Annotated in this window: 104 protein-coding genes and 1 pseudogene (1 of these 105 cut by a window edge); 49 read left to right on the top strand and 56 right to left on the bottom strand. The window is 64.8% G+C overall.

The features are described 5' to 3' along the window. The 5 genes from WCE05_RS01595 to WCE05_RS01575 form a co-directional block, all read left to right on the top strand. Nucleotides 1–6, top strand: the end of a protein-coding gene (locus WCE05_RS01595; protein ID WP_225788620.1) for a tetratricopeptide repeat protein. 636 nt of this gene lie to the left of the window's left edge; 6 of the gene's 642 nt are visible here — the last part of the coding sequence; its start codon lies beyond the left edge, outside the window; it ends in the stop codon at nt 4–6. A 1-nt stretch (nt 7) separates the two neighbouring features. Continuing rightward, entirely contained in the window at nt 8–1,150 is a 1,143-nt protein-coding gene (bamB, locus tag WCE05_RS01590) for an outer membrane protein assembly factor BamB (RefSeq protein ID WP_225788621.1), read from the top strand. 117 nt (nt 1,151–1,267) lie between these two features. Continuing rightward, the gene (gene der / locus WCE05_RS01585) at nt 1,268–2,734 is read left to right on the top strand and encodes a ribosome biogenesis GTPase Der (RefSeq protein ID WP_225788622.1); all 1,467 of its coding nucleotides are present in this window, start codon (nt 1,268–1,270) and stop codon (nt 2,732–2,734) included. Nucleotides 2,735–2,845: 111 nt separating this feature from the next. Continuing rightward, nucleotides 2,846–3,994, top strand: coding sequence for a pyridoxal phosphate-dependent aminotransferase (locus WCE05_RS01580; protein ID WP_225788623.1), 1,149 nt, complete (start codon nt 2,846–2,848; stop codon nt 3,992–3,994). After that, nucleotides 3,982–4,773 carry an amidohydrolase gene (locus WCE05_RS01575; RefSeq protein WP_253080774.1) on the top strand — a complete coding sequence of 264 codons (792 nt, stop codon included), beginning with the start codon at nt 3,982–3,984 and terminating at the stop codon, nt 4,771–4,773. Before WCE05_RS01580 ends, WCE05_RS01575 begins: the two co-directional genes overlap by 13 nt. An 84-nt stretch (nt 4,774–4,857) precedes the next feature. Here the strand turns inward: WCE05_RS01575 and WCE05_RS01570 are convergent, their stop codons facing one another. Together WCE05_RS01570 and WCE05_RS01565 are read right to left on the bottom strand one after the other, a co-directional pair. Beyond that, nucleotides 4,858–7,413, bottom strand: coding sequence for a PepSY domain-containing protein (locus WCE05_RS01570; protein ID WP_368815369.1), 2,556 nt, complete (start codon nt 7,411–7,413; stop codon nt 4,858–4,860). A gap of 103 nt (nt 7,414–7,516) precedes the next feature. Further along, nucleotides 7,517–9,796 carry a TonB-dependent siderophore receptor gene (locus tag WCE05_RS01565; RefSeq protein WP_225788625.1) on the bottom strand — a complete coding sequence of 760 codons (2,280 nt, stop codon included), beginning with the start codon at nt 9,794–9,796 and terminating at the stop codon, nt 7,517–7,519. Between the two features lie 219 nt (nt 9,797–10,015). On the opposite strand from WCE05_RS01565, the gene WCE05_RS01560 reads away from it, so the two are divergent. Both WCE05_RS01560 and WCE05_RS01555 read left to right on the top strand, forming a co-directional pair. Beyond that, the gene (locus tag WCE05_RS01560) at nt 10,016–10,696 is read left to right on the top strand and encodes a Fe2+-dependent dioxygenase (RefSeq protein ID WP_225788626.1); all 681 of its coding nucleotides are present in this window, start codon (nt 10,016–10,018) and stop codon (nt 10,694–10,696) included. A 3-nt stretch (nt 10,697–10,699) separates the two neighbouring features. Next, nucleotides 10,700–11,449, top strand: coding sequence for a tetratricopeptide repeat protein (locus tag WCE05_RS01555; protein ID WP_368815345.1), 750 nt, complete (start codon nt 10,700–10,702; stop codon nt 11,447–11,449). A 143-nt stretch (nt 11,450–11,592) separates the two neighbouring features. Here the strand turns inward: WCE05_RS01555 and WCE05_RS01550 are convergent, their stop codons facing one another. Continuing rightward, on the bottom strand, nt 11,593–12,756 hold the full coding sequence (locus WCE05_RS01550) for a type III PLP-dependent enzyme (RefSeq protein WP_225788628.1): 1,164 nt from the start codon (nt 12,754–12,756) through the stop codon (nt 11,593–11,595). A 617-nt stretch (nt 12,757–13,373) separates the two neighbouring features. Here WCE05_RS01550 and WCE05_RS01545 point away from each other — a divergent pair. The 3 genes from WCE05_RS01545 to WCE05_RS01535 all read left to right on the top strand — a co-directional run bounded on the left by WCE05_RS01545 (nt 13,374) and on the right by WCE05_RS01535 (nt 17,383). Further along, on the top strand, nt 13,374–13,859 hold the full coding sequence (locus WCE05_RS01545; RefSeq protein WP_225788629.1) for an RNA polymerase sigma factor: 486 nt from the start codon (nt 13,374–13,376) through the stop codon (nt 13,857–13,859). 17 nt (nt 13,860–13,876) lie between these two features. After that, nucleotides 13,877–14,845, top strand: coding sequence for a FecR domain-containing protein (locus WCE05_RS01540; RefSeq protein WP_368815344.1), 969 nt, complete (start codon nt 13,877–13,879; stop codon nt 14,843–14,845). A 108-nt stretch (nt 14,846–14,953) separates the two neighbouring features. Further along, on the top strand, nt 14,954–17,383 hold the full coding sequence (locus tag WCE05_RS01535; protein WP_253101357.1) for a TonB-dependent siderophore receptor: 2,430 nt from the start codon (nt 14,954–14,956) through the stop codon (nt 17,381–17,383). Nucleotides 17,384–17,529: 146 nt separating this feature from the next. On the opposite strand, the gene WCE05_RS01530 is transcribed toward WCE05_RS01535, so the two are convergent. Genes WCE05_RS01530 through WCE05_RS01515 form a run of 4 tightly spaced genes read right to left on the bottom strand, consistent with a single transcriptional unit; the run spans nt 17,530 to nt 20,972 of the window. Next, complete coding sequence (locus WCE05_RS01530) at nt 17,530–18,687, bottom strand: betaine/proline/choline family ABC transporter ATP-binding protein (RefSeq protein WP_253080771.1); 1,158 nt, start codon at nt 18,685–18,687, stop codon at nt 17,530–17,532. After that, entirely contained in the window at nt 18,684–19,337 is a 654-nt protein-coding gene (locus WCE05_RS01525) for an ABC transporter permease (protein ID WP_225788633.1), read from the bottom strand. Before WCE05_RS01525 ends, WCE05_RS01530 begins: the two co-directional genes overlap by 4 nt. Next, complete coding sequence (locus tag WCE05_RS01520) at nt 19,334–20,245, bottom strand: glycine betaine ABC transporter substrate-binding protein (RefSeq protein ID WP_225788634.1); 912 nt, start codon at nt 20,243–20,245, stop codon at nt 19,334–19,336. Before WCE05_RS01520 ends, WCE05_RS01525 begins: the two co-directional genes overlap by 4 nt. 16 nt (nt 20,246–20,261) lie before the next feature. After that, nucleotides 20,262–20,972 (bottom strand): ABC transporter permease, encoded by a 711-nt coding sequence (locus WCE05_RS01515; protein ID WP_225788635.1) that lies wholly within the window; start codon nt 20,970–20,972, stop codon nt 20,262–20,264. Between the two features lie 430 nt (nt 20,973–21,402). Between WCE05_RS01515 and WCE05_RS01510 the strand changes: the two genes are divergently transcribed. From WCE05_RS01510 to WCE05_RS01500, 3 genes are all read left to right on the top strand, one after another. Then, nucleotides 21,403–21,717, top strand: coding sequence for a type II toxin-antitoxin system RelE/ParE family toxin (locus WCE05_RS01510; protein ID WP_368815343.1), 315 nt, complete (start codon nt 21,403–21,405; stop codon nt 21,715–21,717). Nucleotides 21,718–21,721: 4 nt separating this feature from the next. Further along, complete coding sequence (locus tag WCE05_RS01505) at nt 21,722–22,051, top strand: helix-turn-helix domain-containing protein (RefSeq protein WP_225788637.1); 330 nt, start codon at nt 21,722–21,724, stop codon at nt 22,049–22,051. Nucleotides 22,052–22,157: 106 nt separating this feature from the next. After that, nucleotides 22,158–23,741: a peptide chain release factor 3 gene (locus WCE05_RS01500; RefSeq protein ID WP_225788638.1), complete on the top strand. Its 1,584-nt coding sequence runs from the start codon at nt 22,158–22,160 to the stop codon at nt 23,739–23,741. Between the two features lie 248 nt (nt 23,742–23,989). Here the strand turns inward: WCE05_RS01500 and WCE05_RS01495 are convergent, their stop codons facing one another. From WCE05_RS01495 to WCE05_RS01435, 13 genes are all read right to left on the bottom strand, one after another. After that, nucleotides 23,990–25,069, bottom strand: a complete 1,080-nt coding sequence (locus tag WCE05_RS01495; protein ID WP_225788639.1) for a polyamine ABC transporter substrate-binding protein — start codon at nt 25,067–25,069, stop codon at nt 23,990–23,992. A gap of 56 nt (nt 25,070–25,125) precedes the next feature. Continuing rightward, entirely contained in the window at nt 25,126–25,467 is a 342-nt protein-coding gene (locus WCE05_RS01490; RefSeq protein ID WP_225788640.1) for a cupin domain-containing protein, read from the bottom strand. Between the two features lie 32 nt (nt 25,468–25,499). Next, nucleotides 25,500–26,906 carry an FAD-binding oxidoreductase gene (locus WCE05_RS01485; RefSeq protein WP_225788641.1) on the bottom strand — a complete coding sequence of 469 codons (1,407 nt, stop codon included), beginning with the start codon at nt 26,904–26,906 and terminating at the stop codon, nt 25,500–25,502. A 64-nt stretch (nt 26,907–26,970) separates the two neighbouring features. Then, nucleotides 26,971–27,780 (bottom strand): AraC family transcriptional regulator, encoded by an 810-nt coding sequence (locus tag WCE05_RS01480; RefSeq protein WP_225788642.1) that lies wholly within the window; start codon nt 27,778–27,780, stop codon nt 26,971–26,973. 164 nt (nt 27,781–27,944) lie between these two features. Beyond that, nucleotides 27,945–28,913 carry a peptide ABC transporter ATP-binding protein gene (locus tag WCE05_RS01475; protein WP_225788643.1) on the bottom strand — a complete coding sequence of 323 codons (969 nt, stop codon included), beginning with the start codon at nt 28,911–28,913 and terminating at the stop codon, nt 27,945–27,947. After that, nucleotides 28,913–29,881: an ABC transporter ATP-binding protein gene (locus WCE05_RS01470; protein WP_225788644.1), complete on the bottom strand. Its 969-nt coding sequence runs from the start codon at nt 29,879–29,881 to the stop codon at nt 28,913–28,915. Before WCE05_RS01470 ends, WCE05_RS01475 begins: the two co-directional genes overlap by 1 nt. Nucleotides 29,882–29,891: 10 nt before the next feature. Then, nucleotides 29,892–30,818 (bottom strand): ABC transporter permease subunit, encoded by a 927-nt coding sequence (locus WCE05_RS01465; RefSeq protein ID WP_225788645.1) that lies wholly within the window; start codon nt 30,816–30,818, stop codon nt 29,892–29,894. Nucleotides 30,819–30,828: 10 nt separating this feature from the next. Beyond that, entirely contained in the window at nt 30,829–31,839 is a 1,011-nt protein-coding gene (locus tag WCE05_RS01460; protein ID WP_060515691.1) for an ABC transporter permease subunit, read from the bottom strand. A 90-nt stretch (nt 31,840–31,929) separates the two neighbouring features. Continuing rightward, nucleotides 31,930–33,525: an ABC transporter substrate-binding protein gene (locus WCE05_RS01455; protein ID WP_225788646.1), complete on the bottom strand. Its 1,596-nt coding sequence runs from the start codon at nt 33,523–33,525 to the stop codon at nt 31,930–31,932. A 69-nt stretch (nt 33,526–33,594) separates the two neighbouring features. Beyond that, a complete protein-coding gene (locus tag WCE05_RS01450; protein WP_225788647.1) occupies nt 33,595–34,974 on the bottom strand; it encodes an OprD family porin in 1,380 nt (459 codons plus the stop codon). A 225-nt stretch (nt 34,975–35,199) separates the two neighbouring features. Then, nucleotides 35,200–36,792: an ABC transporter substrate-binding protein gene (locus WCE05_RS01445; protein ID WP_368815339.1), complete on the bottom strand. Its 1,593-nt coding sequence runs from the start codon at nt 36,790–36,792 to the stop codon at nt 35,200–35,202. A 158-nt stretch (nt 36,793–36,950) separates the two neighbouring features. Continuing rightward, entirely contained in the window at nt 36,951–38,576 is a 1,626-nt protein-coding gene (locus WCE05_RS01440; RefSeq protein ID WP_225788649.1) for an ABC transporter substrate-binding protein, read from the bottom strand. Nucleotides 38,577–39,082: 506 nt separating this feature from the next. Beyond that, nucleotides 39,083–39,799 (bottom strand): SIMPL domain-containing protein, encoded by a 717-nt coding sequence (locus tag WCE05_RS01435; protein WP_225788650.1) that lies wholly within the window; start codon nt 39,797–39,799, stop codon nt 39,083–39,085. Between the two features lie 209 nt (nt 39,800–40,008). On the opposite strand from WCE05_RS01435, the gene WCE05_RS01430 reads away from it, so the two are divergent. From WCE05_RS01430 to WCE05_RS01415, 4 genes are all read left to right on the top strand, one after another. Beyond that, nucleotides 40,009–41,268: an ATP-binding protein gene (locus tag WCE05_RS01430; RefSeq protein WP_225788651.1), complete on the top strand. Its 1,260-nt coding sequence runs from the start codon at nt 40,009–40,011 to the stop codon at nt 41,266–41,268. Beyond that, nucleotides 41,265–41,825: a response regulator transcription factor gene (locus tag WCE05_RS01425; protein ID WP_225788652.1), complete on the top strand. Its 561-nt coding sequence runs from the start codon at nt 41,265–41,267 to the stop codon at nt 41,823–41,825. Before WCE05_RS01430 ends, WCE05_RS01425 begins: the two co-directional genes overlap by 4 nt. Nucleotides 41,826–42,009: 184 nt before the next feature. Continuing rightward, complete coding sequence (locus WCE05_RS01420) at nt 42,010–42,951, top strand: AEC family transporter (RefSeq protein WP_225788653.1); 942 nt, start codon at nt 42,010–42,012, stop codon at nt 42,949–42,951. Nucleotides 42,952–43,005: 54 nt separating this feature from the next. Next, nucleotides 43,006–44,370 (top strand): amino acid permease, encoded by a 1,365-nt coding sequence (locus WCE05_RS01415; protein WP_225788654.1) that lies wholly within the window; start codon nt 43,006–43,008, stop codon nt 44,368–44,370. Nucleotides 44,371–44,428: 58 nt separating this feature from the next. On the opposite strand, the gene WCE05_RS01410 is transcribed toward WCE05_RS01415, so the two are convergent. The 6 genes from WCE05_RS01410 to gatC form a co-directional block, all read right to left on the bottom strand. Continuing rightward, the gene (locus WCE05_RS01410; RefSeq protein ID WP_225788655.1) at nt 44,429–44,803 is read right to left on the bottom strand and encodes a carboxymuconolactone decarboxylase family protein; all 375 of its coding nucleotides are present in this window, start codon (nt 44,801–44,803) and stop codon (nt 44,429–44,431) included. A gap of 10 nt (nt 44,804–44,813) precedes the next feature. Continuing rightward, the gene (locus WCE05_RS01405) at nt 44,814–45,857 is read right to left on the bottom strand and encodes a calcium/sodium antiporter (RefSeq protein WP_225788666.1); all 1,044 of its coding nucleotides are present in this window, start codon (nt 45,855–45,857) and stop codon (nt 44,814–44,816) included. Between the two features lie 61 nt (nt 45,858–45,918). Further along, nucleotides 45,919–46,329 (bottom strand): septal ring lytic transglycosylase RlpA family protein, encoded by a 411-nt coding sequence (locus WCE05_RS01400; protein ID WP_225788656.1) that lies wholly within the window; start codon nt 46,327–46,329, stop codon nt 45,919–45,921. Nucleotides 46,330–46,447: 118 nt separating this feature from the next. Then, complete coding sequence (gene gatB, locus WCE05_RS01395) at nt 46,448–47,893, bottom strand: Asp-tRNA(Asn)/Glu-tRNA(Gln) amidotransferase subunit GatB (protein WP_253081373.1); 1,446 nt, start codon at nt 47,891–47,893, stop codon at nt 46,448–46,450. A gap of 11 nt (nt 47,894–47,904) precedes the next feature. Then, a complete protein-coding gene (gene gatA, locus WCE05_RS01390; RefSeq protein ID WP_225788657.1) occupies nt 47,905–49,356 on the bottom strand; it encodes an Asp-tRNA(Asn)/Glu-tRNA(Gln) amidotransferase subunit GatA in 1,452 nt (483 codons plus the stop codon). A 15-nt stretch (nt 49,357–49,371) separates the two neighbouring features. Further along, nucleotides 49,372–49,659 carry an Asp-tRNA(Asn)/Glu-tRNA(Gln) amidotransferase subunit GatC gene (gene gatC, locus WCE05_RS01385; RefSeq protein ID WP_225788658.1) on the bottom strand — a complete coding sequence of 96 codons (288 nt, stop codon included), beginning with the start codon at nt 49,657–49,659 and terminating at the stop codon, nt 49,372–49,374. Nucleotides 49,660–49,860: 201 nt separating this feature from the next. Between gatC and mreB the strand changes: the two genes are divergently transcribed. From mreB to tldD, 8 genes are all read left to right on the top strand, one after another. Continuing rightward, nucleotides 49,861–50,898 (top strand): rod shape-determining protein MreB, encoded by a 1,038-nt coding sequence (mreB, locus tag WCE05_RS01380; RefSeq protein ID WP_003255163.1) that lies wholly within the window; start codon nt 49,861–49,863, stop codon nt 50,896–50,898. Between the two features lie 181 nt (nt 50,899–51,079). Continuing rightward, nucleotides 51,080–52,138 carry a rod shape-determining protein MreC gene (gene mreC, locus WCE05_RS01375; protein ID WP_317246584.1) on the top strand — a complete coding sequence of 353 codons (1,059 nt, stop codon included), beginning with the start codon at nt 51,080–51,082 and terminating at the stop codon, nt 52,136–52,138. Further along, the gene (gene mreD, locus WCE05_RS01370) at nt 52,138–52,626 is read left to right on the top strand and encodes a rod shape-determining protein MreD (RefSeq protein ID WP_225787456.1); all 489 of its coding nucleotides are present in this window, start codon (nt 52,138–52,140) and stop codon (nt 52,624–52,626) included. The genes mreC and mreD overlap by 1 nt, the downstream gene beginning before the upstream one ends. Nucleotides 52,627–52,660: 34 nt before the next feature. Then, nucleotides 52,661–53,260: a nucleoside triphosphate pyrophosphatase gene (locus WCE05_RS01365; protein ID WP_225787159.1), complete on the top strand. Its 600-nt coding sequence runs from the start codon at nt 52,661–52,663 to the stop codon at nt 53,258–53,260. Between the two features lie 54 nt (nt 53,261–53,314). After that, nucleotides 53,315–54,772 (top strand): ribonuclease G, encoded by a 1,458-nt coding sequence (rng, locus tag WCE05_RS01360; protein WP_225787160.1) that lies wholly within the window; start codon nt 53,315–53,317, stop codon nt 54,770–54,772. An 82-nt stretch (nt 54,773–54,854) separates the two neighbouring features. Then, entirely contained in the window at nt 54,855–58,676 is a 3,822-nt protein-coding gene (locus WCE05_RS01355; protein ID WP_368815338.1) for a YhdP family protein, read from the top strand. Further along, nucleotides 58,673–59,524 carry a carbon-nitrogen hydrolase family protein gene (locus WCE05_RS01350; protein WP_225787162.1) on the top strand — a complete coding sequence of 284 codons (852 nt, stop codon included), beginning with the start codon at nt 58,673–58,675 and terminating at the stop codon, nt 59,522–59,524. The genes WCE05_RS01355 and WCE05_RS01350 overlap by 4 nt, the downstream gene beginning before the upstream one ends. Nucleotides 59,525–59,526: 2 nt before the next feature. Beyond that, entirely contained in the window at nt 59,527–60,966 is a 1,440-nt protein-coding gene (gene tldD, locus WCE05_RS01345) for a metalloprotease TldD (protein WP_225787163.1), read from the top strand. A gap of 81 nt (nt 60,967–61,047) precedes the next feature. Here the strand turns inward: tldD and yjgA are convergent, their stop codons facing one another. Beyond that, nucleotides 61,048–61,569: a ribosome biogenesis factor YjgA gene (gene yjgA / locus WCE05_RS01340; protein WP_225787164.1), complete on the bottom strand. Its 522-nt coding sequence runs from the start codon at nt 61,567–61,569 to the stop codon at nt 61,048–61,050. A 109-nt stretch (nt 61,570–61,678) separates the two neighbouring features. Between yjgA and pmbA the strand changes: the two genes are divergently transcribed. From pmbA to WCE05_RS01310, 6 genes are all read left to right on the top strand, one after another. Then, nucleotides 61,679–63,025, top strand: coding sequence for a metalloprotease PmbA (gene pmbA / locus WCE05_RS01335; protein WP_225787165.1), 1,347 nt, complete (start codon nt 61,679–61,681; stop codon nt 63,023–63,025). A gap of 183 nt (nt 63,026–63,208) precedes the next feature. Further along, on the top strand, nt 63,209–63,610 hold the full coding sequence (locus tag WCE05_RS01330; RefSeq protein WP_225787166.1) for a FagA protein: 402 nt from the start codon (nt 63,209–63,211) through the stop codon (nt 63,608–63,610). Then, nucleotides 63,603–64,979 carry a class II fumarate hydratase FumC gene (gene fumC, locus WCE05_RS01325; RefSeq protein WP_368815336.1) on the top strand — a complete coding sequence of 459 codons (1,377 nt, stop codon included), beginning with the start codon at nt 63,603–63,605 and terminating at the stop codon, nt 64,977–64,979. The genes WCE05_RS01330 and fumC overlap by 8 nt, the downstream gene beginning before the upstream one ends. Nucleotides 64,980–65,004: 25 nt before the next feature. Further along, nucleotides 65,005–65,466, top strand: a complete 462-nt coding sequence (locus tag WCE05_RS01320) for a DUF2753 domain-containing protein (protein ID WP_253081369.1) — start codon at nt 65,005–65,007, stop codon at nt 65,464–65,466. Nucleotide 65,467: 1 nt separating this feature from the next. Continuing rightward, complete coding sequence (locus WCE05_RS01315; protein ID WP_225787169.1) at nt 65,468–66,079, top strand: superoxide dismutase; 612 nt, start codon at nt 65,468–65,470, stop codon at nt 66,077–66,079. Between the two features lie 11 nt (nt 66,080–66,090). After that, the gene (locus WCE05_RS01310; protein WP_253081375.1) at nt 66,091–66,984 is read left to right on the top strand and encodes a ZIP family metal transporter; all 894 of its coding nucleotides are present in this window, start codon (nt 66,091–66,093) and stop codon (nt 66,982–66,984) included. Between the two features lie 45 nt (nt 66,985–67,029). Here the strand turns inward: WCE05_RS01310 and WCE05_RS01305 are convergent. The 11 genes and pseudogenes from WCE05_RS01305 to WCE05_RS01255 form a co-directional block, all read right to left on the bottom strand. Then, a pseudogene (locus tag WCE05_RS01305) lies at nt 67,030–67,155 on the bottom strand (transcriptional regulator); the annotation flags it as partial. A 316-nt stretch (nt 67,156–67,471) separates the two neighbouring features. Next, the gene (locus WCE05_RS01300; RefSeq protein WP_225787170.1) at nt 67,472–67,744 is read right to left on the bottom strand and encodes an HPr family phosphocarrier protein; all 273 of its coding nucleotides are present in this window, start codon (nt 67,742–67,744) and stop codon (nt 67,472–67,474) included. A 20-nt stretch (nt 67,745–67,764) separates the two neighbouring features. Next, a complete protein-coding gene (gene rapZ, locus WCE05_RS01295) occupies nt 67,765–68,619 on the bottom strand; it encodes an RNase adapter RapZ (RefSeq protein ID WP_225787171.1) in 855 nt (284 codons plus the stop codon). A 2-nt stretch (nt 68,620–68,621) separates the two neighbouring features. Then, nucleotides 68,622–69,086 (bottom strand): PTS IIA-like nitrogen regulatory protein PtsN, encoded by a 465-nt coding sequence (gene ptsN / locus WCE05_RS01290; RefSeq protein WP_225787172.1) that lies wholly within the window; start codon nt 69,084–69,086, stop codon nt 68,622–68,624. A 12-nt stretch (nt 69,087–69,098) separates the two neighbouring features. Continuing rightward, nucleotides 69,099–69,407: a ribosome-associated translation inhibitor RaiA gene (raiA, locus tag WCE05_RS01285; protein WP_225787173.1), complete on the bottom strand. Its 309-nt coding sequence runs from the start codon at nt 69,405–69,407 to the stop codon at nt 69,099–69,101. A gap of 77 nt (nt 69,408–69,484) precedes the next feature. Next, nucleotides 69,485–70,978, bottom strand: a complete 1,494-nt coding sequence (locus tag WCE05_RS01280) for an RNA polymerase factor sigma-54 (RefSeq protein ID WP_225787174.1) — start codon at nt 70,976–70,978, stop codon at nt 69,485–69,487. Between the two features lie 176 nt (nt 70,979–71,154). Continuing rightward, nucleotides 71,155–71,880, bottom strand: coding sequence for an LPS export ABC transporter ATP-binding protein (gene lptB / locus WCE05_RS01275; RefSeq protein ID WP_225787175.1), 726 nt, complete (start codon nt 71,878–71,880; stop codon nt 71,155–71,157). 5 nt (nt 71,881–71,885) lie between these two features. Then, on the bottom strand, nt 71,886–72,410 hold the full coding sequence (gene lptA / locus WCE05_RS01270; protein WP_225787176.1) for a lipopolysaccharide transport periplasmic protein LptA: 525 nt from the start codon (nt 72,408–72,410) through the stop codon (nt 71,886–71,888). Then, nucleotides 72,397–72,969: an LPS export ABC transporter periplasmic protein LptC gene (gene lptC / locus WCE05_RS01265; protein ID WP_225787177.1), complete on the bottom strand. Its 573-nt coding sequence runs from the start codon at nt 72,967–72,969 to the stop codon at nt 72,397–72,399. The genes lptA and lptC overlap by 14 nt, the downstream gene beginning before the upstream one ends. Nucleotides 72,970–72,977: 8 nt before the next feature. Continuing rightward, on the bottom strand, nt 72,978–73,502 hold the full coding sequence (locus tag WCE05_RS01260) for an HAD family hydrolase (RefSeq protein ID WP_225787178.1): 525 nt from the start codon (nt 73,500–73,502) through the stop codon (nt 72,978–72,980). A 14-nt stretch (nt 73,503–73,516) separates the two neighbouring features. Further along, nucleotides 73,517–74,491, bottom strand: a complete 975-nt coding sequence (locus WCE05_RS01255) for a KpsF/GutQ family sugar-phosphate isomerase (RefSeq protein ID WP_225787179.1) — start codon at nt 74,489–74,491, stop codon at nt 73,517–73,519. 244 nt (nt 74,492–74,735) lie between these two features. Here WCE05_RS01255 and WCE05_RS01250 point away from each other — a divergent pair, with 244 nt between their 5' ends. From WCE05_RS01250 to WCE05_RS01185, 14 genes are all read left to right on the top strand, one after another. Further along, on the top strand, nt 74,736–75,545 hold the full coding sequence (locus WCE05_RS01250) for an ATP-binding cassette domain-containing protein (RefSeq protein WP_225787180.1): 810 nt from the start codon (nt 74,736–74,738) through the stop codon (nt 75,543–75,545). Beyond that, complete coding sequence (mlaE, locus tag WCE05_RS01245; RefSeq protein WP_225787181.1) at nt 75,545–76,342, top strand: lipid asymmetry maintenance ABC transporter permease subunit MlaE; 798 nt, start codon at nt 75,545–75,547, stop codon at nt 76,340–76,342. Before WCE05_RS01250 ends, mlaE begins: the two co-directional genes overlap by 1 nt. Continuing rightward, nucleotides 76,342–76,827, top strand: coding sequence for an outer membrane lipid asymmetry maintenance protein MlaD (gene mlaD, locus WCE05_RS01240; protein WP_225787182.1), 486 nt, complete (start codon nt 76,342–76,344; stop codon nt 76,825–76,827). The genes mlaE and mlaD overlap by 1 nt, the downstream gene beginning before the upstream one ends. 9 nt (nt 76,828–76,836) lie before the next feature. Then, nucleotides 76,837–77,490, top strand: a complete 654-nt coding sequence (locus WCE05_RS01235; RefSeq protein WP_225787183.1) for a phospholipid-binding protein MlaC — start codon at nt 76,837–76,839, stop codon at nt 77,488–77,490. Further along, nucleotides 77,487–77,789 carry a lipid asymmetry maintenance protein MlaB gene (locus WCE05_RS01230; RefSeq protein ID WP_225787184.1) on the top strand — a complete coding sequence of 101 codons (303 nt, stop codon included), beginning with the start codon at nt 77,487–77,489 and terminating at the stop codon, nt 77,787–77,789. The genes WCE05_RS01235 and WCE05_RS01230 overlap by 4 nt, the downstream gene beginning before the upstream one ends. A gap of 118 nt (nt 77,790–77,907) precedes the next feature. Continuing rightward, nucleotides 77,908–78,147 carry a BolA family protein gene (locus WCE05_RS01225; RefSeq protein ID WP_225787185.1) on the top strand — a complete coding sequence of 80 codons (240 nt, stop codon included), beginning with the start codon at nt 77,908–77,910 and terminating at the stop codon, nt 78,145–78,147. A gap of 23 nt (nt 78,148–78,170) precedes the next feature. Beyond that, nucleotides 78,171–79,436 (top strand): UDP-N-acetylglucosamine 1-carboxyvinyltransferase, encoded by a 1,266-nt coding sequence (gene murA / locus WCE05_RS01220; RefSeq protein ID WP_225787186.1) that lies wholly within the window; start codon nt 78,171–78,173, stop codon nt 79,434–79,436. A 90-nt stretch (nt 79,437–79,526) separates the two neighbouring features. Continuing rightward, on the top strand, nt 79,527–80,162 hold the full coding sequence (hisG, locus tag WCE05_RS01215) for an ATP phosphoribosyltransferase (protein WP_225787187.1): 636 nt from the start codon (nt 79,527–79,529) through the stop codon (nt 80,160–80,162). A gap of 126 nt (nt 80,163–80,288) precedes the next feature. After that, the gene (gene hisD, locus WCE05_RS01210) at nt 80,289–81,614 is read left to right on the top strand and encodes a histidinol dehydrogenase (protein ID WP_253081365.1); all 1,326 of its coding nucleotides are present in this window, start codon (nt 80,289–80,291) and stop codon (nt 81,612–81,614) included. A gap of 2 nt (nt 81,615–81,616) precedes the next feature. Then, complete coding sequence (gene hisC / locus WCE05_RS01205; protein WP_225787189.1) at nt 81,617–82,663, top strand: histidinol-phosphate transaminase; 1,047 nt, start codon at nt 81,617–81,619, stop codon at nt 82,661–82,663. Nucleotides 82,664–82,850: 187 nt separating this feature from the next. After that, nucleotides 82,851–83,498 carry a FadR/GntR family transcriptional regulator gene (locus WCE05_RS01200; RefSeq protein WP_368815331.1) on the top strand — a complete coding sequence of 216 codons (648 nt, stop codon included), beginning with the start codon at nt 82,851–82,853 and terminating at the stop codon, nt 83,496–83,498. A gap of 13 nt (nt 83,499–83,511) precedes the next feature. Continuing rightward, nucleotides 83,512–84,792: an MFS transporter gene (locus tag WCE05_RS01195; protein ID WP_225787191.1), complete on the top strand. Its 1,281-nt coding sequence runs from the start codon at nt 83,512–83,514 to the stop codon at nt 84,790–84,792. Between the two features lie 88 nt (nt 84,793–84,880). Continuing rightward, complete coding sequence (locus tag WCE05_RS01190; RefSeq protein ID WP_225787192.1) at nt 84,881–85,351, top strand: nuclear transport factor 2 family protein; 471 nt, start codon at nt 84,881–84,883, stop codon at nt 85,349–85,351. 43 nt (nt 85,352–85,394) lie between these two features. After that, complete coding sequence (locus WCE05_RS01185) at nt 85,395–85,682, top strand: GIY-YIG nuclease family protein (RefSeq protein ID WP_225787193.1); 288 nt, start codon at nt 85,395–85,397, stop codon at nt 85,680–85,682. 71 nt (nt 85,683–85,753) lie between these two features. On the opposite strand, the gene yejK is transcribed toward WCE05_RS01185, so the two are convergent. Beyond that, nucleotides 85,754–86,761, bottom strand: coding sequence for a nucleoid-associated protein YejK (yejK, locus tag WCE05_RS01180; protein WP_225787194.1), 1,008 nt, complete (start codon nt 86,759–86,761; stop codon nt 85,754–85,756). Nucleotides 86,762–87,157: 396 nt separating this feature from the next. Between yejK and WCE05_RS01175 the strand changes: the two genes are divergently transcribed. After that, the gene (locus tag WCE05_RS01175; RefSeq protein ID WP_225787195.1) at nt 87,158–87,439 is read left to right on the top strand and encodes an HU family DNA-binding protein; all 282 of its coding nucleotides are present in this window, start codon (nt 87,158–87,160) and stop codon (nt 87,437–87,439) included. A gap of 49 nt (nt 87,440–87,488) precedes the next feature. On the opposite strand, the gene rlmF is transcribed toward WCE05_RS01175, so the two are convergent. The 5 genes from rlmF to WCE05_RS01150 form a co-directional block, all read right to left on the bottom strand. Next, nucleotides 87,489–88,445 carry a 23S rRNA (adenine(1618)-N(6))-methyltransferase RlmF gene (gene rlmF / locus WCE05_RS01170; protein WP_225787196.1) on the bottom strand — a complete coding sequence of 319 codons (957 nt, stop codon included), beginning with the start codon at nt 88,443–88,445 and terminating at the stop codon, nt 87,489–87,491. A gap of 159 nt (nt 88,446–88,604) precedes the next feature. Beyond that, entirely contained in the window at nt 88,605–91,451 is a 2,847-nt protein-coding gene (locus WCE05_RS01165; RefSeq protein WP_368815329.1) for a valine--tRNA ligase, read from the bottom strand. A gap of 121 nt (nt 91,452–91,572) precedes the next feature. Beyond that, nucleotides 91,573–91,941 (bottom strand): DNA polymerase III subunit chi, encoded by a 369-nt coding sequence (locus WCE05_RS01160; protein ID WP_225787458.1) that lies wholly within the window; start codon nt 91,939–91,941, stop codon nt 91,573–91,575. Nucleotides 91,942–91,946: 5 nt separating this feature from the next. Then, nucleotides 91,947–92,375, bottom strand: a complete 429-nt coding sequence (locus tag WCE05_RS01155; protein WP_225787198.1) for a DNA polymerase III subunit chi — start codon at nt 92,373–92,375, stop codon at nt 91,947–91,949. Nucleotides 92,376–92,425: 50 nt separating this feature from the next. Continuing rightward, nucleotides 92,426–93,916, bottom strand: coding sequence for a leucyl aminopeptidase (locus tag WCE05_RS01150; protein ID WP_225787199.1), 1,491 nt, complete (start codon nt 93,914–93,916; stop codon nt 92,426–92,428). 289 nt (nt 93,917–94,205) lie between these two features. On the opposite strand from WCE05_RS01150, the gene lptF reads away from it, so the two are divergent. Next, nucleotides 94,206–95,321 (top strand): LPS export ABC transporter permease LptF, encoded by a 1,116-nt coding sequence (gene lptF / locus WCE05_RS01145; protein WP_253081784.1) that lies wholly within the window; start codon nt 94,206–94,208, stop codon nt 95,319–95,321. Next, entirely contained in the window at nt 95,314–96,375 is a 1,062-nt protein-coding gene (gene lptG, locus WCE05_RS01140) for an LPS export ABC transporter permease LptG (protein WP_225787201.1), read from the top strand. Before lptF ends, lptG begins: the two co-directional genes overlap by 8 nt. Nucleotides 96,376–96,493: 118 nt before the next feature. Here lptG and WCE05_RS01135 read toward each other — a convergent pair whose 3' ends face one another. From WCE05_RS01135 to arcD (WCE05_RS01080), 12 genes are all read right to left on the bottom strand, one after another. Beyond that, the gene (locus WCE05_RS01135; RefSeq protein WP_225787202.1) at nt 96,494–96,982 is read right to left on the bottom strand and encodes an RDD family protein; all 489 of its coding nucleotides are present in this window, start codon (nt 96,980–96,982) and stop codon (nt 96,494–96,496) included. 90 nt (nt 96,983–97,072) lie between these two features. Beyond that, nucleotides 97,073–97,285, bottom strand: a complete 213-nt coding sequence (locus tag WCE05_RS01130) for a cold-shock protein (protein ID WP_225787203.1) — start codon at nt 97,283–97,285, stop codon at nt 97,073–97,075. Between the two features lie 346 nt (nt 97,286–97,631). After that, nucleotides 97,632–98,753 (bottom strand): glycine cleavage system aminomethyltransferase GcvT, encoded by a 1,122-nt coding sequence (gene gcvT / locus WCE05_RS01125; protein WP_253101977.1) that lies wholly within the window; start codon nt 98,751–98,753, stop codon nt 97,632–97,634. A gap of 26 nt (nt 98,754–98,779) precedes the next feature. After that, nucleotides 98,780–100,156, bottom strand: coding sequence for an L-serine ammonia-lyase (locus WCE05_RS01120; RefSeq protein WP_253101979.1), 1,377 nt, complete (start codon nt 100,154–100,156; stop codon nt 98,780–98,782). Between the two features lie 135 nt (nt 100,157–100,291). Next, nucleotides 100,292–103,147: an aminomethyl-transferring glycine dehydrogenase gene (gene gcvP / locus WCE05_RS01115; protein WP_368815328.1), complete on the bottom strand. Its 2,856-nt coding sequence runs from the start codon at nt 103,145–103,147 to the stop codon at nt 100,292–100,294. 12 nt (nt 103,148–103,159) lie between these two features. Continuing rightward, nucleotides 103,160–103,543 (bottom strand): glycine cleavage system protein GcvH, encoded by a 384-nt coding sequence (gene gcvH / locus WCE05_RS01110; RefSeq protein ID WP_225787207.1) that lies wholly within the window; start codon nt 103,541–103,543, stop codon nt 103,160–103,162. A gap of 279 nt (nt 103,544–103,822) precedes the next feature. After that, the gene (locus WCE05_RS01105; protein WP_225787208.1) at nt 103,823–105,331 is read right to left on the bottom strand and encodes a sigma-54-dependent transcriptional regulator; all 1,509 of its coding nucleotides are present in this window, start codon (nt 105,329–105,331) and stop codon (nt 103,823–103,825) included. Between the two features lie 110 nt (nt 105,332–105,441). Next, a complete protein-coding gene (locus WCE05_RS01100; protein WP_225787209.1) occupies nt 105,442–105,804 on the bottom strand; it encodes a DUF5064 family protein in 363 nt (120 codons plus the stop codon). A gap of 56 nt (nt 105,805–105,860) precedes the next feature. Beyond that, a complete protein-coding gene (arcC, locus tag WCE05_RS01095; RefSeq protein ID WP_368815327.1) occupies nt 105,861–106,799 on the bottom strand; it encodes a carbamate kinase in 939 nt (312 codons plus the stop codon). 89 nt (nt 106,800–106,888) lie between these two features. Continuing rightward, entirely contained in the window at nt 106,889–107,899 is a 1,011-nt protein-coding gene (locus tag WCE05_RS01090) for an ornithine carbamoyltransferase (RefSeq protein ID WP_225787211.1), read from the bottom strand. Nucleotides 107,900–107,968: 69 nt separating this feature from the next. Beyond that, the gene (arcA, locus tag WCE05_RS01085; protein ID WP_225787212.1) at nt 107,969–109,225 is read right to left on the bottom strand and encodes an arginine deiminase; all 1,257 of its coding nucleotides are present in this window, start codon (nt 109,223–109,225) and stop codon (nt 107,969–107,971) included. Between the two features lie 32 nt (nt 109,226–109,257). Next, on the bottom strand, nt 109,258–110,685 hold the full coding sequence (gene arcD / locus WCE05_RS01080) for an arginine-ornithine antiporter (RefSeq protein WP_225787213.1): 1,428 nt from the start codon (nt 110,683–110,685) through the stop codon (nt 109,258–109,260). Nucleotides 110,686–111,121: 436 nt separating this feature from the next. On the opposite strand from arcD (WCE05_RS01080), the gene arcD (WCE05_RS01075) reads away from it, so the two are divergent. Next, the coding region (gene arcD / locus WCE05_RS01075) for an arginine-ornithine antiporter (RefSeq protein WP_368815326.1) at nt 111,122–112,543 on the top strand (1,422 nt) is incomplete at its 3' end.

Raw genomic sequence — 112,543 nt, 5'->3', positions numbered from 1 at the left:
GCCTGACGTGATCGGTTGGAAACAAGCAGCAGTGCTCGCCCTGGCCGTCCTGGCCGCGGGTTGCAGCAGCAACAGCAAGAAGGAACTGCCTCCGGCCGAGCTGACCAAGTTCACCGAGGAAGTGGTGCTCAAGAAGCAGTGGAGCCGTTCGATCGGCGACGGCCAGGGCGAGACCTACAACACCCTGGTGCCGGCCATCGAGAACGACCGTATCTACGCCTCCGACGTCAACGGCCTGGTCTTCGCCCTGGATCGCCTCAACGGCGACGTGGTGTGGAAGAAGGACCTGGAGCTGCCGGTGTCCGGCGCCGTCGGCGTGGGCTATGGCCTGGTCATGCTCGGCACCCTCAAGGGCGAGGTCATCGCCCTGGATGCCAGCACCGGCGAGGAGCGCTGGCGTTCGCGGGTGACCAGCGAAGTGCTGGCGCCGCCTGCCACCAACGGTGACGTGGTGGTGGTGCAGACCCAGGACGACCGCCTGATCGGCCTCGACGCCGCCACCGGTGACCGTCGCTGGATCTACGAAAGCAGCCCGGCCGTGCTGACCCTGCGCGGTACCGGTGCGCCGATCGTGACCAACCGCCTGGCCGTGGCTGGCCTGTCCACCGGCAAGGTGATCGCCGTGGATACCCAGAACGGCGTGCCGGTGTGGGAGAGCCGCGTGGCCATCCCGCAGGGCCGTTCCGAGCTGGATCGGGTGGTCGATATCGACGGTGGCCTGCTGCTCTCTGGCGGCATGCTGTATGTCAGCACCTACCAGGGCCGGGTCGCCGGCCTCGACCTGGAAAGCGGCCGCGTGCTGTGGCAGCGCGATGCCTCCAGCTACGTGGGTGTCGCCCAGGGCTTCGGCAACGTCTACGTCAGCGAGGCCTCGGGCACCGTCGAGAGCATCGACGAGCGCTCCTCCAGCGCCCTGTGGAGCAACGATTCCATGGCCCGCCGCCAGTTGTCGGCACCGGAAGTGTTCTCCAGCTACGTGGCGGTGGGTGACTTCGAGGGCTACCTGCACCTGCTCAGCCAGGTCGATGGCCGCTTCGTCGGTCGCGAGCGGATCGACAGCGATGGCCTGCGCGCCCGACCCCTGGTGGTCGGCGACACCATCTATGTCTTCGGCAACAGCGGCAAGCTCGAGGCGCTGACCATCCGCTGAGGCTATGCTTGAGTCCGTCATGGGGCTCAGGCAATGGCGCATGACGCGCCGCACGAACTCCGGCCGCTGCCTTGCAGCGGCCTTTGCATTTTCAAGAATTCAAGAGTGGAGAGCCGCATGGTTCCCGTAATCGCCCTGGTGGGACGGCCGAACGTCGGCAAGTCCACCCTGTTCAACCGCCTGACCAAGACCCGCGATGCCATCGTCGGCGACCTGTCGGGCCTGACCCGTGACCGCCAGTACGGCGAGGCGACCTGGCAAGGCCGCTCCTACATCCTGATCGATACCGGTGGCATCACCGGCGACGAAGTGGGCATGGACGAGAAGATGGCCGAGCAGTCGCTGATGGCCATCGAGGAAGCCGACTACGTGCTGTTCCTGGTCGATGCCCGTGCCGGCATGACCGCTGCCGACCAGATGATCGCCGAACACCTGCGCAAGCGGAACAAGGAAGCCATCCTGGTCGCCAACAAGATCGACAACATCGACGCGGACGTCGCCCGCGCCGAGTTTTCGCCCTTGGGCATGGGCAACGCCATCCCGGTGGCCGGCTCCCAGGGCCGTGGCGTCAACGCGCTGATGGAAGCGGTGCTGGGGCATATCCCGCGCGACAAGGCCGAGGAAGCCCTCGACGAAGAAGTCGCCGAAGGCGAAGAAGCCGCGCGCATCCCTGGCCCGAGCGAAAAGGACGGTATCAAGATCGCCATCATCGGCCGCCCGAACGTCGGCAAGTCGACCCTGGTCAACCGCATGCTCGGCGAAGAGCGTGTGGTGGTCTACGACCAGCCTGGCACCACCCGCGACAGTATCTACATCCCGTTCGAGCGCGATGAAGAGAAGTACACCCTGATCGACACCGCCGGGGTGCGCAAGCGCGGCAAGATCCACGAGGAAGTCGAGAAGTTCTCCGTGGTCAAGACGCTGCAGGCGATCAAGGACGCCAACGTGGTGATCTTCGTCATGGATGCCCGCGAAGGGGTGGTCGACCACGACCTGAACCTGCTGGGCTTCGCCCTGGAGGCGGGGCGTGCCATCGTCATCGCGCTGAACAAGTGGGACGGCATGGAGCCAGGCGAGCGCGACTACGTGAAGACCGAGCTGGAGCGCCGGCTGTTCTTCGTCGACTTCGCCGATATCCACTTCATTTCCGCGCTGCACGGCACCGGTGTGGGCCACCTGTACAAGTCGGTGCAGGCCGCGTTCAAGTCGGCGGTGACCCGCTGGCCGACCAGCCGCCTGACCCAGATCCTCGAGGACGCCATCAGCGAGCACCAGCCGCCGATGGTCAACGGTCGGCGCATCAAGCTGCGCTATGCCCACCTCGGGGGGGCCAACCCACCGCTGATCGTGATCCATGGCAACCAGACCGACAAGATCCCGCGTTCCTACTCGCGTTACCTGGAGAACACCTACCGCCGGGTGCTCAAGCTGGTCGGTACGCCGATCCGCATCGAATACAAGGGCAGCGAAAACCCGTACGAGGGCAAGAAGAACACCCTCACCGATCGCCAGGTCAACAAGAAGCGCCGCCTGATGTCGCACCACAAGAAGGCCGAGAAGAAGCGCAAGGACAAGCGCAAGTAAGCTTCGGGCTGCAAGCTGCAGCTTGTAGCTTGCAGCTTTTTCCTGACCGCTCGATCCGCTATGCTCGGGCTCTACCCCGTGCCGTATGCAACGTGCAGGAAAGAGGGCCCCATGATCCGCAGCAAATTGCCGAACGTCGGCACGACCATCTTCACCACCATGTCGCAGTTGGCCGTGCAGACCGGTGCGCTCAACCTGTCCCAGGGATTTCCCGACTTCAATGGCCCACAGGCATTGCTCGATGCGGTTGGCCGGCACGTGGCCGCCGGCCATAACCAGTACGCGCCCATGACCGGCCTGCCGGCCTTGCGCCAGCAGGTGGCGGCGAAGGTCGCACGGCACTATGGCGTGAACGTCGATGCCGACCATGAAGTGACCATCACCCCCGGTGCCACTGAGGCGATCTTCTGCGCCATCCAGGCGGTGATCCAGGCCGGCGACGAGGTGATCGTCTTCGATCCGGCCTATGACAGCTACGAACCTTCCGTGGAGCTGGCCGGCGGTCGCTGCGTGCATGTGCAGCTTCGCGATGGCGATTTTCGTATCGACTGGCAGGCGTTCAGCGATGCCCTGACCCCGCGTACGCGCATGGTCATCCTCAACTCGCCACACAACCCCAGCGGTGCGTTGATCGGTCGCGACGACCTGGACCAGTTGGCAAGGCTGATCGAAGGACGCGACATCTACCTGGTCAGCGACGAAGTGTACGAGCACCTGATCTACGATGGCGTGCGCCACGCCAGTGTGCTGGCCCACGAGCAGCTGTATGCGCGGGCTTTCGTGGTCAGCTCGTTCGGCAAGACCTACCACGTCACCGGCTGGAAGACCGGCTACGTGGTCGCGCCGCCGGCCTTGAGCGCCGAACTGCGCAAGGTCCACCAGTACGTCAACTTCTGTGGCGTGACCCCGTTGCAATGCGCCCTGGCCGACTACATGGCCGAGCATCCGGAGCACCTGGACGAATTGCCGGGCTTCTACCAGGCCAAGCGCGACCTGTTCTGCGACCTGCTGCAGGCTTCGCGTTTCACCTTCACCCGCACGCCGGGCACCTATTTCCAACTGGTGGACTACTCGCAGATCCGCCCGGACCTCAACGATGTCGACATGTCCCTGTGGCTGACCCGCGAGCACGGTGTGGCGACGATCCCGGTCTCGGTGTTCTACCAGCAACCTGTCCCCGAGCAACGCCTGGTGCGCCTGTGCTTTGCCAAACGTGAGGAGACGCTGCGTCAGGCGGCGGAAAGACTATGCGCGATCTGAGCCAACTGCCCAACCTGAAAGTCGCCCTGGTGCAGACCACCCTGGCCTGGCAGGACCGCCAGGCCAACTACGAGCATTTCGAGGAACTGCTGGAGCAGGCCGGCGACGTAGACCTGGTGATCCTGCCGGAGATGTTCACCACCGGTTTCTCCATGGACTCCGAGCGCCTGGCCGAGCCTGAGAACGGCCCGACCTACAAGTGGCTCAAGGCCCAGGCGAAGAAGCACGATGCGGTGATCACCGGCAGCGTGATCGTCCAGGCCGCCGATGGCAGCCATCGCAACCGCCTGCTCTGGGCGCGGCCGGATGGCGAGATCCTGCATTACGACAAGCGCCACCTGTTCCGCATGGCTGGCGAACACAAGCACTACACGCCGGGCGAGCGCCAGGTGCAGTTCGAGATCAAGGGCTGGCGCGTTCGCCCGCTGATCTGCTACGACCTGCGTTTCCCGGTCTGGAGCCGTGACGCCCAGGACACCGACCTGCTGCTGTATACCGCCAACTGGCCGGCCGCGCGCCGCCAGCACTGGAACCGCCTGTTGCCGGCGCGGGGCATCGAGAACCTGTGCTACGTGGCGGCGGTGAACCGAGTGGGCACCGATGGCAAGGGCTTTGCCTATTCGGGCGACAGCCAGGTGCTGGATTTCCAGGGCGAGAGCCTGCTCAGCGCCGGGGAGGCTGACGGGGTGTTCACTGCGGTGTTGAGCGCGGCGGACCTGGCGGCGTACCGCTCGCGCTTCCCGGCCAACCTGGATGCCGACAGCTTCGAGTTGCATTGAGCGTCGGGCCAGCGTGGTCATTCAACGCCTATCTTGGGGCTGCGAAGCGGCCCCAGGACGACCAAAGCACCACCGATTGACCGATCAATACACATCCCGCCGGTAGCGCCCATCCTCGATCAGGCGCTGCAGCACCTCGGCACCAAGAATACCCTCGAGCGCCGCATCCACCCCTGCGGCCATGCCCTGCAGGCTGCCGCAGACATACACGCAAGCACCGTCATTGACCCAGCGGCGCAGTTCATCGGCGTGTTGCACCAGCACATCCTGCACGTACACCTTCTGCGCCTGGTCCCGCGAGAATGCCAGGTCCAGGCGTGCGAGGTCGCCGCTGGCCAGCCAGCCCTGCAACTCGTCGCCACAGAGAAAATCATGGGCGCGGTTGCGTTCGCCGAACAGCAGCCAGTTGTCCCGCTCGCCCGCCGCGATGCGCGCCTTGAGCAGGCTGCGCAAGCCGGCCAGGCCGGTGCCGTTGCCGATGAGCACCAGTGGCGCCGGCGCCTGGGGCAGATGGAAACCGCTGTTGCGGCGCAGGCGCAGGCTGACGCTGCCGTGCAGCGGCAGGTATTCGGTCAACCAGCCCGAGCCCAGGCCGAGATGACCGTCGGCATGGCGCTCCTGGCGCACGATCAGTTCCAGGACGCCATCGCTGGCGATGGAGGCGATGGAATATTCGCGGCTGCCGATGGGCACCAGCGCATCGACCAGTGCCTGGGCATGCAGCCCCACCAGGTGCCCGTGGCTGGCTGGCAACTGGCGGCTGGCCAAGGCCTGGCCGAGCCGTTCGCCGAGGCCGTCGACCTGCACCGGTGTGTTGGCATCCAGGCCCAGCCCAGCGAGCCAGGCGGCGACGCGTGCCTGCCCGTTGCGGGGCAGGATTTCCACCAGGTCGCCGGCCATCCAGCTCGCCGGTTCATCGGGCTGCAGGCCGAGCAGGTAGACTGGCGCGCCCTGGCTGCCCGGGTTGAGCAACTCGCGTCGGGCCAGGGTCCAGGTGCCGAAGCTCGGCGCCTGCCAGGCTGTCACCGGCTGGGTACCGGTCAACTGCGCCAGCGCCTGGTGCCACTGTTGCAAGGCCGCCTGGTCGGCGTTATCCACCTCCACCGGGCTGAAGGCGCTGGTGGCGCCGCGTTCGCCCAGCCAGGCCTGGAGCCGGCGGGCGAAGCCGCAGAAGTGCGGGTACTGGCGATCGCCCAGGGCCAGCAGGGCATAGCTGAGATTGTCCAGGGCCCACGGCTGGCCCAGCACCTTGCGTTCGAAGGCGCGGGCGCTGTCGGGCGCCTCGCCGTCACCGAAGGTACTGACCACGAACAGCGCACGCCGGGCCTGGCGCAGGTCGGTTTCGCCCAACTCGGCCAGCGGGCGCACGTGCACCGGCAGGCCGGCGGCCTGCAACTGGCCGGCGCTCTGCCAGGCCAGTTGCTCGGCGAAGCCGCTCTGGCTGGCGAAGCCGATCAGCCAACTGTCGCCGCCTGCCGAGGCGGGTGAGACGTTGCCACGGGCAGCGCGGACCTGGCGTTTCTTGCGCCGCCGGTCGAGGTACAGCAGCCAGCCGGTGACGAAGAACAGCGGCATGCTCAGGCTGGCGATGGTCACGATGATGCGCCCCGGCAGGCCGAAGTAGCTGCCCACGTGCAGGGCGTAGACGCTTTGCAGTAGCTGGGCCTTGAAGGACTTGTCGGTATAGCGTTCGTGGCGCTTCACCTGGCCGCTGGCCGGGTCCAGGGTGATGCTGTTGAAGGCGCGCTCGTGGGCGGCGTCGTCGAGCAGGTAGAACAGCGTGGCGGGCTGCCCGCCTGCCGGGGGCAGGCGCAGGTTGTAGGTGAGCAGGCCTGGGCCGGCCGCGGCCTTGAGGTTGTTCCAGATGGCGTCGTAGTCGACCACCAGTGGCGCTGCGTTCTTGTCCGCGTTCTGCGGGCCATGGCGGCCACGCCCTTCGCCGCGCTTGTGCTGCTGGCCGGCGGCAGGTGCGTCGGCCAGTAGCTTGTTCAACCCCTCGCGATACCACTCGTAGGACCAGAACAGGCCGGTGAGGGCGAACAGCAGGTAGAACAGCAGGCACCAAGTACCGGCCACGGCGTGCAGGTCCCAGTTGAAGGCGCGGCCTTGCTTGGCCCAGTCGAAGGTCAACCAGGCTCGCCAGCTCAACGCCTGGCGTGGCCAGCGCAAGTACAGGCCGGACAGGCAGAAGAACACCAGCATCAGCGTGCAGGCGCCGGTGATCTGCCGGCCGGTATCGCCCATGGCCAGGAAACGGTGCAGTTGCAGCATCAGGCCGAAGAAGTCCTGGCCGGCGACATCGCCCTTGAGTTCGCCGGTGTACGGGTCGGCGTAGCGCAGCTGGCCACGACGCTCGCCAGGTGGTGGGGTGAAGAAGATCCGCGCAGCGTTGCCTTCGCGGGTATCGACCCACAGCATCGAAACCTTGTCGCCCTGGGCGGCTTCGACCCGGCGTACCAGCTCGGCGGGCGGCAATACCCCCTCCTGGCGGACTTCGACCTTGAGGACGTCCGGGTTGAACAGGCGCAGCAGTTCTTCCTGGAACGACCAGATGGCACCGGTGATACCCATCAAGGCCAGCACCAGCCCAGCGGTGATGCCAAAGAACCAGTGCAATTGAAACAGCGACTTCTTCACCACATCGTTCACCTTGTCTTGCCGCCTGGCGGGGCACGGCGTGCATTATGCCTTGGTACGCGAAAGCCCCGCGCATCGGAATGGGCGGGGCTTTCGAGCAGCGTCGTCAGAAGTGGACGCTGGTGGTCAGCAGGGCAGTGCGCCCGGCCGCCTGGTTGGCGAAGTGAGTGGAATACGCCTTGTCGTAGTAGACCTCGTTGGTGAGGTTCTGCACGTTCAGTTGCAGGTCGATGTTCTTGGTCAGTTTGTATGCCGCCATGGCGTCGTAGCGCACATAGCTGTCGACCATGGTGGTGTTGGCCACGCTGCCATACACGTCATCCACGTAGAAGGCGCCACCACCGACGGTCAGCTTCGGCGTGATCGCATAGGTGGTCCACAGGCTTGCACTGTTGTTCGGCGTGTTCGGCAGCTGGTTGCCGTCGTTAGCCTTGCCCAGCGGGCCACCATCGATCTGGCGAGCCTGCAGGTAGGTGTAGCCGGCGAACACCTGCCACTTGTCGGTGAGCTTGCCGCTGGCCGACAGCTCGATACCTTGCACGCGGGTTTCGCCGACGTTCTCGTAGCTGGCGGTGTCGACCTGGACGCGAGCGTTCTCCTTCTCGGTGCGGAAGATCGCAGCCGCCAGCGACAGGCGCTCGTCCAGCAGATCCCACTTGGTACCGATCTCGTAGTTGGTGGTTTCTTCCGGTTCCAGGTCGCTGCTCAGGATGTTGCCGCCACGGTCGGTGGTGCCTGGCAGCGGGTTGCCTTCTGTACCCTCGCCGAGCATGGCGCCTGGTGGCGTCGCGGACGTGGCATAGGAGATATAGACGCTGCCGTTCTCGGCCGGTTTCCACACCAGGCCCAACTGCCCGGTGAAGAACTCGCTCTTGTCGCGGCCTTTGGTCGGGACGCCGTCCTTGTTCACGACCGTTGCACCGGAGGCGTCGTAGGTACGGAACTTGGTGTCGAAATGGTCGTAACGCAGGCCCATGTTCAGCAGCCACTGGGGCGTCAGTTCCAGGGTGTCGAAGGCATAGATCGCACGCGTCTTGCTGTTGGTCTTGGTGCCCGCGTAGTTGCGCGAGACGGTGCCGTCCCAGGCGTCGTCCGGGTTCGGATCGCTCAGCGAGGTACAGCTACCGCCGTTGCCAGGGCCGGTGCAGGTGAGCTTGCCGTTCGGCGTTACCGTATAGCCCTGGCGATCGGACTCTTCCTTGGTGAACTCGACACCGGTGGAGAAGCTGTTCTTGAAACCGCCCACGAAGAACTCGCCGAACAGGTCGGTCTGGTTGGTGGTGGTGGCGGTGTTGCCCACGCGGGTGTTGGCGCGGCGCCATACACCGTTGTTGTTCACGTTGCCGGCGCTGTCGTCAGGCTGGGTCAGGACATAGTCCTGCATGCTGTTGCCGTGGCGCAGGGTGTTCTTGATGGTCAGCGAGTCGCTCAGGTCGTGCTCGATGGCGATGGTCGCGATGTCGGTGCGGGTCTTGCGGAAGTCGCGGTCGGTCAGGCCGTAGAAGTTGTCGCTGTCACCGCCATCGACCGGCTTGTCTGGATGGGCCGAGGTACGGGCACCGCTGCCGGCACGTGGAATGCTGTAGGGGATGCCCGAATCGGGCAGGTCATCGCTTTCCATGTGGTAGTAGTCGAGGTTCACCCGCGTCGGGGTGCCGAGGCCGAAGGCCAGGGAGGGGGCGATACCCCAGCGGTCGTAGTTGACCTTGTCGCGGCCGGCGACCTTGCTGTCGTGGGTCATCAGGTTGAGGCGCCCGGCCACGGTGTCGCTGAACTGGTAGTTGCCGTCGAGGGTGTAGCGCTGGGTCTGGTCGCTGCCCCAGGTGTAGGCGGCATCGAACGTGTTACCCAGGTGCGCGCGTTTGCTCACCAGGTTGATGGTGCCGCCAGCCGCGCCACGGCCGCCGATGGCCGAGTTCGGGCCCTTGGCCACTTCGACCGATTCGACGGCGAAGATTTCGCGGGTCTGGGCACCGGTGTCGCGCACGCCATCGAGGTAGGTGTCGCCCTGGGCATCGAAGCCGCGGATGAAAGGCCGGTCGCCTTGAGGGTTGCCACCTTCGCCAGCACCGAAGGTGATACCCGGTACGGTGCGCAGGGCGTCCTGCAGGGTGAGGGCGTTGGTGTCCTTGATCACCTGCTGCGGGATCACGGTGATCGAGCGCGGAGTATCCACCAGCGGCGCGGTGTATTTCTGCGACGAAGCCTTGTCGACCTTGTACTCGGTAGAAGCCTGTTCGGCCTTGCCGGTAACGCTGGTGGTGTCGAGGGTGATGGCACTGTTGGCAGCCGGATCGGCGGCATAGGCAGAGGTGGCGCCGATCGCCATGCCGATGGCGGAGACGAGCAGGCGTGGTGAACTCACAGCAGATGGTACGTGACGCATGTGTGGACCTTCCCCAAGGTGTGAAGGCCGCGGATCATAATGTAAGCAATTGTGACTAACAATTGAGAAGAGTTACCATTCGCTAGAAATTTACAATCTTTACAAATTCCCTTTACGGTTTTCCCCTGCTGAAACGTCTTGGATGGCGAATGGGGCTTGTGAAGCGTAAAAGGGAATCAATATCATTGGCGCCCTATCTCCCTACCAGGTGCCGCCAGCATGCTGCTCCACATTCCCGGCCTGTTCGAGGTCGACGAACTCTCCCGCATCCGCGAAGCCCTGGAGCAGGCCGACTGGGCCGATGGCAAGGTCACCGCGGGTTATCAGTCAGCCAAGGCCAAGCACAACCTGCAGTTGCCCGAAGGGCACCCCCTGGGCAAGGAGATCGGCAGCGCCTTGATCGAGCGGCTGTGGCGCAACCCGCGTTTCATGTCGGCGGCGCTGCCGCACAAGGTCTTTGCGCCGCTGGTCAACTGCTACCGCGAAGGCGGCAATTTCGATTTCCATATCGACAATGCCTTGCGCCAGCCCAAGGGCAGCCCGGAGCGGGTGCGCACCGACCTGTCTTCGACGCTGTTCCTCAGCGACCCGCAGAGCTACGACGGCGGCGAGCTGGTGATCCAGGACACCTACGGTGTGCAGCAGGTCAAGCTGGCGGCGGGCGACATGGTGCTGTACCCCGGCACCAGCCTGCACAAGGTCAACCCGGTCACCCGCGGTGTGCGCTACGCGGCGTTCTTCTGGACCCAGAGCCTGGTGCGCGAGGACAGCCAGCGCGCGTTGTTGTTCGAGATGGACAATGCCATCCAGCAATTGACCGCCGATGTGCCGGATCACCCGGCGCTGCTGCAACTGACCGGCACCTACCACAACCTGCTGCGCCGCTGGGCCGAGGTCTGAGCCATGTCGTACCAGCTACGTCGTGAGCACGTGGTGGATGTCGCCGGGCTGCAGGCCATGCTCGAGGACAGCCCCGGCAAGGCCGCCCAGGCGATTCTCGCCGCGGTCGGGCAGGGCATCGTCGAGGCGCAGTTGCTGCTCGGGCAGATCCTGCTCGACGGGCGGGGCATCGAGCGCGATCCGCAGGTGGCCCGGCAATGGTTCGCCATTGCCGCCGAAAACGGCAGTCCCATGGCGCACAACATGCTCGGGCGTTGCCTGGAGCATGGCTGGGGCGGCGAGGTGGACCTGCCAGGGGCGGCGCGGCATTTCCAGCAGGCTGCGCGCGCAGGATTGGACTGGGGCCTGTACAACCTGGGCAACCTGCTGGCCACCGGGCGTGGCGTGCAAGCGAACCAGGCGCAGGCGCTCGCCTGCTACGAAAAGGCCGCGTACCTGGGGCATGCCAAGTCGATGAACCTGTACGGTCGTTACCTGGAGCAAGGCATCGCCACCCCGGCAAGCCCGGCACGTGCGCTGCGCTGGTACCGGCGCTCGGCCGAGGCGGGGGATTTTCGTGGCATGTTCAGCCTGGCGATGGTGTTGGTCGAGCGGGGGCAGATGGCCGAGGCCAGGCCTTGGCTGGAACGGGCACGGGAGGCGGGTAACCTGAACTTCCTGCGCAGCGCGCTGGCGACCTTGCTGGGTGGTGGGCCATTGTTGGCGGAGTATGCGGCGGCGTATGCCGGGGAGATCGAGCAGCGCGGCCTCTGAGGCATTGGAGGTCGCATCGGGGCTGCTTTGCAGCCCATCGCCGGCAAGCCCACGGAGTCCTCTGCATGGCTCATGATGAGTGAGCAGCGCTGCCCCTGGGAGCCGGCTTGCCGGCGATGGGCCGCGAAGCGGCCCCATGTTTCTTACAGGTAGTACGCCTTCAGCGGCGGGAAGCCGTTGAACTCCACCGCGCTGTAGCTGGTGGTATAGGCGCCGGTCGACAGCCAGTACAGGCGGTCGCCGATGGCCAGGTTCAGCGGCAGGCCGTACTTGTAGTGCTCGTACATGATGTCAGCGCTGTCGCAAGTAGGGCCGGCGATCACCACTTCTTCCATCTCCCCCTTCTTCTCTGTCCAGATCGGGAACTTGATGGCTTCGTCCATGGTTTCGATCAGGCCGGAGAACTTGCCCACGTCGGTGTACACCCAACGCTCGACCGCCGTACGCGACTTGCGCGCCACCAGCACCACTTCGCTGACCAGGATGCCAGCGTTGGCGATCAGCGAGCGGCCTGGCTCGAGGATGATCTCCGGCAGTTCGTCGCCGAAGTCTTCCTTGAGGAAGCGGATGATTTCCTCGGCATAGGTTTCCAGGCTGTTGGTGCGGGTAATGTAGTTGGCCGGGAAACCACCGCCCATGTTGATCATCTTCAGCTCGATGCCGTCTTCTTCCTTCAGGCGCTCGAAGATCACCTTGACCTTGGCGATGGCGGCATCCCACACGCTGATGTCGCGCTGCTGGGAGCCGACGTGGAAAGACACGCCATAAGGCACCAGGCCCAGGTCGCGGGCGAGGATCAGCAGGTCCATGGCCATGTCGGTCTGGCAGCCGAACTTGCGCGACAGCGGCCAGTCGGCGGTGGTGGAGCCTTCGGTGAGGATGCGCACGTAGACCTTCGAGCCCGGCGCGGCCTTGGCGATGTTGCGCAGGTCGGCTTCGGAGTCGGTGGCGTACAGGCGCACGCCCTTCTCGTAGAAGTAGCGGATGTCCCTGGACTTCTTGATGGTGTTGCCGTAGCTGATGCGGTCGGCGCTGACACCCTGGTTCATCACCTTGTCCAGCTCGTAGATCGAGGCGATGTCGAAGTTCGAGCCTTTGTCCTTGAGCAGGTCGATGATCTCGACCGCCGGGTTGGCCTTGACCGCGTAGTAGACCTTGGCGAACTCGAACCCGGCGCGCAGGTCGTCATAGGCCTGGCTGATCATCTGGGTGTCGATGAGTACGAACGGGGTTTCCTGCTTGTCGGCGAACGCCTTCATCTTCTGGAAGGTGTCGCGCGCGAAATAGTCTTCGACCTGGATCGACATGCTCAAGGGCTCCATGGGCAAACTGAAAAGGTAAGTGGCTGCAAACTGAACGTCCTCCGTATCCCCACTTTGGTTCGCCTACTTCCCAAGGCATGTCGCCGAAAGCAAAAAGGTCAACCGTGCCCGTGATACGGAGCGGCGGGTGACCTTGCTGTCTCGTCGTCAGTACTTGAGCCGGATGGATCGTTTCCAGCATGGACGTTCGGCGCGCACTTTAGGCGGTGAAGAAAGCAAGATCAACAGCCAATCCCGACGCGATCGTCGTGGATCGACGAGCAGTGCCTTGAATAACCGACTCATGTGACCCTCGGATGTTCCCCCCAGGATCACAAGCGTAAAAAATTGTGGAATGGAACCCGTTGGCCACTTCGCAGGTAGACCCGTGCCCACAAGGTCAGCGCTGTTTTCGGGGGTGTGCGGGTTGGCCTGCAATAGCGACCAGGTGTTCATATTTATGGCCACATGTTCCTGGCACGCCTGTGCATGAATCCCGTCATAAATTTTTTGTTACTGACGCCCTGGCGAGGCTTGGTCGGGCCATGGCATCGTCGATTTGCCGTCGTTGATGAGAAGCATTACTATTCGCGACCTCATCTGCCTCCCTGACGACCCCGACCGTGTCCGGACACAAAGGCTTTCTCGACCATTACCATGAGCTGATCGGCACCTGGACGCGCAAGCTGCGCAGCCGCCAGCAAGCCGAGGACCTCACCCACGACGCCTTCGTGCGGGTTCTGGAAAACCCGCGCGAACAGGTCGAGCAGCCCCGCGCCTACTTGCACCAGACCGCCCGCAACATCGCCGTGGATGGCTTTCGCCGCGAAGACCGGCGCCAGTCCCTGGAGCAGGAGGCGTTCGCGCCGGTCGGCGCGGGCAGCGGCGATCCGGAGGCCTATGTGCATGCCCTGGAGCTGGCCGACAGTGTCGAGCGGGCGTTGGCGCAACTGCCGGTCAATTGCCGGCGGGTCTTCATCTGGCAGAAGCTCGAAGGGCTGAGCCAGGCGGAGATCGCCGAGCGCATGGGTTTGACCAAGAACATGGTCGAAAAGTATATGATCCGCACGCTCCGACATCTGCGTGAGCACCTGGATGTGTCGAGATGAGTCAGGAGAGCCTTTTCATGAAACAGCACGGTGCCGATGTCGTCCGCGACCAGGCGGCCGAATGGTTCGCCCGCGTCCAGGATGCCCCCCAGGATGCCGAACTGCAGGCGCAATTGCGCCAGTGGCTCGCTGCGCATCCCCGGCACCGCGAGGAATATGAACAACTGGGCCGGCTGTGGCAGGCCGCCGACCTCATTCCTCGCCAGCACCTGGAGGCCCTGTGCCAACCCGAGCCCGTGCAGCGGCTGCCGCTGCCGCGTCGTCGCCTGTTGCGTCAGGCCCTGGCCGCTGGGGTCGCGCTGGCCGCGCTGGGGCTGGGGTGGAGCGGCTGGCAGTACCAGCGCCTGAACCATCACGCAGATCTGCAGACTGCCCTGGGTGAGCGTCGCCAGGTCGAGTTGCCCGATGGCTCGCACCTGGAACTCAATGGCGGTACCCACTTGCAGGTCGCGTTCAGCTCCGGCCGACGTCAAGTTTTGCTGACCGCTGGCGAGGCGATGTTCAGCGTGGCCCATGACGTCGACCGACCGTTCGTGGTCGACACCGCGCAAGGCAGCGTCACCGTGACCGGCACGCGCTTCGACGTGCGCCTGGACCCCGAGCGGACCCGCGTGGCAGTGGAGCAGGGCTCGGTGCGGGTCCGTGGGGCGGGCGACTCGCTGGCGCAGCTCAAGGCCGGCCAGGGTTCGCACATCGACCGACAGGGCAAGGTGGCCGCGCCCTATGCGGTCGACGCCGCTGCGCTGACCGCCTGGCGCCAGGGCAAGCTGGTATTCGACAACGCCACCCTCGAGGAGGTGGTCGCCGAGGTTTCCCGCTATCGTGCCCAGCCCTTGCGTGTTGCACCAGGCAAGGCGGCTGGCCTGCGCCTGTCCAGCACCTTCAGCGTCGACGATACCGACGCCTTGCTGCGAGCCCTGCCGAGCATCCTGCCCGTGGCGATCAAGACCTACGGCGATGGCTCCAGCGAAATTATCGCGAAGTAGATTCAGGTTTTTTTTCGCTCGTTCGTCTTCCCCGCCAACTGCAACTGCCAAGCATTCCCACTTGCATGCGGTTGGCGTTCATCCCGACTTTCAGGACCCTTCGACGACGTGAACAACAACAAACCTCTTCTTCGCCTGCGCACCCTGGCACTGGCCGTGGCGGTCAGTGCCGCCGCAACCCATGCCTATGCCGAGCAGGCGCCGGTCGCCTTGCAGATCCAGGCCCAGTCATTGGCCTCGGCCTTGGCCCAGCTCGGCCAGCAGACCAACCTGCAGCTGTTCTTCAGCCCGGAGCTCGTGGCTGGCAAGCAGGCCCCTGCGGTATCCGGCAACCTGGCGCCCGAGCAGGCCTTGCAGCAACTGCTGCAAGGCAGCGGGCTGACTTATGAGATGTCCCAGGACACCGTGGTGATCAAGCCCTCCCAGAGCGCGGGCGGCGCGACCCCCGGCAGCCTCGAGCTGGCGCCCACCGATGTGAAGGTGGTCGGCGACTGGCTGGGCGACGCCGAGCAGCGCGTCGTGCACAACCATCCCGGCGCGCGTACCGTGGTGCGCCGCGAGGCCATGGTGGAGAAGGGCGCGATGAACGTGCGCGACGTCCTGCGTGGCATTCCGGGCGTGCAGGTGCAGGACTCCAACGGCACCGGCGGCAGCGACCTGTCGCTCAACGTCGGCGTGCGCGGCCTGACCTCCCGCCTGTCGCCACGCTCGACCGTGCTGATCGACGGCATCCCGGCAGCCTTCGCCCCCTATGGCCAGCCGCAGCTGTCGATGGCGCCGATCTCCTCGGGCAACCTCGACAGCATCGACGTGGTGCGTGGCGCGGGTTCGGTGCGCTATGGCCCGCAGAACGTCGGTGGGGTGATCAACTTCGTCACCCGGGCGATCCCCGAGAAGGCCACTGGCGAGCTGGCCACTACCCTCGAAACCTCCCGCCACGGCGGTTGGAAGCACACCGAATCGGCATTCGTCGGCGGTACCGCCGACAATGGCCTGGGTGTCGCGCTGCTGTACACCGGGGTCAACGGCCATGGCTATCGCAGCAGCAACAACGACAACGATATCGACGACGTCATCCTCAAGACCCACTGGGCGCCCACCGAGCGCGACGAGTTCTGGCTCAACTTCCACTACTACGACGGCCGCGCCGACATGCCTGGCGGCCTGACCCAGGCCCAGTTCGACCATGACCCGTACCAGTCGGTACGCGACTACGACTACTTCAGCGGCCGGCGCAAGGACGTGTCGTTCAAGTGGCAGCGGCAGATCGACGACGCGACCCAGTTCGAGGTGCTGACCTACTACACCGACAGCTTCCGTGGCAGCGCCATCGCCGCTCGCGACATGAAGACCCTGTCGTCGTACCCGCGCAACTACCACACCTTCGCCATCGAGCCACGCCTGTCGCGGATCTTCTTCGTCGGCCCGACCACCCAGGAAGTCAGCGTCGGCTATCGCTACCTGAAGGAGGCCATGCGCGAGCAATCCACCCGCCTGGCGCTGATCGACAACGTACCGACGCCAACCCCGACCTCCGACGGCCATGTCTTCCAGGACCGCAGTGGCGGCACCGAGGCCAGCGCCTACTACATCGATGACAAGATCGACGTGGGCAACTGGACCATCACTCCAGGGATTCGCTTCGAGCACATCAATACCGACTGGCGCGACCGTCCGGTGCTGGATGCCAACTACAGACCGGTGCCGGAAAAGAACCGCAGCATCACCAGCAACGAGCCGCTGCCAGCCTTGAGCGTGATGTACCACCTGTCGGATGCCTGGAAGCTGTTCGCCAACTACGAGACGTCGTTCGGCAGCCTGCAGTACTTCCAGCTCGGCCAGGGCGGTGTCGGCGACAGTACCGCCAACGGCCTGGAGCCGGAGAAGGCCAAGACTTACGAGATCGGCACACGCTATGACGATGGCCATTTCGCCGGTGAACTGACGGCCTTTTACATCGACTTCGACGATGAGCTGCAATACATCAGCAACGATGTGGGCTGGACCAACCTGGGCGCCACCAAGCATCAGGGCATCGAAGCGTCGATGCGCTATGACCTGTCGGGCCTCGACCCGCGGCTGCAGGGCTTGTCGGCCAATGCCGGGTTCACCTACACCCGCGCTACCTACGAGGGCGAGATCCCTGGCTTCAAGGGCCGCGACCTGCCGTTCTACTCCCGCCAGGTGGTCACCGCCGGCCTGCGCTACCAGGTCGACCGCTGGACCTGGAACCTGGATGCCTACGCTCAATCCAAGCAGCGCGCCCCCGGTACCGGGATGAACGCCGACGGTAGCTTCAACGGCAACTACATCACCGAGCCCAGTGCCGACGGCCAGTATGGCGATATTCCAGGCTACGTGACCTGGCATGCCCGTGGTGGCTACGACTTCGGGCCGCAGCTGTCGAACCTGAAGTTGGCGGCGGGGGTGAAGAACATCTTCGACAAGCAGTACTACACCCGCTCGAGCGACAACAACGCGGGGTTGTATGTGGGTGAACCGCGGACCTTCTATGTGCAGGCCAGCGTCGGGTTCTGATGCCGAGGAGGGCCGCGTTGCGGCCCATCGCGGGCAAGCCCGCTCCCACAGGGGGGCCGCTGGGTGGAGTACCTGGGAGTCGGCTTGCCGGCGATTGGGGCGCGCAGCGACCCCAAGTTGACCGGCCGATATCCGGCACGCCTCGGTCAGGCGCCGACTGCCTCCGCCGGCGAGACGATGCTGGTCTTGCCCCCGCGCGAACGCCCCGAGCTCAGGTACGCCGCGATGGACTCCTGGGTCACCTCGCCAAGGAACACCTGCTCGGCATCCAGCACCGGCAACCAGGCACGGTTGTACTCGTACATCCGCGATAGCAGGATGCGCAGGTGCTCGTCATGGGATGCAGTGGCGTTGAACGGGCGCAGGAAGTCGCCGCAGGTTCCCTGTTGACGGTGCATGTCGCGACGGCGCACGTAGCCGAGCGCCTTGTTCGCCGCGTCGGTGACCACCACGTAGCGACGGTCGTGCTCGTCGAGCAGTTCCAGGGCATCGTTCACCGGCGTTTGCGGGCTGACCGAGGGTGCGTTGTCCGCCGCGTCCTCGGCACGCACCAGCAACAGGCGCTTGAGGGTGCTGTCCTGGCCGACGAAGTCGCTGACGAAATCGTCTACCGGGTGGGCCAGCAGGGTATCCGGGTGGTCGAGCTGGAGCAGCTTGCCGGCACGGAAGATGGCGATCTTGTCGCCCAGCTTGATGGCCTCGTCGATGTCGTGGCTGACCATGATCACGGTCTTGTTCAGCGCCCGCTGCATCTCGAAGAATTCGTTCTGAATCATCTCCCGGTTGATCGGGTCGACCGCGCCGAACGGCTCGTCCATCAACAGCACCGGTGCTTCGGCGGCCAGGGCGCGGATCACGCCGATGCGCTGCTGCTGGCCACCGGACAGCTCGCGTGGGTAGCGCTGTAGGTAATGCTTGGGTTCGAGCTTGATCATGTTCATCAGCTCGCGGGCGCGCTCGTGGCACTTGTGCTTGTCCCAGCCGAGCAGGCGCGGGACCACGGTGATGTTCTCCTCGATGGTCATGTTGGGGAACAGGCCGATCTGCTGGATCACGTAGCCGATATGGCGGCGCAGGGTCACCTCGTCCAGGGCGCTGGTGTCTTCGCCATTGATGAACACCTGGCCGGAGGTCGGGGTGATCAGGCGGTTGATCATCTTCAGGGTGGTGCTCTTGCCGCAGCCCGAAGGGCCGAGGAAGACGCAGATCTCGCCTTCGTTGACGGTGAGGCTTACCGAGTCGACGGCTTTGACGTCCTTGCCGTTGACGTTGAAGGTCTTGCTGAGGTTCTTCAGTTCGATCATGGGCGCAGTCCTTCCGGAGTCAGGGCACGTTGCAGGGTTTGCAGAATCAGGTCGGCGATGATCGCCAGGAGGCTGACCAGCACGGCGCCGACCAGCAGCATGGACATGTCGCTGCGGCTGATGGAGGTGAGGATGAGTACACCCAGGCCGCCGGCACCGATGGTCGCGGCGATGGTCATGACGCCGATGTTCATGACCACGGCGGTGCGCACGCCGGCGAGGATCACCGGCACGGCGATGGGCAGCTCGACCATGCGCAGGCGCTGGCCGAAGGTCATGCCGATACCGCGCGCGGCCTCACGGATGCCGGGTTCGACATTGGTCAGGGCGAGGTAGGTGTTGCGCAGGATCGGCAGCAGGGAATATAGGAACACCGCAGTGATCGCCGGCAGCGGCCCCAGGCCCTGGCCGAACTTGGAATAGAACGGCAGCAGCAGGCCGAACAGGGCGATCGACGGTATGGTCAGCAGGACCGTGGCCGCAGCCTGCACGGGGCCGGCGACGGCGGGGAAACGGGTCATCAGGATGCCCAGCGGCACACCGAAGAGAATCGCCAGGCCCACGGCGATACCGACCAGGGCGATGTGCTGCCAGGTCAGTTGCACGACCTGGGCCCAGTCCAGGTGGACGAAGGTGTCGAGCAGGTTCATGGCTGTACCTCGCTGAAGGGATGCTGGCGCAGGAACTCGGCGGCCACGGTGGTCGGGCTCTGGTGCTCGACATCGACCTTGGCGTTGAGCTGGCGCATGGTCTCGTCGTCGAGCGTTTCGGCCAGGGGCTTGAGCAGCGCGGCCAGCTGTGGATTGGCGTCGAGGACCTGTTTGCGCACCACGGGGGCGGCGGTGTAGTCGGGGAAGTAGTGCTTGTCGTCTTCCAGCAGCTTGAGGTCGAAGGCGCTCAGGCGACCGTCGGTGGTGTACACCAGGCCGGCGAATACCTGGTCGTTGCGCAGGGCGGTATAGACCAGGCCCGCGTCCATCTGGCGGATGTTGGCGCGGCCGACCTGCAGGTCGTACATCGCCTTCAGGCCTTCCAGGCCGTCGGGGCGGTTGGCGAACTCGGTGTCCAGGGCCACCAGGTGCTTGCGTGCCTTTTCATCGCGCAGCACCTGGTTGAGCTGGCTGATGGTCGCGACCTGCGGGTAGGCCTCGGCGACCTTGCGCGGCAGGGCCAGGGCGTAGGTGTTGCTGAACCTCGAGGGCGTCAGCCAGACCAGGCCCTTCTGCGCATCCAGCGCCTTGACCCTGGCATAGGTGGCCTCGGCGCTGGGCATGCGCTCGTCGATGTGGTTGTAGGACACCAGCGAGACACCGGTGTACTCCCACATCAGGTCGAGCTGGCCGGTCTCCTGAGCCTGGCGGGCGAGGTTGCTGCCAAGGCCTGCGGTGACGCGCACGTCGAAGCCATTGGCACGCAGGTACTGTGCGGTGATCTCGGCGAGTACGGTCTGTTCGGTGAAGACCCGGGCGCCGATCCGCACCAGCGGTTTCTGCGCTGCTTGGGCAAATCCTGCGAACAGCAGGGCCGCGCCCAGCAGCAAGGCGATTCTTTTCTTCATGCAGTCCCTCTTCTTGTCAGGCCAGGCCACGTTCCAGCCAGCGCTTGCTGGAGAAGCTCACCAAGGCGTCGAGCAGCAGCGCCAGCAGCGCCGTGCAGGCCGCGCCCAGCAGCAGTTGTGGCTGGTTGTTCAGGGCGATGCCGGGGAAGATCAGGCTGCCCAGGCTGTTGGCACCGATCAAAAACGCCAGTGGCGCTGTACCCACGTTCAATGCCAGGGCCACGCGCACCCCGCCGACGATGATCGGCACGGCGTTGGGCAGTTCCACCTGCCAGAGCTGCTGGCGCGGGGTCATGCCGATGCCGGTGGCGGCTTCCTTGAGCGAGGCGGGCACGTTCTTCAGGCCTTCGTAGGTATTGCGCACGATGGGCAGCAGGGAGGCGAGGAACAGGGCGAAGATCGCCGGGCCTGCGCCGATGCCCAGGACACTCAGGGCGATGGCCAGAACGGCCAGGGGAGGGATGGTATTGCCAACGTTGAACAACTGCATGAAGCGCTCGGCCTTGTCGACCCGGTGCGGTCGACTCAAGGCAATGCCGGCGGGGATGCCCACGGCCAACGCCGCCGCCATCGAAGCCAGCACCAGGACCAGGTGCGCTTGCAGGTAGAAACCAAGATCGTCGCGGTAGCGCGCGATCGTGTCGATGCCGATCCAGTGGACCAGCAGGGCCAGGATGACGAGCACGGCGGCCCATCCCAACAGCCCTTTTCCGTAGCGTGCAGCCACAGGCGGACTCCTTTGTGTAGTCGGCGAGCACACCCCGTGGCGGCCGGCCATTCCTGGCGGCGGGCAGTGTGGTCGCGAGTAGCAGCGTGGTGCCCAGCAGAGCTGTGCGGTCACGCCATGAGCCGAACCCCGTCGGGCCCGAAATGCAGGTGTTTCCAGCCCTGAACCGAGGCGGGTTGCAGGGGAGTGGACGTCTCCGTGGGGGTAAAGGTTCCCATCTGAAGCGGCATTTGGCCAGCGTTAATCACTGGCGAGTAGGAAATTTCACGCGAAAAAACAGCGTGGATATTACTTGTGGACGTTGAATCACCTGCTTTTCGAGCACATCCCTATCTCTCCATGGTCATTCGAAAATTTTCCGAGTAATCCCTTGAAGGAATATTCTCTTGGAGGTATTTTTTTGTGGTCTATAGGGATGTGTCTGGAGTTCATGACCGAGTTCGAAAGGTTGGCAGAGGCGGTTCAGGATGAACTGCTGGCTCAGCTTCACCTGCTCGAACGCTGGGGCCCTGCGTTGGGACGCTCTCGCGTAGATACGCTCAAAGGCTCAAGGCATTCGAATATGAAAGAGTTGCGCTTCAATGCTGATGGTGGTGTATGGCGAGTGGCGTTCGCCTTCGATCGTTCTCGTTGTGCGCTTCTGTTGATGGCTGGCGATAAGGCGGGCATCAATGAACGCAGGTTCTACAGGCACCTGATCGACCGTGCCGATGAGCGGTTCGATCGGCACCTGTCCAGAGGTTGAAAGCATGTACAAGACACTTGATGACGTAATGAACGGCCTTTCACCTGAGCGCAGGGCGAGGGTGGAGGAGCGCGGTCGCGAATTGGTCCGTGAAGAAATGACGCTTCGAGCGCTGCGTAAACAGCTCCAGATCACCCAGGAGGATCTGGCTGAACGTCTCGACATCCGTCAAGGCAATGTTTCGAAAGTCGAGAATCGCAGCGACATGCTGATATCTACTCTGCGTGGCTATGTGGAGGCCATGGGCGGCAGGCTGGAGCTGGTGGCCCACATGCCCGGTCGAGCACCCGTCACGATCGAAGGGTTCGCAGAGGATCCGATTTCTCGCAGCTAGGGTGTCGAGGCCAAGGGGCGTCCGGTCTGGCGGCAGCTATTTTGGCCTGACGCCCGACTTCAGGTATGATACTGCCCCTTTTTGATCCCCAGTCAGGCGATTTCCCATGACCAACCAGGCCGCCGAAGTCGCGAAACGCCGCACTTTCGCAATCATTTCCCACCCCGACGCCGGTAAGACCACCATCACCGAGAAGCTCCTGCTGATGGGCAAGGCCATTGCCGTCGCCGGTACCGTGAAGTCGCGCAAGTCCGACCGCCACGCCACTTCCGACTGGATGGAAATGGAGAAGCAGCGCGGTATCTCCATCACCACCTCGGTGATGCAGTTCCCCTACCGCGAACACATGATCAACCTGCTCGACACCCCCGGCCACGAGGACTTCTCGGAAGACACCTACCGCACCCTGACGGCGGTGGACTCGGCGCTGATGGTGCTCGACGGCGGTAAGGGCGTCGAGCCGCGGACCATCGCCCTGATGGATGTCTGCCGCCTGCGCGACACGCCGATCGTCAGCTTCATCAACAAGCTCGACCGCGACATCCGCGACCCGATCGAGCTGCTCGACGAGATCGAGGCGGTGCTGAAGATCAAGGCTGCGCCGATCACCTGGCCGATCGGCTGCTACAAGGACTTCAAGGGCGTCTACCACCTGACCGGCGACTACATCGTGGTCTATACCCCCGGCCATGGTCATGAGCGCACCGAAGCGAAGATCATCGAGAAGCTGGACTCCGACGAAGCCCGCGCGCACCTGGGCGACCAGTACGATGCGTTCGTCGAGCAGCTCGAGCTGGTGCAAGGTGCCTGCCATGCGTTCGACCAGGACGAGTTCATCAATGGCCAGCTGACCCCGGTGTTCTTCGGCACTGCGCTTGGCAATTTCGGTGTCGACCACGTGCTCGATGCCGTGGTCGACTGGGCGCCACGCCCGCTGGGCCGCGTTGCCCACGAGCGTACCGTCGAGCCGACCGAGGAGAAGTTCAGCGGCTTCGTGTTCAAGATCCAGGCGAACATGGACCCCAAGCACCGCGACCGCATCGCCTTCATGCGCATCTGCTCGGGCAAGTACGAGAAGGGCATGAAGATGCGCCACGTGCGCCTGGGCAAGGACCTGCGCATCGGCGATGCGCTGACCTTCTTCTCATCCGAGCGCGAGCAACTGGAAGAGGCCTATGCCGGTGACATCATCGGCCTGCACAACCACGGCACCATCCAGATCGGCGACACCTTCAGCGAAGGCGAGGTGCTGGGCTTCACGGGTATCCCGCACTTCGCACCGGAGCTGTTCCGCCGCGTGCGCCTGAAGGACCCGCTCAAGTCCAAGCAACTGCGCCAGGGCCTGCAACAGTTGGCCGAGGAAGGCGCGACCCAGGTGTTCTTCCCCGAGCGCAGCAACGACATCATCCTCGGTGCGGTCGGTGTGCTGCAGTTCGACGTGGTCGCCAGCCGCCTGAAGGAAGAGTACAAGGTCGAGTGCGCCTATGAGCCGATCACCGTCTGGTCGGCGCGCTGGATCAGCTGCGACGACAAGAAGAAGCTCGAGGACTTCAAGAACAAGGCCATGGAGAACCTGGCCATCGACGGTGGCGGTCACCTGACCTACCTGGCACCGACCCGGGTCAACCTGTCGCTGATGGAAGAGCGCTGGCCGGATGTGAAGTTCCGCGCGACGCGCGAGCACCACTGATTCAGCCTCAAGCTGCAAGCTGTTCACTTAAGTCTGATGTGACATCGATTGGGGCTGCCTTGCAGCCCTTCGCGGGCGAGCCCGCTCCCACAGGATCGTGCATTCCTTGAGGTTTGCAGCGTACTTGTGGGAGCGGGCTTGCCCGCGAAGGGCCGCAAGGCGGCCCCAATGGCTTAAGTGAACGGTATTAGACCGCAGGCACGCCTGTTTTCCCTTGCAGCTCGAAGCTTGTCATTGGCCGGAGCTCGTCAGTGCCCCGCCTTGATGCTGGTCCAGAGGCGCGTCCTGATGCGGTCGATTTTCGCCGGCATGGCCTGCAGTGCATACAGCTTGCCCATCACTTCCTCGCTCGGGTAAATCATGCTGTTGCTCTTCATTGCTGAATCCACCAGCCCATCGGCCTTGAGGTTGCCGTTGGCGTACTGCACATGGTTACTGATATTGGCCATCACCTCAGGTTGCAGTAGGTAGTTCATGTAGGCATATCCTGCCTTCTCGTCTGGCGCATCGGCCGGCATGGCGACCATGTCGAACCACATCGGCGCGCCTTCCTTCGGGATCGAATAGCCCACCTTCACGCCGTTCTTCGCTTCTTGCGCACGGTTCTTCGCCTGTAGCACATCGCCCGAAAAACCCACCACCACGCACACATCGCCATTGGCCAGATCGCCTGTGTACTTGGAGGAGTGGAAGTAGCTGATGTACGGTCGCGCCTTCATCAGCAGCTCCTTGGCCTTGTCGTAGTCCTTCGGGTCCTGGCTGTGGTGCGGCAAGCCCAGGTAGTGCAGGGCGATTGGCAGCAGCTCTGGGCCATTGTCCAGCACTGCCACGCCACAGCTTTTGAGTTTGGAAATGTACTCAGGCTTGAAGATCAAGTCCCAGGAGTCCACCGGGGCGTCGTCTCCGAGCACGGCCTTGACCTTGTCGATGTTGTAACCGATGCCGGTACTGCCCCACAGGTAGGGGAAACCGTACTGGTTGCCGGGGTCGTTGACCTCCAGCGCCTTGAGCAGCACCGGGTTTAGGTTGTGCCAGTTGGGCAACTGCGATTTGTCCAGCTTCTTCAGGGCCTTGCCCTGGATCTGCCGGGCCATGAAATGGTTGGAGGGGAATACCACGTCGTAGCCGGAGTTGCCGGTCATCAGCTTGCCATCGAGGGTTTCGTTACTGTCGAAGACGTCGTAGGTCGGCACGATGCCAGTGGTTTGCTGGAAATGTTTCAGTGTGTCCGGGGCGATGTAGCTGGACCAGTTGTAGATCTTCACCGACTCAGTGGCATTGGCCACGCAGGCGACCAACATCAGGGGAGCGAAAATAATCGTGCGCATGTCCGGTTTACCTTGCTTTGTCTGTTGTTATCGAAGGGCGGCAGGCGATTGGCGGTTCAGAAAATCAGGACGTAGGTCTTGCGCACCGTTTCCTGGATGTCCCAGGTGCCGGTGCTGTTGGCCGGTAGCATCAGGGCATCTCCGGCTTCTATGTGCAGGGGCTCGCCACCATCGGGGGTGAAGGTGCAGCGGCCTTTGATGAAGTGGCAGAACTCCTGTTGCACGATCTGCCGGCGCCAGCGCCCTGGGGTGCACGCCCAGATGCCCGTCTCGACGCCATCGCTACGCTCGACGCAGGTGACAGACGTCACGGCCACGGGCTCGCCGATGGGTGCCGCGACGGGGTTGGAGCTGCCTAGCTCCGTGCTGTCGGTGTGTTTGAAGTGGGTAATGCTCATGACCGGTGGATCCTGTGTGAGGGGAAGGGGAGTCAGTGCATGAAGCTTTCCATGAAGTCCGCAAGCGAGCTGGCCAGGCGCCGCCTCCAGGGCGCATTGGCGGGGTTGGCGAGGGTCCGGTCCTCGTGGACGAAACTCTGGATGATCGCGTTGTAGCCCAGCCAGCGGCATGGCTCGGGCGGCCAGGTGGCCAGGCTCGACAATGGGCGGTTGTCGAGCACCCATGGTTGTGCGGTCAGTTCGTTGTGCTGGTCGAGGATCAGCGCGGCCAGCGTGCGGCCGCCGAGATTGGTGGCGCCAACCCCCTCGCCGCCATAGCCGCCTGAAAGGGCAACGCCGCGTTGGCGATCACAGAGCATGTGCGGACGGAAGCGTCGGGCCATGCCCAGGTTGCCGCCCCAGGAGTGGGTGATGCGTACATGTTTGAGCTGCGGGAACAACTCGCTGAACAGGTAGCGGCGTAGTTCTATTTCTGCCGGGTTCAGGTTGAAGTTGTCGCGCAGCCGGCCGCCGAAACGGTAGCCACCGCGCGCGCCGAATACCAGGCGGTTGTCGGCGGTGCGCTGGCCGTAGGTGACCTGGCGGCTGTTCTCGCTGAAGGCTTGCCCTTGGGACAGGCCGATCTGTGCCCAGGTCGACTCGGGCAGTGGTTCGGTGGCCACAAGCAGGCTTTGCACCGGCAGTTGATGTTTACCCAGCGGTGGCAGGCTGGCCGCGTAACCCTCCACGGCGGGCACCATCCACTGGCAACGAATGCGTGACAGGGGAGTACGCACTTGACCGGGCTGCCAGTCGATGGCTGGAGTGTTTTCGTAGATCGGCACACCGAGGCTTTCCACGGCTCGGGCCAGGCCGCGCGCCAGCTTGGCCGGCTGGATGGTCGCGGTGTGCGGGCTGAAGATCGCGCCGTAGGCATTGCTCACCCGCAGTTGTGCATCCAGTTGATCGGGACGCAGCCAGCGATAATCGTGTTCGTTCATGCCTAGGCGATAGAGGCCGTCGAGGTAGGCGCGCAGGCTGCGTTCCTGTTCCGGATAGCGAGCGGCGCAATAGAGCACGCCACCCTTGCGGTAGTCGCAGTCGATGGCCTCGCGTTGCAGCACGGCGTGGACTTCGTCGGGAATGCCGTGCAGCAGGTCGATGCTGGCGCGGCGCTGTTGCGGCGACAGGGTGGCGAGCAGGCGATCTTCGCCAAGCAGGTTGCCCATCAGCCAGCCGCCATTGCGTCCCGAGGCGCCGAAGCCGGCGATCTTGGCTTCGATCACGGCGATGTTCAACTGCGGTGCCTGACGCTTGAGGTAGTAGGCGGTCCACAGGCCGGTGTAGCCGGCGCCGATGATGCACACATCCAGGTCGAGGTCCTGTTGCAATGCCGGGCGGGCGCTGAGTGGCTCGTCGAGCTGGTCCATCCAGAGGCTGATCGTGCGCCAGGGTTGCATCAGGTTCGGCTCCACATCGATGAAGGTCTGTGGGCGATCCTAGTGTCATGCGGTGGGGGCTGTCTTACGTGCGTGCACGCAGGGAAATCTGCTTCAGGTAGGCCTTGGGCGAGAGCCCGGTATGTTCGCGAAAGCACTTGTAGAAGGCCGATAAGGAATTGAAGCCCGCATTGAAAGCCAGGTCTTCGATCGAGGCCTTGAGGCTGTCATCGTCGAGGCTGGCCATCAGGTGTTGCAGACGTGCCTGGTTGACGTAGCGGTAGAAGCTCTGCCCCAGCACCTGGTTGAGCAGGTAGGAGATCTGGTTACGGCTGTAGCCACTGGCGTCGGCGACCTGTTGCAGGTCCAGCTCCGGGTCGAGGTAGGGGCGTTGACGCTGGAAATAGTATTCCAGGTCCTGGGCCATGCTGCTCAACTGGCGTGGTGACAGGCCCAGGCGGCTAGTGGCGGGCCGTGGGCCCGAACGGGGGGTGCTGTCGTTCGAACGGCGCACCAGGGTGGCGTATTCATTGACCCGCCAGATCAGCCCGTCCTTGACGGTGATCGCCTCGCTCGACTGGAAGGCCACCAAGCCCTCACCGCCTTGGACCGTCACTTGATACTGGATGAACGCGGTACAGCCGTCGACGCGGATGCGGTCGCTATGGACGATGTCCTCGTCGGCTTCATGAGGCAGGCAGCCGCGCACGTAGTCGCGCAGCTCATCGAAGCCGAGCACGCGGTTCTGGAAAAAGTCGTGGTACTGGATGTCGGCATGGTACAGCGCCATTACCCCGTCCAGGTCGCGGTGCTTCCAGCACAGGTGGTAGCGCAGTACCGTTTCGGCGGTGAGCGCGGTCTGCTCGGGGCCGTCGGGGAGGGTGCTCGTCGTCATGGACGGGGATAGTGCCTTGACCTGGCCATGGGTGACAAGATCAGGGGGGTGACCATTCGCAGGCTGCCCCAATGCCCGTCAAGGCTTTGCAACTGCCATTTGGGCCACTCCCACAGCACTGGATACCGGCGTGGGAGCGGCCTGGCTTGGACGGCTATGCCGCTCTAGAGAAACTGCTCGGCATAGTGGCAGGCCACCTGCCGCGTGCCCACCTGCCTCAGCGCCGGTATCTCCTTGGCGCAGCGCTCCGTGGCATGCGGGCAGCGCTTGTGGAAGGCACAGCCGTCCGGTGGGTTCAGCGGGTTGGGCAGTTCACCGGCGATGCGGATCTTCGGTTTCAGCGGGTCCGGGTGGATCGCCGGCGTCGCCGACAGCAGCGCCTGGGTATAGGGGTGCAGGGGCTTGTCGTAGATGTCCTGCTTCGGCCCCATCTCCGCTGGCCGGCCCAGGTACATCACCAGCACCTGGTCGGCCACGTGGCGCACCACCGCGAGGTTGTGGGAGATGAACACGTAGGCGGTGTTGAACTCCTTCTGCAGGTCCATGAACAGGTTCAGGACCTGCGCCTGGATCGATACGTCCAGCGCCGAGGTCGGCTCGTCGGCCACCAGCACCTTCGGTTGCAGCATCATCGCCCGGGCCAGGGCGATGCGCTGGCGCTGGCCGCCCGAGAACATGTGCGGGTAGCGCTGGTAATGCTCGGGGCGCAGGCCGACCTGCTGCATCATCGCTTGCACTTTCTCGCGGCGCTCGGCCTTGCTCAGCGAGGTGTTGATCAGCAGCGGTTCGGCCAGCTGATCGCCGATCTTCTGCCGGGGGTTGAGCGAGGCGTAGGGGCTCTGGAAGACCATCTGTACATCGCGGCGCAGTTGCTTGCGCTCGGCCTTGCTGGCCCCCTTGACTTCGGTGCCGGCGATTTGCAGCGAGCCGGCGGTCGGCTCCTCGATCAGGGTCAGGGCGCGGGCCAGCGTGGACTTGCCGCAGCCGGACTCACCGACCACGGCCAGGGTCCTGCCGGCCTCCAGCTCGAACGACACGCCATTGAGCGCGCGCACCAGGGCATGGCCCTTGAACAGGCCACGGGAGACTTCGTAGTGACGGGTCAGTTCACGGGCGGATAGGACGACGGTCATCACGCCACCTCCTGGTTCAGCGGGTAGAAGCAACGCACCAGGCTGTGGGCCTGGGGATCGAGGGGCGGACGCTGCCGGCGGCAGTTGTCCTGGACATATGGGCAACGTGGTGACAGCAGGCAACCCTGGGGCCGGTCATAGCGGCCGGGGACGATGCCGGGCAGGGTGGCCAGGCGTTCGGCACCGATGCTGTGCTCGGGGATGGCCGCCAGCAAGGCCTCGCTATAGGGATGGGCAGGGAGGTCGAACAGCTCTGGCACCTGGCCCACTTCCACGGCTTGCCCGGCGTACATCACGCAGACCCGCTTGGCGGTCTCGGCGACCACGGCCAGGTCGTGGGTGATCAGGATGAGCGCCATGTTGCGCTCCTTCTGCAGGTTCACCAGCAGCTCCATGATCTGCGCCTGGATGGTCACGTCCAGGGCGGTGGTCGGCTCGTCGGCGATCAGCAGCTTGGGTTCGCCGGCAATGGCCATGGCGATCGCCACGCGTTGGCTCATGCCGCCGGATAGCTGGTGTGGGTAGGCATCCAGGCGGCTTTCGGCGGCCGGGATCTCGACCTTCTTGAGCAGCTCCAGGGCCCTCTGGCGCGCGGCCTTGCCCTTCAGGCCCAGGTGTTGGCGTAGCACCTCCTCGATCTGGTAGCCCACGGTGTAGCTGGGGTTGAGCGCGGTCATCGGGTCCTGGAAGACCATGGCGATGTCCTTGCCCACCACCTTGCGCCGCTGGCGGCCGCTGAGGCGCAGCATGTCGGTGCCATCGAAGTTCAGGGCATCGGCGGTGATGCGCCCGGGGGCGTCGATCAGGCCCATCAGGGCCATCATGGTCACCGACTTGCCGGAGCCGGACTCGCCGACGATGGCGAGGATCTCGCCGGCCTCCACCGCAAGGTCGAGGCCGTCCACCACGGGCACGGCATTGGCGTCGCCGAAGCGCACGTTCAGGTTGTCGATCTGCAACAGTGACATGGCGTTCTCCTCAGACGGCGTTCTTGAGTTTCGGGTCCAGCGCATCACGCAGCCCGTCGCCCATCAGGTTGATCGCCAGCACGCTGAGCAGGATGGTCAGGCCGGGCAGGCTCACCACCCACCAGGCGCGTTCGATGTAGTCACGGGCCGAGGCCAGCATGGTTCCCCACTCCGGGGTCGGTGGCTGGACGCCGAGGCCGAGAAAGCCCAAGGCAGCAGCGTCGAGGATCGCCGAGGAGAAGCTCAGGGTGGCCTGGACGATCAGCGGTGCCATGCAGTTGGGCAGCACGGTGACGAACATCAGCCGCGGTAGGCCGGCACCGGCCAGGCGCGCGGCGGTGACGTAGTCGCGGTTCAGCTCGCCCATCACGGCGGCACGGGTCAGGCGCACGTAGGACGGCAGCGAGACGATGGCGATGGCGATCACCGTGTTGATCAGGCCGGGGCCGAGGATGGCGACGATGGCCACGGCCAGCAGCAGCGAGGGCAGGGCCAGCATCACGTCCATCAGGCGCATGATCGAGGGGCCGAGGATGTGCGGGAAGAAACCGGCCAGCAGGCCCAGCAGGATCCCCGGCACCAGCGACATCACCACCGACGACAGGCCGATCAGCAGCGACAGCCGGGCGCCCTGGATCAGTCGCGAGAGCAGGTCGCGGCCGAGCTCGTCGGTGCCGAGGATGAACTGCCAGGTGCCGCCTTCCAGCCATACCGGCGGGGTCAGCAGGAAGTCGCGGTATTGCTCGCTCGGATCGTGCGGGGCGACCCAGGGCGCGAACAGCGCGCAGAACACGATCAGGCACATGAAGGCCAGGCCGGCCACCGCACCTTTGTTGCGTGAGAAGGCCTGCCAGAACTCCTTGTACGGCGAGGGGTAGAGCAGGCTCTGGTCCACCGGGCTGGCCGGCGTGACGGATTTCGCAATCGGGCTAGTCATGACGAGGGCCTCAGCGCTGATGACGGATGCGTGGGTTGGCCAGGCCGTAGAGGATGTCCACGACGAAGTTGACCAGGATCACCAGGCAGGCGATCAACAGGATGCCGTTCTGGACCACGGGGTAGTCACGGGCACCGATGGCTTCGATCAGCCACTTGCCGATGCCCGGCCAGGAGAAGATGGTTTCGGTGAGCACGGCGCCGGCCAGCAAGGTGCCGACCTGCAGGCCGAACACGGTCAATACCGGGATCAGCGCGTTGCGCAGGCCGTGCACGAACACCACGCGGGCGGGCGACAGGCCTTTGGCCCGGGCGGTACGGATGTAGTCTTCGCGCAGCACCTCGAGCATGGAGGAGCGGGTCATGCGGGCGATCACCGCCAGCGGGATGGTGCCCAGCACGATGGCCGGCAGGATCAGGTGCATCACCGCGTCCTTGAAGGCGCCTTCTTCGTCGCTGAGCAAGGTATCGATGAGCATGAAGCCAGTCTTCGGCTCGATGTCGTAGAGCAGGTCGATGCGTCCGGACACCGGGGTCCAGCCCAGGCTCACGGAGAAGAACATGATCAGGATCAGGCCCCACCAGAAGATCGGCATGGAGTAGCCAGCCAGGGAGATGCCCATGACCCCGTGGTCGAACAGCGAGCCTCGCTTGAGCGCGGCGATCACCCCGGCCAGCAGGCCGACGATGCCGGCGAACAGCAAGGCGGCGAAGGCCAGCTCCAGGGTGGCCGGGAACAACGTGAGGAATTCGTTCCACACGCTTTCGCGGGTGCGCAGCGACTCGCCCAGGTCGCCCTGGGCCAGTTTGCCGATGTAGTCCAGGTACTGGACCGGCAGGGGCTTGTTCAGGCCCAGGCGCTCCATGGCCTGGGCGTGCATCTCGGGGTCGACCCTGCGCTCGCCCATCATCACTTCCACCGGGTCGCCGGGGATCAGGCGTATGAGCGCGAAGGTCAGCAAGGTGATGCCGAAGAAGGTCGGAATCAACAGGCCTAGGCGCCGGGCAATAAAACTCAACATCGTCGGGTGTACCTCTCCAGGCGGTAGTACGGTCAGCCCGTCAGGGCAATGCCGCCGGTTCCCCGTGGGCTGCCGGCGGTCGTTGTTGTTCTACTTCACCTTGGTGGTGGCGAAGTTGTTGTTGGTCAGAGGGTTGACCACATAACCCTCCACGTTCTCGCGCATGGCCGTGAACATCTTCGGATGGGCCATGCTGATCCAGGGTTGGTCGTCATCGTACACCGCCAACGCCTCGGCATAGAGCCTTGCGCGCTCGTCGTTGTCGATGACCTCGCGGGCGCGGGTGATCAGTTCCTGGAACTTGGGGTTGCACCAGCGGGCATAGTTCTCGCCGTTGCGGGCCGCCTCGCAACTGAGCAGCGGGCCGAGGAAGTTGTCCGGGTCGCCGTTGTCGCTGGCCCAGCCGGTGGAGACCATGTCGGCCTCGCCCTTCTTGGCGCGGCGTAGCATCTCGGCCCATTCCATCATGCGGATATCCAGCTTGATGCCGATCTCGGCCAGGTCCGACTGGAGCATTTCGGCCGACAGGCGTGGATTGGGGTTGGTCGGACCGCCGCCGTTGCGGGTGAACAGGGTCAGTACCGTGCCCTCTGGCACGCCAGCCTCCTTGAGCAAGGCGCGGGCCTTGTCCAGGTCGCGGGGTGGGTTCCGGTTCTCGTCGTTGAAGCCGATCATGCTCGGTGGGTAGGGGTTGACGGCGACCAGCGCGTTGCCCTGGCCGAACAGTTGGTCGACGTGGGGCGTGCGGTCGAAGGCCATGTTGATCGCCTTGCGTACGCGCACGTCGTTCAGGTACTTGCGCTCGGTGTTCATCGCGATGTAGCCGGTGACCAGGGCCTCGGTCTCGGCGACCTTCAGTTTGGGATCGGTCTTGATCGAGGGCACGTCGTCAGGCTTGGGGTAGAGCGCGACCTGGCATTCGTTGGCCCGCAGCTTCTGCAGGCGCACGTTGTTGTCCGGGGTGATGGCGAAGATCAGGGCGTCGGCCGGTGGCTTGCCGCGGAAGTAGTCGGGGTTGGGCTTGTAGCGGACCTGGGCGTCCTTGTTGTAGCGCTGGAAGACGAACGGGCCGGTGCCGATCGGCTTGCTGTTGAGGTCGCGGGTCTTGCCCGTGTTGAGCAACTGGTCGCCGTACTCGGCGGAGTAGATCGAGGTGAAGGCCATGGCCAGGTCACGCAGGAAGGGCGCCTCCGGACGGGTCAGGGTGATCACCACGGTGTGGTCATCGGTCTTGTCCACCGACTTGAGCAGTTCCTTGAAGGCCATGCTCTCGAAATAGGGGTAGCCGACGCTGGTCTTGTCGTGCCACGGGTGGTTCGGGTCGAGCTGGCGGCGCAGGCTCCACAGCACGTCGTCGGCGTTGAATTCACGGGTCGGCTTGAAGTAGTCGGTGGTGTGGAACTTCACCCCTTCGCGCAGGTGGAAGGTGTAGGTGAGTCCGTCGGGGCTGATCTCCCAGCTTTTCGCCAGCGCCGGCTGGATATCGGTAGTGCCGGGCTTGAAGTCGACCAGGCGATTGAAGATGGCCTCGGCCGAGGCGTCGGCGGTGACGGCGGTGGTGTACTGCACGATGTCGAAGCCTTCCGGGCTGGCTTCGGTGCACACCACCAGCGGCTTGGCCGCGAGGTGGGGCGCGGCGCCGAGGATTACTGCCACCAGGGCGGCACGTAGCGGTAGCGATGTCATGGAACCTCCCTGCAGTTTGTTCCAGCGTAGCTGCCACGGCCCGCACAAGGCAGGCCGTGGCGATACGGGTCAGAGAATGTTGAACGGAATGGTCGTGACGATGCGCAGTTCGTCCAGGCTGCCGTCGGCCTGGGCCTTGCTGGCGCGGTGTGCGGTATAAGTGGCGCGGATGCTGGTGTCTTTCAGCGGCCCGCTCTGCACCGCGTAGCTGGTGCCGATGCCCCACTCGTAGTGAGTCTCCCCGTCCATGCCGTTGACATCATAGGCCGTGCCTCGGTAGTGGGTGCCGTCGATACCCCAGCCGCGAGCGTTGTACACATTGAACTTGAGCCCCGGTACGCCATAGGGCGCCATGTTCAGCACGTAGCTGATCTGCAGGGATTTCTCGTTGGGGCCGTTGAAGTCCGACAGCAGCGAGTTGGCCAGGTAGATGCCGTTGGTCTCGTGCAGGTAGTCGAAGTACTCGTTGCCGTTGACCTGCTGCCAGGAGAAGGTCAGCGAGTGGGCCTGGTGGGTCAGGCCGAGCGACAGGCTGTAGGTGTCGTTGTCGATCTCGCCCATCTTCTTGCTGCCGGCATCCACGGTCTTGTAGTAGTTCAGGCCAGTGGTCAGGCTCAGCACCGCACTGTCGCCCAGCACATGGTTGGCACCGAAGTAGTACTGGTTCCAGAAGTCGTCGACCTTGGTGGCGTAGAGGCTGGTGGTCAGGCTCTTGAACGGCTGGTAGTTGACCCCTGCGGTGCTGGCCCGGTCGGTCTCCACGCCGGTGGCGCTGTATTCGCTGCGGAACTTGCTCAGGCTCTGCTCGGTACGTGGCGAGACACGGTCGAAGGTGCCCAGGTCGAACGACAGGTTGTCGAATTCGGCGCTGTGCAGGAACGCGCCCTGGAAGCTCGACGGCAGGGCACGGTTGCCGATATAGGCGATCATCGGTGTATCGACCGACTGGCGCCCGACGGTGAGGGTGGTGTTGGAGATGCGCGCCTTGATGTTGCCCAGGCCCAGCTTGCTCCACTGGCTGACCACGTCGCCGTCGCTGTCGGTGAGGGTCCGGTTGTTGGGCCCGGCCACTGCCGCGCGGCCTTGCTCCAGGGCGATGGCGTTGTAGCCGGCGGCTTCCACGGCAAAGCCGATCGTGCCCTGGGTGAAGCCGGAGCTGTAGTTGAGGATGGTGCCCTGCACCCAGTTGTCGCGGCTGTGGGTGGCGTGGCGGCTGCCGTCGCTCTTGTAGTACTTGAACAGCGGCGCGCGGGTGGCGCGCTCGCGGGCATACCAGTTGCGTGTGCTGCCGGTCAGGCTCTGGCCGGCGAGGAAACCGCTGGCCTCGTCCTGCTCGCTGCCTGACTTGAGGCTGATCGGGATGAAGTCCTGGCTGGCGGGTTCGGCCTGGGCGGTGGCGCAGAACGCGCCGATGGACAGGGCCAGTGCGGTGAGTGTGGTTCGTCTCAAGATGAAAGCTCCCTTTCTTTTTTTTTTAGTTATCACCCGGGCCTCGTGAGCCGGATGTCGTTGCGGTGACGCGGTGTTGCACAGGTTTGCCGCGGGATCGCCGGGCAAATTCGGGAAGACTCAGGAGGTATGTGGCGCGGCTGCTTTCAGTGCCGCCCAGCCCTGGCCTCTTCGCGGGCAAGCCCGCTCCCACAAGCACTGCGTGGGAGTGCGGGGCAGGGATGTTCAATCAACGCTCACGCCCGAGAAGTCGTTGCGTCCGAAAGGGCTGACCTTGAAGTCGACGACCTTGGCGCTGATCGGCTGGTTGACCGTGGAGTGGGCCACCGGCGTGATCGGCACCTGTTGCTTGAGGCGCTGCTGGGCTTGTTGGTAGAGGGCGGTGCGCTGCTCGCGGTCGGTCACCTGCTTGGCCTGCTTGACCAGGGTGTCGTACTCCTGGTCGCACCATTGGGAGTAGTTGTTGCTGCCGATGGCGTCGCAGCTGTACAGGGTACCCAGCCAGTTGTCCGGGTCGCCGTTGTCGCCGGTCCAGCCGATCAGGGCGATGTCGTGTTCGCCGTTCTTCATGCGCTTGAGGTATTCGCCCCACTCGTAGCTGACGATGCGCACCTTCAGGCCGACCTTGCCCCAGTCGGCCTGGAGCATTTCGGCCATCAGCTTGGCATTGGGGTTGTAGGGGCGCTGCACCGGCATGGCCCACAGGGTGACCTCGGTGCCTTCCTCGACCCCGGCGGCCTTGAGCAGGGCACGGGCCTTGTCCGGGTCGAAGCCGGCGTCCTCGATGCTGTCGTCGTAGGACCACTGGGTCGGCGGCATGGCATTGACCGCCAGTTGCCCAGCTTCTTGGTAGACCGCCTGGACGATCGCCTGCTTGTTCACCGCCATGTCCATGGCCTGGCGTACTTCCAGGCGATCGAAAGGCGGGTGCTGGGTGTTGTAGGCGATGTAGCCGAGGTTGAAGCCTGGCTTCTGCAGGATCTGCAGCGAGCTGTCGGCCTTCAGGGTCGGCAGGTCGGCCGGGCGCGGATGGAGGGTGACCTGGCACTCGTTGCGGCGCAGCTTCTGGATGCGTACCGACGGGTCGATGTTGATGGAGAACACCAGGTTGTCGATCTTCACCTCTTGCGCTGCCCAGTAGTCCTTGTTGCCCTTGTAGCGGATCTGCGAATCCTTCTGGTAGCGCTGGAACACGAAGGGGCCGGTGCCGATGGGTTTCTGGTTGATGTCGCTGGGCCGACCCTGGGCCAGCAGGTAGTCGGCGTATTCAGCGGAGAGGATCGAGGCGAAGCTCATGGCCAGGTTCTGGATGAATGCGGCATCGACGGTATTGAGGGTAAAGGTCACGCTCAGCGGGCCGCTCTTCTCGATGTGGGCGATGTTCTTGTCCAGGCCCATGCTGACGAAGTAGGGGAACTCGGTGGGGTAGGCCTTGCGGAACGGGTGCTGCCTGTCGAGCATGCGCTGGAAGGTGAACAGCACATCGTCGGCGTTGAAGTCGCGGCTTGGCGTGAAGTCCTTGTTGCCGTGGAACTTCACCCCTTCGCGCAACTGGAAGGTGTAGCGCTGGCCATCCTCGGACACCTGCCAGGCGGTGGCCAGGGCCGGCTGCACGGCGGTGCCGCCACGCTCGAACTCGACCAGGCGGTTGTAGATGGGCTCGGCGGCGTCGTTGTCGGTGGCACTGGTGTACTGGGCCGTGTCGAAACCGGCCGGGCTGCCTTCGGAGCAGAACACCAGGTTCTTGGCGAGCAGGGTCGGGGCCTGGGGTAGCAGGCCGAGGCCGAGCAGGGTGGCGAGCAGTGTGGCGTGGCGCATGGCGAATCCTTGTCCATTGGTTTTCGCCGGCCCAGGCAGCAGGCGCGGCAACAGGAGCCCGACCCGCTGCGGATGGCAGCGGGAGGACGTTTGGTCTGTAGTGCGTGGGTGGCGCGAGGGGCCGCCGGCCGGTCAGGCCAGCGGCGCAGGGGCTTGCCCTATTTCTCCACGCTCACGCCGTAGAAGGAGTTCAGGCCGAAGGGGCTGATCTTGAAGTCCTTCACCTTGGCGCTCATCGGCTGGTACACGGTGGAGTGGGCGATGGGGGTCAAGGGCACCTGTTCCTTGAGGATGTGCTGGGCCTTCTGGTACAGCTCGGTGCGCTTGGCCTGGTCGGAGGTCGCCTTGGCTTGCTTGATCAGGTCGTCGTAGGGCTTGTAGCACCACTTGGAGAAGTTGTTGCCTTCCAGGGCATCGCAGCCGAACAGCACGCCCAGCCAGTTGTCTGGGTCGCCGTTGTCGCCGCTCCAGCCGATCAGCATGGCGCCGTTCTCGCCGCCCTTGGAGCGCTTGATGTACTCGCCCCACTCGTAGCTGACGATCTTGGCCTTGATGCCGACCTTGGCCCAGTCGGACTGCAGCATCTCGGCCATCAGCTTGGCATTGGGGTTGTAGGGGCGCTGCACCGGCATGGCCCACAGGGTGATCTCGGTACCGTCCTTGACCCCGGCCTCCTTGAGCAGGGCCTTGGCCTTCTCCGGGTCGTAGGGGGCGTCCTTGATGCTGGTGTCGTAGGACCACTGGGTCGGTGGCATGGCGTTGACGGCCAGCTGGCCGGCGCCCTGGTACACCGAGTCGATGATCTGCTGCTTGTTCACCGCCATGTCCAGGGCCTGGCGCACCTTGAGCTGGGCCATGGGGTTGGGCTCGTTGCTGCCCTTGATCTTGTCCATCACGTTGTAGGCGATGTAGCCGAGGTTGAAGCCGGCCTGTTCAGGCATCTGCAGCTTCGGGTCTTTTTTCAGCGGCTCGATGTCGGCCGGGCGAGGGAACAGCGTGACCTGGCATTCGTTCTTTTTCAGCTTCTGCATGCGCACCGAGGCATCGGTGCTGATGGCGAAGATCAGGTTGTCGATCTTGACGTCCTCGGGTTGCCAGTAGTCCTTGTTGCCCTTGTAGCGGATCTGCGCGTCCTTCTGGTACTTGCTGAACACGAACGGGCCAGTGCCGATCGGCTTCTGGTTGATGTCGGCGGCCTTGCCCTGCTTGAGCAACTGGTCGGCGTATTCGGCGGACTGGATCGAGGCGAAGCTCATGGCCAGGTTCTGGATGAAGGCGGCATCGACGTCGTTGAGGACGAAGCGCACGGTGTGCTCGTCGAGCTTCTCGATACGGGCGATGTTCTTGTCCATGCCCATGTCGGTGAAGTAGGGGAACTCGGTGGGGTAGGCCTTGCGGAAGGGATGGTCCTTGTCGAGCATGCGGTTGAAGGTGAACAGCACGTCATCGGCGTTGAAGGGACGGGTCGGCTTGAAGTAGTCGGTGGTGTGAAACTTGACGCCTTCACGTAGGTGGAAGGTGTAGGCCTTGCCATCCTCGGAAACCTCCCAGCGGGTGGCCAGGCCGGGAATGACCGCGGTGCCCCCGCGTTCGAACTGGGTCAGGCGGTTGAAGATGGTTTCGGCCGAGGCATCGAAGTCGGTTCCGGTGGTGTATTGGCCTGGGTCGAAACCGGCCGGGCTGCCTTCGGAACAGAACACCAGGTTGGTCGCGGCGAGGGCGGTGGGTGTGCCGGCTAGCAAGCCTGCGCCGACCAGGAACGGAATGACTGCGTGTTTGAGCATGGTGGCCTCATTGTTGTCATTTTTCGATTGAGGCGGCCTCGTGAGCCGACCTGGGGATACTTATGCAGGGGGTATTCCCAATGCAACAGGGAGGAGGATAGTTGGCGTCAAAAGTGTGGTACGGACGTACATGGATGTCGCATTCGTGTAACTTTTTACGAAGTTGAACGTTTGCGTGGCGTGGAAGGGTGAGATTTTCAAGATATTTCGCACTAAATGGGGCAAGCGGATGCACCGGTTTAGAGCGTAGGAAACGGCTGAACTGGGTATAGGTTTTCGGCTACAAGGGGGAGGGAGAGAGGGGCGGTTGGGGCTGGCCGGCCAGGCTTAGGGCCGCTTCGCGCCCCATCGCGGGCAAGCCCGCTCCCACATGATCCTGCAAACCGCATCATTGGCGGTCGATTCGGACCCTGTGGGAGCGGGCTTGCCCGCGATGGGGCGCGAAGCGGCCCCAAGACAGCTTGCCTGACCGCATTGGGCTTCGCTCCCGAAGCGGCCCTCGGCTATCAGGGCATCTGCACTTCGATCAAGCCATCGGCGTTCATGCTGACTTCGCTGGTGCCGGCCTCGATGTCCGGTGCTGGTGCCGACTCGTCGGCGATCATGGCCTTGGCGGCCATCGGTGCGCTGCGCAGGTACGGGCGCGGGTAGCCGCTGCTGTTGAGGTTCAGGCTGACGACCTTGTAGCCCGTGCCGCCGAGCGCCTCGGTAGCCAATTGAGCGCGGGCCTTGAAGGCGTTGACGGCATCCTTGAGCAGCGCGTCTTCGCTGGCCTTGCGGGTGGCCGGGGCGATGGAGAAGTCCATGCCGCCCATCTTCAGGTCCTGCAGCAGTTCACCGGTGAGCTTGGACAGGGCCGGGAAGTCGGCGCTCTCCAGGCGCAGTTCGGCGCGCTCGCGCCAGCCGGTGATCTTCTGGCCCTTGCTGTCGTAGACCGGGTAGCTGTTGCGGCTGCCCTGGCTGATCTTCACCTCCTTGACCTGGCGAGCCTGTTGCACGGCCTTGTTCATGGTCTCGGTGATCTGCTTGGCGAGCTTGCCGGGGTCGCTGTTCTGGGCTTCGCTGTACAGGGTCACGACCATCAGGTCGCGCGCCACTTCCTTGCTGACTTCGGCACGCAGCGACACTTGGTTGTAGCGCGGTGCCTCGGCCGCCAGCGTGGGCAGGCTGGCGAGCAGGCCACAGGACAGGATCAGGGCTGTGCCGCGACGAGGGATTTGCATGTAGGGCTCCTTGGCAATGAAATGCATGGTCCATCAGACCGGAAACAGTGTAGTGGGTTCATGGGGCGACTCCGAGCTTCAATCTCCGAGCGCCGCGCTTCAAGCTGCAAGCTGGATCCGAGTGTGGCGCTTTGCCGCATCGCTGCAGCGGGGCGCCTGGCTTCGGTATACTCCAGCCGTTTTCCCTGGAGCACTCATCAGGAGAGCTCATGCTCGCCGTCGCACACCCGCTGTCCGCCACCCGCCAGAACCTCTGGCGCCTGACCTTCATTCGCATCCTGGTCCTGGCCGCCCAGGCCGGCTCCGTAGGCGTGGCCTACTGGACCGAACTGCTGCCGCTGCCCTGGTTCTCCCTGGCGGTGACCCTGGCCCTGTCGTCCCTGCTGTGCGCCTTCACCGCCCTGCGCCTGCGCCTGTCGCTGCCGGTCACCGAGTTCGAATACGCCTTCCAGCTGGCCTGCGACCTGCTGATCCACAGCGCCTTGCTGTATTACTCGGGTGGCTCGACCAACCCCTTCGTCTCCTATTACCTGGTGCCCCTGGCGATCGCCGCGGTGACCCTGCCGTGGATCTACTCGCTGGTGCTTTCCGGCATCGCCCTGGCGGCCTACAGCCTGCTGCTGGTGCAGTTCTACCCGCTCGAGACCCTGCCGCTGGCGCGGGACAAGATGCAGGTCTACGGCATGTGGTTGAGCATCGCCCTGGCGGCGGGGGTGATCACCTTCTTCGCCGCGCGCATGGCCGAGGAGCTGCGCCGGCAGGAGCAGTTGCGCGCCGAGCGCCGCGAAGAGAGCCTGCGTGACGAGCAACTGCTGGCCGTGGCCACCCAGGCTGCCGGGGCGGCCCACGAACTGGGCACGCCGCTGGCGACCATGAGCGTGCTGCTCAACGAGATGCGCCAGGACCATACCGACCCGCAGTTGCAGGAAGACCTCATGGTGCTCCAGGACCAGGTCAAATTGTGCAAGGAGACCTTGCAGCAACTGGTGCGTGCCGCCGAGGCCAACCGGCGCATGAGCGTGGTGGAGCAGGAGGTGACCGTCTGGCTCGACGAGGCGCTCAACCGTTGGCACCTGATGCGTCCGGAGGCCAGCTACCGTTTCCAGCGCCTGCGCGACGGCGAGGTGCCGCGCCTGACCCCGCCCCCAGACCTGACCCAGGCCCTGCTGAACCTGTTGAACAACGCTGCCGACGCCTGCCCGGACGACCTGGAGGTACGCCTGGACTGGGACGACCAGGACATCCTCATCAGCATCCGCGACCATGGGCCGGGCGTGCCCGTGGCCATCGCCGAGGCGATCGGCAAACCCTTCTTTACCACCAAGGGCAAAGGCTTCGGCCTGGGCCTGTTCCTGAGCAAGGCCAGCGTGACGCGTGCTGGCGGCTCGGTGAAACTCTATAGTCATGAACAGGGCGGCACCCTTACCGAGCTGCGCCTGCCCCATGGCAAGCGAGGAGATGAACGATGAGCGAAGAAAACCAGGTCGAGGGCGAAGAGCTGCCACACCTGCTGCTGGTGGACGACGACGCCACCTTCACCCGGGTCATGGCCCGTGCCATGAGCCGTCGCGGTTTCCGCGTGAGCACTGCGTCCTGCGCCGAAGAGGGGCTGGTGCTGGCCAAGCAGGATGTGCCGGACTACGCGACCCTGGACCTCAAGATGGAAGGCGATTCGGGGTTGGTGCTGTTGCCCAAGCTGCTGGAGCTGGATCCGGAGATGCGGGTGCTGATCCTCACCGGCTACTCGAGCATCGCCACGGCGGTCGAGGCCATCAAGCGCGGAGCCTGCAACTACCTGTGCAAACCGGCTGACGCGGACGATGTGGTGGCGGCGTTGCTGTCCGAGCATGCGGACCTGGATTCGCTGGTGCCGGAGAACCCGATGTCGGTGGATCGGCTGCAGTGGGAACATATCCAGCGGGTGTTGGCCGAGCACGATGGCAATATCTCCGCGACCGCGCGGGCGCTGGGGATGCATCGGCGTACGCTGCAGCGCAAGTTGCAGAAGCGGCCGGTACGGCGCTGAAGCCGAGGGTTCGATTCGCGGAGCGTCGGCTGGCTGTTGGGGCTGCAAGGCAGCCCCGATGTGCGCCCCGCCTGGCTCACCCTGTACCCAGCAGCAAAACCTGAAGAAGTCACAGCAAGATCCCCGCAAAACCTGACAGGTCGCGTATCATTAGCCCCCTAACGGCAACCCCTCAGGACCTGCAATGCTCGCCCTCTTCATCCAGACGCTGAACATCACGGCCCCGGTGTTCGCCATGCTGTTCATGGGCGTGCTTCTCAAGCGTATCCGGCTGATCGACGACAATTTCAACAAGGTCGCCTCGACCTTGGTCTTCAACGTCTGCATGCCGGCCCTGCTGTTCCTCGGCATCTACCACGCCGACCTGGCCGCCGCGGTCAAGCCTGGGGTCCTCCTGTATTTCGTCGCCGCGACCCTGCTCAGCTTCGCCATTGCCTGGGGCCTGGCGATCTGGCGCTGCCCGCCGGCCGATCGCGGCATCTATACCCAGGGTGCGTTCCGCGGCAACAACGGGGTGATCGGCCTGGCCCTGGCGGCGAGCCTGTATGGCGACTACGGCATCTCCCTGGGCGCGGTGCTCGCCGGCCTGGTGATCCTCATGTACAACTCGCTGTCGGTGGTGGTCCTGGCGGTCTACAGCCCGGACCTGAAGTCCGACCCCTGGAGCCTGTGCAAGAACATCTTCAGCAACCCGTTGATCCTCAGCGTACTGGTGGCCACGCCCATGGCCTACGGCCAGGTGCCACTGCCCAATTGGTTGCTGACATCCGCCGACTACCTGGCCCAGATGACCCTGCCCCTGGCGCTGATCTGCATCGGTGGCACCCTGTCGCTGGCGGCCTTGCGCGACAGTGGCAAGCTGGCCATCGACGTCAGCCTGGTGAAGATGGTCTGGCTGCCGCTGTTGGGTACCCTGGGCGCCTGGCTCTGCGGTTTCCGTGGCGCCGAACTGGGCATCCTGTTCCTCTACATCGGCAGCCCGACGGCAGCGGCGAGCTACGTCATGGCGCGGGCGGCCAACGGCAATCACCAGTTGGCGGCCTCGATCATCGTGATCACCACGCTTTTGGCGGCAATCACTACCAATATCGGCATTTTTATCTTGCAGTGGGGCGGATGGATCTAGATCCTCGACTGCCGACAACACCAACAACACTGCCTCCTGACCTGAGGACACTTCATGCAAGACCAGCGTACGCCCGAGCAGTTGCAGCGCGGGCTGAAGAATCGCCATATCCAGCTCATCGCACTGGGTGGCGCCATCGGCACCGGGCTGTTCCTGGGTATCGCCCAGACCATCCAGCTGGCCGGCCCGTCCGTCCTGCTGGGCTACGCCGTGGCCGGCCTGATGGCCTTCCTGATCATGCGCCAGTTGGGCGAGATGGTGGTCGAGGAGCCGGTCGCCGGTAGTTTCAGCCACTTCGCCCACCAATACTGGAGCGAGTTCGCAGGCTTCGTCTCGGGCTGGAACTACTGGGTGGTGTACGTGCTGGTGGGCATGGCCGAGCTGACCGCGGTCGGCATCTACGTGCAGTACTGGTGGCCGGGCTTCCCCACCTGGGCCACGGCGGCGATCTTCTTCGTGGTGATCAACGCGATCAACCTGACCCAGGTGAAGGTGTATGGCGAGCTGGAGTTCTGGTTCGCCCTGGTCAAGGTGGTGGCCATCGTCAGCATGATCGTCTTCGGTGCCTGGCTGCTGGGCAGTGGCCAGGGCGGGCCGGACGCCAGCGTGGCCAACCTGTGGCAGTACGGTGGCTTCTTCCCGAATGGCGTCACCGGCTTGATCATGGCCCTGGCGGTGATCATGTTCTCCTTCGGTGGGCTGGAGCTGGTGGGGATCACCGCTGCCGAAGCGGACAACCCGCGTGTGAGCATCCCGAAGGCCACCAACCAGGTGGTCTACCGCATCCTGATCTTCTACATCGGCGCCCTGGCGGTGCTGCTGTCGCTGTATCCGTGGCAGAAGGTGGTGCAGGGCGGCAGCCCGTTCGTGATGATCTTCCATGAACTGGACAGCGACCTGGTGGCCACCGTGCTCAATGTCGTGGTGCTTACTGCGGCCTTGTCGGTCTACAACAGCTGCGTGTACTGCAACAGCCGCATGCTGTTCGGCCTGGCGACCCAGGGCGATGCGCCGCGCCAGTTGCTCAAGGTCAACCGCCGTGGCGTGCCGCTGGCGGCGCTGGGCGTCTCTGCCGTGGCCACCGGCCTGTGCGTGGTGATCAACTACCTGATGCCGGGCGAAGCCTTCGGCCTGCTGATGGCCCTGGCGGTGTCGGCGTTGGTGATCAACTGGGCGAGCATCAGCATCACCCACCTGAAGTTCCGCAGGGCCAAGCTGGCGGGGGGCATCGTGCCGTTCTACCGCAGCTGGGGGCATCCGCTCACCAACTACTTGTGCCTGGCGTTCATCGCGCTGATCCTGGTGGTGATGTACCTGACGCCGCCGATCCGCATCTCGGTGATGTTGATTCCGCTGTGGATCGCGGTGCTGTGGGTGGCGTTTCGTCTGAAGAAGCAGCGCCAGCTCGTCAGGGGCTGATCTGTTCTTTCACGGTGGAGCATTCGCGGGCTTGCCCGCGAATGGCGCGCCGCGAAAATCAGGCTGGGTAGCTGTCGATCACTTCCTGTGCCGCGCGGAACGCGTCGATCGCCGCCGGCACCCCCGCATAGACCGCGCAGTGCAGCAGCGCCTCGCGGATTTCCTCCACCGTGCAGCCGTTGTTCAGTGCGCCACGCACATGACCCTTGAGCTCTTGCGGGCACTTCAAGGCCGTCAGCGTGGCCAGGGTGATCAGGCTGCGGGTCTTCAGCGCCAGTCCTTCGCGGGCCCAGACGCTACCCCAGGCGTGCTCGTTGACGAAGTCCTGCAGGGGTTGGGTGAAGTCGGTGGCATTGCCCAGGGCACGGTCGACGAAGGCGTCGCCCATTACCTGGCGGCGGATCTGCTCGCCGGATTTGCGTGTGTCAGCCATGTTGTTTTCCTTAGTGTTGGCGGCGCCAGGCGCGCAGGGTCGTGTACAGCAAGAGCACCCCGAGCACCGGCATCACGTAGAACAGCATCAGTTTTTCCAGGCGACCGGCCAGCGGCATGCCAGTGGTGAAGGCCACCACGTGCAGACCATAGGCCAGGTACAGGCAGAGGAATACCAGGCCTTCGGCGCGGGTGACTCGATAGCCGGAGTAGAACACCGGCAGGCTCAGCGCGGCCACCCCGAGCATCACCGGCAGGTCGAAGTCCAGGGCGTTGGGCGAGATCGACAGCGGTTCGGGGGTAACCAGCGCGGTCAGCCCCAGCACTGCCAGCAGGTTGAACAGGTTGCTGCCGATCACCGTACCCACCGCGATCTCCCGCTCCCCGCGCAGGGCGGCCACCAGGGCGGCAGCCAGCTCTGGCAGGGAGGTGCACACGGCGACCACGGTCAGGCCAATGATCCGCTCGGACAATCCCAGGTCCGTGGCCACCTCCACCGAGGCCTCCAGCAGCAGGTGGCCGGCCAGGCTCAGGAGAACCAGGCCGAGCAGGACCTGCAGCGTCGCAGCGCTCCAGAAGCGCCCTGCGCTGGTGTGTACCGCCTCGGGCGCCGGGTAGGTACGGGCGTAGTGGCGCGACTGATGCCAGAGCATCCCCAGGTAGCCCAGCAGGCCAAGCAGCAGCAACAGGCCTTCCAACCGGCCGAACTGGCCGTTGGCCGCCAGCAGGTAGACCAGGCCGCTGGCGACGATCATCAATGGAATGTCCAGGCGCACCAGTTGCCTGGACACACGCAACGGGATGATCAGCGCAGCCAGGCCCAGGATCACCAGGACATTGAAGATGTTGCTGCCGATCACGCTGCCCACGGCGACATCCGGTGCACCCTGGTAGGCCGCCTGCAGGCTCACGGTGAGCTGCGGCGCGGTACTGCCGAACGCCACCAGGCTCAGGCCGATGATCAGCGGTCGTACATGCAGGCGCAGGGCCAGGCGCACGGCGGCGCGCACCAGCAGCTCGGCGCCGATCACCAGCAACACGAGGCCCAGGCCCAGTTGCAGGAGGCTGAAGGTGGGGAGGGTGGCCAGGTCGAAAATGGTCGAGACTCCTGTCGGCTCAGTTGCTCAGACCTTGTACCCGGACGCGCGCCGTTCCGCTACGGAGCATGCCGATTTTTTCTGCCGCGGCGCGCGACAGGTCGATCAGCCGGCCGCGAGTGTGCGGACCGCGGTCGTTGATGCGCACCACCACGCTGCGCTGGTTGGCAAGGTTGGTGACCCGCACCCGGCTGCCGAAGGGCAGGCTGCGGTGGGCGGCGGTCAGGCCGTGCTGGTTGAAGGGTTCGCCGCTGGCGGTGCGCTTGCCGTGGTGGCGTGAGCCGTACCAGGAGGCCGTGCCGGACTGGTCGTAGCCGCGGGGGTCGATGTCGTGGCTGGCGCAGCCGGCCAGCAGGAAGAGGAGCGCCAGGGCGCTGAGGGCGTGTCTTGTCAAGTCGAAGGCTCCGAGACTGCATCCTTTGCGGCCCATCGCGGAGCGAGCCCGCTCCCACTGGTTCCCGAAAGGCCCAGGGGGCGGGGAACCTGTGGGAGCGGGCTCGTCCCGTGAACGAGGGCGGGGCCCTCGTCGGGCTACAGGGGTAAAACGATTACCCTTCGAGCTTGGCCTTGAGCAATTGGTTCACTTGCCCCGGGTTGGCCTTGCCCTTGGAGGCCTTCATCGCCTGGCCGACGAAGAAGCCGAACATCTTGCCGCGCTTGGCCTCGTCGGCGGCGCGGTACTGTTCGACCTGCTCGGCGTTGGCGGCGAGCACTTCGTCGAGCATCTTGTCGATCGCGCCGGTATCGGTGACCTGCTTGAGGCCGCGGCTCTCGATGATGCTGTCGGCGTCGCCTTCACCGGCGGCCATGGCCTCGAACACGGTCTTGGCGATCTTGCCGCTGATGGTGTTGTCGCGGATGCGCAGCAGCATGCCGCCGAGCTGCTCGGCGCTGACCGGCGCCTGGTCGATCTCCACGCCCAGCTTGTTGAGCAGGCTGCCCAGCTCGACCATCACCCAGTTGGCGGCCAGCTTGGCGTCGCCGCCGATGCTGGCGACCTTCTCGAAGTAGTCGGCCTGCTCGCGGCTGGCCGCCAGCACGTTGGCATCGTAGGCCGACAGGCCGTACTGGCTCTGGAAGCGCTCGACCTTCTGTTGCGGCAGCTCCGGCAGGCCAGCGCGGACGGTTTCCAGGAAGCTGTCCTCGATGACCACCGGCAGCAGGTCCGGGTCGGGGAAGTAACGGTAGTCGTTGGCTTCCTCCTTGCTGCGCATGGAGCGGGTCTGGTCCTTGTTCGGGTCGTACAGGCGGGTTTCCTGCACCACCGTGCCGCCGTCCTCGATCAGGTCGATCTGGCGCTGGATCTCGTAGTTGATCGCTTTCTCGATGAAGCGGAACGAGTTGACGTTCTTGATCTCGCAGCGGGTACCGAACTCGGCCTGGCCCTTGGGGCGTACCGAGACGTTGCAGTCGCAGCGCAGCGAGCCCTCGGCCATGTTGCCGTCGCAGATCCCGAGGTAGCGCACCAGGGCGTGGATCGCCTTGACGTAGGCCACGGCCTCCTTGGCGCTGCGCATGTCCGGCTCGGACACGATCTCCAGCAGCGGGGTGCCGGCGCGGTTCAGGTCGATGCCGGTGGAGCCGCTGAAGTCTTCATGCAGGCTCTTGCCGGCGTCTTCCTCCAGGTGCGCGCGGGTGATGCCGACGCGCTTGATGGTGCCGTCCTCCAGGGCGATGTCCAGGTAGCCCTTGCCGACGATCGGCAGGTCCATCTGGCTGATCTGATAGCCCTTGGGCAAGTCGGGGTAGAAGTAGTTCTTGCGCGCGAACACGTTGCGCTTGCCGATCTGGGCATTGATCGCCAGGCCGAACATGCAGGCCATGCGCACGGCTTCCTGGTTGAGCACCGGCAGCACGCCGGGCATCCCCAGGTCGACCAGGCTGGCCTGGGTGTTCGGCTCGGAGCCGAAGGTGGTGGCGCTGCCGGAGAAGATCTTCGACTGGGTGGCGAGCTGGGTATGAATCTCCAGCCCGATCACAACTTCCCATTGCATGTGTGAATTCCTCAGAAGCCGTTGGGGGCGCGGGTGTGCCAGTCGGTGACTTGCTGGTAGCGGTGCGCGACGTTGAGCAGGCGGCCTTCCTGGAAGTACGGGGCCAGCAACTGCACGCCCACCGGCAGGCCATCGACGAAGCCGGCGGGCATCGACAGGCCCGGCAGGCCCGCCAGGTTGGCGGTGATGGTGTAGACGTCCTCGAGGTAGGCGGCGACCGGATCGCTGCTCTTGGCGCCGAGCTTCCAGGCTGGGTTCGGCGTGGTCGGGCCAAGGATCAGGTCGACCTCTTCGAAGGCGGCCATGAAGTCGTTCTTGATCAGGCGGCGGATCTGCTGCGCCTTGAGGTAGTAGGCGTCATAGTAGCCAGCCGACAGGGCATAGGTGCCGACCATGATGCGCCGCTGCACCTCGGCGCCGAAGCCTTCGCCACGCGAGCGCTTGTACAGGTCGGTGAGGTCCTTGGGCGCCTCGCAGCGATAGCCGAAGCGTACGCCGTCGAAGCGTGACAGGTTGGAGGAAGCCTCTGCCGGGGCGATCACGTAGTAGGCCGGGATGGCGTGCTGCATGTTCGGCAGGCTGATTTCCTTCACCACCGCGCCGAGCTTTTCCAGCTCCTTGACGCTGGCCTGGACCAGGTCGGCGATGCGCGAGTCGAGGCCGGCGCCGAAGTATTCCTTCGGCAGGCCGATGCGCAGGCCTTCCAGCGAGCCGTTCAGCGCGGCGCTGTAGTCCGGTACCGGCTCGTCGATGCTGGTGGAGTCCTTGGCATCGAAGCCGGCCATGCCTTGCAGCAGCAGGGCGCAGTCCTCGGCGGTGCGCGCCATCGGGCCGCCCTGGTCGAGGCTCGAGGCGTAGGCGATCATGCCCCAGCGCGAGACGCGGCCGTAGGTCGGTTTGAGGCCGGTGAGGTTGGTCAGGGCCGCCGGCTGGCGGATCGAGCCGCCGGTATCGGTGCCGGTGGCGGCCGGCAACAGGCGCGCGGCCACGGCGGCAGCCGAGCCGCCCGACGAGCCGCCAGGAACGTGCTCGAGGTTCCACGGGTTCTTCACCGCGCCGTAATGGCTGGACTCGTTGGCCGAGCCCATCGCGAACTCGTCCATGTTGGTCTTGCCCAGGGTGACCATGCCGGCTTCGGCCAGCTTGGCGACCACGGTGGCGTCATAGGGCGCCTTGAAGTTGTCGAGCATCTTCGAGGCGCAGCTGGTGCGGATGCCTTGGGTGCAGAACAGGTCCTTGTGGGCGATCGGCGCACCGAGCAGGGCGCCGCCCTCGCCGGCGGCGCGGCGGGCGTCGGCGGCACGGGCCTGTTGCAGGGCCAGCTCCTCGGTGACGCTGATGAAGCTGTTGATCTGCGGGTCGAGTTGCTGGATGCGCGCCAGCAGGGCGGCGGTCAGCTCTTCGGAGGAAAACGACTTGTCGGCGAGTCCGCGGGCGATCTCGGCCAGGGTCAATTGATGCATGGCAGGCTCTATCCCTTACTCGATGACTTTCGGAACCAGGTACAGACCGTTCTCGGTCGCCGGGGCGATGGCCTGGTAGGCATCGCGCTGGTTGCTTTCGGTGACCTGGTCGGGGCGCAGGCGCTGGCTGGCCTCCAGGGGGTGGGCCAGGGGTTCGATACCGCTGGTGTCGACAGCTTGCATCTGGTCGACCAGCCCGAGAATACTGTTCAAGGCATCGGTAATGCGTGGCAGTTCGCCTTCATTCAGGCCCAGGCGGGCCAGATGGGCGATCTTTTCCACGTCGCAGCGTTGAAGCGCCATGGGGATCTCCAGGAGAAACGGAACGGATGGGGTCCGCGATGAGGAACATGCCGGCATTCTGGCGGTCATACGGCCGCGATCATCTGCTGGCGTGCTCGGAAAAACTGCCAATTTAACATATTGGCTCCTTGCCCAAAATCCCTGCCATTGTTAGAGTTTGCCGCACTTTTTTACCCACGCTTTGCCTAGGGTCACTTTCCCATGTTCAAGAAACTGCGTGGCATGTTTTCCAGCGATCTGTCCATCGACCTGGGGACTGCCAACACCCTTATTTACGTGCGTGAGCGCGGTATCGTCCTGAATGAGCCCTCGGTCGTTGCCATCCGTACCCACGGCAACCAGAAAAGCGTCGTCGCAGTCGGTACCGAGGCCAAGCGCATGCTGGGTCGCACGCCCGGCAACATTGCCGCCATTCGTCCGATGAAGGATGGCGTGATCGCCGATTTCAGCGTTTGTGAAAAAATGTTGCAGTACTTCATCAACAAGGTCCACGAGAACAGCTTCCTGCAGCCCAGCCCACGCGTGCTGATCTGCGTACCGTGCAAGTCGACCCAGGTCGAGCGCCGCGCCATTCGCGAGTCGGCCCTGGGTGCCGGTGCCCGTGAAGTGTTCCTGATCGAAGAGCCGATGGCCGCCGCCATCGGTGCCGGCCTGCCCGTTGAAGAGGCCCGCGGCTCGATGGTCGTCGACATCGGTGGCGGTACCACCGAGATCGCCCTGATTTCCCTGAACGGCGTCGTCTACGCCGAGTCCGTGCGGGTCGGCGGCGATCGTTTCGACGAAGCCATCGTCACCTACGTGCGCCGCAACTACGGCAGCCTGATCGGCGAGTCCACCGCCGAGCGCATCAAGCAGGAAATCGGCACCGCCTACCCGGGCGGCGAAGTCCGCGAAGTCGACGTGCGTGGCCGCAACCTGGCCGAAGGCGTGCCGCGTGCCTTCACCCTCAACTCCAACGAAGTGCTCGAGGCCTTGCAGGAGTCGCTGGCGACCATCGTCCAGGCGGTCAAGAGCGCCCTGGAGCAGTCGCCGCCCGAGCTGGCCTCGGACATCGCCGAGCGCGGCCTGGTGCTGACCGGTGGTGGCGCCCTGTTGCGCGACCTGGACAAGCTGCTGGCCCAGGAAACCGGCCTGCCGGTGATCGTCGCCGAAGACCCGCTGACCTGCGTCGCCCGTGGCGGTGGCCGTGCGCTGGAAATGATGGACAAGCACGCCATGGACCTGCTCTCCAGCGAGTGAGCCCAGGCGCTGTCCGTCACCTGGCAGTGTCAACGCCCGGTTTACAGGTAGCACCCGCAGTGCTACCTGTATGTGCTGGGCTGGCGTCCGTCCGGGCGTCGTTTCCGTCAACCCGCAAGCAGGCCGGTGCATTGCCCCATGTCCAATGACCTCCTGAAACGTCGTCCACGAGGAACGGCCCATTAAACCGCTTTTCTCCAAGGGCCCTTCGCTGGGCGTTCGTCTGCTCGTGCTGGTGGTGCTGTCGGTCGCGCTGATGGTGGTCGACTCGCGCTTTGCCGTGCTCAAACCGGTGCGCAGCCAGATGGGGCTGGTGCTGATGGAGTCCTATTGGGTCACCGACCTGCCGCAACGCCTGTTTCAGGGCGTGGCCAGCCAGTTCGGCAGCCGCACCGAACTGATCGCCGAGAACGAGAAACTCAAGACCGAGGCCCTGCTGCTGCAGGGGCGCCTGCAGAAGCTGGCGGCCCTGACCGAGCAGAACGTGCGCCTGCGCGAGCTGCTCAACTCCTCGGCGCTGGTCAACGAGAAGGTGGAGGTGGCCGAGCTGATCGGTGTCGACCCCAACCCCTTCACCCATCGCATCCTGATCAACAAGGGCGAGCGCGACGGCGTGTTCCTCGGCCAGCCGGTACTCGACGCCCGTGGCCTGATGGGCCAGGTGGTCGAGCTGATGCCCTACACTTCGCGGGTGCTGCTGCTGACCGATACCACCCATAGCATCCCGGTGCAGGTCAACCGCAACGGTTTGCGCGCCATCGCCAGCGGCACCGGCAACCCGGAGCGCCTGGAGCTGCGTCATGTGGCCGACACCGCCGATATCAAGGAAGGCGACCTGCTGGTCAGCTCCGGCATGGGCCAGCGCTTCCCGGCCGGCTACCCGGTGGCCACGGTCAACGAGGTGATCCACGACTCCGGCCAGCCGTTCGCCATCGTCCGCGCCATTCCCACCGCAGCGCTCAACCGTAGCCGCTACATGCTGCTGGTATTCAGCGACCGGCGTTCGCCGGAACAGCGTGCCACGGAGGCGGCGATCGCCCAGGAAGAGGCTGACCGCAAGGATGCGGCAGGCAACGGCCAGGCCACGGGCGACGGTGGGCAGGGCACGCCTGCCCCGTCCGCCACCACGCCGGGCGCCGTACCCGCCGCGCCGGCAACCCCCGCCCCCGCCGCCCCAGGCGCGGCCCCTGTCAGCCCGGCAGCGGCCCCCGCGGCGCCGAATACCCCCGGGAGAGAATGATGGCAGGTTCGCGCAGCAAGAACGGCTGGGCCATCTGGCTGACCTTCGTGATCGGCCTGTTGCTCAGCGTGTCGCCCATGCCCCAGTTCATGGAAGTGTTCCGGCCCATGTGGCTGGCCTTGCTGGTGTCCTTCTGGGCCCTGGCGGTGCCGCACAAGGTCGGCATGACCACGGCCTTCGTCCTGGGCCTGGCCGAGGACGTCCTGTATGGCACCTTGCTGGGTCAGAACGCCCTGATCCTGACCCTGATCACCTTCCTGGTGCTGTCGCTGCAACAGCGCCTGCGTATGTTCCCCATGTGGCAGCAGAGCCTGGTGATCCTGGTGATCTTCGGTATCGCCCAACTGATCCAGCTGTGGCTCAGCGCCCTGACCGGCAATCGCTTGCCGACCCTGGCGCTGGTCTGGTCGGCGGTGATCAGCGCGTTGCTCTGGCCATGGATCAGCTTCGCCCTGCGCGATCTGCGCCGCCGCCTGCACATCAACTGACGGCCATCATCGCCGCTGACAGGGAGATGTCGACATGATTCCGCTGTATCTGGCCTCTGGCTCGCCGCGCCGTCGTGAACTGCTGACCCAGATCGGCGTGCCGTTCACCACCGTCAGTGCACCCATCGACGAGACCCCGCGGCCTGGCGAAGGCGCGGCCGAGTACGTCGAGCGCCTGGCCCGGGCCAAGGCCGCAGCCGGGCTGGCCCAGGTAAGCGGGCCAGGGGTGGTGCTGGGCGCCGACACCGCCGTGGTGCTCGATGGTCGCATCCTTGGCAAGCCGCAAGATCGCGAACACGCCTTGGCCATGCTGGCCGAGCTTTCCAATCGTGAACACCAGGTACTCACCGCCGTCGCCCTGAGCGATGACCAGCGTTGCCTGAGCGCCTGTGTGGCGAGCAACGTGCGCATGCGTGCCATCGGTGCGCAGGAGGCCGAGCGCTACTGGGCCACTGGCGAGCCGCTGGACAAGGCCGGTGGCTACGCCATCCAGGGGCTGGGGGCGGTCTTCGTCACGAGCCTCGTCGGCAGCTATTCGGCGGTGGTCGGTCTGCCCTTGAGCGAGACGGCCGACCTGCTGGCGCAATTCGCCATCGCCTGCTGGCAGCAACATGAGGATTCAGCACCGCGCTAGCCAGCTATCCGCCAGCGATCCATCATTACCTGAGACCTTTGACGAGAGCCTGCCATGAGTGAAGAGATCCTGATCAACATCACCCCGATGGAGTCACGCGTGGCAGTGGTGGAAAACGGCGTGCTGCAGGAGGTGCATGTCGAACGCACCCAGCGCCGCGGCATCGTCGGCAACATCTACAAGGGCAAGGTGGTGCGGGTGCTGCCGGGCATGCAGGCGGCCTTCGTCGACATCGGCCTGGAGCGCGCCGCCTTCATCCACGCATCGGAGATCTCCCAGCGCGAAGGTTCGGCGGTGGAGACCATCACCGCGCTGGTCCACGAGGGCCAGGCCCTGGTGGTGCAGGTGACCAAGGACCCGATCGGCACCAAGGGCGCACGCCTGACCACCCAGCTATCGATCCCGTCGCGCTACCTGGTGTACATGCCGCGCAGCAGTCATGTCGGTATCTCCCTGAAGATCGAGGACGAAGCCGAGCGCGATCGCCTCAAACAGGTGGTCAGCGACTGCATGGAGCAGGAGGATATCCGCGATGCCGGCGGCTTCATCCTGCGCACTGCCGCCGAGGGCGCCCGCGCCGAAGAGATTCTCCAGGATATCCGCTACCTGCGCCGCCTGTGGGAGCAGATCGGCAGCCAGATCAAGACCTGCGGTGCGCCGTTGGTGATCTACGAGGACCTGGGCCTGGCCTTGCGTACCCTGCGCGACCTGGTCAACCCGAAGATCGAGAAGATCCGCATCGACTCCCGGGAAACCTTCCAGAAAACCACGCAATTCGTCGGCGAGCTGATGCCTGAGATCGCCGACCGCCTGGAACACTACCCGGGCGAGCGGCCCATCTTCGACCTCTATGGCGTCGAGGACGAAATCCAGCGTGCCCTGGAACGCAAGGTGCCGCTCAAGTCCGGCGGCTACCTGGTGGTCGACCCGGCCGAGGCGATGACCACCATCGACGTCAACACCGGCGCCTTCGTCGGCCACCGCAACCTCGAGGAAACCATCTTCAAGACCAACCTCGAGGCGGCCACCGCCATCGCCCGGCAACTGCGCCTGCGCAATATCGGCGGGATCATCATCATCGACTTCATCGACATGGAGGACGAAGAGCACCAGCGCCAGGTCCTGCGGACCCTGGAGAAGCAGCTCGAGCGCGACCATGCCAAGACCAACATCATCGGCATCACCGAGTTGGGCCTGGTACAGATGACCCGCAAGCGCACCCGCGAGAGCCTCGAGCAGGTGCTCTGCGAGCCCTGCATCGCCTGCCAGGGGCGTGGCAAGCTGAAGACACCCGAGACCGTGTGCTACGAGATCTTCCGCGAGATCCTCCGTGAGGCCCGGGCCTACCAGGCCGAGGGTTACCGGGTGCTGGCCAACCAGAAGGTGGTCGATCGCCTGCTCGACGAGGAATCTGGCAACGTCGCGGAGCTCGAGGCTTTCATTGGCCGAACCATCCGTTTCCAGGTGGAGTCCATGTATTCCCAGGAACAGTACGATGTGGTGTTGCTCTGACGCGTTATGAACACCCACGGCGCTCGGACGCACTGGCAAAGCCACGGCACCGAGCCATAGTTAAGGCACGACTTGGAGGGCCATGGCCATGGGACGTCTGACCCGCGTTCTGATCGCCTTGACCCGTTGGGGGCTGGGGCTCTGCGCCCTGTTCGCGGTGCTGGTGGCGCTGTATGTCAGCCTCGGCCGGCAATTGACCCCCCTGGTGGCCGAGTACCGTGCCGACGCCGAGATCAAGGCCGAGCAGGCCCTGGGCCTGCCGGTACATATCGGTGCCCTGGAAGGTCGTTGGAGCGGCCTGGCGCCAGTGTTGCAGGTACGTGACCTGCAACTGGGCGAGGACGCCGCGGCCTTGCGCCTGGACGACGTCAAGGTGGTGCCGGACCTGTGGGCCAGCCTCAAGGCGCGCGAGCTGCGCCTGGCGAACGTCCAGCTCGGCGGCCTGCAACTGATCCTGCGCGAGGACGAACAGGGCGCCTGGGTGCTCGAAGGCCTGCCACGCAAGGATGACACCCCGACGGATCCGGCGCAGGTCCTGCGCAGCCTGGGGCAACTGGGCCGCATCGATGTGTTCGACAGCCAGGTCACCCTCCACCCTTGGCAACGCGACCCCTTGACCCTCACCTACGTCAGTGCGGGCTTGCGCGCCGGCGCCTCGCGCCAGGTGCTGGACCTGCGGGCCACTCTGCCCGATGGCCAGCCCCTGGCCGCCAGCCTGCGTGGTCGTGCCGTACCCGGCAACTGGCGCGACAGTCGGCTCGAGGCCTACCTGAGCCTGCCGCAAAGCGACTGGGCCCGCTGGTTGCCGCCGCGCCTGCTGGGGCCGTGGCAGGCCACGACGCTGCGCGCCGGTGGCGAGTTCTGGATCGATTGGAACAAAGGACAACTGCAGCGCGCGGTGGCCCGCCTCAATGCACCGCAGTTGCAGGGCGCCCACGTCGGGCGTAAGGCCGTCACCCTCGACAACCTTGCCCTGAACGCCTGGCTTCGGCGGGGCAAGGACGGCTTCGACGTCACCGTGGACTCGCTCGCGGCCAGCATCGGCGAGACCCGCTGGGAAACCCACCTGCAACTGCAACAACGGTCAGGCACTGATCCGAGCCAGGAAAACTGGCAGGTCCAGGCCGATCGCCTCGACCTGACGCCGCTGACACCGCTGGTCGACGCCCTGGCACCGTTGCCGGACAACGTCATGACCGTGGTCGATGCCCTCAAGGTGACCGGTGCCCTGCGCAACGTGCGCCTGGACATCCGCCCCAAGGCCGAGGGCGACCAGCGTCTGAGCTTCGCCGCCAACCTGGAGAAGGTCGGTTTCGACGCCTATCACGGGGCGCCGGCGGCCGGCAACGTGAACGGCAGCATCAGCGGCGACCTCGGACACGGCGAGCTGCGCTTGGATACCGACGCCTTCATGCTGCACCTGTACCCGATCTTCGCCAAACCCTGGCACTACCAGAAGGCCAACGCCCGGCTCACCTGGCAACTGGACAAGGACGGCTTCACCCTGGTTGCGCCGTATATCAAGGTGCTGGGGGAGGAGGGCAAGATTGCCGCCGACTTCCTCATCCGCCTACTGTTCGAGGAAGGGCGCGAGGACTACATGGACCTGCGCGTGGGCCTGACCGAAGGCGACGGGCGCTACACCGCCAAGTACCTGCCCGAGGTGCTCAGCCCGGCAGTCGACGAGTGGCTGCGCAGCGCTATCGTCAAGGGCACCGTCGACGAAGGCTACTTCCAGTACCAGGGTTCGCTGAACCATGGTGCGCCGCCGCAGGCGCGCAGCATCAGCCTGTTCTTCAAGGTGCGCGATGCGTCACTGGACTTCCAGCCTGGCTGGCCGCAGGTGCAGCAGGTCGATGGCGATGTCTACATCGAGGACAGCGGCGTGCGCATCAAGGCCAAGCGTGGCTTGCTGCTCGACACCCAGGTCAGCGACGTCAGCGTCGACATCCCCCATGTCGAAGGCGACCAGCACAGCCACCTGTACCTGGAGGGCGACTTCGATGGCCATCTGGGCGATGGCCTGAAGATCCTCCAGCAAGCGCCGATCGGTACCGGCGAGATCTTCGCCGGTTGGGAAGGCGAGGGGCCGCTCAAGGGCAAGGTCAAGCTCGACATTCCCCTGGCCCATGGCCTGCATCCCAAGGTGCGGGTGGACTTCGCCACCGCCAATGCCCGCCTCAAGGTGGCGCCGCCGACCCTGGAACTGAGCCGTCTGAAGGGCGACTTCAGCTTCGACCTGGACAAGGGCCTGAGTGGCAAGGGCATCAGCCTGCAGGCATTCGGCAAGCCGGTCACCGCGCAGATCGTCGCCGAAGGCCGGCCCGGTCAGATGCAGACCCGTATCGATGCCAGCGGCCAGGTGGCGCTCAAGACGTTGACCGACTGGTTGCAGTTCGGGCAGCCGCTGCCGGCCTCGGGTGACCTGCCATACCGCTTGCAACTGAGCCTCGGCGCCCGCGACAACCGGTTGACGGTCAACTCCACGCTCAAGGGCCTGGCCATCGACCTGCCGGCACCGTTCGGCAAGGCTGCGGCGGGCACCCGTGACAGCCGCTTCAGCATGACCCTGCAGGGCGAGGAGCGACGCTTCGACGCCGGTTATGCCGACCTGGCCCGTCTGGCCTATGCCGCGCCGGCCGACAAGCTGGCCCAGGGCCGTGGCGAACTGTTGCTCGGCAGCGGCAATGCGCTGCTGCCCCCCGGCCAGGGCCTGCGCGTGCGTGGCCGGCTCGAAAGCCTGGACGTGGCGCCCTGGCAGCAGCAACTGGAGCGCTTCGCCGGCCAGGCGCCGGGTGACAATGCCCGACAGAACCTGCTGGGTGTCGACCTGAGCATCGGTCAACTGAAGGCCTTCGGCCTGGACCTGAACCAGGCTGTGGTTCGCCTGGCCCGGGGCAGCGCGGCCTGGGACCTGCGGCTGGACAGCCGGGAGGTCATCGGCAATGCCCGCATCCCGGACGCCAAGGCCGCGCCCATGAGCGTGCGCCTGCAGACCCTGCGCCTGCCCGCGGCCAACCCGGCCCAGGTCCAGGCCGAGGATGCGCCTGACCCATTGGCTTCCTTCGATCCGCGCAAGGCGCCGTCCCTCGACCTGACCATCGACAAGTTGTTCCGCGGCGACGACCTGTACGGCCGCGCAGCGGTGAAGCTGCGGCCGACCGCGCGTGGCGTTTCGCTGAACGATATCGACCTCGACCTCAAGGGCCTGCGCATCGGCGGTAGCGGTGGCTGGGAGGGCGAGCCGGGGCGTAGCGCCAGCTGGTACAAGGGGCGCCTGGAGGGCAAGAACCTTGCCGAGGTGCTCAAGGGCTGGGGCTTTGCCCCGACCGTCACCAGCCGTGACTTCCGCCTCGACGTGGATGGCCGCTGGCCGGGCTCGCCAGCCTGGGTCGGTCTCCAGCGCTTCTCCGGCAGCCTCGACGCGGCCCTGCGTAGTGGCCAGTTCATAGAGGTGGAGGGCAGTGCCCAGGCCCTGCGGGTGTTCGGCCTGCTCAATTTCAACTCCATCGGCCGCCGCCTGCGCCTGGACTTCTCCGACCTGTTCGACAAGGGCCTGGCCTACGATCGGCTCAAGGGCCTGCTGGTGGCCAGCAATGGGGTCTACGTGACCCGTGAGCCGATCACCATCACCGGGCCATCGAGCAATTTCGAACTCGACGGCACCCTGGACATGGTCCGCGACCGGGTCGATGCCAACCTGCAGGTGACCCTGCCGGTGACCAACAACCTGCCCCTGGCCGCACTGATCGTCGGGGCGCCGGCAGTCGGTGGCGCGCTGTTTCTGGTCGACCGCCTGATCGGCGATCGCGTGGCCCGCTTCGCCAGCGTGCACTACCGCATCGAGGGCCCATGGAAAGAGCCTAGAATCACATTTGTGAAACCTTTCGAGAAACGTCAATGAAGTCAGCGGTCATCCAGATGGTCAGCCAGGACGATGTGCTGGCCAACCTGCAACGTGCCACGGCGCTGCTGGAGCAGGCTGCCTTCGGCGGCGCCAGGTTGGCAGTGCTGCCGGAGAACTTCGCCTCCATGGGCCGGCGCGATGCGGCCGCGATAGGCCGGGCCGAGGCCATGGGCGAGGGGCCGATCCTGCCATGGTTGAAACGCACGGCTCGCGACCTCAGGTTATGGATTGTCGCCGGTACCTTGCCGTTACCGCCGGTCGGCCAGCCCGATGCCAAGGCCCACGCCTGCTCGCTGCTGGTCGACGAGCATGGCGAGCTGGCGGCGCGCTACGACAAGCTGCACCTGTTCGACGTGGATGTCGCGGACAGCCGTGGCCGTTACCGGGAGTCCGACGACTATGCCCATGGCGGCCAGGTGGTCGTCGCCGACACCCCGGTGGGGCGTCTGGGCCTCTCGGTGTGCTACGACCTGCGTTTCCCCGAGCTGTACAGCGCCCTGCGCGCTGCCGGGGCAGAGCTGATCAGTGCGCCCTCGGCCTTCACCGCGGTGACCGGCGCGGCCCACTGGGAGGTGCTGATCCGCGCCCGGGCCATCGAAACTCAGTGCTACCTGCTGGCCGCGGCCCAGGGCGGCACCCATCCAGGGCCGCGGGAAACCCACGGCCATGCGGCGATCATCGACCCTTGGGGGCGGATCGTCGCCGAACAGGCGCGCGGCGAAGGCGTTTTGCTGGCCGAGCGCGATATCGATGAACAGGCGTCCATACGGGCGCGAATGCCGGTCGCCTTGCACCGGCGCTTTTTCTCGCAGGACGCCTTGCGGCCTGCGCACACCTCGGAGTGACTATGAGCCAGATGTTATCCACCGTCAGCGAGCAGCTCCTGGCCCCGGGCGGACTGACCCTGGACAGCCTGCAGGCTGTGCTGGGCGAGTTGGCCGGCCCCGGTATCGACGCCGCCGACCTGTATTTCCAGGGCCAGATCTCGGAAACCTGGGCCCTGGAGGACGGCATCGTCAAGGAAGGCAGTTTCAACCTCGACCAGGGCGTGGGCGTGCGAGCCCAGTCTGGCGAGAAGACCGGCTTCGCCTACAGCAATGCGATCAACCTCGAGGCCCTGACCTCGGCGGCCCGTGCTGCCCGCTCGATTTCCCGTGCCGGCCAGGAGGGGCGTGTGCAGGCGTTTCGCAGCCAGGAGGTGACGCCCCTGTATGCCGCGGACAACCCCCTGGACGTGCTGAGCAGGGCGGAAAAGGTCGAGCTGCTCAAGCGTGTCGATGCTGCCACCCGGGCCCTGGACCCAAGGATCCAGCAGGTCACCGTGAGCATGGCCGGGGTCTGGGAGCGCATCCTGGTGGCTGCCGCCGATGGCAGTCTGGCCGCCGACGTGCGTCCGCTGGTGCGCTTCAACGTCAGCGTGATCGTCGAGCAGAACGGCCGGCGCGAGCGAGGTGGCCAGGGTGGCGGCGGGCGTACCGACTATCGCTATTTCACCGAGGAGCGGGTCATGGGCTATGCCCGAGAGGCGCTGCGCCAGGCGCTGGTCAACCTCGAGGCCAAGCCGGCACCGGCGGGTACCTTGCCGGTGGTGCTCGGCCCGGGCTGGTCCGGCGTGCTGTTGCACGAGGCGGTGGGGCATGGCCTGGAAGGCGACTTCAACCGCAAGGGCAGCTCGGCCTACAGCGGGCGCATCGGTGAAAAGGTAGCGTCGACGCTGTGCACCATCGTCGACGATGGCACCTTGGAAGGCCGCCGTGGTTCGCTGAGCGTCGATGACGAAGGGACGCCGACGGAATGCACCACGCTGATCGAGAACGGCATCCTCAAGGGCTACATGCAGGACAAGCTCAATGCCCGGCTGATGGGCATGGCCGTCACCGGCAACGGGCGCCGCGAGTCCTACGCGCACCTGCCGATGCCGCGCATGACCAACACCTACATGCGGGCCGGAGACAGCGATCCGCAGGAGATCATCGCTTCGGTGAAGAAAGGCCTGTATTGCGCCAACCTCGGCGGTGGGCAGGTGGACATCACCAGCGGCAAGTTCGTGTTCTCCACCAGCGAGGCCTACCTGATCGAGGACGGCAAGATCACCGCGCCAGTCAAGGGCGCGACCCTGATCGGCAACGGCCCGGAGGCCATGAGCCGAGTGTCGATGGTCGGCAACGACCTGGCCTTGGACAGTGGTGTGGGAACCTGTGGCAAGGATGGGCAATCGGTGCCGGTCGGCGTTGGCCAACCGACCCTGAAACTCGATGCCATCACGGTGGGTGGTACGGGAGCGTGAAAAAGTCGGGGCCGCCATGCAGTCCTTTCGCGACACGCAGCCGTTCCCGCGAGGGGCTGCGTGACAGCCCCGAGACGGGCCTCAGCGCAGGCCGCGCTGGGTTTCGTCGAGGTCGCGGATGTACTTGAAGACCTTGCGCGCGGCGGCAGGCGGCTTGTTCCGCGCCTTCTCGTGCTGGGCATGGCGGATCAGCGAGCGCAGGTGCTGGCGATCGGCCTCGGGGTACTCGTTGATGAAGCGCTCGAGGTCTTCATCGGTGCCATCGACCAGTCGGTCGCGCCAGCGCTCGAGGTTGTGGAAACGTTCGTTGTACTGGCGGCTCGAGCTGTCGATCTGCTCGAGCACGGCATGAATGGCGTCGAGGTCCTGGTCGCGCATCAGCTTGCCGACGAACGACATGTGGCGTTTGCGGGCGCCATGCGCGGTGTGCTTGACGGACTCGGCCAGCGCCTTGCGCAGCCCATCGGTCAAGGGCAGGCGCGCCAGGGTGTCGGCCTTGAGCGTGGTGAGACGCTCGCCGAGCTCGACCAGCGCGTGCAGTTCGCGCTTGATCTGGGTTTTGCTTTTTTCGCCGTCGAAGGCGTCGTCGTAAGAATCAACCATGGTGGCAGTCCGCTGGAAAACGCCGCCATGATAACCAGTCGGGGGCCGCTTGTCCGGTCCGGTCGTAGAATGACCCAAGCCGTACGCAGAATTTTGAGTGGAGAGAACCATGAGTGCAGTCCAGAGCGTAGGCCCCAAGGACCTGCCGGCGTTGCAGGAACAGGTCGAAGCGATCATCGCCGAAGCGCGCCGCCAGGGTGCCAGCGCCTGCGAGGTGGCGGTGTCGCTGGAGCAGGGCCTGTCCACCACGGTACGTCAGCGTGAAGTCGAAACGGTCGAGTTCAATCGCGACCAGGGCTTTGGCATCACCCTGTATGTCGGCCAGCGCAAAGGTTCGGCCAGTACCTCGGCGAGCGGCCCGGAGGCGATCCGCGAGACCGTGGCCGCCGCCCTGGCCATCGCCCAGCATACGTCCGAGGATGATTGCGCGGGGCTGGCCGACGCGGCGCTGATGGCCCGGGATATCCCCGACCTCGACCTTTACCACGACTGGGACATCAGCCCCGAGCAGGCCATCGAGAAGGCGCTGGCCTGCGAGGCGGCGGCTTTCGAGGCCGACCCACGCATCCGCAACGCCGACGGTACCACCCTCAATACCCACCAGGGTTGTCGGGTGTATGGCAACAGCCATGGCTTCATCGGCGGCTATGCCTCCACCCGCCATAGCCTCAGTTGCGTGATGATCGCCGAGGGCGAGGGGCAAATGCAGCGTGACTATTGGTACGACGTCAATCGCCAGGGCCACTTGCTGGCCGACCCGCGCAGCATCGGCCAGCGTGCCGCCCAGCGCGCCGCCAGCCGCCTTGGCGCGCGTCCGGTGCCGACCTGCGAGGTGCCGGTGCTGTTTTCCGCCGAGCTGGCGGGCGGCCTGTTCGGCAGCTTCCTGTCGGCCATTTCCGGCGGCAACCTGTACCGCAAGTCGTCGTTCCTCGACGGTGCCATCGGCCAGCGCCTGTTCCCGACCTGGCTGACCATCGACGAGCGTCCGCACCTGCCGCGGGCCCTGGGCAGCGCCGCGTTCGATGGTGACGGCCTGGCGACCTATGCCAAGCCGTTCGTCGACAAAGGTGAGTTGGTGTCCTACCTCCTCGGGACCTATTCGGGCCGCAAGCTGGGCCTGCCGAGCACGGCCAATGCCGGCGGTGTGCACAACCTGTTCGTCAGCCATGGTGTGGAGGACCAGGCGGCGTTGATCCGGCGCATGGGCCGAGGCCTGCTGGTGACCGAACTGATGGGCCATGGGCTGAACATGGTGACGGGTGACTACTCGCGCGGCGCGGCGGGCTTCTGGGTGGAAGATGGCGAGATCCGCTTCCCGGTCCAGGAAGTGACGATCGCCGGTAACATGAAGGACATGTTCCAGCAAATCGTCGCCATTGGCAGTGATATCGAAACCCGCAGCAACATCCACAGCGGCTCGGTGCTGATCGAGCGGATGACCGTGGCGGGTAGCTGAACCTCAAGCCGTGTGATGTCAATTGGGGCTGCCTAGCAGCCCCTTCATTGGGCACATTCGAATAAGCATCATCACGTCGTCGCGCCGATTTTTCACGGCGCGCGAGGCGTTGGTTTTCGCCTTGCTCTTGAAGTGATTCTATTTATCACTTAATAATGAATATCATTATCCAGTAACCCGGCGATGATGTTCATGAAACCCGTCCTCCACGAACTGCCCTACCTGGAAAACTGGCGCTGGCTCAGCCGGCGCATCCGCTGTGCCCTCGAACCCGACGAGCCCCGGCTGATCGATCACTACCTGGCCGAAGGCCGCTACCTGGTGTGCTGTACCGAAACCTCGCCCTGGACGGTGGCCCTGACCTCGTTCCGCCTGCTCCTGGATACCGCCTGCGACCGCATGCTGCCCTGGCACTGGCGTTGCCTGTGCCTGGACCAGGCCTGGCGTCCGTTGCTCGACCTGCGCAACCTCGACCGTCGCGAACAGAACCAACGCTGGCAGCCCTACGCCTTGCAACTGGCCAATTGCGTGCTGCTGCCTTCGATTTCTCCCGATGAACTGATGCAAGGACTTGATGATGAGTGATACCCGTATCGAGCGTGACAGCATGGGCGAACTGCAGGTGCCGGCCCAGGCGCTGTACGGTGCCCAGACCCAGCGCGCGGTCGACAACTTCCCGATCAGCGGCCAGCGCATGCCGGCCCAGTTCATCCGCGCGCTGCTGCTGGCCAAGGCCGCGGCGGCCAAGGCCAACGTCGAGCTGGAGCAATTGAGCGCCGAGCAGGGCGCAGCCATCGTCGAGGCGGTGGAGCAACTGCTGGCCGAGGATTTCATCCGGCACTTCCCGGTGGATGTGTACCAGACCGGCTCGGGCACCAGCTCGAACATGAACGCCAACGAGGTGATCGCCACCCTGGCCAGCCGCGTGCTGGGCGACAAGGTCAATGCCAACGACCACGTCAATTGCGGTCAGAGCAGCAACGACATCATCCCCACCACCATCCACGTGAGCGCCGCGCTGGCCCTGCACGAGCAACTGCTACCGGCGTTGCGTCACCTGGTCCAGGTGATCGAAGCCAAGGCTGACCAGGTGCATGCCTACGTCAAGACCGGCCGCACCCACCTGATGGACGCCATGCCGGTGCGCATGAGCCAGGTCCTCGGTGGCTGGGCTGCCCAGGTCAAGGCTGCCCAGGCGCATATCGAGGCGACTTTGCCGAGCCTGCAATCGCTGGCCCAGGGCGGTACCGCAGTGGGCACCGGGATCAATGCCCATCCGCAGTTCGCCGCGGGCTTCGCCCGCCAGCTCAGCGCGCTGACCCAGGTCGAGTTCACCCCCGCTGACAACCTGTTCGCCCTGATCGGCTCCCAGGATACCGCCGTGGCCCTGTCCGGCCAGCTCAAGACCACTGCCGTGGCCTTGATGAAGATCGCCAACGACCTGCGTTGGATGAACTCCGGCCCCCTGGCCGGCCTCGGCGAAATCGAGCTGCAGGCCCTGCAGCCGGGCTCCTCGATCATGCCGGGCAAGGTCAACCCGGTGATCCCGGAGGCCACTGCCATGGTCGCCGCCCAGGTGATCGGCAACGACGCGACCATCGCCGTGGCCGGGCAGTCGGGCAACTTCGAGCTCAACGTGATGTTGCCGGTCATCGCTTGCAACCTGCTCGAGAGCATCGAACTGATGGCCAACGCCAGCCGCCTGCTCGCCGACAAGGCCATCGCCAGCTTCAAGGTCAACGAGGCCAAGCTCAAGGAGGCGCTGTCGCGCAACCCGATCCTGGTCACCGCGCTGAACCCGATCATCGGCTACCTGAAGGCCGCCGAGATCGCCAAGACTGCCTACAAGCAGGGGCGCCCGATTATCGACGTGGCGCTGGAGCACACTGACCTGTCGCGCGACCAGTTGGAGGCGCTGCTGGACCCTGAAAAACTCACCGCCGGCGGTATTTGATCCAGCACCGCCCAGGAGACACGTCATGCAGCACTGGAAACGCACCACGGAAACCGCCAACCGCCTGTTCGAACAGGGCGAGCTGGTCGATGCCCGGGAACACTACCTGCAGGCCCTGGCGCTGGCCCAGGTGTTGTTCGAGCGCTGGCATGACGTGGACGAAGCGGTGGCTGCGTTCGTCATCGCCCACCACAACCTGGCCGACCTGCACTTGCGCCTGAACCAGCCTCATGAGAGCGCCGACTACCTGTGCGCCGCCCACCAGCGCTTGCTTCAGGCCAGCCAGGACCCGCGCCTGCCCCAGGCCCTGCGCGAGGCGGCGTTGCGCCACAGCGGCCGGACCTACACCGAGTTGCTGGGGTTCATCGCCGAATACGGCCAGTACCCGCGTACCGAGCGCCTGCTCGATCGCCATGCGCCAGGGGCGAGCGAGCTGGCCGCCCAGCGCGAACCGATTCATCGTTCACACGCCTACGGAATCCATTGACATGCCCCATACCTTGCCTGCGTTGCCTTATGCCTACGATGCGCTGGAGCCGCATATCGATACCCAGACCATGGAGATCCACCACACCAAGCACCACCAGACCTACATCAACAACCTCAACGCCGCCATCGAAGGCACCGAATGGGCCGAATGGCCGGTCGAGAAGCTGGTGGGCGCGGTCAAGCAACTGCCCGAGCAACTGCAAGGCGCGGTGGTCAACCAGGGCGGCGGCCATGCTAACCACACCTTGTTCTGGACTGTGATGTCGCCCAAGGGCGGTGGCCAGCCCCAGGGCCAGGTGGCCAAGGCCATCGACGAGCAACTGGGTGGCTTCGAGGCCTTCAAGGAGGCTTTCACCAAGGCTGCGCTGACCCGCTTCGGCAGCGGCTGGGCCTGGCTCAGCGTGACCCCGGCCAAGACCCTGGTGGTGGAGAGCAGCGGTAACCAGGACAGCCCCTTGATGCACGGCAACACGCCGATCCTCGGCCTGGACGTCTGGGAGCATGCCTATTACCTGAAGTACCAGAACCGTCGTCCGGAATACATCGGTGCGTTCTACAACGTCATCGATTGGGCTGAAGTCGAACGCCGCTACCTTGAAGCCCTGAAGTGAGTCGAACCGGTATGCGCTCGGAGGTGATGTCTGTCAGCAGTGTGCGCCTGTTTCGGCTGGCGCTGGGCACCTTGCTGTTGTTGGTCGGCACTGCGTTGCTGGTGGCGCGCGGCATCGCCTGGCTGGACCTCGAGCCGCGCATGCTGCGCGCCCTCGAGGGCGGAGCGCTGTGTGCCTTGGGCACGGCGCTGGGCGCGGTGCCGGTACTGGTCATCCGCAACATGCCGGTGGCCCTGGCCGACACCCTGCTGGGCTTCGGCGCTGGGGTGATGCTGGCGGCCACGGCGTTTTCCCTGATCATCCCCGGGCTGGATGCGGCCCAGGCCATTGGCTTCAGCCCTTGGGGCGCCGGTGGGCTGATCAGCTTCGGCCTGTTGTTCGGTGCCCTGTGCCTGTTCCTGGTCGACCTCAAGGTGTCGGGCGCCTCGCCGGAGGCTTTGGTCGGTGGCGAGAACAAGCCGGTGATCGCCGCACGGATCTGGCTGTTCGTCATTGCCATCATCGCGCACAACATCCCGGAAGGCATGGCCATCGGTGTGTCGGCTGGCGGCGGCATGGCCGATGCCGACAGCCTGGCCATGGGTATCGCCCTGCAGGACGTACCCGAGGGCTTGGTGATCGCCCTGGTGCTGGCGGGGGCGGGGATGCCACGTTTCAAGGCGTTCCTGATCGGGGCCGCTTCCGGGTTGGTCGAGCCGCTGGCGGCGGTGGTGTGCGCCTGGCTGGTGAACATCGCCGAGCTACTGCTGCCACTGGGCCTGGCCTGCGCGGCGGGGGCCATGCTGTTGGTGGTGACCCAGGAGATCATCCCTGAGTCTCGCAGCAACGGCCATCATCGCTTGGCCAGCCTGGGGCTGTGCGTCGGCTTCTGCCTGATGATGGTGATGGATACGGCGATGTCGTGAGCATGGCGAAGGTGGGGAGTACCTTTTATTGCTTATGCCGTTGGCTCAGGCATAGATCACTTCCACGCGTCCTTCACGACGTGTGCGCGGGGCGGCCTTGATGACAATTTGTATATCCCGCCCCAGGCGCGCCAGGCACTCGATCATCTTCGTTTCGCTGATGCCGCGGAATAGACGGCGCGATAGGTGTTGTTGCCATGATCTTCCACGACTTCGAGCCTGAGAAGCCTTTCAAGGCCTTCGTTTGCGGATGCCTGCCTCCCTCCTGCGCCAAGTGCGGGGCAAAACCGAAGACATCTTGGACATCGGCGGGGCGTTTCTGAATATCTTTCCTACTGCTGCCGACCCAATACAAAGGCTTGATTTGCTTGTGTGGTTCCATGGGATCGCCTTCAATCCATACCGATATAGGTAAGGCAATCGAACAGAACCTGCTCCTGACAATTGGCAGGAGATGTTGCGCAAAGGTTCGAGGGAATCCCGGGGGCTATTCGCCTTCGTCGAAGCGATTGTTGATCAGTGCCACCAATGCATCCATGGCCGCGTCATCCTGCTCGCCCTCGGTGTGCAGGTGGACCTGGGTACCCTTGCCAGCGGCGAGCATCATCACCGCCATGATGCTCTTGCCATCCACCAGCTTGTCCGGTGCGCGGCCCACCCTGATCTGGCAGGGGAAGCGCCCGGCCACGCCGACGAACTTGGCGGCCGCCCGGGCATGCAGACCCAGCTTGTTGATGATGGTGATTTCGCGGGCGGGCATCGTGGTGCGGGTCCTGTGGGCTAGAGGTCGCGGTGGCGGACCTGGACGTTTTTCAGGGATTGCTGCAACTGCTGGCCCAGCCGTTCGGTCAGGTACACCGAGCGGTGGTGACCACCGGTGCAGCCGATGGCGATGGTGACATAGGCGCGGTTGCTGGCGGCGAAGCGTGGCAGCCACTTGAGCAGGTAGCTGGAGATGTCCTGGAACATCTCCTCGACATCCGGCTGGGCGTCGAGGTAGTCGATCACTGGCTGCTCCAGGCCGGAGTGCTCACGCAGTTCCGGCTTCCAGTAGGGATTGGGCAGGCAGCGCACATCGAACACCAGGTCGGCATCCACAGGCATGCCGCGCTTGAAGCCGAAGGACTCGACCAGGAAGGCGGTACCGGGCTCAGGCTGGTTGAGCAGGCGCAGCTTGATCGAGTCGCGCAACTGGTAGAGGTTGAGGCTGGTGGTGTCGATCTTCAGGTCCGCCAGGTCGGCGATCGGGCCGAGCAGTTCGCTCTCGACGCGGATCGCCTCGGCCAGGGAGCGATCGGCGTTGGTCAGCGGGTGGCGCCGGCGGGTCTCGGAGAAGCGCTTGAGCAGGGTCTCCTCGTCCGCATCCAGGTACAGCACGTCGCACTGGATATGCCGGGCACGCGCCTCCTCGAGCAATTCGGGGAATCGCGACAGATGGCTGGGCAGGTTGCGTGCATCGATGGAGACGGCGACCTTCGGTTGCAGCATCTCGGTATTGACCAGCGCATTTTCCGCCAATTGCGGCAACAACCCGGCAGGCAGGTTGTCGATGCAGTAGTAGCCGTTGTCTTCCAGCACGTCGAGGGCGGTACTCTTGCCGGAGCCGGACCGGCCGCTGACGATGATCAGGCGCATGTTCAGTGCTCGTTCTGTGCGTCCAGGACTACCTGGTACAGGGCCTCGCTGCTGTCGGCGGCACGCAGGCGATCGCGGACCTCCTTGCGATCGAGCATGCTGGCGATCTGGCGCAGCAGTTCAAGGTGGGCATCGGTGGCGGCTTCCGGTACCAGCAGGACGAACAGCAGGTCCACGGGAGCGCCGTCGATGGCGTCGTAGTCGATGGGGGCATCCAGGTGCAGCAGGGCGCTGACCGGTGCGGTGCAGCCTTCGAGCCGGCAGTGGGGAATGGCGATGCCATTGCCGAAACCGGTGGAGCCCAGCTTCTCGCGGGCGACCAGTTTCTCGAATACGTCTTCCATTTCCAGTTCGGTCACGTCCCTGGCGATCAGGGTGGCGATTTCCTGGAGCACACGCTTCTTGCTGCCGCCCGGCACGTTCACGAGGGAACGGCCGGGGGTCAGGATGGTTTCAAGTCGGATCATGGATGAGGGGGATCAGCGGGCGGCTGCACCTTGCAGCAGGCTTTGCTGTTTTTCCTTGTGTTTTTTCAGTTGGCGGTCGAGCTTGTCAGCCAGGGCGTCGATCGCTGCATACATGTCTTTGTCTTCGGCGTTTGCAACCACTTCGCCGCCGGGAATCTGCAGGGTCGCCTCGACCTTCTGCTGCAACTTCTCGACTGTCAGGATGACCTGCACGTTGGTGATCTTGTCGAAGTGGCCCTCCACGCGAGCGAGCTTCTCGAGTACGTACTCACGCAGCGGCTGGGTGACTTCTACATGGTGTCCACTGATGTTGACTTGCATACAGCTTCTCCTTTGTTGCCCGTGCATAAAGGGCAGGTATTGCACCTGCCACTGAAACGCTATGGCACAGCCAGGGGCTACATCAGTCGCTTGCGTTCGCTCGACGGTGCGATGCCGAGGGACTCACGATACTTGGCGACGGTGCGACGGGCTACCTGGATGCCTTGTGCCTCCAGTAAACCAGCGATCTTGCTGTCACTCAATGGCTTTTTCTGATTTTCCGCCGCAACCAGTTTCTTGATGATCGCACGGATCGCCGTGGACGAGCATTCGCCGCCTTCGGCGGTGCTCACATGGCTCGAGAAAAAGTATTTCAGTTCGTAGATGCCACGGGGCGTGTGCATGTATTTCTGCGTCGTGACCCGGGAAATGGTCGATTCGTGCATGCCCACCGCCTCGGCGATGTCGTGCAGGACCAGCGGCTTCATCGCCTCGTCGCCATGGTCGAGGAAGCCACGCTGGTGCTCGACGATCTGGGTGGCGACCTTCATCAGCGTCTCGTTGCGGCTCTGCAGGCTCTTGATGAACCAGCGCGCCTCCTGCAACTGGTTGCGCATGAAGGTGTTGTCGGCGCTGGTGTCGGCGCGGCGGACGAACCCGGCATACTGTGGATTGACCCGCAGGCGCGGGATCGCTTCCTGGTTCAGTTCCACCAGCCAGCGGTCGTTGTCCTTGCGCACGATGACATCGGGGACCACGTACTCCGGCTCGCTCGACTCGATCTGCGAGCCCGGGCGCGGATTGAGGCTCTGCACCAGCTCGATGACCTGGCGCAGTTCGTCTTCCTTGAGCTTCATGCGGCGCATCAGCTGGCTGTAGTCGCGGCTGCCGAGCAGGTCGATGAAGTCGGTGACCAGGCGCTGGGCTTCGGCCATCCACGGCGTGCTGGCTGGCAGTTGGCGCAGTTGCAGCAGCAGGCATTCGCCCAGGTTGCGTGCGCCGATGCCGGCGGGCTCGAATTGCTGGATACGGTGCAGCACCGCCTCGACTTCATCCAGCTCGATATCCAGCTCTGGCTCGAAGCCGGCGCAGATTTCCTCGAGGCTGTCTTCCAGGTAGCCCTGGCCGTTGATGCTGTCGATGAGGGTGACGGCGATCAGGCGGTCGGTGTCGGACATCGGCGCCAGGTTCAGTTGCCACAGCAGGTGGCTTTGCAGGCTCTCGCCGATCGACGTGCGGGTGGTGAAGTCCCACTCGTCGTCATCGCTGCTGGGCAGGCTGCTGGCGCTGGTCTGGTAGATGTCCTCCCAGGCCGTGTCCACCGGCAGCTCGTTGGGGATGCGCTCGTTCCATTCGCCATCCTCCAGGTTGTCGGCACTGGCCGTGCTTTCCTGGAAACTGCTGTCCTGGGGTTCGCTGGCCGGTTTGCTCTCGGCGTTGTCGGCCATCGGGTCGCTGTTGTCGAAGTCGTCGCCGTCTTCCTGACGTTCGAGCATCGGGTTGGACTCCAGCGCTTCCTGGATTTCCTGCTGAAGGTCCAGGGTGGAGAGCTGAAGCAGACGGATAGCCTGTTGCAACTGCGGGGTCATCGTCAGTTGCTGGCCCATTTTTAGGACGAGCGATGGTTTCATGGCAGGGGCTAAATACCTTGTTCGCCGGCGCACATGCGCCATCCACTACAGAGAGGGCGCCGGGGCGCCAACTTCAAGCAAGTTTTATGCCTTAAATTGTAGCGTTTGCCTAGAGCACTGTATCACTTAAGCCCTTCTCGGGCGCCTGTGCCAGTGCTCCGGGCAGACTCCTAGCGTTAGAGCCGGAACTCGTGGCCCAGGTAAACCTCCTTGACCAGGTCGTTGGCCAGGATGGTCTCGGCGTCGCCTTCGGCGATCAGCTGGCCATCATTGACGATGTAGGCGGTTTCGCAGATATCAAGGGTTTCGCGCACGTTGTGGTCGGTGATCAGCACGCCGATGCCCTTGGCCTTGAGGTGGTGGATGATCTGCTTGATATCGCCTACGGAAATCGGGTCGACACCGGCGAAGGGTTCGTCCAGCAGGATGAACTTCGGCGCGGTGGCCAACGCACGGGCGATCTCGACACGGCGGCGTTCGCCACCGGAGAGGCTCATGCCGAGGTTGTCGCGGATGTGGCTGATGTGGAACTCCTGCAGCAGGCTTTCCAGTTCCTTGCGTCGGCCGTCACGGTCCAGATCCTTGCGGGTCTCGAGGATGGCCATGATGTTGTCGGCCACCGACAGTTTGCGAAAGATCGAGGCTTCCTGCGGCAGGTAGCCGATACCGGCACGGGCGCGGCCGTGCATGGGCTGGTGGCTGACGTCGAGGCTGTCGATCAGCACGCGGCCCTGGTCGGCCTGGACCAGCCCGACGATCATGTAGAAGCAGGTGGTCTTGCCGGCGCCATTGGGACCGAGCAGGCCGACGATCTGGCCGCTGTCGATCGACAGGCTGACGTCGCGGACGACCTGGCGGCCCTTGTAGCTCTTGGCCAGGTGCTGGGCTTTGAGGGTTGCCATCTGATTTACTCGGCCTTCTTCTTCGGCTGGATCACCATGTCGATGCGCTGACGCGGCGAGGTCACGTTGCCACCGCGACCGGCGGTAGCCACCTGGGTCTTGGTGTTGTAGACGATCTTCTCGCCCTCGGTGGTGTTGCCTTCGTTCTCGACCTTGGCGCGGTCGGTGAGGATCACCATGTCCTTCAGCGCCTGGTACTGGATGGTCACGGCCCAGCCCTTCATCTTGTCGGGCTTGGCGGCGCTCTGCTGCTGCTCGAAGTAGGCCAGGTTGCCCACCGAGGTGACCACGTCGATATCGCCGGAGGCGGCGCGGGTGATGGTCACGGTATTGCCTTTGATCATCATCGAGCCCTGGGTGATGATCACGTCGCCGGTGTAGGTGGCAACGCCCTGCTTGTCATCCAGGTGGGCGTTGTCGGCCTGGATGCGGATGGGCTGGTCACGGTCGTTCGGCAGGGCCAAGGCGCTCGCGCTTCCCAGTGCCGCGCCCAGGCTGAGCAGAAGGGGGAGGGTTTTAACGAGCCTCATACTGTCCTCTTACGTTGGACAGCAGGTCCATCCTGCCGTCTTTCAGATACGCTTTCATTCCTTTGCCCGTGGTCGTGCCACCGGCGCCGTCGATTCTAACGGCTTGCTCGGTCTGCGCATATTGCTTCTGCGGGAACACGGTCATGCGGGTAGTGGTGATGATGGTATCGCGTTGTTTCGCGTCGGTACGGGCAACGCGGACCTTGTCGATCAGCTCGACCTCGCTACCGTCCGGGTTGACCTCGGCGCGTTCACTCTGTACGTGCCAGGGATACGGGGTGCCCCGATACAGGTGCAGGTCGGGCTTGGTCACCAGGGTCACTTCGCTGGCCTTCAGGTGCTCGACCTTGTCGGCGGTCATTTCGTACTGCAGCTTGCCGTCGGGCAGGAACTGCACGCTGTGGGCGTTGATCGCGTAGTAGTCGATGGCGCTCTGGTCGACCTGGGCCACTGGCCTGTCGAGGAAGCTCTCGGGGCTGATGTTCCAGTAGCCGACCGCCACCAGCAGGGCGGCGATCGCACCGAACAGCGCGATGTTTCGGGCTTTCTTGCTGAGCATGTACGGCCTTACAGGTAGTTGGCGTTGGCAGCGTCCAGGGTTCCCTGGGCCTGCATGATCAGTTCGCAGAACTCGCGGGCGGCGCCTTCGCCGCCACGTGCCTGGGTCACGCCATGGGCGTGCTGGCGCACGAACGGCGCGGCATTGGCTACTGCCATGCCCAGGCCGACCCGGCGGATCACCGGCAGGTCGGGCAGGTCGTCGCCCAAGTAGGCAACCTGTTCATAGCTTAGGCCCAGTTCCGCCAGCAGGCCGTCGAGTACCACCAGTTTGTCCTCGCGGCCTTGGAACAGGTGCGGGATACCCAGGTTCCTGGCCCGGCGTTCGACCACCGGGGTCTTGCGCCCGCTGATGATCGCCGTGGTCACGCCCGAGGCCATCAGCATCTTGATGCCATGGCCGTCGAGGGTATTGAAGGTCTTGAATTCGCTGCCGTCCTCGAGGAAGTACAGGCGGCCATCGGTAAGCACGCCATCGACGTCGAACACCGCCAGCTTGATCGCCTTGCCGCGTTGCATCAGGTCCTGGTTCATCGCGTCGCTCCCCATCACATCACCCCCGCGCGCAGCAAGTCATGCATGTTCAGGGCGCCGACCGGGCGGTCGTCCTGGTCGACCACCACGAGTGCGTTGATCTTGTGGTCTTCCATGATCTTCAGGGCTTCGGCGGCCAGCATCTCGGCGCGGGCAGTCTTGCCGTGGACGGTCATCACCTGGTCGATCGGGGTCTTGTGCACGTCGATGTTGCGATCCAGGCTGCGGCGCAGGTCGCCGTCGGTGAAGATACCGGCCAGCTTGCCGTCGTTTTCCAGGACGACGGTCATGCCTAAACCTTTACGAGACATTTCAAGGAGTGCGTCCTTGAGCAGGGTGCCGCGCTTCACTTGGGGCAGTTCGTCGTCCGCATGCATGACGTTTTCCACTTTCAGCAACAGGCGGCGGCCAAGTGCGCCGCCCGGGTGCGAGAAAGCGAAGTCCTCGGCGGTGAAGCCGCGCGCCTCGAGCAGGGCGATGGCCAGGGCGTCGCCCAGGGCCAGGGCTGCGGTGGTGGACGAGGTGGGCGCCAGGTTCAATGGGCAGGCCTCCTGGGCGACGCGGGCATCGAGGTTGACCTCGGCGGCCTGGGCCAGGGGCGAATCCGGGTTGCCGGTGAGGCTGATCATCTGGATGCCCAGGCGCTTGATCAGCGGCAGCAGGGTGACGATCTCGGCGGTGCTGCCTGAGTTGGACAGGGCCAGGATGACGTCGTCGCGGGTGATCATGCCCATGTCGCCGTGGCTGGCTTCGGCCGGGTGCACGAAGAAGGCCGGGGTGCCGGTGCTGGCGAGGGTTGCGGCGATCTTGTTGCCGATGTGGCCCGATTTGCCCATGCCGAGCACGATGACCCGGCCCTTGCTGGCCAAGATCAACTCGCAGGCCTTGACGAAATTATCGTCGATGCGGGCCAGCAGGGCCTCCACGGCCTCGACTTCCAGGCGCAGGGTGCGCTGGGCGGATTGGATCAGCTCGCTGGATTGGCTCATGTCGAAAAACGATGCCTGATGAAAAGGCGCCGATTATAGCCGCAATGTGTGAAAGGCTCATCCTTCGATTGCCGGACGGAGGTCGCGCGAGCCTGTCGCTGGCCTGAACGACTCGGGCGATGGCCTTGGGGCGGGCCTGCCGCGATGCTATAGTTCGCCGCTATTCGGCCCGCCAAGGGGCGCGTGTGCCTTCACGATGAAGGTGGGCGTCCATGGAGACGAGGCTGCATCGCAAGGAGTCTAGATGAGTGTGGATAGCGCCTACGCGGTCGAGTTGAAGGGCGTCACCTTCAAGCGCGGTTCGCGCAGCATTTTCAGCAATGTCGACATCCGCATCCCCCGCGGCAAGGTCACCGGCATCATGGGGCCTTCCGGGTGCGGCAAGACGACCCTGCTGCGCCTGATGGGCGCGCAGTTGCGCCCGTCCAGCGGCGAGGTGTGGGTCGCTGGGCAGAACTTGCCGACCCTGTCCCGGGGCGACCTGTTCGACGCGCGCAAGCAGATGGGCGTGCTGTTCCAGAGCGGCGCGCTGTTTACCGATCTCGACGTGTTCGAGAACGTCGCCTTCCCGTTGCGGGTGCACACCCAGTTGTCGGACGAGATGATCCGCGACATCGTCCTGATGAAGCTGCAGGCCGTGGGCCTGCGCGGGGCCATCGACCTGATGCCGGACGAGCTGTCCGGCGGCATGAAGCGCCGGGTCGCGCTGGCCCGGGCGATCGCCCTCGACCCGCAGATCCTTATGTACGACGAGCCGTTCGTCGGCCAGGACCCGATCGCCATGGGCGTGCTGGTGCGCCTGATCCGCCTGCTCAACGATGCCCTGGGCATCACCAGCATCGTGGTTTCCCACGACCTGGCCGAGACTGCCAGCATCGCCGACTACATCTATGTGGTCGGTGACGGCCAGGTGCTGGGGCAGGGTACGCCTGACGAACTGATGGGCTCGGACAACCCGCGTATCCGCCAGTTCATGAAGGGCGATCCGGACGGTCCGGTGCCATTCCACTTTCCCGCGCCTGATTACCGCGCCGATCTGCTGGGGGCGCATTGATGCGCAGACGATCCTTACTCGAACGTATCCGTCTTCTCGGTCGCTCGGCCATCGACGTGCTGGCCGTGCTGGGGCGTTCCTGCCTGTTCCTGTTCCATGCGCTGGTCGGGCGCGGCGGCATCGGCGGCAGCTTCCAGCTGCTGGTCAAGCAGCTGTATTCGGTTGGCGTGCTGTCGCTGGCGATCATCGTGGTCTCTGGCCTGTTCATCGGCATGGTGCTGGCCCTGCAGGGCTACAGCATCCTGACCAAGTACGGTTCCGAGCAGGCGGTGGGGCAGATGGTCGCCCTGACCCTGCTGCGCGAACTCGGCCCGGTGGTCACCGCCTTGCTGTTCGCCGGGCGCGCGGGCTCGGCACTGACCGCCGAGATCGGCAACATGAAATCCACCGAGCAACTGTCGAGCCTGGAGATGATCGGGGTCGACCCGCTCAAGTACATCGTTGCCCCGCGCCTGTGGGCAGGCTTCATCTCGCTGCCGATGCTGGCGCTGATCTTCAGCGTGGTCGGCATCTGGGGCGGGTCCTGGGTGGCAGTGGACTGGCTGGGCGTGTACGAAGGCTCGTTCTGGGCCAACATGCAGAACAGCGTTTCCTTTACCGACGACGTGCTCAATGGGCTGATCAAGAGCCTGGTGTTCGCCTTCGTCGTCACCTGGATCGCCGTGTTCCAGGGGTATGACTGCGAGCCCACCTCAGAAGGGATCAGCCGTGCCACCACCAAGACCGTGGTCTACGCCTCGTTGGCGGTCCTGGGTCTGGACTTTATTCTGACCGCCTTGATGTTTGGAGATTTCTGATGCAAAACCGCACCCTGGAAATCGGTGTCGGCCTGTTCCTTCTGGCCGGGATCCTGGCGTTGCTGCTGCTGGCCCTGCGTGTCAGCGGGCTGTCCGCCAGCCCGAGCAGCGACACGTACAAAGTTTATGCGTACTTCGACAATATCGCCGGTTTGACTGTCAGAGCAAAGGTGACCATGGCCGGCGTGACCATCGGCAAGGTCACGGCCATCGATCTGGACCGTGATTCCTACACCGGTCGGGTGACCCTGCAGCTGGACAAGCACGTCGACAACCTGCCGACCGACTCCACTGCCTCGATCCTGACCGCCGGGTTGCTCGGCGAGAAATACATCGGCATCAGCGTGGGCGGCGAGGACGAGGTGCTCAAGGACGGTAGCACCATCCACGACACCCAGTCGGCCCTGGTGCTGGAAGATCTGATTGGCAAGTTCCTGCTCAACTCCGTTGGCAAGGAACCGAAAGAAGCCCAACCAGCTAATTGAGGAGTTTTCATGATTTCGATCCTGCGACGTGGCCTGCTGGTCCTGCTGGCGGCCTTCCCCCTGATGGCCCTGGCGGCGCCGGGGCAATCCGCCCGTGATGTGATCCAGGGCACCACCAACGAACTGCTGGCCGACCTCAAGGCCAACAAGGAACAGTACAAGACCAGTCCGCAAGCGTTCTACGATGCGCTCAACCGCGTGCTCGGCCCGGTGGTCGACGCCGATGGCATTTCCAAGAGCATCATGACCGTCAAGTACTCGCGCAAGGCGACGCCTGCGCAGATGCAGCGCTTCCAGGAGAACTTCAAGCGCAGCCTGATGCAGTTCTATGGCAATGCCCTGCTGGAGTACAACAACCAGGGCATCACCGTCGACCCGGCCAAGGGCGAGGAAGGCGATCGCACCAGCGTCGGCATGAAGGTCACCGGCAACAACGGCGCGGTCTACCCGGTCCAGTACACCATGGTCAAGCTGGGCGGCGAGTGGAAGGTGCGCAACGTCATCGTCAACGGCATCAACATCGGCAAACTGTTCCGCGACCAGTTCGCCGACGCCATGCAGCGCAACGGCAACGACCTGGACAAGACCATCGACGGCTGGGCCGGCGAGGTGGCCAAGGCCAAGGAAACCGCCGACAAGTCGCCAGACAAGGAAGTGCAATGAGCGAAGCCGGCGTGAGCATGGCCGAGCCGGGCGTCCTGCGCCTGGCCGGCGTGCTGGACTACCGCAGCGGCCCGACCCTGCGCAAGGAAGGCAAGGCGTTGATCGCCGCCTGTCGCGAGCCGCGCCTGGTGCTGGATTGCTCGGCGGTGGTGAAGTCCTCCAGTGTCGGCCTTTCCCTGCTGCTGGCGTTCATGCGTGACGCCCAGGCGGCGGGCAAGGGTTGGGAAGTGCGCGAGATGCCCGACGCCATGCGGGAAATCGCCGAGGTGTATGACCTCGATGAAGTGCTGGCGGGCTGATGGCTCGCCTTCAATGGATGGCCCCTCGGTCAGCACGCCCGTCCATGGGCTTCGCAGGCGAGGGGCTTTTTTGTATGATGGCCGACCCGCGCGCACAGGGCGCCGATTGAGGTTGAGCATGCAGGCCGTAGAAGTTAAGAACTTCCTTGAAGAGAAATTGCCGGGAACCCGGGTCGAAGTTGAGGGCGAAGGCTGCAACTTCCAGTTGAACGTGATCAGCGACGAGTTGGCCGGCCAGAGCCCGGTCAAGCGCCAGCAGGCGATCTATGCTCACCTGAACCCGTGGATCGCCGATGGCAGCATCCATGCGGTAACCATGAAATTTTTCAGCAGCGCAGCCTGGGCTGAGCGCACCTGAGCCAACTTGGCGGCGAGACTCCAATGGACAAACTGATTATCACTGGCGGCGCCCGCCTCGACGGCGAGATCCGCATTTCCGGGGCGAAGAACGCCGCCCTGCCGATCCTCTCGGCCACCTTGTTGGCCGACGGTCCGGTCACCGTGGGCAACCTGCCGCACCTGCACGACATCACCACCATGATCGAGCTGTTCGGCCGCATGGGCATCGAGCCTGTGATCGACGAGAAGCTGGCGGTGGAGATCGACCCGCGCACCATCAAGACCCTGGTCGCCCCCTACGAGCTGGTCAAGACCATGCGTGCCTCGATCCTCGTGCTCGGCCCGATGGTCGCCCGCTTCGGCAAGGCCGAAGTGGCCCTGCCGGGCGGCTGCGCCATCGGTTCGCGTCCGGTCGACCTGCACATTCGCGGCCTGGAGGCCATGGGCGCGAAGATCGAGGTCGAGGGCGGCTACATCAAGGCCCAGGCACCTGAGGGCGGCCTGCGCGGCGCGCACTTCTTCTTCGATACCGTCAGCGTGACCGGTACCGAGAACATCATGATGGCCGCGGCGCTCGCCAAGGGCCGCAGCGTGCTGCAGAACGCCGCCCGTGAGCCGGAGGTGGTCGACCTGGCCAACTTCCTGATCGCCATGGGCGCCAAGATCCAAGGCGCCGGCACCGACACCATCACCATCGATGGCGTCGAGCGCCTGCACTCGGCCAACTACCGCGTGATGCCCGACCGGATCGAGACCGGCACCTACCTGGTCGCCGCCGCCGTGACCGGTGGCCGCGTCAAGCTCAAGGACACCGATCCGACCATCCTCGAGGCGGTGCTGGAGAAGCTCAAGGAAGCCGGCGCCGAGATCACCACTGGCGAAGACTGGATCGAGCTGGACATGCACGGCAAGCGGCCCAAGGCCGTCAACCTGCGCACCGCCCCGTATCCGGCGTTCCCGACCGACATGCAGGCGCAGTTCATCTCGCTCAACGCCATCGCCGAAGGCACGGGCGCGGTGATCGAGACCATCTTCGAGAACCGCTTCATGCACGTCTACGAGATGCACCGCATGGGCGCGCAGATCCAGGTCGAAGGCAACACCGCCATCGTCACCGGGGTCAAGGCGCTCAAGGGCGCACCGGTCATGGCCACCGACCTGCGGGCCTCGGCCAGCCTGGTGCTGTCGGCCCTGGTGGCTGAAGGCGACACCCTGATCGATCGCATCTACCACATCGACCGTGGTTACGAGTGCATCGAGGAAAAACTGCAGATGCTGGGCGCGAAGATCCGTCGCGTACCGGGCTAGTCTGTGATTGGCGCAGGGACGCGCCAGCCGAATCGTATGCGGTCGGGCGCGTGCCCGGCCGGCAGTAGACGCTTAAGGACCGACGCTCCAATGTTGACCATCGCGCTATCCAAGGGCCGCATCCTCGACGACACCCTGCCGCTGCTGGCAGAGGCCGGCATCGTGCCGACCGAGAATCCGGACAAGAGCCGCAAGCTGATCATCCCCACGACCCAGGAAGACGTGCGCCTGTTGATCGTGCGTGCCACCGACGTGCCGACCTATGTCGAGCATGGCGCCGCCGACCTGGGTGTGGCCGGCAAGGACGTGCTCATGGAGTACGGTGGCCAGGGTCTGTACGAGCCCCTGGACCTGCAGATCGCCCGTTGCAAGCTGATGACCGCCGGTGCGGTGGGAGCACCGGAGCCCAAGGGCCGCCTGCGCGTGGCCACCAAGTTCGTCAATGTCGCCAAGCGCTATTATGCCGAGCAGGGCCGCCAGGTCGACATCATCAAGCTCTACGGCTCCATGGAGCTGGCGCCGTTGATCGGCCTGGCCGACAAGATCATCGACGTGGTCGACACCGGCAACACCTTGCGCGCCAATGGCCTGGAGCCCCAGGAACTGATCGCCACCATCAGCTCGCGCCTGGTGGTCAACAAGGCCTCCATGAAGATGCAGCACGCGCGCATCCAGAGCCTGATCGATACCCTGCGCCAGGCTGTCGAATCGCGACACCGCGGCTGACCTCTGCGCGCGACCTTCGCTGTCGCGCCCATCTATCCGCGTCATAGCCAATTTTCTCGGGTGCCCGCGCGGATGGACTGGTAGCCTAGGGCGCCTGAGCATTCGCTAATCATCGAGGCCCTCGCCATGACCGTGTCCACTGCAATTGCCCGTCTCAACGCTGCTGATCCGGATTTCGCCCGACATCTGGATCATCTGCTGAGCTGGGAAAGTGTGTCCGATGACGCGGTCAACCAGCGCGTGCTCGACATCATCAAGGCCGTGCGCGAGCGTGGCGACGAAGCCCTGGTGGCGTTCACCCAGCGTTTCGACGGCGTCGACGCCAAAAGCATCGATGACCTGATCCTGGGCCGCGAGCGCCTGGAACTGGCCCTGACCCGCATCACCCCGGCCCAGCGCGAAGCCCTGGAGAAGGCCGCCAGCCGTGTGCGCATGTACCACGAGCGGCAGAAGCAGGACTCCTGGCAGTACACCGAAGCCGACGGCACCGTACTCGGCCAGAAGGTCACCCCGCTGGACCGCGCCGGCCTGTACGTGCCCGGCGGCAAGGCGTCGTACCCCTCGTCGGTGCTGATGAACGCCATCCCGGCCAAGGTCGCCGGGGTTTCCGAGGTGGTGATGGTGGTGCCGACCCCGCGCGGCGAGGTCAATGAACTGGTGCTGGCCGCCGCCTGCATCGCCGGTGTCGACCGGGTGTTCACCGTCGGTGGTGCCCAGGCCGTCGCGGCCCTGGCCTACGGCACCGAAAGCGTGCCCCAGGTGGACAAGATCGTCGGCCCGGGCAACATCTACGTGGCCACCGCCAAGCGCCACGTGTTCGGTCAGGTCGGCATCGACATGATCGCCGGTCCGTCGGAAATCCTCGTGGTGTGCGACGGCCAGACCGATCCGGACTGGATCGCCATGGACCTGTTCTCCCAGGCCGAGCACGACGAAGATGCCCAGGCCATCCTGGTCAGCCCGGATGCCGCCTTCCTCGATCGCGTCGCCGCCAGCATCGACAAGCTGCTGCCGACCATGGAGCGTGCCGAGATCATCGAGAAGTCGATCAATGGCCGTGGTGCGCTGATCCAGGTGCGCGACATGCAGCAGGCCATGGACGTGGCCAACCGCATCGCGCCCGAGCACCTGGAGCTGTCGGTGGCCGATCCGCAGGCCTGGCTGCCGCACATCCGCCACGCCGGCGCGATCTTCATGGGCCGCCACACCAGCGAAGCGCTGGGTGACTACTGCGCAGGCCCCAACCACGTCTTGCCGACTTCCGGCACCGCGCGCTTTTCTTCGCCGCTGGGGGTATACGACTTCCAGAAGCGTTCGTCGATCATCTTCTGCTCCGAGCAGGGCGCGTCCGAGCTGGGCCACACCGCTTCGGTCCTGGCCCGTGGCGAATCGCTGACCGCCCACGCCCGCAGCGCCGAATACCGCATCCTCACCGAGAACGAGGGGAACTGAACATGAGCCGATTCTGGAGCCCCTTCGTCAAGGATCTGGTGCCCTACGTGCCGGGCGAGCAGCCGAAGCTGACCCGCCTGGTCAAGCTCAATACCAACGAGAACCCCTATGGCCCGTCGCCCAAGGCGCTGGAGGCCATGCGCGACGAGTTGAACGATAACCTGCGCCTGTATCCGGACCCGAACGGCGACCGCCTCAAGCAGGCGGTCGCCGACTACTATGGCGTCACGCCACAGCAGGTGTTCGTCGGCAATGGTTCGGACGAAGTGCTGGCGCACATCTTCCACGGCCTGTTCCAACACGATGCGCCGCTGCTGTTCCCGGACATCAGCTACAGCTTCTACCCGGTCTACTGTGGCCTGTACGGCATTCCGTTCGAGCAGGTGGCGCTGGATGAGCAGTTCCAGATCCGGATCGAGGACTACCGCAAGCCCAACGCCGGGATCATCTTCCCCAACCCCAACGCGCCCACCGGCTGCCTGCTGCCGCTGGAGGCGATCGAGCGCTTGCTCGAGGCCAACCGCGACTCGGTGGTGGTGGTGGACGAGGCCTACATCGACTTTGGCGGCCAGACCGCCATCAGCCTGGTGGACCGCTACGACAACCTGCTGGTGACCCAGACCCTGTCCAAGTCGCGCTCCCTGGCGGGGCTGCGGGTTGGCCTGGCCGTCGGTCACCCGGCGTTGATCGAGGCGCTGGAGCGGATCAAGAACAGCTTCAACTCCTACCCGCTGGACCGCATGGCGATCGTCGGCGCGGCGGCGGCGTTCGAGGACCGGGCGTACTTCGAACAGACCTGCCGCCAGGTGATCGACAGCCGCGAGGCGCTGGTCGAGCAACTGGTTGCGCGAGGTTTCCAAGTGCTGCCGTCGGCGGCCAACTTCATCTTCGCCCGCCATCCGCAGCAGGATGCCGCTGGGCTGGCGGCACGCTTGCGTGAGCAGGGGGTGATCGTGCGGCACTTCAAGCAGGCGCGTATCGCCCAGTTCCTGCGGATCACCATCGGTACGCCGGAGCAGAACCAGGCGCTGCTCGATGCGCTGAACTGACTCGGCCGTAGCGGCCTCTTCGCGGTCAAGCCCGCTCTCACGGGGAGCGGTGCTGATCGCAAGGCCATTTGGGGCTGCTTTGCAGCCGATATCGTTTCGGCGCTGTGAAAAACCAACCTTGCCCCTGCGGTATTCCAGGGTTATCGTTCACTTTTTCGCAAAAATCATCCGATGACTGGATGTCCCCATGACTCCGTTAATCAAACGCTCCCTGGTCGAGCAAGCCGTAGACCAACTGCGCAACCGCATCACCAGCGGCACCTGGGCCATCGGCCAGCGCCTGCCGACCGAGCCCGAACTGGCCCTGGAGCTGGGCATCAGCCGCAACACCGTGCGTGAGGCCATGCGGGTGCTGGCCTTCAGTGGCCTGGTGGAAATCCGCCAGGGCGACGGCAGCTACCTGCGTACCGCCCAGGACCCGCTCCAGGCGGTCCAGGCCATGTCCCGCTGCACCCCCGAGCAGGCCCGCGAAACCCGCCACATCCTCGAAGCCGAGGCGATCGGGCTGGCCGCCCTGCGTCGCACCGAGGACGACCTGGCCCGCCTGCGCGAGGCGCTTGCCGATAGCGCGGCGCATTTCCATGGTGATGTCGAGGCCTACGTCACCTGTGACCTGGTCTTCCACCAGCGCCTGGTGGACGCCGCCCACAACCCCGCCCTGAGCGAGTTGTACCGCTATTTCTCCGGCGTGGTGGCGGCGGCGCTGCAGCTCAACATGAGCACTGCCCCCCGTTGCCAGAAGGTTTTCGACCTGCATGGGCAGATTCTCGACGCCATCGAGCAGCGCGACGCGGAGCGGGCCAAGCGCCTGAGCCGCACCCTCATCGAATCCTGAAAGCGAGACTCCCATGGCTGAACAATTGACCCGCCACACCGCCCCCCGCGAGGCGGAGCTCGATGAACTGCTCATCGATGCCGAAGCCGACGACGAGCAGGTCCAGCAGCAACCGGTGCTCCTGCAGCGGCCCTGGTTGTTGCTGCTGGGCCTGGTACTGGTGGCGCTGAACCTGCGTCCGGCGCTGTCGAGCATGGCGCCGGTGCTGGGCCAGGTCAGCGAGGGGCTGGGACTGAATGCTTCCCAGGCCGGCTTGCTGACCACCTTGCCGGTGCTCTGCCTGGGGCTGTTCGCGCCATTGGCGCCGGTCCTGGCGCGGCGTTTCGGCAGCGAGCGGGTGATCCTCGGCATTCTCCTGACCCTGGCCCTGGGCATCCTGGTGCGCAGTGCCCTGGGGACGGCTGGGGTGTTCATCGGCAGCCTGATGGCGGGGGCCAGCATCGGCATCATCGGCGTCTTGCTGCCAGGCATCGTCAAGCGCGACTTCCCACAGCATGCGGGGACCCTCACTGGCGTCTACACCATGGCCCTGTGCCTCGGTGCCGCGATGGCCGCCGGCGCGACCGTACCGCTGGCCCAGCGCTTCGACGACAGCTGGGCGATGGGCCTGGGTTTCTGGCTGGTGCCGGCATTGCTGGCGATGCTCGTGTGGTTGCCCCAGGCGCGCCAGGGGCATGGCCTGCACAAGGTGGCCTACCGGGTGCGCGGTCTGTGGCGCGACCCGCTGGCCTGGCAGGTGACGTTGTACATGGGCCTGCAATCTTCGCTGGCCTACATCGTCTTCGGCTGGCTGCCATCGATCCTCATTGGCCGCGGCCTGAGCCCGACCGAGGCAGGCCTGGTGCTGTCCGGCTCGGTGATCGTGCAACTGGTCAGTTCGCTCAGTGCGCCCTGGCTGGCGACCCGTGGCAAGGACCAGCGCCTGGCCATCGTGATCGTCATGCTGGTCACCCTGGCCGGGTTGTTCGGCTGCCTGTATGCGCCGCTTTCCGGCCTGTGGGGCTGGGCGGTCCTGCTGGGCCTGGGGCAGGGCGGTACCTTCGCCCTGGCCCTGACCCTGATCGTGTTGCGTTCCAAGGATGCTCATGTGGCCGCCAACCTCTCGAGCATGGCCCAGGGCGTGGGCTACACCCTGGCCTCCATGGGGCCTTTCGCCGTGGGGCTGGTGCATGACCTGACCGGTGGCTGGGCTGCGGTGGGCTGGATCTTCGCGGTGCTGGGCGTGGGCGCCATCGTGTTCGGCCTTGGTGCCGGGCGGGCGCTGCATGTGCAGGTGGAGAGCGAACGGGTTTGAGGCCTGCACAAATGGCGCGAATGGCCATGGCGACATCGCCCGCGGCGGATTATCGTTCAGGTTTCGCCCTGCAGGACGGAGCAGCCCCATGAGCGACGCCAACCACGCCCTGATCTGCCGCTTCTACCAGGCTTTCCAGCGCCTGGACGCCGAGGCCATGGTGGCCTGCTACAGCGATGACATCGTCTTCACCGACCCGGTCTTCGGCACCTTGCGCGGCAGTGACGTCGGCGATATGTGGCGGTTGCTCACAACCCGCGCCAGGGATTTCTCCCTGACCTTCGACCACGTCCATGCCAACCAGGACAGCGGCTGCGCGCACTGGGTGGCGACCTACCTGTTCAGCCAGACCGGGCGCACCGTGGTCAACGACATCCAGGCGCGTTTCGTGATCCGCAATGGGCTGATTCGTCAGCACGATGACAGCTTCGACCTGTGGGCTTGGTCGCGTCAGGCCCTGGGCCTGCCCGGGCTGCTGCTGGGGTGGTCGCCTATGTTGCAGAACAAGATACGCCAGCAGGCATTCAAGGGGCTGCGGGCGTTCCAGCAAGGGCGTTGAGCGGTTAAGCTGGCGGCCTTTCCCAGCTGTCCTGAATCGAGCCGTGAGCGAGACATCCCTTCCCAAACCCTGGTACGTCTACCTGGTCCGCGCCGCCAACGGATCCTTGTACTGCGGTATCAGCGACGATCCGCAGCGACGTTTCCTCCAGCATCAGAAAGGGCAGGGGGCACGTTACTTCAAGACCAGCCCGGCCCAGGCGCTGGTCTATGTCGAGCAGTGGCCGGACAAGGCCGAGGCGCTGCGCCAGGAGCGTTTGGTCAAGAAGCTGCGCAAGTCGGCCAAGGAAGCGTTGGTGGCGGCCTATGGTGGCGTGACCCACGGCTCCTAGGGCGCTTGTGCGACCCATTCGCTCAAGAACGGCGCAGTCCCGGCGATGGGCTGCGAGGCAGCCCCGCGGTTTCACTCCTTGCGGCGCTTGAGCTGGTCGACCAGTTGGGTCGGCAGACCCTTGATGATCAGGGTGCCGGCTTCTTCGTCATACTCCACCTTGTCACCGAGCAGGTGCGCCTCGAAGCTGATCGACAGGCCTTCGGCGCGCCCGGTGAAGCGGCGGAACTGGTTGAGGGTGCGCTTGTCGGCCGGGATCTCCGGCGACAGGCCGTAGTCCTTGTTGCGGATATGGTCGTAGAAGGCCTTGGGGCGGTCCTCGTCGATCAGGCTGGACAGCTCCTCCAGGGTCACCGGCTCGCCCAGCTTGGTCTGGGTGGTGGCATATTCGACCAGGGTCTGGGTCTTCTCGCGGGCGGCCTCCTCGGGCAGGTCCTCGCTCTCGACGAAGTCGCTGAAGGCCTTGAGCAGGGTACGGGTCTCGCCGGGGCCATCGACCCCTTCCTGGCAGCCGATGAAGTCGCGGAAATAGTCCGAGACCTTCTTGCCGTTCTTGCCCTTGATGAACGAGATGTACTGCTTCGAGTTCTGGTTGTTCTTCCACTCCGACAGGTTGATCCGCGCCGCCAGGTGCAGTTGGCCCAGGTCGAGGTGGCGCGACGGGGTGACATCCAGCTCGGCGTTCACCGCCACGCCCTCGCTGTGGTGCAGCAGGGCGATCGCCAGGTAGTCGGTCATGCCTTGCTGGTACTGGGCGAACAGCACATGGCCACCGACGGACAGGTTGGATTCTTCCATCAGCTTTTGCAGGTGCTCGACGGCGACACGGCTGAAGGCGGTGAAGTCCTTCTCCTCGTCCAGGTACTGCTTGAGCCAGCCGCTGAACGGGTAGGCCCCGGATTCGCCGTGGAAGAAGCCCCAGGCTTTGCCCTGCTTGGCGTTGTAGCTGTCGTTGAGGTCAGCCAGCAGGTTCTCGATGGCGTCCGATGCAGTCAGTTCGCTGTCCCGCGCATGGAGCACGGCGGGGCTGCCATCGGGCTTCTTGTCGATCAGGTGAACGATGCAATGACGGATTGGCATGGGATTCTCGAATGGTGTGGGGCGGTGCGAGGCCGCGCTGCAAAGTCGGCCAGTTTACCCCAGGGGCGGGGGCGATGCAGTGGCCGGATGTTGGCGTAAATGCCTGTTGTTGTTTTTTTGTTCAATTTTTTGCGTTTTACGACAAAACCCCCGAAAAACCTGCATAAAATCGAAGCCGGTAGCGGATATTTATCCATTCCTGTGGTAGTTTTGCGCGGTCTTGCGCCCCTTGGGTGGCGCATTGCTGGCAGATCGCTCGCGTCGTGTCGAACCAAACGCCGATTTTCGTATCTACATACGCGATTGGCGCGGCCCGCCGGACCTTTTCAGGGCTGGCCCGATAACCGATGTAGCACGCTGCATAACCACTGAATTTGATAGGGAAGGAACACCACCATGGCATTGACCAAAGACCAACTGATTGCCGACATCGCCGAATCGATCAGCGCCCCGAAGGCCACCGCCAAGAACGCGCTGGAGCAACTGGGCCAGATCGTTGCCGACCAACTGGAAAACGGCGCTGAGATCACTCTCCCAGGTATCGGCAAGCTGAAAGTCGCCGAGCGTCCTGCCCGTACTGGCCGCAACCCTTCGACTGGTGCCGCCATCGAAATCGCTGCCAAGAAAGTCGTCAAGTTCGTACCAGCCAAGGTCCTGACCGACGCCGTCAACAAGTAATTGTCGATGCCGTACTGAAACCGCGCCCGGCTTGCCCGGGCGCGGTTTTTCATACCTGCGGTTTGCTTTCACGGCGAGCGTGCCAGGCCTGGCGCGCGCTGTCGTCCAGGAAGCTCCAGGCGACCATGCGGCTCTGCTTCTGGCCCTGGCCCATCGCGACGATACGCTGTGCCTTAACCCCCGCCTTCTTCAGTGCTGCCTCGATGCCAGGCAGGTTGCTGGCTTTGGACACCAGGCTGGTGAACCACAGCACCTGCTCCCCGTACTGCGCGCTTTCGCCCACCAATTGGGTGACGAAGCGGATCTCGCCGCCCTCGCACCACAGCTCGTTGTTCTGCCCGCCGAAATTCAGCACGGGCAGCTTGCGCCTGGGGTCGAGCTTGCCAAGGTTCTTCCATTTGCGCTGGCTGCCGCGGGTGGCCTCCTCGCGGGAGGCGTGGAAGGGCGGGTTGCACAGGGTCAGGTCGAAACGCTCGTCGCCCTGCAGCAGGCCGGTGAGGATGTGGTTGCGGTTGGCTTGCTGGCGCAGGGTGATGGCCTTGCCCAGGCCGTTGGCCAGGACGATCGTCCTGGCCGAGGCCAGGGCCACCGGGTCGATGTCCGAGCCTAGGAAGCGCCAGCGGTAGTCGCTGTGGCCGAGCAGGGGGTAGATGCAGTTGGCGCCGACACCGATGTCCAGGGCGCGTACCTGGGCACCACGGGGGATCTCACCGCCGCTGTCCTCGGCCAGCAGGTCGGCCAGCACGTGGATGTAGTCGGCTCGGCCCGGGATTGGCGGGCACAGGTAGTCGGCCGGGATGTCCCAGTGCTGGATACCGTACTGGGCCTTGAGCAGGGCGCGGTTGAACACACGCACCGCCTGCGGGTTGGCGAAGTCGATGCTCGGCTTGCCGTAGGGGTTGGTGATGGTGAAGTTGGCCAGTTGCGGGTGCGCCTTGATCAGGCTGGGGAAGTCGTAGCGGCCCTGATGGCGGTTGCGCGGGTGCAGGGTGGGTTTTACGGTCATGGTCGGGTCCGGTGTCGCAGGCCAGGGGCTGCTGTGCAGCCCTTTCGCGACACAAGGCCGCGCCTACAGGAGAGTGGCGCCTTGAAGTCGGGCGCCGTCCTGTGGGCGCGGCCTTGTGTCGCGAAAGGGCCGCGCAGCGGCCCTGACGGTCTCTAGTGATTAGAGCGCCGCAATCCGCGCATGCTGCTCGGTGAAGTTGGCCAGGGCCTGCTCGGCCTCGGCCAGCTTGGCGCGCTCTTTCTCGATCACCGCAGGCGGTGCCTTGTCGACGAAAGCGGCGTTGGACAGCTTGCCGCCCACGCGCTGGACCTCGCCTTGCAGGCGCTGGATTTCCTTGTTCAGGCGCGCCAGCTCGGCATCCTTGTCGATCAGGCCGGCCATCGGTACCAGTACCTGCAGGTCACCCACCAGCGCGGTGGCCGACAGCGGCGCTTCGTCCTGTTCGCCGAGTACGGTGAAGGATTCGACCTTGGCCAGCTTCTTGAGCAGCGCCTCGTTCTCCTGCAGGCGGCGCTGGTCGTCGGCGTTGGCGTTCTTGAGGAACAGCGGCAGCGGCTTGCCCGGGCCGATGTTCATCTCGGCGCGGATGTTGCGCAGGCCCACCATCAGCTCCTTGAGCCACTCGATGTCACCTTCGGCGGCGCTGTCGATACGGCTCTCGTTGGCCACCGGCCACGGCTGCAGCATGAGGGTCTTGCCCTGGATGCCGGCCAGCGGCGCGATGCGCTGCCAGATTTCCTCGGTGATGAACGGCATGAACGGATGCGCCAGGCGCAGGGCCACTTCCAGCACGCGCACCAGGGTGCGACGGGTGCCGCGGGCACGCTCGATGGGGGCGTTCTCGTCCCACAGTACCGGTTTGGACAGCTCCAGGTACCAGTCGCAGTACTGGTTCCAGATGAACTCGTACAGGGCCTGGCTGGCCAGGTCGAAGCGGAACTGCTCGAGCTGGCGGGTTACTTCGGCCTCGGTGCGCTGCAGCTGCGAGATGATCCAGCGGTCTGCCAGCGACAGCTCGTAGGCTTCGCCGTTCTGGCCGCAGTCCTCGCCCTTGTCCAGCACGTAGCGGGCGGCGTTCCAGATCTTGTTGCAGAAGTTGCGGTAGCCCTCGACGCGGCCCATGTCGAACTTGATGTCGCGGCCGGTGGAGGCCAGCGAGCAGAAGGTGAAGCGCAGGGCGTCGGTGCCGTAGCTGGCGATGCCTTCGGGGAACTCGGCCTTGGTCTGCTTGGCGATCTTCTCGGCGAGCTTGGGCTGCATCATGCCGCTGGTGCGTTTTTCCAGCAGGGCGTCGAGGGTGATGCCGTCGACGATGTCCAGCGGGTCGAGGACATTGCCCTTGGACTTGGACATCTTCTGGCCCTGGCCGTCGCGCACCAGGCCGTGGACGTAGACGGTCTTGAACGGTACCTGCGGCGTGCCGTCCTCGTTCTTCACCAGGTGCATGGTCAGCATGATCATGCGCGCGACCCAGAAGAAGATGATGTCGAAGCCGGTGACCAGCACATCGGTGGGGTGGAAGGTCTTGAGGAACTCGGTCTGCTCCGGCCAGCCCAGGGTGGAGAAGGTCCACAGGCCCGAGCTGAACCAGGTGTCGAGGACGTCGTCGTCCTGGCGCAGCCCCACGTCGGCGCCCAGGCCATGCTTGGCGCGCACTTCAGCTTCGTCGCGGCCGACGTAGACCTTGCCGGACTCGTCGTACCAGGCCGGGATGCGGTGGCCCCACCACAGCTGACGGCTGATGCACCAGTCCTGGATATCGCGCATCCAGGAGAAGTACATGTTCTCGTACTGCTTGGGCACGAACTGGATACGGCCGTCCTCCACCGCCGCGATGGCAGGCTCGGCCAGCGGCTTGGTGGAAACGTACCACTGGTCGGTCAGCCAGGGCTCGATGACGGTGCCGGAGCGGTCGCCCTTCGGCACCTTCAGGGCATGGTCGTCGATGCTGACCAGCAGGCCTTGGGCATCCAGGTCGGCTACGATCTGCTTGCGCGCGACGAAACGGTCGAGGCCGGCGTACTGCGCGGGCAGGGAGGTGTCGACGCTGTCGTTGAGGCTGCCATCGAGGTTGAAGGCCTGGGCACTGGCCAGGACCAGGGCATTCTTGTCGAATATGTTCAGCAGCGGCAGGTCGTGGCGTTTGCCGACTTCGTAGTCGTTGAAGTCGTGGGCCGGGGTGATCTTCACGCAACCGGTGCCGAATTCGGGGTCGCAGTAGTCGTCGGCGATGATCGGGATGCGTCGGCCGACCAGCGGCAGCACGACGAACTTGCCGATCAGTGCCTGGTAGCGCTCGTCGTTCGGGTTGACGGCGACGGCGGCGTCACCGAGCAGGGTCTCCGGACGGGTGGTGGCGACGACCAGGTGGTCCTTGCCTTCGGCGGTCGTGGCGCCATCGGCCAGCGGGTAGCGCAGGTTCCACAGGTGGCCCTTCTCGTCGTGGTTTTCCACTTCGAGGTCGGAGATGGCGGTGTGCAGCTTGGTGTCCCAGTTGACCAGGCGCTTGCCGCGGTAGATCAGGCCGTCTTCGTACAGGCGGACGAAGGCTTCCTTGACTGCCTCGGACAGGCCGTCGTCCATGGTGAAGCGCTCGCGGCTCCAATCCACCGACGAGCCCAGGCGGCGGATCTGCCGGCTGATGTTGCCGCCGGACTGTTCCTTCCATTCCCAGACCTTCTCCAGGAACTTCTCGCGGCCCAGGTCATGACGGTTCTGGCCCTTGGCCTCGAGCTGGCGCTCCACCAGCATCTGGGTGGCGATGCCGGCGTGGTCGGTGCCTGGCTGCCACAGGGTGTTGCGGCCCTGCATGCGGCGGAAGCGGATCAGGGCGTCCATGATCGCGTTGTTGAAGCCGTGGCCCATGTGCAGGCTGCCGGTTACGTTCGGCGGTGGGATCATGATGGTGTAGGACTCGCCTGCACCTTGCGGGGCGAAATAGTTCTCCGACTCCCAGGTGGTGTACCAGGAAGTTTCGATGGCGTGCGGCTGGTAGGTCTTATCCATGCGCGGCGGGACCCTATGGCATTAATTCGGGAAAGCCGGGAAGTATAACGGAGCTGCAAGCTTCAAGCGACAAGCTGCGAGGCGGGGAGCTGTAGTGGGCGCGTAGCGGCCCCGGGAGGGCTTACTCGGAGCGCTTGATCAGCCGCTCCATGCGCGCATCGAGGCGACGCTTGATCTCGTTCTCGATGTGCGGAGTGAAGTCGTTGATCACGTCCTGCATGATCAACTGCGCGGCGGCTCGCAGTTCGGCTTCCAGGTGCAGCAGGGTGTCCTGGCGGCGGGTCTGCGGATCGTCCTCGGCGGTTGCGGCCGGCTCCGGTTCGGCGGCAGGTGGTGCATTGCCGGCCGGTTCGTCGAGCAGCAGGGGGATCTGTTCGACCGTCTCGGTCAGCAGCGGCGGTTGCAGGTCGGCATCGCCCAGCAACTGGCGGATCGACTCCAGGTCGTCGAGCAGGTGGGCGGAATCGGGCAGGGGGGAAGGCTTGTCCATCATCGTCAAAGTCGCTGTAAGCGGTGGTCTTGCAGAGCATAGCCCTGTTCGCGGTAGAAACGGAATCGCTCGCGAGCGGCCTGGCGAACGGTCGGCTCCTCGACGACGATCTCGGCGACCCGCTCGAACTGGCCGACGAAGGCCGGCACGTCGCCGCCCAGGTTGATCAGCAGGCCACGGTGCGCGCCGGCATCCGTACCGAGGCCCAGTGCGACCACGGCATCGGCATGGTCCTCGGCCAGGTCGTGGGGCACGAAGGCCTCGCCCTTGAAGCGCCACAGGCGTTCGTCCAGCTCGCTGCGCTGTGCGTCGTCCTGGCAATGCAGGTAGACCCGGTGGCCAAGGCGCCAGGCCTTTTCACACAGCTTGCAGGCGAAGTCCAGGCGTGCCGACAACGAGTCGGTGGGCAGGATGTAGAAATCGACTTTGCTCATGGTTCGCTCTGCCGGGCGGCGCCGCGCGGGCGCCGCCCGGCCTGGGGGCATCAGGCGTTGGCGCGGTCCAGCAGGTACTGGGTCAGCAGCGGTACCGGGCGGCCCGAGGCGCCCTTGTCCTTGCCACCGCTGATCCAGGCGGTGCCGGCGATGTCCAGGTGGGCCCAGTGGTAGGCCTTGGCGAAGCGCGACAGGAAGCAGCCGGCAGTGATGGTGCCGGCCTTCGGGCCGCCGATGTTGGCGATGTCGGCGAACGGGCTGTCCAACTGCTCCTGGTATTCGTCGAACAGTGGCAGTTGCCAGGCGCGGTCATCGGCCCGCTTGCCGGCGTCGAGCAACTGGCCGACCAGTGCGTCGTCGTTGCCCATCAGGCCGGAGGTGTGGCTGCCCAGGGCGACGATGCAGGCGCCGGTCAGGGTGGCGATGTCGATCACCGCCTGCGGCTTGAAGCGCTCGGCGTAGGTCAGGGTGTCGCACAGCACCAGGCGGCCTTCGGCGTCGGTGTTGAGGATCTCCACGGTCTGGCCGCTCATGGTGGTGACGATGTCGCCGGGACGGGTGGCGCCGCCGCTGGGCATGTTCTCGGCACAGGCCAGCAGGCACACCAGGTTGATCGGCAACTGCAGTTCCAGCACCGCGCGCAGGGTGCCGAACACGCTGGCGGCGCCACACATGTCGAACTTCATCTCGTCCATGCCGGCACCCGGCTTGAGGCTGATGCCGCCGGTGTCGAAGGTGATGCCCTTGCCCACCAGCACGAACGGCTTCTCGCTCTTCTTGCCGCCCTGGTAGTTGAGCACGATCAGCCGTGGCGGCTGGTCGCTGCCCTGGCCCACGGCATAGAAGGCGCCCATGCCCAGGTCCTTGATCTTCTTCTCGTCGAGCACTTCGACCTTGAGATTCTTGTGGCCCTTGCCCAGGTCCCTGGCCTGTTCGGCGAGGAAGCTCGGGTGGCACAGGTTCGGCGGCAGGTTGCCCAGGTCACGGGTGAAGGCCATGCCGGTGGCGATGGCGGTGGCGTGCTTCACGGCGCGCTCGACCTCGGCCTGGCCGGCCTTGGCGGCCAACAGGGTGATCTTCTTCAGGGTGCGTGGCTCGGCCTTCTGGCTCTTGAAGCGGTCGAACACGTACTCGCCGTCGAGCAGGGTCTCGGCCAGCAGGCGGTACTTGCCGTAGTGGGCATCGCGGCCGTCGACGGCGACATCCTCCAGGGCCAGCACGGCGTCGCCGCCGCCCAGGTTCTTCAGCACCCCGGCAACGCTGCTGGCCAGCTTGCGCCAGCTGCGGTCATTCAGGGCCTCCTTGCCGCTGCCGACCAGCAGCACGCGCTCGGCCTTCAGGCCTGGCAGGCTGTGCAGCAGCAGGGTCTGGCCGGGCTTGCCGGCCAGGTCGCCGCGCTTGAGCACGGCGGCGATGGCGCCGCCGCTGGCCTGGTCGACGGCCTTGGCCACGTCGCCGAGCTTGCGGCCCTCACCGACGGGCAGCACCAGGGTGGCGGTTTTCAAGGATGCTGCGGCTACGCTTTTTACAACCAGTTCCATGTCAGGGTCCCCGAATGATCTGTCAGTTGGCGCTGTCTTTGGCGAGCGCTCGAAGCAGGCCTGGCCGCATGTTCGCGTGCCAGTGGAAAAGCTGCCAGTTTGAGCCTGCGGCAACCCTTGTGACAACCCCGACCTGCGCCGTCATGCGCGGCCAAGTGACAGGCGCGGTCAATCACAGGATAATGCGCGCACTTCACATGCTGCTTCGCCGTCGGCGAACTGGCACGGGCCTTGGCTGTCCTAGGCCATTGTTTGGCTCTCCGCCCCTGACAACCCAGGAGTGTCTGGTTTGATCGTCTTTCGTTATCTGTCCCGCGAGGTCCTGCTGACCTTGAGCGCCGTCAGCGCCGTGCTGCTGGTGATCATCATGAGCGGGCGCTTCATCAAGTACCTGGCCCAGGCGGCCCAGGGCGTGCTCGATCCGGGCGTGCTGTTCCTGATCATGGGCTTCCGTCTGCCGGGCTTCCTGCAACTGATCCTGCCGCTGGGGCTGTTCCTCGGTATCCTCCTGGCCTACGGCCGGCTGTACCTGGAAAGCGAGATGACCGTGCTTTCGGCCACCGGCATGAGCCAGCAGCGCCTGCTCGCCCTGACCATGGCGCCGGCCGCGCTGGTCGCCTTGCTGGTGGCCTGGCTGAGCCTGGGCCTGGCGCCCCAGGGCGTGGCCCAGGTGCAGCAGATCATCAACCAGCAGGATGCCCTGACCGAGTTCGACACCCTGGTGCCCGGGCGCTTCCAGACCTTGCGCGACGGCTCGCGGGTGACCTACACCGAGGAGCTGACGGACGACCGCGTCAACCTGGCCGGGGTGTTCATCTCCGAGAAACGCTTCAACCAGGACAAGACCAAGGACCGCGCGCCCTCCGTGCTGGTTGCCGAGAAGGGCCACCAGGAAGTGCAGGCCGATGGCAATCGCTACCTGATCCTGGAGAACGGCTACCGCTACGACGGCAACCCCGGCCAGGCCGACTACCGGGCGATCAAGTACGACACCTACGGCGTGCTGCTACCCAAGCCCGAGGTCAGCGAGGAAGTGACCGAGCGCGAAGCCATCCCGACCTGGCAACTGTTCGGGCACCAGGGCCTGCGCGAGCAGGCCGAGCTGCAGTGGCGGCTCTCCCTGCCGTTGCTGGTCTTCATCGTGACCCTGCTGGCGGTGCCGCTGGCCAAGGTCAATCCGCGCCAGGGCCGCTTCCTCAAGCTGCTGCCGGCGATCCTCCTGTACATGGCCTACCTGACGATGCTGATTTCCGTACGCGGCGCCCTGGAGAAGGGCAAGCTGCCGATCGCCCTGGGCATGTGGTGGGTACACGGCCTGTTCCTGCTGATCGGCCTGGGCCTGATGTACTGGGAGCCGCTGCGCCTCAAGCGCGCCGCCCGTCGTGCGGAGGTGGCCCATGGTTAAGCTGGATCGCTACATCGGCCAGAGCGTGCTGCTGGCCATCCTGGCGGTGCTGGGCATCATCCTCGGCCTGGCCTCGCTGTTCGCCTTCATCGACGAGATGGGCGACCTGAGCGATACCTATACGGTGCTGGATGCCGGCAACTTCGTGTTGCTCACCGCACCGCGCCGGCTCTACGAGATGTTGCCGATGGCGGCGCTGATCGGTTGCCTGATCGGCCTGGGCAGCCTGGCCAGCAGCAGCGAGCTGACCATCATGCGCGCCGCCGGGGTGTCCATCGGGCGTATCGTCTGGGCGGTGATGAAGCCGATGCTGGTGCTGATGCTGGTCGGCCTGCTGATCGGCGAGTACGTGGCCCCGGTCACCGAGAACAAGGCCCAGGCCGACCGCTCACTGGCCCAGGGCGGCGGTGAGGCGCAGAGTTCCAAGCGCGGCATGTGGCACCGCCAGGGCGACGAGTTCGTGCACATCAACGCGGTGCAGCCCAATGGCCTGCTGCTGGGCGTGACCCGCTACCGCTTCGACGACGAGCGACGGATCGTCACCTCGAGCTTCGCCCGTCGGGCGCAGTACCAGGAAGACCACTGGATCCTCAGCGATGTCAGCACCACCTTCTTCCACGGCGACCGCACCGAGGTGGTGAAGGCGCCGCAGGAGCGCTGGGACGTCTCGGTGACGCCGCAGTTGCTCAATACCGTGATCCTGGCACCGGAGTCCCTGTCGATCACTGGCCTGTGGGACTACATCCACTACCTGTCCGAGCAGGGCCTGAACAACGCCCGCTACTGGCTGGCCTTCTGGACCAAGGTGCTGCAGCCGGTGGTCACGGCGGCGCTGGTGCTGATGGCGATTTCCTTCATCTTCGGCCCACTGCGCTCGGTCACCCTCGGCCAGCGGGTGTTCACCGGTGTGCTGGTGGGCTTCGTGTTCCGCATCGGCCAGGACTTGCTTGGGCCTTCGAGCCAGGTGTTCGGCTTCCCGCCGCTGCTGGCGGTGGTGATCCCGGCCGGGATCTGCGCGCTGGCCGGTGTGTGGTTGTTGCGCCGGGCGGGGTGATGGCCTGGGCTGCACAGAAAAGTCGACCCTAGCGTCGATGCCGGTCAGTCAAGCCTGGGGCTGCTTCGCAGCCCCAGATGCCATTCAAGCGGCTGGCACCGGGGACGTATCGGTAAGCTCATTTCTTCTGCTTGGGAATCCGCACCAGTTGCGTCTCGGAGTAGATGTCATGCCAGCTGCGCTTGCGCTTGTCGATCAACGACCAGAAGAACCCCAGTCCCAGGCACAGCCATGAGGCGATGGCCACGAGAAAGCGCAGCAGCGCCTGCCACAGGCTGATGGCGCTGCCGTCGGCGTTCTGCACCCGTACTCCCCACACCTGCATGCCCAGGGTCTGCCCGCCGTGGGTCCAGAACTTGGCGAAGAAACCGAACAGGGCGAACAGCAGGAGGGTCGACAGCAGCGGGTCACCGTCCAGGGCGCCAGCCTCGGTCAGCTCACGCATGCGTGCCTCGCCGATGATCGCCATCTGTACCATCTTGTAGAGGCCGGCAGTGACGATCAGCAGGGCGGTGCACAGCAAGAAGTCATAGAACATCGCGGCCAGGCGACGGCCCAGGCCGACCGGCGGGAAATCACCCTGGGGTTTGAGCAGAGGCTTGGACATGCAGGACGGCTCCGAGTGGCGAAGCCCACATTCTACGGACAAAAAAAAGCCCCTGCACTTGGCAGGGGCTTTTTCTGAAGAAGTCTGGGATCAGCCTTCAGCGCGGACCTTGTCGGCCTGCATGCCTTTCTGGCCCTGAACAGCTTCGAAGGAGACCTTCTGGCCTTCTTTCAGGCTCTTGAAGCCGTTACCTTCGATGGCGCGAAAGTGCACGAACAGATCCGGACCGCTTTCGGGGGTGATGAAGCCGTAACCTTTCTCGTCATTGAACCACTTGACGGTACCGTTCTGACGCTCAGCCATTGTCTTGTTTCCTATGAAGCTTAGTTTTTGATGACAGTTTTTTTCATATCCAAACGATATGAAAAAGTACCGGGCTGGGTTGCAGGAAAGTAAGAGACGTCGAACGGGTTGTAGCAGATTGCAGCTACTGGCCCAGGTCACGAACTGTTGCGACCCATGCAAACACAGTGCAGTGACTCTACGCTAACTCCGTCGACAAAAACAAGCCCTCCGGACCGCTGGAATTCAGGCTTTTTCCGATAACCGACAAAATTGTCGGAAACGGCATGGTGCCTGGCCTGGCGCCATGTTCAAAAGTTATTAGGCAGGTTCGAAAACGAATATGCCGAACCTGCCGTGGGAACAATCAACCGCGATAGTAACGTTGCGCGACAAAAGGCATTTTGCTGACTTTCAAGGCCACCTGCTTGCCCCGTACAACAGCAAACAAGGCGGTATCGAGCGCGGCATGTTCGCTATCGACATAACCCATGGCGACCGGTGCACCGAGCGTCGGACCGAAACCACCGCTGCACACCTTGCCGACCGGCTTGCCGTTCTGGTCGACGATCTCGGCACCTTCGCGTACCGGCGTGCGCTCCTGGGGCAGCAGGCCGACACGCTTGCGGGCGACACCTTGCTGCTGCTGGGCGAACACGGCTTGCGCGCCCGGGAAGCCGCCAGCGCGAGCGCCGTCGGCACGGCGCACCTTGGAGATGGCCCATAGCAGGCTGGCCTCCACTGGCGTGGTGCGGGTGTCCATGTCGTGGCCGTACAGGCACAGGCCAGCTTCCAGGCGCAGCGAGTCACGTGCGCCCAGGCCGATCGGCTGTACTTCGGGTTCGGCCAGCAGGCGACGGGCGAGGGCTTCGGCGGCGCCGGCCGGCACCGAGATCTCGTAACCGTCTTCACCGGTGTAGCCCGAGCGGCTGACGTAGCAGTCTTCGCCCAGCAGGGTGACCGGGCGGAACTGCATGAAGGTCATGCCGGCCACCTCCGGTGCCAGGCGCTCGAGCACCTGGGCAGCCGCAGGGCCTTGCAGGGCGAGCAGCGCACGTTCTTCGAACAGCGGCTGGATGTCGCAACGCGAGCCGATGTGCTGGCGCAGGTGGGCCAGGTCCTGGTCCTTGCAGGCGGCGTTGACCACCAGGAACAGCTCGTCGTCGCCCAGGTTGGCAACCATCAGGTCGTCGAGGATCCCGCCCTGTTCGTTGGTGAACATGGCATAGCGCTGCATGCCCACCGGCAGGTCGACGATGTCCACCGGCACCAGGGTTTCCAGGGCCTGGGCGGCCTCGGCGCCACGCAGGCGGATCTGCCCCATGTGCGAGACGTCGAACAGGCCGGCCTGCTCGCGGGTGTGCAGGTGCTCCTTGAGCACGCCCAGCGGGTACTGCACCGGCATGTCGTAGCCGGCGAACGGCACCATGCGCGCGCCCAGTTCCAGGTGCAGGGCGTGCAGCGGGGTCTTGTGCAGTGTTTCGGACATCGGGGGCTCCTCAGGTAGTGTTCGGGTCAGCATTCGATGATGTTGACGGCCAGACCGCCACGGGCGGTCTCCTTGTACTTGCTTTTCATGTCGGCGCCGGTCTGGCGCATGGTGCGGATGACCTTGTCGAGCGACACGTAGTGCTGCCCGTCGCCGCGCAAGGCCATGCGCACCGCGTTGATGGCCTTGACCGAGCCCATGGCGTTGCGCTCGATGCAAGGCACCTGGACCAGCCCGCCGATGGGGTCGCAGGTCAGGCCCAGGTTGTGTTCCATACCGATCTCGGCGGCGTTCTCGACTTGCTGCGGGGTACCGCCCATGACTTCGCACAGGGCTCCGGCGGCCATGGAGCAGGCCACGCCGACCTCGCCCTGGCAGCCGACCTCGGCACCGGAGATCGAGGCGTTTTCCTTGTAGAGGATGCCGATGGCCGCGGCGGTGAGCAGAAAGCGCACCACCCCGTCCTCGCTGGCACCGGGGACGAAGCGCATGTAGTAGTGCAGGACCGCCGGGACGATGCCGGCCGCGCCATTGGTCGGGGCGGTGACCACCCGTCCGCCGTAGGCGTTCTCCTCGTTCACCGCCAGGGCATAGAGGTTGACCCAGTCGAGCACCGACAGGGCATCGCGCAGGCTGGCTTCCGGATGGCGGCTCAACTGGCGGTACAGGGCCGGTGCACGGCGCCTGACCTTCAGCCCGCCAGGCAGGATGCCCTCATGACGGCAGCCGGCCTCGACGCAGTCCTGCATGACCTGCCAGATACGCAGCAGGCCGGCACGGGTCTCGGCCTCTGGCCGCCAGGCGGCTTCGTTGGCCAGCATCACCTGGCTGAACGACAGCTGCTGCGCGGTGCAGTGGGCGAGCAACTCCTTGGCGGTCTTGAACGGATAGGCCAGCACGGTGGTGTCTTCGACGATGCGATCCTGCCCTGCGGCCTCTTCGTCGACCACGAAACCGCCGCCTACCGAGTAGTATTCGCGGCTGCGGATCTGCAACCCGGCGGCGTCGAAGGCGCGGAAGATCATGCCGTTGGGGTGGTAGTCCAGCGGCTTGCGGATCATCGCCAGGTGCTGCTTTTCGACGAAGGCGATCTCGTGCTCGCCGAGCAGGCGCAGGCGGCCGCTGTCACGGATCGCGTGCAGGCGGGCAGGGATGGACTCGGTGTCGATGCTGTCCGGGTGTTCGCCCTCCAGGCCCAGCAGCACGGCCTTGTCGCTGCCGTGGCCCTTGCCGGTGGCGCCGAGGGAGCCGTACAGCTCGGCCTTGACGCTGGCGGTGCGGGCCAGCAGGCCTTCGCGGCGCAGCCCTTCGGCGAAACGCGCAGCAGCGCGCATCGGGCCGACGGTATGGGAGCTGGAGGGGCCGATGCCGATCTTGAACAGGTCGAAGACGCTCAATGACATGGTGACCTCCTACCAGGGTCGTCGGGATGACGGTGAACCTGTGGCGGCGGGCTTGCCCGCGAATGCGATGGTGGCTTCACCGACGCTTTCGCGGGCAAGCCCGCTGCCACAGGGTGGGTGGCGAGCCTGGGGCTATCAGGCGTCCTGGTAGCTCTCGATCGACGGGCACGCGCAGACCAGGTTGCGGTCGCCGTACACGTTGTCGACCCGGCCGACGGGCGGCCAGTACTTGCCTTCCACCAGGCTCGGCAGTGGGTACACCGCCTGCTCGCGGCTGTAGCCGTGCGCCCATTCGCCGACCAGCTCCGCCGCCGTGTGCGGGGCGTTCTTCAGCGGGTTGTCGTCCTTGTCCAGGCTGCCGTTCTCCACGGCGCGGATTTCCTCGCGGATCTGGATCATCGCGTCGCAGAAACGGTCCAGTTCTTCCTTGGACTCGCTTTCGGTCGGTTCGATCATCAGCGTACCGGCTACCGGGAAGGACATGGTCGGGGCGTGGAAGCCGAAGTCGATCAGGCGCTTGGCCACGTCGTCGACGCTGATGCCGCTGGTGTCCTTGAGCGGGCGCAGGTCGAGGATGCACTCGTGGGCGACCAGGCCGTTGCCACCGGTGTACAAAACAGGATAGTGCTCTTCCAGGCGACGGGCGATGTAGTTGGCGTTGAGGATGGCCATCTGCGAAGCGCGCTTGAGGCCGGCGCCGCCCATCATGCGGATGTACATCCAGGTGATCGGCAGGATGCTGGCGCTGCCGAACGGTGCGGCACAGACCGCGCCCTCGGGGTTGGCCAGGGCCGCGTGGCCCGGCAGGAAGGGGGCCAGGTGCGACTTGACGCCGATCGGGCCGACGCCCGGGCCGCCACCGCCGTGGGGGATGCAGAAGGTCTTGTGCAGGTTCAGGTGCGACACGTCGCCGCCGAACTTGCCCGGTGCGCACAGGCCGACCATGGCGTTCATGTTGGCACCGTCGATGTACACCTGGCCGCCGTTGTCGTGGATGATCGCGCAGATCTCGCCGATCGCTTCCTCGAACACGCCGTGGGTCGACGGGTAGGTGATCATCAGCGCGGCGAGTTGCTCGCGGTGCTCGATGGCCTTGGCGCGCAGGTCGTCGACATCGACGTTGCCACGGGCGTCGCAGGCGGTGACCACCACGCGCATGCCGGCCATGTGCGCGGTCGCCGGGTTGGTGCCGTGGGCCGAGGAGGGGATCAGGCAGATGTTGCGATGGCCCTCGCCGCGGCTGCGGTGGTAGGCGCGGATCGCCAGCAGGCCGGCGTATTCGCCCTGGGAGCCGGCATTGGGCTGCAGCGACACGGCGTCATAGCCGGTGGCGGCGCAGAGCATGTCCTCCAGTTCGCGGGTCATCTGCAGGTAGCCCTGGCTCTGCTCGGCCGGGGCGAAGGGGTGCAGGTTGCCGAACTCGGCCCAGGTCACCGGGATCATCTCGCTGGCGGCGTTGAGCTTCATGGTGCACGAGCCCAGCGGGATCATGCTGCGGTCCAGGGCCAGGTCCTTGTCGGCCAGGCGGCGCAGGTAGCGCATCAGCTCGGTTTCGCTGTGGTAGCGGTTGAACACCGGGTGCGCGAGGATCGCCGACTGGCGCAGCAGGGCGGCCGGCAGGCGCGAGGCCGCGGTGGCGGCCAGGGCGGCGAAGTCCGGCAGGGCCTGGTCGCCGGCGAACAGTTGCCAGAGGGCCTCGACGTCGGCCTGGGTGCAGGTCTCGTCCAGGGACAGGCCCAGGTGCGTGGCGTCGACCTGGCGCAGGTTGACGCGCTGGGCGCGGGCTTTGTCGTGCAGGCTGGCGGTGGCATCGCCGGTGGCCAGGGTCAGGGTGTCGAAGCAGGCGCCGGTCACCACGTTGACGCCCAGTTGGCCGAGGCCGGCGGCGAGGATCGCGGTCAGGGCATGGGTGCGTTCGGCGATGCGCTTGAGGCCGGCCGGGCCGTGGTACACGGCGAACATGCTGGCGATGTTGGCCAGCAGCACCTGGGCGGTGCAAATGTTGCTGGTGGCTTTCTCGCGGCGGATGTGCTGTTCGCGGGTCTGCATGGCCAGGCGCAGGGCGGTCTTGCCGAAACGGTCGATCGACACGCCGACCAGGCGGCCCGGCATGTCGCGCTTGAAGGCGTCACGGGTGGCGAAGTAGGCCGCGTGCGGGCCGCCGAAGCCCAGCGGTACGCCGAAACGTTGGGCGCTGCCGATGGCCACGTCCGCATCGAACTCGCCGGGCGGGGTGAGCAGGGTCAGCGCCAGCAGGTCGGCGGCCACCGCTACCAGGGCGTTGGCGGCGTGGAAGCGGTGCACCAGCTCACGGTAGTCGAACACGTCGCCGTTGCTGGCCGGGTATTGCAGCAGGGCGCCGAAGAACGCGCTGACGTCGGTCAGTTCGCGCTCGTCGCCGACCACCACCTCGATGCCCAGGGGCTCGGCACGGGTGCGCAGCACGTCGAGGGTCTGCCGGTGGCAGTGGACGGAGGCGAAGAAGGCATGGCTGGCCTTGTTCTTCGACAGGCGCTTGCAGAAGGTCATGGCCTCGGCGGCGGCCGTGGCTTCGTCGAGCAAGGATGCGTTGGCGATCGGCAGGCCGGTCAGGTCGCTGACCAGGGTCTGGAAGTTCAGCAGCGCTTCCAGGCGGCCTTGGGAGATTTCCGGCTGGTAGGGGGTGTAGGCGGTGTACCAGGCCGGGTTTTCCAGCAGGTTGCGCAGGATCGGCGCCGGGGTATGGCAGTTGTAGTAGCCCTGGCCGATATAGCTCTTGAACAGCTGGTTCTGGCTGGCGATGGCCTTGAGGTCGGCGAGGGCATCGGCCTCGCTCTGGCCGTCGCTGGCGCCCAGCACGCTAGTGCCCTTGATGCTCTCGGGGATGACAGCGGCGGTCATGGCCTCCAGGGAATCGAAGCCCAGGGTGGCGAGCATGGCCTGCTCGTCGGCGCTGCGTGGGCCGATGTGACGGGCGATGAATTCGTTGGCGGTGCCGAGGTCGATGGTCATGGCGGCTTCTCCTCAGGCGTCGTCGTTGGCGTTGAGCAGGCGGTCGTAGGCGGCCTGGTCGAGCAGGCTGGCCACGGCGCTGGCGTCGGCGGGGACGAAGCGGAAGAACCAGCCTTCGCCCAGCGGGTCTTCGTTGACCAGCTCGGGGCTGGCGTCGAGCTGGTCGTTGACCGCGATCACTTCACCGGTCAGGGGCATGTAGACGCCGCTGGCGGCCTTCACCGATTCGACGGTGGAGGCTTCGGCACCTTTTTCGTAGTGCTGCAGTTCTGGCAGTTGCACGTAGACCACATCGCCCAGGGCGTTCTGGGCGTAGGCGGTGATGCCCACGGTGACGCTGCCGTCGGCCTCGACGCGCAGCCATTCGTGATCTTCAGTGAAACGCAACTCGCTCATGGAAATTCCTCGCAGGGGGCGTTGGGTGCGGTAGGTCCGCACTCTTGGTTGGAATTCCCTTAGCAATAATGCGGCCAGATGAGTCAATCGCTTATAAATCAATGGGTTGAGGGGATATTGGGAAAGTCCATGTTCCGCAGTCTGTAATGAAATCGCTACAGATGTTGGGCGATTGAAAAGCTGTGCTGGATCAAACCCTTGCGTAGCTGCATCTGCAAAGGCGTGTATCGATTTCATTACGATGTAATGAAATCGATACGAAGATGGTCCGTACCGTCATCAGCCCTTCGCCGGAATCCCGTACTTACGCAGGCGCTGGGCGATGGCGGTGTGCGAGGTCTGCAACCGGTTGGCCAACTGGCGAGTCGAAGGATGGCTCACGTACAGGCGCTGCAGCAGGTCGCGCTCGAAGGCCTGGACGGCTTGCTCCAGGCTGGCCACGTCACCATCCTGGCCACGCGCCACCGAGGTACCGGCGATGTCCAGGTCGCCGATGTCCACCAGGCTGCCATCGCAGATGGCGGCGGCGCGGAAGATCACGTTCTGCAATTGGCGTACGTTACCGGGCCAGGGGTTGGCCAGCAGCGCCGGGTGGGTGGCCGGTGCCAGGTGGCAGGGTGGGCGCTGGATCTGGGTGCAGGCCTGCTGCATGAAGACATGCGCCAGCAGGAGGATGTCCTGGCCACGTTCGCGCAGGGGCGGGACTTGCAGGTTAAGGACGTTGAGGCGATAGAACAGGTCTTCGCGGAACGTGCCTTCGGCGACCATGCGCTCCAGGTCGCGGTGGGTGGCGCTGATGATGCGCACGTCGACCTTGACCTCGCGGTCGCCACCGACCCGACGGAAGCTGCCGTCGTTGAGAAAACGCAGCAGCTTGGCCTGCAGGTAGGGCGACATCTCGCCGATCTCGTCGAGGAACACCGTGCCCTGGTTGGCCAGTTCCATCAAGCCTGGCTTACCACCCCGTTGCGCGCCGGTGAAGGCGCCCGGGGCGTAGCCGAACAGTTCGCTCTCGGCCAGGTTCTCCGGCAGTGCGGCGCAGTTCAGCGCGAGGAACGGCGCGGCATGGCGGCTGCTGGTGGCATGGCAGGCGCGGGCCACCAGCTCCTTGCCGGTACCGGTCTCGCCATGTACCAGCAGCGGTGCATCCAGGGCTGCCACGCGCAGGGCACGGGCCTTGAGGGTGCGGATCGCCGGGGAGTCGCCGAGCAGGGCATCGAAGCCTTCGGCGTGATCGTGGTGCAGGGCCGACAGGCGTTCGCCCATGCGGTGCGGCGGATAGAGGGTGAGCAGGCCGCCGGCGTTGGTGATCGGCGTGGCGTCGAGCAGCAGGCTCTGGCCGTTGAGCTGCATCTCGCGCATGGGCAGGTGGAAGTTGTTGTCCAGCAGGGCCTGGAGCAACCCCGGGTCGCCAAACAGCTCGCCCACCGAGCGGCCGGCCGACTCGCGCCCGCACAGGGCGATCAGCGCCGGGTTGGCCAGCAACACCTTGCCGGCGCTGTCTACCGCCAGCACCGGGTCGCTCATGGCGGCGAGCAGGGCATCGAGCTGCAGGTGGCGACGCTGGCCGGGAAGGATGTCGACCACTTCCACCGACTGCACGCCCTGGACCTCGAACAGCGCATCGTGCAGTTCCTCGAGCACGGCGGGGCTCAAGGTCGGGGCGTCGATGTAGACGTTCGGCGGGACCATCTCCACGGCGTCGAGGTTGAGGTTGCGGGCACCGAGCAGGGCCAGGACTTCCTGGGTGATGCCGACGCGGTCGATGAAGCTGACGTGGATGCGCATTGGGGAAGCGGTAGCCGGGGATGGAGGCGGATAGCTTCATGCTTCATGCTTCAAGCTGCAAGAGAAAAGCGAATCGCACAGGTTCGGCAGTCTCTTGCAGCTTGCAGCTCCTATCCCAGGTGCTCGGGCTTGATGGGGTCTCCGGATTTCACGTCCAGTTGCGCCCGTACGTCCTCGAACATCAGGTCGTAGTACTTGTGTGACGAGCCGAGGCTACTGGCGTTTTTCGGGATGCCGTACTTTTCCGCCACCCGGGTGACATGGCGGGCGAAGTCGAAGGCCTGGTCCTTGGCCAGGAAGAACGTCTCGTCCATGTCCTTGCCCTGGATATTGCCGTGCATGCGGAACTGCATGCCCTTGCCTTCCTTGGGATCCTGCGCGACCTCGTAATCGATGCACAGGTTGTAGCTATGGTCATCCTTGGTCAGCGCATGGCGCTCGATATGCAGGTGACCGGGTTGGAACTGGGCCATGGCGCAATCCTCCGGAAAGTTGAAAACGGCGGGCGCCCCACGCCCGCCTACTGCACTCAACGGTAGCTGATGCCCGGCTTGGCGGTGGAGACGCGGGTGCCGGCGGTGCCCTTGACGATGTCCTGGATGTCAGGCAGCGAACCGATCACCGCCACCTTGCCAGTGTGGCGCGCGAAGTCGCAGGCGGCCTGGACCTTCGGTCCCATGGAGCCGGCGGCGAAGCCGAGCTTTTCCAGCTCGTCGGGGTGGGCTTCGGCGATGGCTTTCTGGGTGGGCTTGTTGTAGTCAATGTACGCCGCGTTCACGTCGGTGGCGATCACCAGAAGGTCGGCCTTGAGCTGCTCGGCCAGCAGTGCCGAGCACAGGTCCTTGTCGATCACCGCCTCGATGCCCTGGAGGAGGCGTTCGCCCTTGGCCGGGTCGTACATGGTGGGGATGCCGCCGCCGCCGGCGCAGATCACCACGGTGCCTTTCTCCAGCAGCCAGGTGATCGGCTTGATCTCGAAGATGCGCTTGGGCCTGGGGCTGGCCACGACGCGGCGGTACTTGTCGCCGTCGGGCTTGACCACCCAGCCTTTCTCCTCGGCCAGGCGCTGGGCTTCTTCCTTGCCATAGACCGGGCCGATGAACTTGGTCGGGTCCTGGAAGGCCGGGTCGTTGGCATCCACTTCCACCTGGGTGAGCAGGGTGGCGAACGGCACTTCGAACGGCAGCAGGTTGCCCAGCTCCTGTTCGATCATGTAGCCGATCATGCCTTCGGTTTCGGCTCCGAGCACATCCAGCGGGTAAGCCTCGTCGGGTTTGTAGGCCTGGCCCTGGAGCGACAGCAGGCCGACCTGGGGACCGTTGCCGTGGGCGATGACCAGTTCGTTGCCGGCATGGATCTTGGCGATCTGCTCGGTGGCGATGCGGATATTGGCGCGCTGGTTGTCGGCGGTCATCGGCTCGCCGCGGCGCAACAGGGCGTTGCCGCCCAAAGCAACAACGATACGCATGGGGAATGTCCTTTAAACGGAAATGTGCTGATCGACGCTGAGCCTGTGGGAGGGAGCAGGCCCGCCTCCCACAGGGATCGCGCGTGGCGTTACAGGTCGGCCAGCGTCGACACCAGGATCGCCTTGATCGTGTGCATGCGGTTCTCCGCCTGCTCGAAGGCAATGCAGGCGGGCGACTCGAACACGTCGTCGGTCACTTCGATGCCGTTGGCCAGGTTCGGGTACTGCTCGGCGATCTGCTTGCCGACCTTGGTCTCGGAGTTGTGGAAGGCCGGCAGGCAATGCATGAACTTGGTCCGCGGGTTGCCGGTGGACTTCATCAGTTCCTTGTTCACCTGGTAGGGCAGCAGCAGCTTGATGCGCTCGCCCCAGGCCTCGACCGGCTCGCCCATGGACACCCAGACGTCGGTGTGGACGAAGTCCACGCCCTGGACCGCGGCTTTCGGGTCTTCGGTGAGGGTGATGCGCGCACCGCTCTCTTCGGCGTATTGCTTGCAACGCTCGACCAGATCGTCATGCGGCCACAGCGCCTTGGGCGCGGCGATGCGCACGTCCATGCCGAGCTTGGCGCCGATCAGCAGCAGCGAGTTGCCCATGTTGTTGCGGGCATCGCCCAGGTAGGCGTAGCTGATGTCGTGCAGCGGCTTGTCGCTGTGCTCGCGCATGGTCAGCACGTCGGCGATCATCTGGGTCGGGTGGTATTCATCGGTCAGGCCGTTGAACACCGGCACGCCGGCATACTTGGCCAGCTCCTCGACGATCTCCTGCTTGAAGCCCCGGTACTCGATGGCGTCGTACATGCGCCCGAGCACGCGGGCGGTGTCCTTCATGCTTTCCTTGTGGCCGATCTGCGAAGAGTTGGGGTCGATGTAGGTGACGTTGGCGCCTTGGTCATAGGCGGCGACCTCGAAGGCGCAACGGGTGCGGGTGGAGGTCTTCTCGAAGATCAGGGCGATGTTGTTGCCCTTGAGGTGCTGCTGCTCGGTGCCGGTGTACTTGGCACGCTTGAGGTCGCGGGAGAGGTCCAGCAGGTACTTCAACTCGCGGGTGGAGTGGTGCTCCAGGCTGAGCAGGTTGCGGTTGTGGATGTTGAACGCCATGACGGTTCTCCTTGGATTCGGGTTGTGTCCGGCTGCCGCCGCGTGGGGGCAGCCGGCAAGCGATGGTCGTTAGTAGTCGATCGGGTCGCGCACGATCGGGCAGGTCATGCAGTGGCCGCCGCCCCGGCCGCGGCCCAGCTCGCCGGCGCTGATGGTGATGACCTCGATACCGGCCTTGCGCAGCAGGGTGTTGGTGTAGGTGTTGCGGTCGTAGCCGATGACCACGCCGGGCTCCACCGCCACCACGTTGTTGCCGTCATCCCACTGCTCGCGTTCGGCGGCGAAGCTGTTGCCGCCGGTCTCGACCACCCGTAGCTTGGCCAGGCCCAGTTGTTCGGCGACCACCTCGATGAATGTCTTGTTCTCGCGGCGCACGTCCATGCCGTAGGGCCTGCTTTCGTCCGGCTGGATGATGAACGGCACGATCTCCCGGACCACTTCCGGGAAGACCGTGACCAGGTCGCGGTCGCAGAAGCTGAACACGGTGTCCAGGTGCATGGCGGCGCGGGACTTCGGCAGGCCGGCGACGATCACTTTCTGCGCCGCGCCCTTGGCGAACAGGTTCTGTGCCAGTTGGCCGATGGCCTGGCGCGAGGTGCGCTCGCCCATGCCGATCAGCACGATGCCCTTGCCGATCGGCATGACGTCGCCGCCTTCGAGGGTGGCCTGGCCGTGGTCCTTGTCCGGGTCGCCATACCAGACCTGGAAGTCGGCCTTGGTGAACTCGGGGTGGAACTTGTAGATGGCGGTGGTCAGCAGGGTTTCCTGGCGACGCGCTGGCCAGTACATCGGGTTGAGCGTCACGCCGCCGTAGATCCAGCAGGTGGTGTCGCGGGTGAACTGGGTGTTGGGCAGCGGCGGCAGGATGAAGCTGGAGTGGCCCAGGTAGTCGTTGTACATCTTGATCACGCTGGCGCCTTCGCTCTCCGGCAGGTCCTGGCCGGCCACGCCGCCGATCAGGAACTCGGCCAGGTGGCGCGGCTCCAGGCCTTCCAGCCAGCTGCGCACTTCGTTGGTCAGGCCGACGCCGACGGTGTCAGCGGTGATCTTGCGGTCGAGGATCCACTTGAGCGCTTCCTTGTTCTGCACGATCTCGGTGAGCAGGTTGTGCATCTCCAGCACCTCGACGCCGCGCTCGCGCATCTTGGTGACGAAGTCGAAGTGGTCGCGCTTGGCCTGGTCGACCCAGATCACATCATCGAACAGCAGTTCGTCGCAGTTGCTCGGGGTCAGGCGCTTGTGCGCCAGGCCCGGGGCGCAGACCATCACCTTGCGCAGCTTGCCGGCTTCGGAGTGGACGCCGTATTGCACTTTTTCCGTGGACATGATTCATACCTCCAAGAATGCGAAGACGTGGTTCAAAGGGTCAGGAAGCCGTCGTAGAGGCCATAGGCCGCCACCAGGGCGCCGACCACGACGGCCGCGAAGATCAGTTTTTCCACCGGGGTGAAGATGGGTTGGCCCACCTCGCGCTTGGCCTTGGCGAACAGGATCGCGCCAGGGGCGTAGAGCAGGGCCGAGAGCAGCAGGTACTTCACGCCGCCGGCGTACAGCAGCCAGATGGCGTACAACAGGGCGATGCCGCCGATGATCAGGTCCTTGCGCCGTTCGGCCAGGGCCTGCTCGTAGGTTTCGCTGCGTACCGCCAGCAGGAAGGCGTAGGCCGCCGACCAGAGGTAGGGCACCAGGATCATCGAGGTGGCGAGGTAGATCAGCGACAGGTAGGTGCTGCTGGAGAACAGGGTGATGACCAGGAAGATCTGCACCATGGCGTTGGTCAGCCACAGGGCATTGGCCGGCACATGGTTGGCGTTCTCGCGGCGCAGGAACTCCGGCATGGTGTGGTCCTTGGCCGCGGCGAACATGATCTCGGCGCACAGCAGTACCCACGACAGCAGGGCACCGAGCAGCGAGATGATCAGGCCGACGCTGATCAGCACCGCGCCCCAGTGGCCGACCACGTGCTCGAGCACGGCGGCCATCGACGGGTTCTGCAGCTTGGCCAGTTCCGGTTGGGTCATCACGCCCAGCGACAGCACGTTGACCAGCACCAGGAACAACAGCACGGTGATGAAGCCGATGACCGTGGCCTTGCCCACGTCGGAGCGTTTTTCCGCCCGCGAGGAGAAGATGCTCGCACCCTCGATGCCGATGAACACCCACACGGTGACCAGCATCATGTTGCGTACCTGGTTCATCACGCTGCCCAGGTCAGGTGAGCCCTCACCCCAGATGTCGGCGGTGAACACGTCGAGCTTGAAGGCGAACAGGCAGATCAAGGCGAACAGTGCCAGCGGCACGACCTTGGCCACGGTGGTGATCAGGTTGATGAACGCCGCTTCCTTGATGCCGCGCAGCACCAGGAAATGCACGGCCCAGAGCAGGATCGACGCACCGATGACGGCGGCCAGGGTGTTGCCTTCGCCGAAGATCGGGAAGAAGTAGCCCAGGGTGCTGAACAGCAGCACGAAGTAGCCGACGTTGCCCAGCCAGGCGCTGATCCAGTAGCCCCAGGCCGAGGAGAAACCCATGTAGTCGCCGAAGCCGGCCTTGGCGTAGGCGTACACACCACCGTCCAGGTCAGGCTTGCGGTTGGCCAGGGTCTGGAACACGAAGGCCAGGGTCAGCATGCCGACGGCGGTGATGGCCCAGCCGATCAGCACGGCACCGACACCGGCGCTGGCCGCCATGTTTTGTGGCAACGAGAAGATCCCGCCGCCAATCATCGAACCGACGACAAGTGCAACAAGTGCACCCAGTTTTAGTTTTCCGGGAGAATCAGACATTTAACAACTCCATGCCAGGAGAAAGTTGACGACAGAATAAATCCGACGCCTTCGTCATTCGCTGATGCAGATCAGTTCATGACGTTGTGAAGTAGGAAAATTCCTTCACGCGCCTCCTGGAGAGTGCCGACAGCATGGCTGCAGGCCTTGTGCGCTGGCACCTCCATGTCCATCTGGAGCAATCGCTCCACCGGCCTGCGAATGTTGAAGCTAGCCGCTTTTGGGTAATAAGCAAATTTTCCGGGTAAACACATTGTGTACCGGTGCAGTGTGATTCACGTCACGGAAATAACGGGCGTGAAGTTGCAGGTGGCATAGAAATACTGGTTATGAATCTTCTGCCTCTGATCGCCTGGTCTAATATAAATTGGCTGCAGCTTTTATATGAACGCAAGGGTTGTTTCATGCGTATGACAGAACGCAGGGGGGAGGCCCCATGAGCGAACCGGGACAAAAGCTGCGCCTGGGGGCGTTGATCGCGCTGGTGGTCGGTTCGATGGTGGGCGGTGGGATCTTCTCGTTGCCGCAGAACATGGCGGCGCGGGCCGACGTGGGCGCTGTGCTGATCGGCTGGGGCATCACTGCCGTCGGCATGCTGGCGCTGGCCTTCGTGTTCCAGACCCTGGCCAACCGCAAGCCTGAGCTGGACTCCGGGGTGTACGCCTACGCCAAGGCCGGCTTCGGCGACTACATGGGTTTCTCCTCGGCCTGGGGCTACTGGATCAGCGCCTGGCTGGGCAATGTCGGCTACTTCGTGCTGTTGTTCAGCACCCTGGGCTTCTACTTCCCGGTATTCGGCGAGGGCAACACGCCGGTGGCCATCGGCTGCGCCTCGTTGTTGCTGTGGGCCGTGCACTTCCTGGTGCTGCGCGGCATCAAGGAAGCGGCGTTCATCAACCAGGTGACCACCGTGGCCAAGCTCGTGCCGCTGCTGATGTTCATCGTCATCGCCGCCTTCGCCTTTCGTGCCGACATCTTCACCCGCGACATCTGGGGCCTGGGCAATCCCAAGTTCGGCAGCGTGCTGGAGCAGGTGCGCAACATGATGCTGGTGACGGTGTTCGTGTTCATCGGCATCGAAGGCGCCAGTGTCTATTCCGGCCGGGCCTTGCACCGCTGCGACGTGGGCAAGGCCACGGTGATCGGTTTTCTCGGCGTGCTGGCGCTGCTGGTGCTGGTCAACGTGCTATCGCTGGGGGTGATGACCCAGCCGGAGCTGGCGCAGTTGCAGAACCCGTCGCTGGCCGCCGTGCTCGAGCACATCGTCGGGCCCTGGGGAGGCTTGCTGATCAGTATCGGCCTGGCGGTGTCGCTGCTCGGCGCCCTGCTGTCCTGGGCGTTGCTGTGCGCCGAGATCCTCTACGCCACGGCCAGGGACAAGACCATGCCGCGCTTCCTGGCCCGCGAGAACGCCAACCATGTGCCGGCCAACGCCCTGTGGCTGACCAACTGCATGATCCAGGGGTTCCTGCTGATCACGCTGTTCTCCGCAGGCACCTACACCAGCCTGATCTACCTGGCCTCGTCGATGATCCTGGTGCCGTACTTCTGGTCGGCGGCCTACGCCGTGTTGCTCACGTTGCGAGGCGAGGGCTACGCGGGGCAGGAGCGAATGCGCCGCAAGGACCTGGTGGTGGCGCTGGTGGCGCTGGTCTATGCCATCTGGCTGTTGTATGCCGGAGGGCTCAAGTACCTGCTGCTGTCGGCGCTGCTCTATGCGCCGGGGGTGGTGCTGTTCGCCCGGGCCAAGCGCGAGCAGGGGCAAGCCCTGTTCACCCAGTGGGAGAGGCTGATCTTCGCGGCGGTGCTGGTGGGGGCGGGGTTGGCGGCCTATGCGCTGTATTCGGGATTGCTGGGC

The organism is Pseudomonas sp. I2 (assembly GCF_040984075.1).
Lineage (GTDB): Bacteria > Pseudomonadota > Gammaproteobacteria > Pseudomonadales > Pseudomonadaceae > Aquipseudomonas > Aquipseudomonas guariconensis_B.
Note: the sequence above shows the minus strand (reverse complement) of the source record. Positions and strands in the feature narration are given on the sequence as shown.

What these genes read in the sequence shown, in the direction of transcription:
- der (WP_225788622.1), top strand. Translation starts at nt 1,268, where the DNA reads ATGGTTCCCGTAATCGCCCTGGTGGGACGGCCGAACGTCGGCAAGTCC.
- WCE05_RS01580 (WP_225788623.1), top strand. Translation starts at nt 2,846, where the DNA reads ATGATCCGCAGCAAATTGCCGAACGTCGGCACGACCATCTTCACCACC.
- WCE05_RS01575 (WP_253080774.1), top strand. Translation starts at nt 3,982, where the DNA reads ATGCGCGATCTGAGCCAACTGCCCAACCTGAAAGTCGCCCTGGTGCAG.
- WCE05_RS01565 (WP_225788625.1), bottom strand. Translation starts at nt 9,796, where the DNA reads ATGCGTCACGTACCATCTGCTGTGAGTTCACCACGCCTGCTCGTCTCC.
- WCE05_RS01560 (WP_225788626.1), top strand. Translation starts at nt 10,016, where the DNA reads ATGCTGCTCCACATTCCCGGCCTGTTCGAGGTCGACGAACTCTCCCGC.
- WCE05_RS01555 (WP_368815345.1), top strand. Translation starts at nt 10,700, where the DNA reads ATGTCGTACCAGCTACGTCGTGAGCACGTGGTGGATGTCGCCGGGCTG.
- WCE05_RS01550 (WP_225788628.1), bottom strand. Translation starts at nt 12,756, where the DNA reads ATGTCGATCCAGGTCGAAGACTATTTCGCGCGCGACACCTTCCAGAAG.
- WCE05_RS01540 (WP_368815344.1), top strand. Translation starts at nt 13,877, where the DNA reads ATGAAACAGCACGGTGCCGATGTCGTCCGCGACCAGGCGGCCGAATGG.
- WCE05_RS01530 (WP_253080771.1), bottom strand. Translation starts at nt 18,687, where the DNA reads ATGATCGAACTGAAGAACCTCAGCAAGACCTTCAACGTCAACGGCAAG.
- WCE05_RS01525 (WP_225788633.1), bottom strand. Translation starts at nt 19,337, where the DNA reads ATGAACCTGCTCGACACCTTCGTCCACCTGGACTGGGCCCAGGTCGTG.
- WCE05_RS01520 (WP_225788634.1), bottom strand. Translation starts at nt 20,245, where the DNA reads ATGAAGAAAAGAATCGCCTTGCTGCTGGGCGCGGCCCTGCTGTTCGCA.
- WCE05_RS01510 (WP_368815343.1), top strand. Translation starts at nt 21,403, where the DNA reads ATGACCGAGTTCGAAAGGTTGGCAGAGGCGGTTCAGGATGAACTGCTG.
- WCE05_RS01505 (WP_225788637.1), top strand. Translation starts at nt 21,722, where the DNA reads ATGTACAAGACACTTGATGACGTAATGAACGGCCTTTCACCTGAGCGC.
- WCE05_RS01500 (WP_225788638.1), top strand. Translation starts at nt 22,158, where the DNA reads ATGACCAACCAGGCCGCCGAAGTCGCGAAACGCCGCACTTTCGCAATC.
- WCE05_RS01495 (WP_225788639.1), bottom strand. Translation starts at nt 25,069, where the DNA reads ATGCGCACGATTATTTTCGCTCCCCTGATGTTGGTCGCCTGCGTGGCC.
- WCE05_RS01490 (WP_225788640.1), bottom strand. Translation starts at nt 25,467, where the DNA reads ATGAGCATTACCCACTTCAAACACACCGACAGCACGGAGCTAGGCAGC.
- WCE05_RS01485 (WP_225788641.1), bottom strand. Translation starts at nt 26,906, where the DNA reads ATGCAACCCTGGCGCACGATCAGCCTCTGGATGGACCAGCTCGACGAG.
- WCE05_RS01480 (WP_225788642.1), bottom strand. Translation starts at nt 27,780, where the DNA reads ATGACGACGAGCACCCTCCCCGACGGCCCCGAGCAGACCGCGCTCACC.
- WCE05_RS01475 (WP_225788643.1), bottom strand. Translation starts at nt 28,913, where the DNA reads ATGACCGTCGTCCTATCCGCCCGTGAACTGACCCGTCACTACGAAGTC.
- WCE05_RS01470 (WP_225788644.1), bottom strand. Translation starts at nt 29,881, where the DNA reads ATGTCACTGTTGCAGATCGACAACCTGAACGTGCGCTTCGGCGACGCC.
- WCE05_RS01465 (WP_225788645.1), bottom strand. Translation starts at nt 30,818, where the DNA reads ATGACTAGCCCGATTGCGAAATCCGTCACGCCGGCCAGCCCGGTGGAC.
- WCE05_RS01460 (WP_060515691.1), bottom strand. Translation starts at nt 31,839, where the DNA reads ATGTTGAGTTTTATTGCCCGGCGCCTAGGCCTGTTGATTCCGACCTTC.
- WCE05_RS01455 (WP_225788646.1), bottom strand. Translation starts at nt 33,525, where the DNA reads ATGACATCGCTACCGCTACGTGCCGCCCTGGTGGCAGTAATCCTCGGC.
- WCE05_RS01445 (WP_368815339.1), bottom strand. Translation starts at nt 36,792, where the DNA reads ATGCGCCACGCCACACTGCTCGCCACCCTGCTCGGCCTCGGCCTGCTA.
- WCE05_RS01440 (WP_225788649.1), bottom strand. Translation starts at nt 38,576, where the DNA reads ATGCTCAAACACGCAGTCATTCCGTTCCTGGTCGGCGCAGGCTTGCTA.
- WCE05_RS01435 (WP_225788650.1), bottom strand. Translation starts at nt 39,799, where the DNA reads ATGCAAATCCCTCGTCGCGGCACAGCCCTGATCCTGTCCTGTGGCCTG.
- WCE05_RS01430 (WP_225788651.1), top strand. Translation starts at nt 40,009, where the DNA reads ATGCTCGCCGTCGCACACCCGCTGTCCGCCACCCGCCAGAACCTCTGG.
- WCE05_RS01425 (WP_225788652.1), top strand. Translation starts at nt 41,265, where the DNA reads ATGAGCGAAGAAAACCAGGTCGAGGGCGAAGAGCTGCCACACCTGCTG.
- WCE05_RS01420 (WP_225788653.1), top strand. Translation starts at nt 42,010, where the DNA reads ATGCTCGCCCTCTTCATCCAGACGCTGAACATCACGGCCCCGGTGTTC.
- WCE05_RS01415 (WP_225788654.1), top strand. Translation starts at nt 43,006, where the DNA reads ATGCAAGACCAGCGTACGCCCGAGCAGTTGCAGCGCGGGCTGAAGAAT.
- WCE05_RS01410 (WP_225788655.1), bottom strand. Translation starts at nt 44,803, where the DNA reads ATGGCTGACACACGCAAATCCGGCGAGCAGATCCGCCGCCAGGTAATG.
- WCE05_RS01400 (WP_225788656.1), bottom strand. Translation starts at nt 46,329, where the DNA reads ATGGGCCGCAAAGGATGCAGTCTCGGAGCCTTCGACTTGACAAGACAC.
- gatB (WP_253081373.1), bottom strand. Translation starts at nt 47,893, where the DNA reads ATGCAATGGGAAGTTGTGATCGGGCTGGAGATTCATACCCAGCTCGCC.
- gatA (WP_225788657.1), bottom strand. Translation starts at nt 49,356, where the DNA reads ATGCATCAATTGACCCTGGCCGAGATCGCCCGCGGACTCGCCGACAAG.
- gatC (WP_225788658.1), bottom strand. Translation starts at nt 49,659, where the DNA reads ATGGCGCTTCAACGCTGCGACGTGGAAAAGATCGCCCATCTGGCCCGC.
- mreB (WP_003255163.1), top strand. Translation starts at nt 49,861, where the DNA reads ATGTTCAAGAAACTGCGTGGCATGTTTTCCAGCGATCTGTCCATCGAC.
- mreD (WP_225787456.1), top strand. Translation starts at nt 52,138, where the DNA reads ATGGCAGGTTCGCGCAGCAAGAACGGCTGGGCCATCTGGCTGACCTTC.
- WCE05_RS01365 (WP_225787159.1), top strand. Translation starts at nt 52,661, where the DNA reads ATGATTCCGCTGTATCTGGCCTCTGGCTCGCCGCGCCGTCGTGAACTG.
- rng (WP_225787160.1), top strand. Translation starts at nt 53,315, where the DNA reads ATGAGTGAAGAGATCCTGATCAACATCACCCCGATGGAGTCACGCGTG.
- WCE05_RS01355 (WP_368815338.1), top strand. Translation starts at nt 54,855, where the DNA reads ATGGCCATGGGACGTCTGACCCGCGTTCTGATCGCCTTGACCCGTTGG.
- WCE05_RS01350 (WP_225787162.1), top strand. Translation starts at nt 58,673, where the DNA reads ATGAAGTCAGCGGTCATCCAGATGGTCAGCCAGGACGATGTGCTGGCC.
- tldD (WP_225787163.1), top strand. Translation starts at nt 59,527, where the DNA reads ATGAGCCAGATGTTATCCACCGTCAGCGAGCAGCTCCTGGCCCCGGGC.
- yjgA (WP_225787164.1), bottom strand. Translation starts at nt 61,569, where the DNA reads ATGGTTGATTCTTACGACGACGCCTTCGACGGCGAAAAAAGCAAAACC.
- pmbA (WP_225787165.1), top strand. Translation starts at nt 61,679, where the DNA reads ATGAGTGCAGTCCAGAGCGTAGGCCCCAAGGACCTGCCGGCGTTGCAG.
- WCE05_RS01330 (WP_225787166.1), top strand. Translation starts at nt 63,209, where the DNA reads ATGATGTTCATGAAACCCGTCCTCCACGAACTGCCCTACCTGGAAAAC.
- fumC (WP_368815336.1), top strand. Translation starts at nt 63,603, where the DNA reads ATGAGTGATACCCGTATCGAGCGTGACAGCATGGGCGAACTGCAGGTG.
- WCE05_RS01320 (WP_253081369.1), top strand. Translation starts at nt 65,005, where the DNA reads ATGCAGCACTGGAAACGCACCACGGAAACCGCCAACCGCCTGTTCGAA.
- WCE05_RS01315 (WP_225787169.1), top strand. Translation starts at nt 65,468, where the DNA reads ATGCCCCATACCTTGCCTGCGTTGCCTTATGCCTACGATGCGCTGGAG.
- WCE05_RS01310 (WP_253081375.1), top strand. Translation starts at nt 66,091, where the DNA reads ATGCGCTCGGAGGTGATGTCTGTCAGCAGTGTGCGCCTGTTTCGGCTG.
- WCE05_RS01300 (WP_225787170.1), bottom strand. Translation starts at nt 67,744, where the DNA reads ATGCCCGCCCGCGAAATCACCATCATCAACAAGCTGGGTCTGCATGCC.
- rapZ (WP_225787171.1), bottom strand. Translation starts at nt 68,619, where the DNA reads ATGCGCCTGATCATCGTCAGCGGCCGGTCCGGCTCCGGCAAGAGTACC.
- ptsN (WP_225787172.1), bottom strand. Translation starts at nt 69,086, where the DNA reads ATGATCCGACTTGAAACCATCCTGACCCCCGGCCGTTCCCTCGTGAAC.
- raiA (WP_225787173.1), bottom strand. Translation starts at nt 69,407, where the DNA reads ATGCAAGTCAACATCAGTGGACACCATGTAGAAGTCACCCAGCCGCTG.
- WCE05_RS01280 (WP_225787174.1), bottom strand. Translation starts at nt 70,978, where the DNA reads ATGAAACCATCGCTCGTCCTAAAAATGGGCCAGCAACTGACGATGACC.
- lptB (WP_225787175.1), bottom strand. Translation starts at nt 71,880, where the DNA reads ATGGCAACCCTCAAAGCCCAGCACCTGGCCAAGAGCTACAAGGGCCGC.
- lptA (WP_225787176.1), bottom strand. Translation starts at nt 72,410, where the DNA reads ATGAGGCTCGTTAAAACCCTCCCCCTTCTGCTCAGCCTGGGCGCGGCA.
- lptC (WP_225787177.1), bottom strand. Translation starts at nt 72,969, where the DNA reads ATGCTCAGCAAGAAAGCCCGAAACATCGCGCTGTTCGGTGCGATCGCC.
- WCE05_RS01260 (WP_225787178.1), bottom strand. Translation starts at nt 73,502, where the DNA reads ATGAACCAGGACCTGATGCAACGCGGCAAGGCGATCAAGCTGGCGGTG.
- WCE05_RS01255 (WP_225787179.1), bottom strand. Translation starts at nt 74,491, where the DNA reads ATGAGCCAATCCAGCGAGCTGATCCAATCCGCCCAGCGCACCCTGCGC.
- WCE05_RS01250 (WP_225787180.1), top strand. Translation starts at nt 74,736, where the DNA reads ATGAGTGTGGATAGCGCCTACGCGGTCGAGTTGAAGGGCGTCACCTTC.
- mlaE (WP_225787181.1), top strand. Translation starts at nt 75,545, where the DNA reads ATGCGCAGACGATCCTTACTCGAACGTATCCGTCTTCTCGGTCGCTCG.
- mlaD (WP_225787182.1), top strand. Translation starts at nt 76,342, where the DNA reads ATGCAAAACCGCACCCTGGAAATCGGTGTCGGCCTGTTCCTTCTGGCC.
- WCE05_RS01235 (WP_225787183.1), top strand. Translation starts at nt 76,837, where the DNA reads ATGATTTCGATCCTGCGACGTGGCCTGCTGGTCCTGCTGGCGGCCTTC.
- WCE05_RS01230 (WP_225787184.1), top strand. Translation starts at nt 77,487, where the DNA reads ATGAGCGAAGCCGGCGTGAGCATGGCCGAGCCGGGCGTCCTGCGCCTG.
- WCE05_RS01225 (WP_225787185.1), top strand. Translation starts at nt 77,908, where the DNA reads ATGCAGGCCGTAGAAGTTAAGAACTTCCTTGAAGAGAAATTGCCGGGA.
- murA (WP_225787186.1), top strand. Translation starts at nt 78,171, where the DNA reads ATGGACAAACTGATTATCACTGGCGGCGCCCGCCTCGACGGCGAGATC.
- hisG (WP_225787187.1), top strand. Translation starts at nt 79,527, where the DNA reads ATGTTGACCATCGCGCTATCCAAGGGCCGCATCCTCGACGACACCCTG.
- hisD (WP_253081365.1), top strand. Translation starts at nt 80,289, where the DNA reads ATGACCGTGTCCACTGCAATTGCCCGTCTCAACGCTGCTGATCCGGAT.
- hisC (WP_225787189.1), top strand. Translation starts at nt 81,617, where the DNA reads ATGAGCCGATTCTGGAGCCCCTTCGTCAAGGATCTGGTGCCCTACGTG.
- WCE05_RS01200 (WP_368815331.1), top strand. Translation starts at nt 82,851, where the DNA reads ATGACTCCGTTAATCAAACGCTCCCTGGTCGAGCAAGCCGTAGACCAA.
- WCE05_RS01195 (WP_225787191.1), top strand. Translation starts at nt 83,512, where the DNA reads ATGGCTGAACAATTGACCCGCCACACCGCCCCCCGCGAGGCGGAGCTC.
- WCE05_RS01190 (WP_225787192.1), top strand. Translation starts at nt 84,881, where the DNA reads ATGAGCGACGCCAACCACGCCCTGATCTGCCGCTTCTACCAGGCTTTC.
- yejK (WP_225787194.1), bottom strand. Translation starts at nt 86,761, where the DNA reads ATGCCAATCCGTCATTGCATCGTTCACCTGATCGACAAGAAGCCCGAT.
- WCE05_RS01175 (WP_225787195.1), top strand. Translation starts at nt 87,158, where the DNA reads ATGGCATTGACCAAAGACCAACTGATTGCCGACATCGCCGAATCGATC.
- rlmF (WP_225787196.1), bottom strand. Translation starts at nt 88,445, where the DNA reads ATGACCGTAAAACCCACCCTGCACCCGCGCAACCGCCATCAGGGCCGC.
- WCE05_RS01165 (WP_368815329.1), bottom strand. Translation starts at nt 91,451, where the DNA reads ATGGATAAGACCTACCAGCCGCACGCCATCGAAACTTCCTGGTACACC.
- WCE05_RS01160 (WP_225787458.1), bottom strand. Translation starts at nt 91,941, where the DNA reads ATGGACAAGCCTTCCCCCCTGCCCGATTCCGCCCACCTGCTCGACGAC.
- WCE05_RS01155 (WP_225787198.1), bottom strand. Translation starts at nt 92,375, where the DNA reads ATGAGCAAAGTCGATTTCTACATCCTGCCCACCGACTCGTTGTCGGCA.
- WCE05_RS01150 (WP_225787199.1), bottom strand. Translation starts at nt 93,916, where the DNA reads ATGGAACTGGTTGTAAAAAGCGTAGCCGCAGCATCCTTGAAAACCGCC.
- lptG (WP_225787201.1), top strand. Translation starts at nt 95,314, where the DNA reads ATGGTTAAGCTGGATCGCTACATCGGCCAGAGCGTGCTGCTGGCCATC.
- WCE05_RS01135 (WP_225787202.1), bottom strand. Translation starts at nt 96,982, where the DNA reads ATGTCCAAGCCTCTGCTCAAACCCCAGGGTGATTTCCCGCCGGTCGGC.
- WCE05_RS01130 (WP_225787203.1), bottom strand. Translation starts at nt 97,285, where the DNA reads ATGGCTGAGCGTCAGAACGGTACCGTCAAGTGGTTCAATGACGAGAAA.
- gcvT (WP_253101977.1), bottom strand. Translation starts at nt 98,753, where the DNA reads ATGTCCGAAACACTGCACAAGACCCCGCTGCACGCCCTGCACCTGGAA.
- WCE05_RS01120 (WP_253101979.1), bottom strand. Translation starts at nt 100,156, where the DNA reads ATGTCATTGAGCGTCTTCGACCTGTTCAAGATCGGCATCGGCCCCTCC.
- gcvP (WP_368815328.1), bottom strand. Translation starts at nt 103,147, where the DNA reads ATGACCATCGACCTCGGCACCGCCAACGAATTCATCGCCCGTCACATC.
- gcvH (WP_225787207.1), bottom strand. Translation starts at nt 103,543, where the DNA reads ATGAGCGAGTTGCGTTTCACTGAAGATCACGAATGGCTGCGCGTCGAG.
- WCE05_RS01105 (WP_225787208.1), bottom strand. Translation starts at nt 105,331, where the DNA reads ATGCGCATCCACGTCAGCTTCATCGACCGCGTCGGCATCACCCAGGAA.
- WCE05_RS01100 (WP_225787209.1), bottom strand. Translation starts at nt 105,804, where the DNA reads ATGGCCCAGTTCCAACCCGGTCACCTGCATATCGAGCGCCATGCGCTG.
- arcC (WP_368815327.1), bottom strand. Translation starts at nt 106,799, where the DNA reads ATGCGTATCGTTGTTGCTTTGGGCGGCAACGCCCTGTTGCGCCGCGGC.
- WCE05_RS01090 (WP_225787211.1), bottom strand. Translation starts at nt 107,899, where the DNA reads ATGGCGTTCAACATCCACAACCGCAACCTGCTCAGCCTGGAGCACCAC.
- arcA (WP_225787212.1), bottom strand. Translation starts at nt 109,225, where the DNA reads ATGTCCACGGAAAAAGTGCAATACGGCGTCCACTCCGAAGCCGGCAAG.
- arcD (WP_225787213.1), bottom strand. Translation starts at nt 110,685, where the DNA reads ATGTCTGATTCTCCCGGAAAACTAAAACTGGGTGCACTTGTTGCACTT.